This window comes from Bradyrhizobium sp. USDA 4486 (assembly GCF_054057995.1).
Genome location: NZ_JBSRZV010000001.1, coordinates 3,601,897 through 3,717,239, shown reverse-complemented (window position 1 = coordinate 3,717,239; position 115,343 = coordinate 3,601,897). Strand labels below are relative to the sequence as shown.

Sequence of the window (115,343 nt, the reverse complement as noted above, 5' to 3'; positions counted from 1 at the left end):
CCATACCCCGGGCCCGATGCAGCCGCCGCCCGAGGAACGCACAAATGAGTTTCCGCTGACCCTCGACTTGCGGACCCCGCTTCTGCAATGAGTATGATGGTGGGGCAGGGAGAGGCGGATGGCCGAGGGCGCAGCCGAGGACGACAGAGCGGGGCAGGCGCAAGGCCAACGTGAAGGCCAGCGCCGTCTCGCCCAATGGGTCCGCGACTACAGCCGTCTGCCCGGCATCCCCGACGAGTTTCTGGGGCCCGATGGCGCCCCCCGCGCGGTATGGAGCCGCTTCTTCGATGCCTTCAGCGCGCTGGCGCCCGACGAGGCTGAACGGCGCTTCGCCATGGCCGACCGTCACTTGCGCGAGGCCGGCGTCACCTACCGCGCGCCCGGCGACAGCGCCGACCGGCCCTGGTCGCTCAGCCACCTGCCGCTGCTGATCGACGAGGCCGACTGGCAGCAGCTCTCCGCCGGCATCACCCAGCGCGCCGAGCTTCTGGAGCTCGTGCTGCGCGACATCTATGGCGAGGGTCGGCTGGTCGCGGAGGGAGTGCTGCCTGCGGCCGCGATCGCCGGCAGTCCGGAATATCTCCGGCCCGTCTGCGGCGTGCCGCCGCCGGGCGGGCGCTATCTCTCGCTCTACGCCGCCGACGTCGGGCGCGGGCCCGACGGCCGCTGGTGGGTGCTCGGCGACCGCACCCAGGCGCCGTCGGGCGCCGGCTATGCGCTGGAGAACCGCCTGGTGCAGTCGCGGGCCTTCTCCGATCTCTACAAGTCGATGAACGTGCCGCGCGTCGCCCCGTTCTTCGAGGCGTTCCGCGATAGTCTTCGCGCGCGCGCCGATCGCGACGAGCCGCGTATCGGCGTGCTGACCCCGGGCAGCTTCAGCGAGACCTATTTCGAGCATGCCACGCTGGCGCGTTATCTCGGCTTCCTGCTGGTCGAGGGCGACGATCTCGCCGTCAGCGACAACCGCGTCCACATCCGCACCGTCGCCGGTCTCAAGCGGCTCGATGTGCTGCTGCGCCGGGTCGATTCCAACTCGCTCGATCCGCTCGAGCTCGATGCATCCTCGCATCTCGGCGTCCCCGGCCTCATCGACGTGCTGCGCAAGGACGGCGTCGTGGTCGCCAACATGCCGGGCTCGGGCGTCCTGGAGGCGAGGGCGCTGCTTGGCTTCCTGCCGGCGCTGAGCCGCCGCCTGCTCGGCGAGGAGCTGAAGATGCCGCACATCGCGACCTGGTGGTGCGGCCAGCGCAACGCGCGCGACGAGGTGCTGTCGCGCCTCGACGAGGTCGCGATCGAGGGCGCCTACCGCCGCGGCGTGCCCGGCTTCGAGAGCAAAGGCCCGGTGCTCGCGAGCGAGCTCGACGCAACCGGGCGCCAGCGCCTGGTCGACGCCATCAGCACGCGCGGCATGGACTATGTCGGCCAGGAGGTGGTGCGGCTCTCGACCATGCCGGTGTGGGAGCAGGGCCAGCTCACGCCGCGCCCGTTTGTGCTGCGCGTGTTCGCGGCCGCAACCCCGGACGGCTGGGCGATCATGCCGGGCGGCTTCTGCCGGATCGCCGAGCAGGCCGATGCCCGCGCGGTGTCGATGGGCGACGGCGCGCGCGCGGCCGACGTCTGGGTCGTCTCCGAGAAGAAGGTCTCGACCGCGACGCTGCTGCCGGCGACCGACAAGGTGCGCATTCGCCGCATCGCCGGCGTCTTGCCGAGCCGCGCCGCCGACAATCTGTTCTGGCTTGGCCGCTATCTTGAACGCGCCGAGGCGACGCTGCGCCTCGTGCGCGCGCTGGGCTCGCCGAGCGGGCCCAACAAGGGCACCGCGGCTTCAATGCAATCGGCCGACCGCATCCAGCGCCTGCTGGTGGCCTGGGGTGCGATCTCGCAGGCCTCGCGCGCGGCGCCAGGGCGCATCGTCGCCGAGGCCTTGCAGAGCACCGAGTGTTTCGGCTCGGCGCTGTCGCTGGTGCGCGCGGCCCAGCGCACCGCGACCTCCTTGCGCGAGCGGCTGTCGCCCGATGCCTGGCAGGTCATCACCGAGATGGCCGAGCGTCTCGCTATCGAGGTCGAGGACGACGACGACGTGCTGAGCGCGGCCGAGCTCACCTTGCAGGAGCTCGCGAGCTTTGCCGGCCTTGCGCAGGAGAACATGAACCGCGCCGCCGGCTGGCGCTTCCTCGACATTGGCCGCCGCGCCGAGCGCGCCATCAACACCACGCGCTTTGCACGTCAATTTGCATATGACGAGGCGGGCGACGAGGATCTCGACATCCTGCTGACACTGGTGGATTCCCAGATCACCTATCGCTCGCGCTATCTGCTGGCCCCGATCCTCGCGCCGGTGCGCGACCTCGCTGTGCTCGATCCCTACAATCCGCGGTCGGTCGCGTTCCAGGTCGCGACCTTGAACGAGCACATCGCGGCGCTGCCGAGCCTAAAGGAGCACGGCCTGATCGAGCAGCCGCAGCGGCTTGCGGTCGCCGTGCAGGCGATGCTCGCCACCGCGGAAGCCGAGAAGCTCGAGGTCAAGACCCTGTTCGGACTGGAGCAGGACCTGCTCAGCCTCGCCGAGGCGGTCGGGCTGCACTACTTCCCGCACGGCCCCAATGCCAGCCGGCCGGAAAAGCTGACGGGGCTGGCGTGATCTACGACATCCGTCACGTCACCACCTACGAATATGAAAGCCCGGTGAGCTTCGCCCGCTGCACGCTGCGGCTGGAGCCGCGAAGCGGTGGCGGCCAGGAGCTGATCTCGCACAGCGCCGAGATCCGTCCGCGTCCCTCCGAGCGCAATATCCGCCGCGATTTCTTCGGCACGCTGACCGAGAGCATCGTGATCGAGGCCGCGCACCGCAACTTGCGGATCGATTCACGTTCGCGTGTCTCCGTCGAGCGGCGGCCGCCGGCGCGCGATGCATCGAGCCCGCCTTGGGAGAGCGTTCGCGACATCGCCTTCGAAGCATCCAGCCTCGGGCCGTCCTCGCCGGTCGGCTATGTCTTTGCGAGCCCACTGGTGCCGGTGCTGCGCCCGGTCAGCGCCTATGCTGCGACGAGCTTTGCGCCCGGCACCGGCATCCTCGCCGGCGCGGTCGAGCTGATGCACCGCATCCGCACCGAATTCCGCTACGATCCCAAGGCCACCGCGATCTCGACGCCGCTCAACGAGGTCTTCGAGAAGCGCCACGGCGTCTGTCAGGATTTCGCCCATGTGATGATCGCAGGGCTGCGCGGGCTCGGCTTGCCGGCGGCCTATGTCAGCGGTTATTTGCGCACCATTCCGCCGCCGGGCCAGCCGCGCCTGCAGGGCGCCGACGCCACTCATGCCTGGGTGTCGCTGTGGTGCGGGGCGGAGCTTGGCTGGGTCGATCTCGATCCGACCAACGATTTGCTGGTCGCCAATGACCATATCGTGCTCGCGGTCGGCCGCGACTTCTCCGACGTCTCCCCTGTCGACGGCATCATCGTCGGCTCGCCAAAACAGAAGCTCGGCGTCGCCGTCGACGTGCTGCTGGTGGAGTGAATGCCGTGTTCTCGCTGCGGTCGCCCGGGCGTGCCGATCCGTTGCCGCAACCCCGATGTCGCACAGCACAACGGTAACATATTTCCGTCATCGCGTTCCGCGGGGGTTTGGTCACTTGGCCCGAGATGGGCTATGCTGGTCGTCGCGTCGAGGACGAGGATGAAACGTCGGGAGTTGGCGTGGGACACCACCGGCAAGCGGGGCTGCATCAAACGGGGCTGCATCCATGATGACGTTACCGAGGCTGGCGGCCGAAACCCTGGAGAAGATGCTGGGCTCGTTCATGCGCCGCAGGTACGACGAGTCCTATGCCCGGGTGGTGGAGGCCTCGACCCGCACCGCGATGGAATGCATCGGCAACAGCGATGCGCTCTATCACAATATCGAGCATACGATGCTGGTGACGCTGGCCGCCCAGGCGATCATGTTTGGCCGCAATCTGCATGCGCACATCGATGCCGAGGACTACATCCATGTCCTCATCGCCTGCCTTGCCCACGATATCGGCTATGTTCGTGGGTTGTTTCCGGAAGATGACGAGGACGGTTTCGTGATCGACGAGGCCGGCACCAAAGTGTCGCTGCCGCGCGGCGCATCGGATGCCAGTCTGATGATGTATCATGTTGACCGCTCCAAACTTTTCGTGAGGCGGCGGCTCCCGCCGATCCGCGGTCTCGACAGTGAGCGCGTCGCCCGCGCCATCGAGGGCACCCGCTTCCCGGCCCGCGAGGGGCAGGAGTATGACCACGAGGCCTCGATCCTCCGAGCCGCCGATTTCATCGGCCAGCTCGGCGATCCCAACTATCTGCGCAAAGCCAACGCGCTGTATTACGAGTTCGAGGAGGTCGGCATCAACCGCCAGCTCGGCTACGACTCGCCCGCCGACATCGTGAACCGCTATCCGCAATTCTACTGGAACAGCGTCGCACCGCACATTCAGACCGAGATCGGCTATCTCAACAAGACCGAGATCGGCCGGCAGTGGATCGCCAACCTCTACAGCAACGTGTTCCGCGCGGAGCGCGACATCTCGCTCTCCGGGCCGCAGAAGTAGCGGCGCGCTCGTCTCCGCGATTTTTCCCTTCTTTCGGGAACCTTTTCCAATCGCCGCCGTCCAAGCTGTGGGGCCGCTTCTGTCTGCGGCTCGTTGCAGGGGAGGCTTTGAATGACGTCACAAGCGCGCAGGCTGGAACGGGTTGCGGTGGCGCGGGCGCCGAGCGAGCGGCCGGACAGGGCGGAGGTCGAGCAGGCGGTCCGGACCATGATCCGCTGGGCCGGCGATGATCCCGCGCGCGACGGCCTGCGCGAGACGCCGGACCGCGTCGCGCGCGCTTTCGAGGAGTATTTTTCCGGCTATGCGCAGGACCCGAGCGAAATCCTGCAAAAGACTTTCGAGGAGATCGAGGGCTATGACGAGATGATCGTGCTGCGCGGCGTTCGCTTCGAGAGCCATTGCGAGCATCACATGGCGCCGATCGTCGGCCGCGCCTGGGTCGCCTACATCCCGAAGGGGCGCGTCGTCGGCATCAGCAAGCTTGCGCGCGTCGTCGACATCTACGCAAAACGTCTCCAGATCCAGGAGAAGATGACCGCGCAGATCGCCAACACGATCAACGACGTGCTGAGGCCCGAAGGCGTTGGCGTCATCATCAAGGCGACGCACCACTGCATGACCACGCGCGGCGCGCACAAGCCCGGGACCGATCTCGTCACCAGCCGCATGTTGGGTGTGTTCCGCGACAATGGGCTGACGCGGCAGGAGCTGCTGGGGCTCGCCAATTCGGACGATTGATCCGCAAGGAGACAGTGCCAGGGAGACGCACATGACCGAGGACAACAAGCCGAGTGGACCCGACCTCACCAATGGCGTGTCGCTGACCGAGTTCAAGGACGGTAAATTACTCGGCCATGTCGGCGAAGAGGATGTCCTCCTGGTACAAGCCGGCGGCGAGATTTTTGCGATCGAGCCGGCTTGCAGCCATTACCACGGTCCGCTCGCGGAAGGCCTCGTGGTCGACGACACCATCCGCTGTCCCTGGCATCACGCCTGCTTCTCCTTGCGCACGGGCGAGGCCACGCGCCCGCCGGCGCTGAATGCGCTGGCGGTCTGGGACGTCGCGCGCGACGGCGACAGGATCGTCGTTCAGCGCAAGCGTGAGGCCCCCAAACCGTCGGCAGCTCATCGCAGCGCCCCGACGCCGGAAAGATTCATCATCGTCGGCGGCGGTGCGGCGGGCTTCGCAGCGGCCGAGACGCTCCGGCGCGAGGGCTTTGCCGGCGCGATCACCATGCTCAGCAATGACGGCGCGATGCCGGTCGACCGTCCCAATCTCTCCAAGGACTATCTCGCCGGCAATGCGCCGGAGGACTGGCTGCCACTGCGCGGCGAGGACTATTATCAGGACGCCGACATCGACCTCAGGCTCAACACCAACGTCTCGGCGGTCGATCCGAAGGCGCGCAGCGTGACACTGGGCAATGGCGACAAGCTCCCGTTCGACCGGTTGCTGCTCGCCACCGGCGCCGAACCGGTCAGGCTCCAGGTCCCGGGCGCGGACCAGCCGCACGTTCACACCCTGCGCTCCGTCGCCGACAGCCGTGCCATCATCAAGGCGGCGGGCAGCGCCAAGCGTGCGCTGGTGATCGGCGCCAGCTTCATCGGCCTCGAGGTCGCGGCGTCACTGCGTGCGCGCAAGATCGAGGTGCATGTGGTCGCGCCCGAGGAACGGCCGATGCAAAAGGTGCTCGGCGCCGAGATGGGTGATTTCGTCCGGTCGCTGCACGAGGAGAACGGCGTCAACTTCCATCTCAAGGACACCGTCGAGAAGCTCGACGGGACCCGCGCCACACTGAAGAGCGGTGCCGTGATCGAGGCCGATCTCGTCGTGGTCGGCATCGGCGTCAAGCCGCGTCTGGCGCTGGCCGAGCAGGCCGGCCTTGCCGCCGATCGCGGCGTCAGCGTCAGCGAATTTTTGGAGACAAGTATCGCCGGCATTTTCGCCGCCGGCGACATCGCGCGCTGGCCCGATCCGCATGCGCGGCAAACCATCCGCGTCGAGCATTGGGTGGTGGCCGAGCGCCAGGGCCAGACCGCGGCGCGCAACATGCTCGGCAAGCGCGAGCGCTTCGAGGCCGTGCCGTTCTTCTGGAGCCAGCACTACGACGTGCCGATCAACTATGTCGGCCATGCCGAAAGCTTCGAGGACATCGCGATCGACGGCAGCATTTCCGGCAAGGACTGTGTTTTGAAGTACCGCAAGGGCGGCCGTGTCCTCGCCGTTGCTTCAATTTATCGCGACCTCGACAATCTCAAGGCCGAACTCGAGATGGAGCGCTCGCGCGCCTGATCCGCCGTCGTCGATCTTGATTTGCGTCAATGTTGCTGCCGCTGAGGGCTGCTCTGCTGGCTGTCGCCCCGGCGCGGCGCGTGCTATCCTGGCGTGTGCCTCCGGGCTTGCATGCAGGAGTGGCCGCCATGACAAGTGCTTCGGATACGACTCATCCTTCAAGCCTCGGCTCGGGCATCACGGCGCTTCACGCCAAATGGGGCTGGATCGTCGCCCTCGGCGTCGTCTATCTCATTGCCGGCTTCATCGCGCTCGGCAGCATGGTGATGGCGACGGTCGCGAGCGTGATCGTGGTCGGCGCCATGATGATCGTCGCCGGCGCAACCGAGATCATCGGCGCGTTCCAGATGAAGAGCTGGGGCAGGTTCCTGATCTGGGCCTTGCTCGGCGTGCTCTACGTCATCGCCGGCTTCCTCACCTTCGAGAATCCGCTGTTCGCGGCAGTCCTGCTGACGCTTTTCCTCGGCGTATCGCTGATCGCCTCCGGCGCGGTCAGGCTGTTCCTCGCCTTCAGCATGAAGCGCGAGAGCCCGTGGGTGTGGGTGGCGCTCTCGGCCGCCATCACGCTGCTGCTTGGCCTCCTGATCGTGGCGCGCTGGCCGGTGAACAGCGTCTACATCCTCGGCCTGTTCCTCGGCATCGACCTGATCATGGCCGGGGCCGGCTGGATCAGCCTCGGCTTCAGCCTGAAGCGTCGCGGGTAGAGCCGGATAAGGCTTGGCTCACTCGATGCGTGCCTGACGCTCGGATCACCTCTCCCCGATGGGGAGAGGTGAAGCGGAGACTCGTGCGCCGGCGTACCAGCAACTCGACGCAAGACCATCTTGCGGAACTCCGCTGAGCTGACGTGCTGACGAGAAGGAGCGCGCCGCGTGTCGTCTCGTGCGGCGACGATCATCGGGGAGAAGCCATGAAAGCCGCTTTGGCCCTGGCCGCAGCGCTGGCTGCCGCCTGCCTGTCCACGCCCGTGTTCGCGCAGAAGTCCTACGGTCCCGGTGTCAGCGACACCGAGATCAAGATCGGCAACACCATGCCCTACAGCGGCCCGGCATCGCCGCTCGGCATCACCGGCCGGGTGATCTCCGCCTATTTCGACGAGGTCAACGAGAAGGGCGGGGTCAACGGCCGCAAGCTCAACCTGATCTCGCTCGACGACGCGTTTTCGCCGCCGAAGACCATGGAGGCCGCGCGGCGCCTCGTGGAAGGCGAGGGCGTCGCCTTCATCTTCGCGACCATGGGCACCGCGCCGAGCTCGGCGATCGCGAAATATCTCAACAGCAACAAGGTACCGCAGATCTTCCTGATCAGCTCGGCCTCGAAATGGAACGATCCCGCCAACATGCCGTGGTCGATGGCGCTGCCCTGGGCGCCGAACTATACCAGCGAGGCCGCGATCGACGTCGCCTATGCCCGCGCCAAGAACCCGAACGCGCGCTTTGCGGTGCTCTACCAGAACGACGACGCCGGCAAGGAATATTTCCGCGGCGTCAAGGAGGCGCTCGGCGCCGACGCCGACAAGGCGATCGCGATGGCGTCGAGCTTCGAAGTCACCGATCCCACCGTCGATTCCCAGGTGCTGACGCTCGCCAACACCAAGGCCGACGTCTTCATGATCTATTCGGTGACGCCGCGCGCCTGCGCGCAGGCGATCCGCAAGGCGCATGAGGTCGGCTGGCAGCCGACGCGCTTCCTCGCGAGCGGCTGCGCCAACAAGGCGACGGTGATGACGCCCGCCGGCCTCGATGCCGGCAAAGGGGTGCTGTCGCTCGGCTCGCTGAAACCGTTCCTCGAGCAGCCGAAGGACGATCCGGCGATGACGGCCTATATCGAGTTCATGAAGAAGCGCCTGCCCAATGCCGACATCAACAATGTCGCTGGCCTCTACGGCTACACTGTTGCCGAGGCGCTGGTGGTGCTGCTCAAGCAATGCAAGGACAATCTGACGCGCGAGAACATCATGGCGCAGGCGGCCAATCTGAAGAACGTGCCGCTGTCGCTGCTGATGCCCGGCATCACTCTCAACACCACGCCGCAGGATTTCCGCCCGATCAAGGACGGCTACATGCTCCAGTTCGACGGCAACGACTGGGTGGTGGCGAGCGAGCTGCTGCGCGGGACGTGAGGCGCGATACATCTACGGCGTCATGGCCGGGCTTGTCCCGGCCATCCACGTCTTGCTCCTGGCACAAAAGAACGTGGATGCCCGGGACAAGCACGGGCATGACGACCTCAAATGTCGCGGACAGGAGACCACCATGGACTTTCAACACTCCGGCCGTTCGCTGGAGCTGCAGGAGCGCGTCCGCCAGTTCATGCGAACGCACGTCGAGCCGGTCGAGGAGCTCTATTACGAGCAGGTGAAGCTGGAGGCCGCGCGCTACAAGACGCCCCCCCGTGCTGCAGGATCTGAAGCGGCTGGCGCGCGAGCAGGGGCTCTGGAACCTGTTTCTGTCGGGAGAGCACGGTCCGGGTCTCTCCAACCTCGAATATGCGCCGGTGAAGGAGATCATGGGCCGCATCCTCTGGGCGCCCGAGGTGTTCAACTGCTCGGCGCCCGATGTCGGCAACATGGAGGTGCTTAGCCATTACGGCACCAAGGCGCAGCAGGAGCGCTGGCTGAAGCCCCTACTTGAGGGGCGCATCCGCTCCGGCTTCTCGATGACGGAGCCGCAGGTCGCCTCCAGCGACGCCACCAACATCCAGTGCGAGATCAAACGCGACGGCGCCGACTACGTCATCAACGGCCGCAAATGGTTCACCTCGGGCGCGATGAACGAGGACTGCGAGATCCTGATCGTGATGGGCAAGACTGCCCCTGATGATCCCGACCGCCATCGCCAGCAATCCATGATCCTGGTGCCCCGGAACACCCCCGGCGTCCACATCGTCCGCGACATGCTCACTTTCGGCTACGACGATGCGCCGGTCGGTCATCCCGAGATCGTCTATGAGAATGTCCGCGTACCCGCCGAGAACATGCTGCTCGGCGAGGGCCGCGGCTTCGAGATCGCGCAGGGGCGGCTCGGCCCCGGCCGCATCCATCATTGCATGCGGCTGATCGGCTGCGCCCAGCGTGCCCTGGAATTGATGTGCCGGCGCTCCGTGTCGCGGGTCGCCTTCGGCAAGCCGCTCGCTGAGCAGGGCTCGGTGCGCGAGGACGTCGCGCACTCCTTCTGCGAGATCGCGCAGGCGCGGCTCTTGACGCTGCAGGCCGCCGACAAGATGGACCGCGAAGGCAACAAGGCCGCGCGCGATTTGATCGCCGCGGCCAAGATTGTGGTGCCCAGCATGGCCGCCCGCGTCATCGACCGCGCCATCCAGATCCACGGCGCCGCCGGCGTGTCGCAGGATACGTTCCTCGCGCGCGCCTATGTCTACGCCCGCTTCATCCGCATCGGCGACGGGCCGGATCAGGTGCACCTTGCCGCGGTCGGCAAGGAGCTGATCAAGCGCGGCGGGGTGATGGGATAATTCGCGAGAAGCTAACTAAAGCCCGATAAGTTTGGTTGACTCGGTATGCGCTCAGAATTCAGTTCACCTCTCCCCAACGGGAGAGGTGAACCACCGACAGCCCGCCGAACCGAGTTTCATCATGCTCTCGCCCCCCGGCGCGACGCATGCGCAGGTCGGCACCGAAGGGCACCGGCGCAACCCTATATGTTATAATGGTGTTATCCATGAGAATGAGAACGCCGCCGCTCTGCGGCAGAATCCTGCCGTTCCTGTTCGGGACGACGCGACATAGGGCCTGCCCCGGCAATGACATGGCATTATTTCGGGCCATTGCGGCATTGTTTCAGATCATTGTAGCACAATAGTAACGACTACCGTCGAGAGTGGCGCTGAGCGCGCTCTACGGCAGGTTCACGCAGGTGAAGGGAATAGACCGCTTCCGCCCGCGAAGAGCGCTTTTGCCGGCCTCACGAGAGGCGGTCGCGCCCCGACTATGTCAGGAAGCAATTTCAGCATGAAGCACCGTTGGATGATTGTGGCCGCGATCCTGCTGACGGCCTTGCTCGTTCAGATGCCCGTCGTTCTCAACGCGGACCTGGGCTGCCTGTTGACCGCAGGCGAGAAGGTTCTCGATGGCGGCAAGCTCGGGGTCGACGTCTTCGAGGTCAATCCGCCGCTCTCGGTCTATCTCTACATGCCCGCGCTGATGCTCGCGCATGCGACCGGCCTTGCGCCCGAGATCTTCGTGATCATCCTGGTGATGATCGAGATCGTCGTCGCGCTCATCGTGATCGACCGCGCCGCTGCGGCGGCAGGGCTGGAGGCTGGCGAGAGAAATCTTGCAACTTGCCTGCTCGCGTTCCTGTTCGCAATTCTTCCCAGCGCCGTCTTCGGCCAACGCGAACACATCGCCGTCATTGCGCTGACCCCTTTTGTCGCGATCACCGCGATCCGCTGGCGCGGCCTTGGTCCAGGACCCGTTGCGGTCGTGGCGGGGCTGGGGGCCGGACTCGCCATGAGCATCAAGCCGTATCTTGCGCTCGTGGCAGGCGTGCCGATCATCCTTGCCGCCTTGCGCCAGCGTTCGCTCAGGCCCTTGTTCAGCGCTGAAGCCTGTGCAGCCACCGCCGTCGTCATCGGCTATGGCGCGGTGCTCACTCTCGCATTTCCCGACTATCTGTTCACCTATGCTCCGATGGTCGCGGCCACCTATGTGCCGTTGAGGATGAATCTGAGCGATCTGCTGTATTTCCCGGCGATCGTGATCTTCGCGTCCATCGCGTTTCTGCGCCTTGTGGCTCCGCAACAGTTCAAGCTGGACGGCGACGCAACTCCGTGGCTCGCCGCAGCGATTGGCGGCGCCGCGAGTTTCGTTCTGCAAGGCAAGGGCTGGACCTACACGGCCTTCGCGCTCTGCATGTTCGCGATCGCCGCGCCGTTGCTGCAGGCTCGCACGAGGACGTTGCGCCCGCCGGTGATGGTCGGCGGCCTCGCTGCCATCGTGTTCATCGGATTCTGCCTGTCCGTGCCGGTGCGGCACTTTCCTCCGCTGAAGGAGCGTATCGAGGCCCTCGTCAAAAACCCGCGGCTGATCACGATCACCGATCACGTCGCTCTCGGGCATCCGCTCGTCCGCCAGATCAATGGGACCTGGGCGGGCAAGTCCTGTGTGCAAATGCTGGCGGCCGGCGCGATGATGCAGCAGAAAAACGCGCAGCTCAGTCAGGGCGAGCGGGCGAAGCTGGACGGCATCATCGATCTCGAACGGCGGCAACTCCTGGCCGACCTGCGCAGCGGCCGCCCAGATGTGATTCTGGTGGACACCTACATGTTGAGCTCGGTTCCGTTCGATTGGCTGGCCTGGGCCAATTCGGATCCCGAGCTCAAGGTCGAGCTGAGCCACTATCGTGAGGTCGAGGATGTCGGCCGCGTCCGAATCTTCGTCGATCAAAAAGCCATTTCGGAGCGATGAAGCATGATCCGGACCCGGAGGGCCGCGTTAGCGCAAAATGCGAAGCGGCTTTCCCTCGCGACAAACGCGGAACGCGTTTGCGCGGAGATCATGCGCAAGCAACGACCTGAAGCGATGACGATTCATCATCTCATCGCGCTTTGGTCCCGGGACGGCTGATCCGGTCCTGACCCGGCGCGACATGTTGTCGATGCCAACCCGTCATCATCTGTTCAAAATCCGCGGCTAGTCTCTGCGTCGACGATCGGTTCGCCGGATGTACGCGGGCGGGTCGCAAGCCTCGGCCCGCATGCCGAGGCTTTTCGTTGTCGAGGCCTCCGCCACGGGAATGGCTGCGCAGGCCGCGCGAGACCCGGCATCATTCTTTGAGGGGGCGCATTTGTCCGAACGCTCCATTTTGGCACAAACTGCATAATTTGCCCGACCTAACCCATGTTAAGCTTGGGCATGGGTAACGAGCTTCTCCTGCGTATCATCGCCATCGCGGCCGGTGCTTTCACTCTGGCCGCCGTCTCTGTGCTCATCTTCAATCATTGATCTATCTCAAGCCGTGCATGTTGCCCGGGCGTTCATGCTGAGGGCAGGACACCGGGACGGAGTGCAACGATGCGACCGTGGGCGATGCATTCGCTGGCTTGGGGGCTGACGGCGATCGGCCTGATCGTCCTCGCCTCTATGATGATCTAAAGCGCGATGAGATCGGGGCGAATCGTCATCGCGCTTTAGATTGTTGCTTGAGCATCATCTCCGCGCAAACGCGTTCTGCGTTTGTCGCGAGGAAAAACCGCTGCGCACTTTGCGCTGACGCGGCCCTTCGGGGCCGGATCATGCTCTCGGGCTGCCGCCGGCCACGCAAGCGGTTAGCTGGTCTAGCTGCGTTTTCTTCGCGGCTCGTGATGGCGGAGCGCATCGACGATCACCTTGAACGCAGCTGAGTTCTGCCGCGAGGTCGGATAGTAGATGTAGTAGCCGTCGAACATCGGCGACCAATCCTCGAGCACGACGACGAGCTCGCCGGACCGGATCTGCCGCGTCACCATGTCTTCGGGCACATAGGCGATGCCGAAGCCTTTCACGGCGGCGTCGATCATCGCGCGGGAGTCGTTGAAGGTCAGTTGCCCCTCGACCCGCACCCGGAGATCGGGACCATTCTTGGCGAACTCCCACACGTAATGACCGCCGGCCGCGGCGCGCCGCTTGATGCAGACGTGCTTCAGGAGGTCTTGCGGATGCTTCGGCTTCGGATGTTCCTTCAGATATGCGGGCGAGGCGACCGCGACGAGCCGCCAGTCCGGACCGATGCGCACCGCGATCATGTCTTTCTCGACGCTCTCGCCGAGGCGGACGCCCGCGTCGAAGCCGTCTTCGACGATGTTGCGGAAAGCCGTGTCGAGGCTGAACTCGACCTTGATGTCTGGATATTGCTTCAGGACCGGCACCAGCTTCGGCCAGACCGCTTTGTCGAGCGCGTGTTCCGAGAGCGTGATCCGGACGGTGCCCGACGGCTTGTCGCGCAGGGACATCAGCGCCGCGATGTCGCGCTCGATCTCTTCGATGCGCGGCGCAACCGATTGCAGAAGCCGCTCGCCGGCCTCGGTCAAGCCGACGCTGCGGGTCGTGCGCGTGAGCAGCCGCAGGCCCATCTGCGCTTCCAGCCGCTTGATCGTATGGCTGAGCGTCGATTGCACGACGCCCAGTTTCGCGGCGGCCTTCGTGAAACTGCGCTCGCGGGCAACGGCCACGAAAGCCAGGAGATCGTTGAAATCCTGAGCTGCCATGGCCGCTACTATTCATGGCTACCATCGATTAATGCAAGCAAATTATGCCGGCTATTCGAACGCCAGGGGCCGCTAGATGTCGCCGTGAACACCAGGCGCTTCGCAACACATGGATCCCGATGGACCTCACGATCGATCGAGAGACAACGCGGAGCGCGGTTTTCGCGCTATCGCTTTGTGCCGCCACGCTGGTCGCGTCCGAGTTCATGCCTGTCAGCCTGCTCACGCCGATTGCCAGCAGCCTTCAGCTGACGGAAGGCCAAGCCGGGCAAGCCATTTCCGTATCGGGGCTGTTCGCAATCCTCACCAGCCTTTTCATCTCGGCGGCGAGGCGCGGTGCCGATCGGCGGACCGCGGGCAATGCTTGAAGCACTGCAGCAACCATCACCTCAGAGGATACAACATGCAAATTCGCCAAGCAGGCTCGCAACCGTCAGTCCAGGCTCCGGCGGAATATTTCACGGGCACGGTCCGTATCGATCCCTTGTTTCCTGCCGTCGATCCGTCTCGCGTCGCCGGCAATCACGTCACCTTCGAGCCCGGCGCGCGCACGGCGTGGCACACGCATCCGTTTGGTCAGACGCTCATCGTGACCTCAGGCCTCGGCCGCGTGCAGCGTTGGGGCGGACCGGTCGAAAACATCCGTCCCGGTGACGTGGTCTCGTTCGAACCCGGCGAGAAGCACTGGCATGGCGCGTCCGCCACGTCCGCCATGAGCCATATCGCGATTCAGGAATCGCTCGACGGCAACCCGGTCACATGGATGGAACGGGTGACGGACGAGCAATACGGCGCCCCACAGCCAAAGGAGCATGACAATGAAAGCAACCGTTCTCTACGGGCCCGGCGATATCCGCTACGAAGGCGTCAACGATCCGAAGATCCTTCACCCCACTGACGCCATCATCAAGCTGTCGGCCACCTGCATCTGCGGCTCCGATCTCTGGCCTTATCGCGGCCTGCAACCGCAGGACGGACCGATGCATATGGGGCATGAATATTGCGGTGTGGTCGTCGAGGTCGGCAGCGCGGTGCGGACCATCAGGCCCGGTCAGTTCGTCGTCGGCTCGTTCTGCGTGTCGGACAACACCTGCCCGCATTGCAAATTCGGCTTCCAGTCGTCGTGTGAGCAGCGTGAGTTCATGTCGGGCGCGCAAGCCCCTTACGCGCGCGTTGCGCTCGCCGACGGCACGCTGGTCGCAACCAGGGAGATGCCGGGGAGCGACCTCATCCCGCATCTGCTCGCCACTTCCGACGTGCTCGGGACCGGCTGGTATGCGGCCGATGCCGCGGACGTGAAGCAAGGCTCCGTGGTCGCGGTGGTCGGCGACGGCGCGGTCGGCCTCATGGGCGTGCTTGCCGCGAAGGAGATGGGTGCGGAGCGCATCATCGCCATGAGCCGGCACCAGACGCGGCAGGATCTCGCCCGCGCGTTCGGCGCCACCGATATCGTCGTCGAGCGCGGCGCAGAAGGCATCGCGCGCGTCAAAGAGGTGACCCGGGGCGTCGGCGCCGACTCGGTGCTCGAATGCGTCGGCACGCCGGAAGCGATGTCACAGGCGCTCGAAATTGCGCGGCCCGGCGGCACGATCGGCTATGTCGGTGTTCCCCACGGCGTGACCTTCGATGCCCAGGCGTTGTTCTTCGGCCAGCGGCGCATGCTGGGCGGTCCTGCTCCGGTGCGGCGGTTCCTGCCCGATCTGATGGACCGGGTGCTCAATGGACTCATACAGCCGGGCAAGGTGTTCGATCTGACGCTGCCGATCGATCAGGTCGCCGAAGGCTACAAGGCGATGGACCAGCGCCGCGCGATCAAGACGCTGCTGACGGTGTGACGGCGGAGCAGCCTTCTATCGGGAGCGGCTTTGCAGGCTCCCGATCAGCTGCCCCACGAGCTCATCGATCTTGCCCAGCGCCGTTGGCGCATCGAGATACTCGATATCGTCCACGTCCCAGTACTCGACACGATGGGCGACGGCGGCAAAGCGGCGCTCGATCATGGGGCGATGCTCGGCGTCCTTCAGGGCGACCACGAGCCCAGCTCGTGCAAAATCGTCCTGCGTGCAGAGCTCCGGATGCCGCGTAGCGCCTCCCGGCGCGATGCCCTTCGCTTGCAGGGCCTCGAGCGTATACGGCGAGATGGGCCCGACGTTCTCGGGCGAGAGTTTTTCGGCAACGGCGCGCGAGAAGGCATGCCAACCCAGTCCCTCGCGCGTGGCGCGATGGTTGAAGATCTCTTCGGCGTAGCGGCTGCGGTAGTAATTGCCGGTGCAGAGAAACAGCACGCGATTGTTCTTGTTCATTGAGCTGTGCTTCCAGGGATGACTGTCTTTGCCGTTTGCGGCAGCCCGCGTGGTTCGCGACGAATGAAATCACCGTGCTCGCGAGGGCGGCAATTGCGACCGAATGCCTACACAGCCCAGCGGTGGTCGGATCGGGGATGCAGGCATCGTGCGCCACGGGGTAGGGTTGGCATGCTGACATCATGCCAGTGTTTTGCCCGACGTGTCAAAGGAAATTCGTAAAATCCGCACAGCCGCTGCACGGGGCAGGCAAGCCGTTGATAAGTCTCGGTCGGCTACTGTGCATGGGGTTGTTTTGATATTCTTGTTGGAGCAGGGCAGCGGCCACGTTCCGGCGGCCGATGCGCGATGAACTCGTCATCCCGCCTTGGCGATGCGGCTGTCCGCCGTGCCCGAGCGCAGGTTCTGGAAGAATTTTTCCACCTCGCGCGACAGCGTCTCGGCCGTTGCAGTCAGGCTGCTCGCTGCCGTCAGCACGGAGGAGGCCGCCGTGTCGGTCTCGCCGATGGCGTCGCGCAGCGAGGTGATGTTGACGACCAGCGTTTCGTTGCCCTGCGCCGCGCTCTGCGCATTGGAGGATATCTCGCGCGTGGCCTGGTCCTGCTGGCCGATGGCGCCCGCGATCGCCGAGGTGACCTCGTTGATCTCGCGCACCGCGCCACCGATCTCGCGCACGGCGTCGACCGCATTGCGGGTGGAGGCCTGGATCATCGACACGTTCTCGCCGATTTCGGCGGTGGCCTTGGCGGTCTGGCCCGCCAGCGCCTTCACCTCGTGGGCGACCACGGCAAAGCCGCGGCCGGCATCGCCGGCGCGGGCGGCTTCGATGGTGGCATTGAGCGCGAGCAGGTTGGTCTGCTCGGCGATCGCCTGGATGAGATTGAGCACGCCGTCGATGCGCTGGGTGGCGGCCGCAAGGCTCTCGATCTCGGCAATCGATTTCTCGGTGCGCTGGCCGGTCTGCTCGACCGCGCTCGCGGACTGACGCACCTGGCGGCCGATCTCCTCCACCGACGCCGACAGCTCCTCGGCCGCGCCCGCCACCGCGGTGACGTTGCGTGAAGCTTGCTCGGTGGCGCTGGCCGCCGTGCCGGCGCGGCCGCTGGCGTTCGCGGTGGCGCGTGTGATGGTCTGCGCGGTCTCGCGCATGACGGTGGCATTGTCGGTGAGGCCGCGCATGATCGCGCCGATCGCCTCGCGGAACGACTCGACGGATGTCTCGATGTGGCGGGCGCGCTGCTCGCGCGTCGCGGCCTCTTGCGAGACCTGCGAGGCCAGATTGCGGTTGCGGTCCATGGCCTCCTGGAAGACCTGGATCGCGCGCGCCAGCGCGCCGATCTCGTCGGCGCGCTCGGTGTGCGGCACCGTGACATCCTTGGCGCCGTCGGCGACCTGCTTGATGGTTGCGGTGATCGCCGAGAGCGGCCGCGCGATCGAGCGGGCGATGATGACGATGCCGATCACGACCAGCACCAGCGCCACGCCGCCGAGGCAGGTCAGGACGAAGGACAGCGTGCGGTTGGTCTCGGTCTCCCGCGCGATCTGCTTGGCGCGCTCGGCATAGACCTTGGACAGCGCCTCGAGGTCCTTGTTCAGCGCCGAGCGCACGGAACGGTTGGCGTCGTTGTCGCCCCACTCGCGGCCCGCGGCCGCATTGATCTCGACGGCGCGGCGCACCAGCTCCTTGCGGAACTCGACGAACTGCTCGATGCGCTTCTTGAAGGTCGCGAACTGCTCGGCGTCGTCCGCCTTGACGATGGTCTCCCATCGCTTCACGACCTCGAGGATCTGCGCGTTGAACTTGAGCAGGCCATCGCCGTATTTCTTCACGACGGCGGGCTCCGTCGACATGTAGACGCCGCGCGACTCCATCACGACCGCGTAGACCAGTGAGTTGACCCGCTCGACGTTCAGCGCGGCGGCATTCGCGGTCTCGATCGCGTTGGTCAGCTCGGCGCTGCGGCGGCTGTTGTAGTCGGACAGCATCGCGATCGCCGCGGTCAGCAGAGCGAACAATGCGAAGATCGCATAGAGCTTGACGCTCAGCGTGAAACGGCCCGCCAGGCTGGCGGCATTCCCAGATCGTTCTGATGTCATGGTGCGGGCCCGAATGGCCGGGAGCGGCCGGAAAGTGCAGTCGTTTAAAATTGATACAAAACTATGCAGAACGAAGGTGGATGCAGCGTTAATGCGCGCGCTTCGCCCTTAGTCGAAGGAAAGGTAAGATATTTCAGCGTCTTGATCCGAAGCCATAGTTTCAGGATAGTCCCTGGAGTCGGCCGCTGGCCGACGACCCCCCGGAGAGGCCCTTGGTCTACCGCCACACCATCGACGCCACGACCTACACTTTCCCCGATCTGCGCGACCTGCTCGCCAAGGCGAGCCCGCCGCGCTCCGGCGACCGGCTGGCCGGGATCGCTGCCGGTAGTGCCGAGCAGATGATCGCGGCGCGGATGGCGCTGGCGGACGTCCCGCTCGGGCAGTTCTTGCGGGAAGCAATCATCCCCTATGAGGCCGACGAGGTCACCCGCCTCGTCATCGACAGCCACGACGCCAAAGCGTTTGCGCAGGTCTCCTCGCTCACGGTCGGCGCCTTCCGCGACTGGCTGCTGTCGGATGCGGCGACGCCCGAGGTCTTGCGCCAGCTCGCGTCCGGCATCACCCCGGAGATGGCGGCCGCGGTGTCGAAGCTGATGCGCAACCAGGATCTGGTCCTCACCGCGCGGAAATGCGAGGTCACCACCGCCTTCCGCAACACCATCGGCCTGAAGGGCCGGATCAGCACGCGGCTTCAGCCCAACCATCCGTTCGACGATGCCAGGGGCATCACCGCCTCGATCCTCGACGGCATTTTGCTCGGGGCTGGTGATGCCTGCATCGGCATCAATCCGGCCAGCGACGATCCGGCCGTGATCGCGCAATTGCTGCGGCTGCTCGACGAGATCATCGCGCGGTTGAAGATCCCGACGCAAGGCTGCGTGCTCACCCATGTCACGACCACGCTGTCGCTGATCGGGCAGGGCGTGCCTGTCGACCTCGTCTTCCAGTCGGTCGCCGGCACCGAGGCCGCCAACCGCAGCTTTGGCATCGACCTCGCTTTGCTGAAGGAGGCGCGAGAAGCCGGGCTGTCGCAGAGGCGCGGCACGGTCGGCGAGAACGTGATGTATTTCGAGACGGGCCAAGGCTCGGCGCTGTCAGCCAACGCCCATCACGGCGTCGACCAGCAGACCTGCGAGGCGCGCGCCTATGCGGTCGCCCGCGCCTTCACGCCGTTGCTGGTCAACAGCGTGGTCGGCTTCATTGGCCCGGAATATCTCTACGACGGCAAGGAGATCATCCGGGCAGGGCTCGAGGACCACTTCTGCGGCAAGCTGCTCGGCCTGCCGCTTGGCATCGACATCTGCTACACCAACCATGCCGAGGCGGACCAGGACGACATGGACAATCTGCTGACGCTGCTCGCGGCGGCCGGCGTCACCTTCATCATGGGCGTCCCCGGCGCCGACGACGTCATGCTGAATTACCAGTCCACGTCTTTTCACGACGCGCTCTATGTCCGCGACGTCTTCGGTCTGCGCCGCGCGCCGGAATTCGACGACTGGCTGGTGCAGTCAGGCATTGCGGGCGCCGATTTCCGCCTTGCCGGCGACGCGGGCCTGCTGCCCGATTTTGCCGCGCGGCTGATCGCGTGAGGCGCTCAAGCGCCTGCCTAGATCTCCCAAAGGAAACCATTGGCGGGCTTCGCGAATTAAGATGCTGCCACAATATTGAGAAATTGCGGCTGCAGCGTTACGCTATGTGTCTGCTGGCAATTTGCGCACCATCTGTCGAGCGTGGCTGGGGGAGCTTTGATGCGAGCTGAAAGCAACGGTACGTCCCGGCGGATTCTCTGCGTTTTTCCGCGTTACACGTCCTCGTTTGGCACCTTCGAGCATGCCTATCCGCTGACCGACGGTGTCCGCGCCTTCATGCCGCCGCAGGGACTGCTGCTGCTTGCGGCCTATCTGCCCAGGGAATGGCAGGTCAAATTCGTCGACGAGAATCTCCGACGCACGACCAAGGAAGAGTTCGAATGGGCAGAGGCCGTGTTCGTCAGCGGCATGCACATCCAGCGCCAGCAGATGAACGACATCTGCCGCCGCGCCCATGAATTCGATCTGCCGGTCGCGCTCGGCGGCCCGTCCGTCAGCGCCTGCCCGGACTATTACCCCTCGTTCGACTATCTGCATGTCGGCGAGCTTGGCGATGCCACCAACCAGCTGATCGAGATTCTGTCCCGCGACACCTCGCGCCCGGAGCAGCAGGTGGTGCTGACCACCAAAGACCGCGTGCCGATGACGGAGTTTCCGATCCCGGCCTATGAGCTCGCCGATGTGAAGAAATACTTCCTCGGCAGCATCCAGTATTCCAGCGGCTGCCCCTATCAGTGCGAGTTCTGCGACATCCCCGGCCTCTACGGCCGCAATCCGCGCATCAAGACGCCGGAGCAGATCATCGCCGAGCTCGATCGCCTGCGCGAATGCGGCATGACCGACACGATCTATTTCGTCGACGACAATTTCATCGGCAACCGCAAGGCGGCGATGGATCTGCTGCCGCACCTGATCGAATGGCAGAAGAAGACCGGCTATGTGGTACGGCTCGCCTGCGAGGCGACGCTCAACATCGCCAAGCGCCCCGAGATCCTCGAGAAGATGCGGGAGGCCTTTTTCATCACCATCTTCTGCGGCATCGAGACGCCCGATCCCGACGCGCTGAAGGCGATGCACAAGGACCACAATATGATGGTCCCGATCCTGGAGGGCGTGCGCACCATCAACTCCTACGGCATGGAAGTGGTGTCCGGCATCATCATGGGTCTCGACACTGACAAGCCGAACACCTCGGAAGCGCTGCTCGCCTTCGTCGAGGAGTCCAGGATTCCGCTGCTCACGATCAACCTGCTCCAGGCGCTGCCGAAGACGCCGCTGTGGGACCGGCTGGAGCGGGAAGGGCGCCTGATCGATGACGAGGGGCGCGATTCCAACGTCGACTTCCTGCTGCCCTACGACGACGTCGTCGCGTCCTGGAAGCACGCCATGGCCGTCGCCTACGAGCCCGAGAAGGTCTATGCGCGCTTCCAGTATCAGTGCGACCACGTCTATCCCAATCGCCTCAAGATGCCGGTGCCGGACGAGATGAAGACCTGGCCGAACATCCGGCGCGGGCTCGTCATGTTGCGCAATATCTTCTGGAAGGTCGGCGTACTCGGCGATTACAGGCGGGTGTTTTGGAAATTCGCCCTGGGGCGGCTCCGGCGTGGCGATATCGAGGGCCTGATCGGCTGCACCACGATCGCGCATCATCTCATCACCTTTGCGCGTGCGGCCTCCAGCGGCAAGCAGAACGCGTCGAACTATTCGATCCGGCTGCGCGAAGCATCCGTTCCCGCCGAATGAACGACACACCCGTTCCGGCGCGCCCGACTGTCGATCTCAGATCGTTCACGCCTGCGCGCGTTGCGCTCGGGCGAAGCGGGGCGAGCCTGCCGACAAAGCCGCTGCTCGATTTCACGCTGGCCCACGCCCGCGCCCGCGATGCCGTGCACGCCGCCTTCGACGCACCGCGTCTGGCTGCCGAGCTGAGGGCGCTCGGGCTTGCCGCCACCGAGGTCAGGAGCCGGGCCGCCGATCGCAGCGAATATCTGCGCCGGCCGGATCTCGGACGGCAGCTCGATGCCGGCTCCGCTGCGGCGCTGGCGGATGTCGCCACGGCACCGTGCCGGCTTGTGATCGTCATCGGCGATGGATTGTCGGCGGCCGCGGTCCATGCCCATGCAGTCGCGCTGTTGCAAAGCCTGCTGCCGCGGCTCGGCCAGGACGAGGCTGTCGCGACCGGCCACATCGTGGTCGCCTCAGGCGCGCGCGTTGCGCTCGGCGACGAGATCGGCGCGATTCTCGGTGCGCGCATGGTCGTGATGCTGATCGGCGAGCGGCCCGGCCTGTCGGCGCCCGACAGCCTCGGCGCCTACCTGACCTTCGCGCCGAAGCCCGGCCGCAGCGATGCCGAGCGCAATTGCGTCTCGAACATCCACAAGGCCGGGTTGAGCTACGACGAGGCCGCCTTCAAAATCGCCTGGCTGGTCCGTGAGGGGCTGGCCCGGGAGGTCACCGGGGTGGCGCTGAAGGACGAGAGCGCCGACCGTGCGCCGCTCCGAATCGGCACCGCGCGGCCCGAATGACGGGCATTCCGGCAAAATCGCCGCATCTTGATCGATTCGGCCGCTCTCCGCCTGCTTGCGAAAAGGCCTTTTGACCTGCTAAACCGCTGCCGGCGATTTTCCGCGCATTTTCAAAGGGCAAGCCTCCCATTGGTATGGCATTTTCAAGCCGTTCGCGGGACGCCATAAGCTCACAGCTTGAGCCGATTTAGGAACTGGATAAGGCATGCTCGAAAAGCACAGCGAGAGTGAGGTTCATGTCGACAAGGTCGAGCAGGGACCTGCGTCCTCGATCGCCTTCGGGCTGGAGCGCATCGGCCTGATCGCGGTCCGGGCGCCGATCATTTCCTGCATCATCCTGCTCGCGCTGATCGTCGGCGCCGTGTTCGGCATCCACCGGATCAAGATCGATGATTCGCTGTCGCAGCTGTTCCGCTCCGACACCCGCGAATTCAAGCAGTATGAAGAGGTGACCAAGAAATTCCCGGCCGAGGAATTCGATGTCCTCGTCGTGGTCGAGGGCAAGAACCTGTTGGCGCGGAACAACCTGGAGAAGCTGCGCGACTTCATCACAGACATGCAGCTGGTCGAAGGCACGCGTGGCCTCGTCTCGCTGTTCTCGGCGCGCCAGGCGCCGGCGCCGGGCAAGCTGCCGGCAGCGCTGTTCCCGGCCGAGCTGCCCGAAGGCGAGGCCTATGACAAGTTCATCGAGACGGTCAAAAACAACGAGATCATCCGCGGCAAGCTGCTGTCGGAGGACGGCACCCTGGCGCTGGTCGTGCTGTCGCTCGATCCGGAGGTGGTCGGCTCCAACAAGCTGACCAAGACCGTCGGCGACATCCGCGCGCTGATGAAGGAGGATCTCGGCGACACCGGGCTCAACGTGCAGCTCTCCGGCGTGCCGGTGATGCAGCTCGAGATCCGCAACGCGGTCGAGCGCGACGGGCTCACCTACAACGTCCTGGGCATCCTCGCCGGCTGCGTCATCGCCATCATCTTCTTCCGCAAGATCTCGTTCATGATCGCGGCGGCGTTTCCGCCGATGATTGCGATCCTGCTGGCGCTCGGCGCACTCGGCTGGGCCAATTTCAATCTCAACATGTTCCTGAACGTGATGACGCCGCTCATCATGGTAATCAGCTTCTCGGACTCGATGCAGCTGACCTTCGCCGCGCGCGACCGGCTGATCGCAGGCCAGGACAAGTTCACCGCGTTCAAGAACGCCGTGCTGGTGGTAGGTCCGGCCTGCGTGCTGACGCACGGCACCGCCGGCATTTCCTTCATCGCGCTTCAGTTCTCCGACTCCGACCTGATCCGCAAGTTCGGCGAGGCGGGCCTTGCCGCCACCATCATCGCGCTGGTCGCGGTGCTGTCGCTGGTGCCGGTGTTCGGCGTGCTGTTCGTGCGCAACGAGAAGATCTTCGCCGTGAAATTCCAGAGCGCCGATGCCGGCGTGCAGGCGCTGCGCAATTTCTGCTACTGGATCGCGGTGCGCATGGTCGGCCGTCCCGGCCTGTTCAGCCTGATTGCGGTGCTGTTCGTCGGCGGCCTCGGCGTCATCTACGCCAATCTGGAGCCGCGCTATCGCCTTGCCGACCAGGTGCCGGACAAGCGCCAGGCGGTTGCCGCCAGCGACCGGCTCGATGCCAAGCTGACCGGCGCCAACCCGGTCAACGTGCTGATCCAGTTTCCCAAGGGGGAAACGCTGTATTCGCCGGAGACGCTCCAGACCATCGCGGACGTGCACGCGACCGTGGAGAAGGCGGCCGGCGTCGGCAACGTCTGGTCGCTCGAGACTCTGCGCCGCTGGCTGGCGGAAAAGGCCGGCAGCGCCGACGTCGCGACGTTGAAGGAATATGTCAACGTCATCCCCGAGCATCTGGTGCGGCGCTTCATCGACGCCGAGCAGGATGCCGTCGTGGTCGCCGGCCGCGTGCCGGACAAGGATTCCAGCCAGCTGCTGCCGATCGTCGAGAAGCTCGATTCCGAGCTCGACGCCGTCCGCAAGAAGCATCCGGGTTACGAGATCGCGGTCACGGGTCTTGCCGCGATCGCGGCGCGCAACTCGGCCAGCATGATCGAGAAGCTGAACCGCGGCCTCACGGTCGAGTTCGCGCTGGTCGCGCTCTTCATCGGCCTTGCCTTCCGCTCATGGGTGGTGATGTTCGCCTGCATCCTGCCGGGCATCTTCCCCGTCGTGATGTCGGGAACGGTGCTGTGGGCGATGGGCGAGGGGCTGCAATTCGCCAGCGTCGTCGCGCTCACCGTCTCGTTCGGCTTGGGCCTCAGCGCCACCATCCACTTCCTCAATCGCCTGCGGCTCGAGAGCAAGCCGGGCGTCGGCTCGGCGCTCGCGGTGGAGCGGGCGACCGTGCTGGTCGGCCCCGCGCTGATCCTGACCACGGTGGTGCTGGCCTGCGGCCTCGTCGTCACCGTGTTCTCCGACCTGCCGTCGCTGCGGCTGTTCGGTTGGCTCAGCGCCTTCTCGATGGTCATGGCGCTCGTCGCCGACCTCTTCATCCTCAGGCCGACGGCGATGTGGCTGATCAATCTGCACGCCAGGCTTCACGGCCCCGACAAGCCGGCGATCTGAGCGGCTTCATCCACCGGACATGGAATCGGCGCAGTCTGGATGACTGCGCCGATTTTCGTTCCAGGGATACCTCATGCGGCCGATACGGCACGACAGCTCCATCATGGAGTTTCAGCGGAAGCGCGGCGGCGATTCCGCCGCCTTTCTCGTCCCGTTCCTGACATCGGACATGATCTTGCTCGACGCCGGCTGCGGACCCGGGACCATTACGGCCGCGCTCGCGAGCGTGGTCGAAAAGGCAGTCGGCGTCGACATCGAGCCGAAGGCGATCGCCGCCGCACATCGGCTCGCAGCGGCGAAAGGCTTGATCAACCTGTCCTTCGTCGAAGCCGACATGACCGCGCTTCCGTTCGAGAGCGAGGCGTTCGATGCGGTGTTCTTTCATGCGGTGCTCTACCATCACAGCGAGGCGGCGCTGACGCGAACGCTGGCGGAAGCCTGGCGCGTGCTGAAGCGCGGCGGTCTCGTTGCAACGCGCGATGCCGATGTCGGCGGCAACATTCTTCATCCTGAAATCGAGGGCGTACGCCTCGCGCTCGATCTCTGGCAGCGCTGGTACGAGCACGACGATCCGGACGCGCTTCGCTTCGGCCGCCGGCAGGGCTCGATTCTTCGTGCGCACGGATTTGGGCCAGTCTGGACCGGTGCGAGTTATGTCAATCACAGCGCCGATGCTGCGCGCCGGGGCGAGGCCGTCGCGGATGCGCGGCGGAGCTTGCTCGGTCTCGGGCCGCAGCTTGTCGGGAAAGGGCTCGCGACCGGCAACGAGATCGAGGCGGCGCTGGCCGGATGGGACGCCTGGGCGCGCGATCCGAATGCGGTCTATTTCAGATGCCGATGCGAATGTGTCGCGCGCAAGGACTCATCCGGCGGTCTGCGGCGCTCACGCCTGTCGGCGCAGAAGATTCATGTCAGCAAAAAGCCCCCGGCTCGCGAGAACCGGGGACGTGTTCCTCATCCGGTCGGGAAGGGGATCAGCCCTTCGTCATCGTGATGTTGACGCCGCGGATCTCGCCCTTGGAAGAGATCTGCACCGTCTGCTTGGTGCCGTTGGTGCGCAGCGACAGATTGGCGGCGAAGCCGTTGGCCTCGACGAACACGTCGATCTGGCCGCCGCCGGCGGTGCCTTGCAGATTGCCGAAGATGTTGCGGTTGGACTCGCTCCAATTGCCGGAGATCCGCTCGCCCTGGCTGGTCACGTCGCTGGTGAGGTCGAACTTGTAGCTGTCGGAGGCGCAGTGCAGGGCCTGCTTGAGCGCGAGGCCGCTGCCGGCGACCTTGTAGTCCGCCTTGCAGCGGATGCGCTCGGTGGAGCCGTCTGACAGCGACACCGTGCCTGTGCCGGTCCACGCGCCGTCGAATCCGGCAAAGGGTCCGGACGACTGAGCATGGCTTGCCGCAACTGAGAACAGCAGCGCAGTCCCGATGCCGGCCGCCTTGATTGCCAGTCCAGATCGCCCAAAGAATTTCATCTCAAATATCCCGTTTTGGAACGACGCTCATTTACGATTAAGAACGTCTCGCCACATCGAAAGTTTAGTGCCTTGAGCCTGTGTCAGGTTCAAAGCTTGGACGCCAGAGATAGTGCTTCACAACGGCTTGCGCCGCCTCCGATATCGCGATTCCCCGTGTTTCCGCAGGTTTCTGGCCGAAGCGGTCCGGCGGAGAGATGCAGGTGTGCAACAGGTGTCGAGCAAAACGCGACGCTGTTGAATTATGACGTAGTATCAATCCCTTACATCTGCCAATGAAGGTGCAGGGAAGACCTGATTTGGCAGGGTGGCGCCAATTTGGCCGCATTTGCCAGTGCTTGTGCCTTCTCTGAGGCCGCGACTTCGCGGCGACTTGCCATCAGAACAATCCGCTCCGGCCGTCCACCCTGTGCTGTCCGGGATCGGTGCGATTCTGCCGTCAGAATGAAGGAATACAATGCGTAAGCTTCTCGTCGCTTTCACCGTGCTGTCGGCAACCCTGTCCACGGCCGCGTTCGCCCAGCAGGGGCGTGGTACCGAGGCCGAGCAGAAGGCCTGCACCCGCGACGTGCAGAAGTTCTGCCGTCCGGTCATCGACCAGGGCGATTTCACCATCCTCGCCTGCCTCAAGGAGAACCGGGCCAAGATCTCGCAGGCCTGCGACCAGGTCCTGAAGAACCACAACCAGTAAGCTCGGCCACTGGCCCACAAGGGCGGCCGCGGAGCCGCCTTTTCGGGCCGGATCCGTACGGGGCTGCAATCGAGAGACAGGATTGGTTTTGCGGCCATATTCCCCTATATGGGGGCCGCGGCGGCATCGCCGGCATGAGCCCGCGCGAGCGAAAAAGCCCTTCCTGTCCAAACGATTGTAAACCAGCCTCGATGACCTCTGCGAGCGAATTGCGATCCGGCAAGGGTGACCGCGACGAGAATTTTCCCGTCGCGTCCTGGATCATTCATCCGCGTCATCGCGCCCTGATCCTGGCCTATTACAATTTCGTCCGCACGGCCGACGACATCGCCGACCACGCCACGCTGCCCCCCGACCAGAAGCTCGCTTATCTCGACCTGCTCGAGGCGGAACTGCTCGGCAAGGGCGACACGCAGGCCGAGGCCGTCACCCTGCGCCGTGCGCTGGCTGACCGCGGCATGACGCCGCGGCACGCGCTCGACGTGCTGATCGCGTTCCGCATGGACGTGACCAAGCTTCGCTACGAGACCTGGGACGAGGTCATCCATTATTGCCGCTATTCGGCGATGCCGGTCGGCCGCTTCATGCTCGACGTCCACGGCGAGAGCACCTCGACCTGGGCCGCATCGGATGCGCTCTGCGCAGGTCTGCAGATCAACAACCACCTGCAGGATTGCGGCAAGGATTTCCGCGAGCTCAACCGCGTCTATCTGCCGCGCGAGGCGCTGGCAGCACACGGCGCCTCGATCGAGCAGCTCGGGCTCGCACAGTCGCCGCCGGCGATGCTGGCCTGTCTTCAGTCGCTCGCCGCGCGCAACGAGGCGCTACTCGACGACGGCCGCTCGCTCGCTGCGGAGATCCGGGATTTCCGCCTCGGCGTCGACGTCGCGGTGATCCAGGCCTATGCCGACCGCATCGTGCGTCTTCTGAAGGCGCGCGATCCCCTGCGCGAGCGCGTGCATCTGAACAAGTTCGAGCTGCTCACCTTCAGCCTCGCCGGCATGATCGGCGAAGTCGGCCGCCGCGCGATCGGGCGCAGGGCCATTTCCAGACCGGGGACTGCACATGACGCTTGAGGCGACCTCGCCCGGCGCCAATTATGGCTCGACCGCATCGAACAGCTCCTTCTACGCTGCGATGCGCATCCTGCCGCATGACCAGCGCCAAGCGATGTTCCAGATCTACAGCTTCTGCCGCCAGGTCGACGACATCGCCGATTCCGACGGCCCGCGCGACGAGCGGCTCGTCGCGCTGCAGGAGTGGCGCAACGATATCGACGCGCTCTATCGGGGCAATCCGCCGCCGCGGCTGAAGGACTACGTCGCCTCGGTGAAGACTTTCGGCCTGAAGCGCGAGGATTTCCTCGCCATCGTCGATGGCATGGAGATGGACGTGCCGCAGGACATCCGCGCGCCCGACATGGCAACGCTCGATCTCTATTGCGATCGGGTCGCCAGCGCCGTCGGACGATTGTCGGTGCGCGTGTTCGGCCTGCCGGAAGAGGACGGCATCCTGCTCGCCCACCATCTCGGCCGCGCGCTCCAGCTCACCAACATTCTGCGCGACATCGACGAGGATGCAGGTCTCGGCCGGCTCTATCTGCCGCGCGAGGCGCTGCTGCATGCCGGCATCACCTCCAACGATCCGAACCGCGTGATCGCCGAGCGCGCGCTGCCGAAGGTCTGCCTGCCGCTGGCGCAGCGCGCGAAGACGCATTTCGAAAAGTCGGACGAGATCATGAACCGCAACAAGCGTCGCGCGGTCCGCGCGCCGCGGATCATGTCGAAGTACTATCATTCCATTCTGGACCTTCTGATCGCGCGCGGTTTCGACGCGCCGCGCGAGCCGGTGCGTGTGTCGAAGGTCACACGCATCCTGATCCTGCTCCGCTACGCTTTCATCTGATGCAAAAGACAGCTCACATCATCGGCGCCGGGATTTCCGGCCTCTCTGCCGCCGTGCGGCTCGCCAATGCCGGCTTCAAGGTTGCCGTGCACGAGGCGACGCACCAGGCCGGCGGCCGCTGCCGCTCCTATTTCGACGGTGCCACCAATCTCACCATCGACAATGGCAATCATCTGCTGCTGTCGGGCAACGGCCATGCGCGCGCCTATGCGCGCTCGATCGGCACCGAGGCGGGCCTCGTCGGTCCTGACAGCGCGCAGTTTCCCTTCGTCGACATCAAGACCGGGCAGCGCTGGCAGATCGATCTCGGCAATGGCCGGCTGCCGACCTGGGTGCTCGACGAAAGCCGCCGCGTGCCCGACACCGGGCTCACCGACTATCTGAAGCTGGCGCCGCTGATCTGGGCCTCGGAAGACACGCCCGTCGGCAAGTCGATTCCTTGCGAAGGCATCCTCTATCAGCGCCTGGTGCAACCGCTGCTGCTTGCCGCGCTCAATGTCGATCCGCCCGAGGGCTCCGCCGGGCTTGCCGGCGCTATCGTGCGCGAGACGCTGCTTGCCGGCGGGCAGGCCTGCCGCCCGCTGATCGCGCGCGACGGCCTCAGCGCCGTGCTGATCGAGCCGGCTGTGAAGTTCTTGGCTGAGCGCGGTCACACCGTTCAGCTCGGCCATGAGCTGCGTTCGTTCCTCAGCAGCGACGGCAAGGTGACCTCACTGAATTTCGGCGGCGAGGACGTGGTCCAGCTCGGTCCGGGTGACGTCATCGTGATGGCGGTGCCGCCGCGCGCGGCAGCGAGCCTGCTGCCGGGCCTGAAGACGCCGACCGAATTCCGCGCCATCGTGAACGCGCATTTCCGCTTTGAGCCGCCGCCGGGCGCAGCGCCGATCCTCGGCGTGATCGGCGGTGTCGTGGAGTGGCTGTTCGCGTTCCCGAACCGGCTCTCGGTCACCATCAGCAATGGCGACCGCCTCGTCGACATGCCGCGCGAGGAGCTGGCGCAGGCGATCTGGAACGACGTTTGCGAGGCGGCCGGCGTGTCCGGCGAGCTGCCGCCGTGGCAGATCGTGCGCGAGCGCCGTGCCACATTTGCGGCGACGCCGGCCCAGAATGCCCTGCGTCCGGGGCCGGCGACTGCGCTGAAAAACCTGTTCCTTGCCGGCGATTGGACTGCTACGGGATTGCCTGCAACCATCGAAGGATCGGTCCGGTCCGGTGACCGCGCCGCCGATCTGGTGCTGGCCGCCAAAGGATCCTGAAAGGCGGCCCTGACGGGCGGATGTCCCGGTCATTTTTCACTCAACTATCGGAGTAATCGAGCGAGATGGATTCCGTGAACGCGCCCAATCGCGAGGCAGTGGAATCGAAGGTGTTGGAATCGAGCATTGCGTCGGCCACGCAAGGCGTCCTCGGCTTCCAGCAATCGGACGGCCATTGGGTGTTCGAGCTCGAGGCCGACTGCACGATTCCGGCCGAGTACATCCTGATGCGCCATTATCTCGCCGAGCCCGTCGACACCGTGCTCGAGGCCAAGATCGGCAACTATCTGCGCCGCGTCCAGGGCGCCCATGGCGGCTGGCCGCTGGTGCATGACGGCGAGTTCGACATGAGCGCCAGCGTGAAGGCTTACTTCGCGCTGAAGATGATCGGCGATTCCGTCGATGCGCCGCACATGGTGCGCGCACGCGAGGCGATCCACGCCCGCGGCGGCGCGATTCATAGCAACGTCTTCACACGCTTCCTGCTCGCGACGTTCGGCGTCGTGACCTGGCGCGCGGTGCCGGTGCTGCCGATCGAGATCGTGCTGCTGCCGTTCTGGTCGCCGTTCCACCTCAACAAGATCTCCTACTGGGCGCGCACCACCATGGTGCCGCTGATGGTGATCGCCGCGCTGAAGCCGCGCGCGAAGAATCCGAAGGGCGTCGGCATCGACGAGCTGTTTTTGCAGGATCCGCGCTCGATCGGCATGACGGCGAAGGCGCCGCACCAGAGCATGGCCTGGTTCCTGCTGTTCCGTTCGCTCGATGCGATCCTGCGCGTGATCGAGCCGCTGTTTCCGAAGAGCCTGCGCCAGCGCGCGATCGACGCGGCGCTCGCCTTCATCGAGGAGCGGCTCAACGGCGAGGACGGCATGGGCGCGATCTATCCGCCCATGGCCAATATCGTCATGATGTACGACGCGCTCGGCAAGGACGAGAATTATCCGCCGCGCGCGGTGACGCGCCGGGGCATCGACAAGCTGCTGGTGATCGGCGAAAACGAAGCCTACTGCCAACCCTGCGTCTCGCCGGTGTGGGACACGACGCTGACCGCGCATGCGCTGCTGGAAGCCGGCGGCGACAAGGCGGTGCCTGCAGCGAGGCAAGGTCTCGACTGGCTGATCCCGAAGCAGGAGCTTCAGGTGAAGGGCGACTGGGCGGTGAAGCGGCCGGACGTGCGTCCGGGCGGCTGGGCCTTCCAATACAACAACGCCTATTATCCTGACCTCGACGACACCGCCGTGGTGGTGATGTCGATGGATCGCATGCGCCGGGAGCACGGCGCGACCGGCTACGACGCCGCGATCGCCCGCGGCCGGGAATGGATCGAGGGAATGCAGAGCGACGACGGCGGCTGGGCCGCCTTCGACGTCAACAACCTCGAATATTACCTGAACAACATCCCGTTCTCGGACCATGGCGCGTTGCTCGATCCGCCGACGGAGGACGTCACGGCGCGCTGCATCTCGATGCTGGCCCAGCTCGGCGAGACCGAGAAGACCAGCAAGCAGGTGGCCGCTGGCGTTGCTTATTTGCGCAAGACCCAGCACCCGGAGGGGTCCTGGTATGGCCGCTGGGGCATGAACTTCATCTATGGAACCTGGTCCGTGCTCTGTGCCCTCAACATGGCAGGCGTCGATCATAAGGACCCGATGATCCGCAAGGCCGTCGCCTGGCTGGCCTCGATCCAGAATAAGGACGGCGGCTGGGGGGAGGACGCGGTCAGCTACCGGCTGGACTACAAGGGCTGGGAACCCGCCCCCTCGACCGCCTCGCAGACGGCATGGGCCTTGCTTGCCCTGATGGCGGCAGGCGAGGTTGATCACCCAGCCGTCGCCCGCGGGGTGGAGTACCTGATTGCAACACAAAACAAAAAAGGACTGTGGGACGAGCAGCGGTACACCGCCACAGGCTTCCCCCGCGTGTTCTATCTACGTTATCATGGTTACTCGAAGTTCTTCCCGCTGTGGGCGCTGGCGCGGTATCGGAACTTGCGGAACACCAACAGCAGGGTGGTAGGGGTCGGAATGTGACTTTGGGGACGGGGGACTATGTTACCGCGGGTCAGGCCATCGACCCGCGGCCTATCTTGATTGTGACCGGATTGGTTCAGGAGGCCCGCATCGCGGCCGGGCCGGGAATGGCGGTCATCTGTTCATCCAGCAGCCCGAGCCAGTTGCGGGCCCTGTTGACGGTGGTGGATCCCGAGACGATTCGTGGCGTGATCTCGTTCGGCGTGGCCGGCGGGCTCGATCCGACGCTGCGCTCCGGCGACGTCGTGCTGGCGACCGAGGTGCTCTCCGGGGACACCCGCTGGGCCGCTGGCCTGTCGCTCGGCGACGACCTGATCGAGCGCCTGACCTCCGGCCGCCGCCGTGTGGTGCGCGGCAGCCTCGCCGGCGCCGAGGAGGTGGTCACGAAGCGGTCCTGCAAGGCGGCGCTGCATTCCGAGACCGGGGCTGCGGCTGTCGACATGGAGAGCCACATTGCAGCTGCCTATGCGGCCGAAGCCGGGCTGCCCTTCGCCGCCGTCCGCGTCATCAGCGATCCCGCCCACCGCGCGCTGCCCGCGCTCGCCCGCGCCGCCATCAAGCCGAACGGCCAGATCGACCTCGCCGCCGTGCTGCGCGGCATCGTGCGCAATCCCGCCACGCTGCATGCGCTGGTCTCGACCGGCATCGACTTCAACCGCGCGCTGCGCTCGCTTCGCGGCTGCCGCGACTATCTGATCGGGACGGAGCTCATCGAGAGCGAGATCCTGGTCTCCAAGGCGGCCTGAGCTCTTGACGGGATAAAACAAAGAGCCCGGTCGCCATCGGCGCCCGGGCTTTTTGCGTTGTGGTGCATGCTCACTCGGTCGCCTCCATGCGGTTTCGGTCCACGACCCACAGCGTCCGTCGCATCATGCCCTCGACAATTGCGGCCGACTCGCTCGGACGCAGATAGATCGCCGTGGACTTGAGCAGCCACGGCAACACCGCCTGCTCGAGCCGTTCCTCATAGGTTCGGCGCATCATGTCAAATGCCTGCAGGCCGGGTCCCGCCAGGACCACGTGGTGCGGGCGCAGCACGGATATCGTTGCCGCGACCGCCTCGGCAAGCGCGCGACCTGCCTGCTGGAATACGTGCTCGAGACGGGGATCGCCGCCCCGCGCTCGCTCGCGCAGGAGCGCCATCTGCGCCTCGGAAGGCTGTTGCGCCGCCGCCGGCGGCAGGTCGAGAAAAGTGCGAGCGTCGCGGTAGAGCGCATAGTCGGCAAGATGGGCCTCGATACAGCCGCGCTGGCCGCAGCGGCATTGGGGCCCGTTCGATCCCAGCTTGATATGGCCAATCTCGCTGCCGGCGCCGGCGCCCCAGCGCGCCTCGCCGTCGACGATGACCCCCATGCCTACGCCGTGGCCGACCATGATCGTGGCCGAGAGGCCCTGCGCCAGGGACGGCTCCGCGGCGGAGAGGGCGAGCGCAACCGCGACAGCGTCATTCGCCATCACGACTTCGGCGTTGAAGGCCTCGCGCACCGGCTTCACCAGATCGACATCGGTGACGGAGAGCGCCGGACTCCACAGATGCCGGCCAGTGTCCGCATTCACGATTCCCTGCAGGGCAATCCCTATTCCCAGCAAGCGATGGCGCGGTGTGGCCGTCGCCTCGAGCATCGCGTCGATCTGCGCAATCACGAGATCGCACAACGCGCCCGCATCGAGAGCCCGCGTCGCGATTTCGAGCCGCGATTGCGCCAGGCCGGAGCCGCTGAAATCCGCGATCAGCGTTTCAATCAGATTCATGCGGAGCGAGACCGCAATGATGCGGCCGAACTCCGGGTTCAGGGTCAGCAGCACGGCGGGCCGGCCGCGGCGGCGGCCGTTCAGCCCGTCTGCATCGTCTTCGTCCGTGTCGTCGGACCACGAGGTCGCCGCCGTCTCGGTCTCGCGCAGCAACTCTTCCGCGATCAGTCTCGACGTCAGGCCGGAAACGGCGGCGAAGCTCAATCCCGTGCTTCGGGCGAGTTCCACACGCGGCAATGGCCCCTGGCGTCGCAAGACCTCGACGAGACGGCCACGATTCGAGCCGCGGCCGGTGCTGGCAATTCGTCTCGGCTGCTCGATTTGGTCAACCATGCTGTCTCTTTAATTCATGGCGTGAAGTTAATCGGCGGGTGATTGGTGGTGTGATCGAAACAACACACCCGCAGGGCGTCGGTTGAGAGTCATATTTACTTGGATCATGCCTCATGTACTATTTCCGCGTGAAGAAAGGGGCAGTACATCCCGATTCAGATGTTTTTGCTCTGCGACATTTCTTCGCTACGTAAACAAAATAAGGCGCAAAAGCGTCGCGAAGCCCCTCGTCTGGGGTGGGCCAATGGGAGCTGAAACATGAACGGATCGATGAAGAAATTGCTAGTGCCGTTGCTCGCTACCGTCGCGCTCGCGATGGCGATGGAGATGGCGCAGGCCCAGCAGAAGAAGACCATCGCGCTGGTCACCAATGTTGCGGCCGACTTCTGGACCATTGCCGGCCGTGGGCTCGAGAAGGCGCAGAAGGAACACCCGGACTACAATATCGAATTGATCGTCACCAACGAAGGCACGGCAGCGGGCCAGCGGCGCGAGTTGGATGACCTGCTGGTGCGCGGCGTCGCCGGTATCTCCATCTCGGTCGACGATGCGCCGCACGCGACCGAACAGCTCAACAAGGTTGCGGCCAAGACGGTGTTGATCACGACCGACAGCGACGCGCCGCAGAGCAATCGTCTCGCCTATATCGGCACCGACAACATCGCGGCCGGGCGGCAAGCAGGCGAAGAGATCAAGAAGGCGCTGCCGAACGGCGGCAAAATCGCGCTGTTCGTCGGCACGATGGACGCGGACAATGCCCGCGAGCGGGTGCAAGGCATCAAGGAAGCGATCGCCGGCACCAAGGTCGAGCTGGTCGACGTGTTCACCGACCAGGTGGACTTCGCCAAGGCCAAGGCGAATATCGAGAACGTGCTCGTCAAATATCCCGACATTGCGCTGTTGTCCGGCCTCTGGAGTTACGAGACACCGCTGATCTATGACGCGGTCAAGGCGGCGGGCAAGGCCGGCAAGGTGAAGATCGTCGGCTTCGACGAGGACCAGCGCACGCTGCGGGGAATATCCGACGGCACGATCGAATCCACCGTCGTGCAGCAGCCGTACGAGTTCGGATATCTGTCCGCCACCAACATCATCAAGACGCTGAACGGCGACAAGTCCTGGATCCCGCCGGGCGGCAAGCTGATCGTGCCAACCCAAGTGATCAGCAAATCCAACGTCGCAGAATTCACCGCAAATCTGAAGGGCCTGCTGAAGAAGTGACTTTCAGCGCCTTTCGGCGCCCGGCGGCACGGCCGTCGGGCGTCGGGCGGGAGGAAATGAATGGCGGAAATCCTGTTCGAACTCGCCGGGATCAGCAAGTCCTATCCCGGGGTCATGGCCCTCGACGACGTCAGCCTGCGTGTGTATCGCGGCGAGGTGTTGGGTCTGATCGGCGAGAACGGCGCCGGCAAATCGACGCTGATGCGCGTGCTGGGTGGCGTGATCGCGCCGAGTGAGGGCGTGATCCGCATCGGCGGCACCGAGCACGTCCGTCTGACGGTGAACGAGGCGACGCAGGCCGGCATCGCCTTCGTGCATCAGGAGCTGAACCTTTTCGAAAACCTCGACGTCGCCGCCAACGTCTTCATCGGACGCGAGAGGCTGATGGGCGGTCCGCTGAAGCTGGTGGACAACGCGGAGATGCGCGCCCGCGTGACGCCGCTGCTGGAGCGGCTGGGCGCCGATTTCACTCCGGAGACGCTGGTCGACAACCTGTCGATCGCCGAGCGTCAGCTGGTGGAGATCGCCAAGGCGCTCTCGATCGACGCCCGCGTGATCATCATGGACGAGCCGACCTCCAGCCTGACGATTTCGGAGACTGAACGGCTGCTGGAGGTGATTGCCGATCTGAAGGCGCACGGCATCTCGGTGATCTACATCTCTCACCGGCTCGGCGAGATCATGACCTGCGCCGACCGCGTCGTGGTGCTCCGCGACGGGCGTACGGTGGGAGAGCTGGCGCGGGACGGGCTGAGCCACGCCGCAATGATCCGGCTGATGATCGGTCGCGACCTGAAAGCGCTGCATACGCCGCCGAAGCGGCCGCCGCGGCCGGGCGGCTGCGACATCGTCGGCCTCGTGACATCGGCCTTTCCCGACCGGCAGATCGATCTTTCAGTGCGGCATGGCGAGATCCTCGGACTGGCGGGGCTCGTAGGCGCCGGTCGCACCTCCTTGGCCCGCGCGGCTTTCGGCATTGACCCGCCGCTGGGCGGCGAGATCAGGATCGACAACACGCCGGTCGATGTCGCATCGCCACAGGACGCGATCAGGCAAGGTATCTATCTGATGCCGGAGGACCGCAAGAAATCCGGGCTCGTGCTGGAGCTGCCGATCCGGGAGAACGTGACGCTCGCCAGCCTGCTGAATTATGCGCGGATGTGGCTGGTCAGCGGCCCGGCCGAGCGCAAGGTCGCCAAAGAGCAGGTGAGGCGCCTTTCCATCAAGGTGCCCAGCATCGATATGGAGGCCGTGACGCTCTCGGGCGGCAACCAGCAAAAGGTCGTGCTTGGCAAGTGGCTTTCCATGCAGCCGCGCGTGATGTTCTTCGACGAGCCGACACGTGGCGTCGATGTCGGTGCCAAGAGCGAGATCTACGCGTTGATGCGCGAGCTCGCCGACCAGGGCGTTGCGATCGTGATGATTTCTTCGGACATGGAGGAGGTCATAGGCGTCTCCGACCGGATCGCGGTGATGCACGAAGGCAGCGTCAGCGGTGTGCTGGAGCGCCCGCAGTTCAGCGAATACAACGTGTTGCGGCTTGCAATCGGCCAGGCGCCGGACATCGTGGCGGCTGCACCATGAACAAGAAAGAACTTGGGCTCGGCTTGCTGCTGCTGGTGATTTCCGCCGTCACCGGCGCGATCAATCCGGCCTTCCTGTCGCTGGTGAACCTGCTGAACATGGCCAACCTGATCGGCCTGTTCGGCGTGTTCGCGCTCGGCGAGGGGCTGGTGATCATCACCGGCGGCATCGATCTCTCGCTCGGGTCGATGTTCGCGCTGCTCGGGGTCGTGTTCATCGACCTTCTGACGACTTATCAGGTTCCCTGGCCTCTGGCGCTGCTGGCCGTGTTGCTGGGCGGGCTGGTGCTGGGAGCAGTCCAGGGTTTCCTCGTCACCCGGTTGAAGATGCAGCCCTTCATCGTGACGCTGTGCGGGTTGCTGATCTATCGCGGCGCCGCCCGCTACTACACGAGCGACTCGACACGCGGCTTCGGCTACGGCGACGAGGCCGGGACGCTGAGCAGCATTGCCTCCGGCAATGTGGCGGGCATCCCGAACACCTTCATCCTTCTGATCATCCTTGCGCTCGTTCTTGGCGTGCTGCTGCACCGCTCGGTCTACGGGCGCTGGCTCTATGCCGTCGGCAAGAACGAGGAAGCGGCGCGCTTCTCGGGCATCAACACGAATATCGTGATCGCAACCGCCTATATCATCAGCGGCGGGCTCGCCGGCGTTTCAACGGTCTTGTTCGTGTTCTACACGAACTCGGTGTCGCCGAGCTCCTTCGGCAATTTCTATGAGCTCTACGCGATCGCGGCTGCCGTCCTCGGCGGGTGCAGCCTGCGCGGCGGCGAGGGCTCCATCCTCGGTATCGTGCTCGGCACGGCGCTGCTGCAGGTGCTGCAGAACCTCGTGAATATCCTGGGCATTCCTAATTCCTTGAACTTTGCGGTGATGGGAACGGTGATTCTGATCGGCGTGTTGGCGGATCATCAGTTGCAGGCCCGGCGGCGGCGCAAGATGGCGCTGGCCGGCCTCGCCCGCGCGGCCCCGAGATCGGCATTTGAACGACAGCAGAGCGCAGCACCGCGCGGCGTGGACGCGCTGCCGGCGAGAACAGGCGACCAGGCATGAGGGATTCGGCTCCAGTTGACACTGAGCGGTTTCGTGGGCGCGCGGCTGCGACGGTGTGTACTGGGAACGAGCGCGTTCCAGGCTCGAGGGCTTGGGCAGGAACGCGAGGCACGAACGACAAAGCCTGAGATGGCGGGAGGACACGAGAAATGTTGCGCAAGGTTATGAACACAGCATGTGCATGCGGTGTGGGGATTGCTTTATCATCGCTGTTGGGCGGTGCGGTACACGCGGCCGATTTTCCAACGAAAGCTGCGCCTCTTCCCTATGCGGACGCCGACGACTTCTGGACGAGACCCTATCTGTTCGGCGATCTCGGCAGAACGAGGCTGAAGGAGCAGGGCATCGATATCGGCCTGACGCTGGGTAATGAAACCGTCGGCAACCTGTCGGGAGGAGATAGGAACACCGCGGCCAACGCTGGACAATTGTGGTTCGGTGCCAAGCTCGATATGGCGAAGCTTGCCGGCATTCCGGGCGGCACGGTCGGCCTCACGCTGGTCCAGCGTTTCGGCGACAACCTGAATTCCGAGGCGGGCATTCCGGCCTTGCAGCTGACCAACGAAGTTTTCGGCCGCGGAAATATCCTTCGCCTGACCCAACTCTATTACTCGCAGAAGCTTTTCAATGATCAGCTTGAACTCAAGGGCGGCCGTCTACCAGTCGGCTCCGACTTCTTCTTCGGTCTGTGCGAGTTCATCAACCTGACCTTCTGCGGCGGCCAGCCCGGCAACATCCAGGGCGGCTACATCTATAACTGGCCGGTGAGCCAATGGGCCGGTGTCGTCCACTACAACTTCGCCAAGGATTTCCAATTGTCGGTCGGCGTCTACGACGCCAATCCGAATTATTTGACGACGTCGGAGCCCAGCACCTACTTCTTGCCGGGCGTCCCTCGCTCAAGCCCTGCCTCGGGCGTGCTGGTGCCGGTGGAGTTGGTCTGGGCGCCGAAAGGTCCCCTGAACGGGACCTGGAGAGTCGGCGGCTGGTATGACAGTGCCTCGACGATCGATGGTGGCCTCCCGGGTATCGTTCAGGTCATCCCCGGTGTCGGTGGTGTCCCGGACCAGTTTCTGGGAGATAGAAGAGGCCGCTACGGCGTCTATGAGTCGATCCTGCAGCGCTTGACCGTTGACGGGCCCGGGGCGGTCGGTTGGTACACCTTCCTCAATACGACCGTCGCCGATCACAGGACAGCGTTCCAGGACTACCAGATCGCGCTGGGCTTCAGGCACACCGGAACCTTTTCCTGGCGTCCCCAGGACGAAGTCGGCTTCGCGGTGGGCACGACCCATGTGAATTCGGCGGCCTTCAGCCCCAACGCCGGCGGCAACGAAGTGCCGCTCGAAGTCTGGTACGGATGGCAGGCGACCGGCTGGCTGAACCTCAAGTTCGACGCGCAATATGTGATCAATCCCGGCGGGCGCGGCTATAACGCCGCTGGCGTGAAGACCGACAATGCCGTGGTTCTCGGCATGCGCACCGAGGTTCACTTCTGATGTGGCGCTGATACAGCTGATGCGAAAGCCAGTGGCATGCATGGGTGGTTGTTATTCACCTTGGCATGAAGGCGGCCCAACCCACCAAGGAGGGGAGGGAGCGTAGCCCCCCGCAACTCGCTCCGGCCTTCTCCTTGGCGCTTGAGCGGGACAAAACAAAGGGCCCTGTCGCGGTAGCGACCGGGCCTTTTGGCTTTGCTGCGCCACTCCGTAGGCTGGGCTGAGCCCTTGCGAAACAAAATGACCCGTCGGGCAAAACACCGGAACACTCGTCAATCCCTTCCCGCAAAAAAATTCTTCTTTCCAGAATTTCGGATTTGTGGCATAGAGCGGCTATCCCGGCCCTGCCAGAGGGGCGCTTCGCGATCGTCACGAGATGCGGACCGGGGGGCGGTGGACGCGGCAGCGCCGGCGCGAAGTCGATGACAGGGCGGGCAACCGTGAGTCAGGCCCGACGCGATACGACACGGCGCGGTCACAGCGGCTTGGCTGGATCTCGGAGGTGAGCACACGCGAGCCTCGGATGCTTCCGGCAGGGTCGTCCGCGGACGGAGAAGTCGTGTGGTCCCGACGCCCGGGGTTCTGGCGTCAAGCTTCGCGGTGATGTGGCGGCCAACCGGCGCGCGCATCGATCAGCGGCGAGGCGACGGGGGCAATAGTGCAACGCTCCCCGAGGAGAGCACGAAGGACACCGTTAAAACCATCCGCGCAGGGAAGGCCGGGCGACCGGCATCACCTGTGATCCACCCCGTGTGCGTTTTTTGATGCACGCGGACCGCGGGTGCCGCCGGCGCCCGGCCTTCCCTGCGCCCCTGGCTTTCATGGGGCGAAACGAACAGCAAAGCTCGGGCGAAAGAAGCCGCGAGAACGCGCAGGTGTGTCTGCTCGGAACAGAGCTGATGGAAAAGCAAGCCGGTGCCATGGAGGCTGGGGTGAACGGCGTGCCTCCAAGCCTCACGAAACCTGCGCAAAAGAAAAAAGCCCGGACGCGCTGGCGGCCGGGCTTTCGTCGTGAGATGTGATCGTGCGCGACTTACGCCGCCGTCGAAGCCTTCCGCGCAGCCTTCGCCGCGGCGGCTTCGGCCTCGTCCTTGCGGATCTCCGAAAGCTTCTTCTGGACCTGCTCGGAGAAGATGTACTGCGCCGGGCGCTGCTTGCTGAGGTCGATCTCCGGCGCCATGGGACCTGTGGTCTTGATGCCGCGCAGCGACACCCACATCGCCTTCAGCGGGTTGTTGAGGGCTGCGGTCGCCGCCGTCGGCTCGTAGCCGCAATGGGCCATACAGTCGGCGCACTTCTCGTAGCGACCGGTGCCGTAGCTGTCCCAGTCGGTGGTCTCCATCAGCTCCTTGAAGGTCTTTGCGTAGCCTTCACCGAGCAGGTAGCAGGGCTTCTGCCAGCCGAAGATATTGCGCGCGGGCATGCCCCACGGCGTGCACTCGTATTCCTGGTTGCCGGCAAGGAAGTCGAGGAACAGGCTGGAATGCATGAAGTTCCACTTCTTGCCCTTGCCCATCGCGAAGACGTCGCGGAACAGCTTCTTGGTCTTGGTGCGGTTGAGGAAGTGCTCCTGGTCCGGGGCGCGCTCATAGGCGTAGCCCGGCGACATCGAGACGCCGACGCCGAGCTCGACGGTGAGGTCGAGGAACTTCGCGATCTCCTCGGCCGGATGGCCGTCGAAGATGGTGGCGTTGACGTTGACAGTGAAGCCGCGCGCCTTGGCCGCCTTGATCGCGGAGATGGCGCGGTCGAACACGCCCTTCTGCGACACCGCCTTGTCGTGATGGTCGCGCAGGCCGTCGAGATGGACCGAGAAGAACAGGTAGGGCGAGGGCTCGAACAGGTCGAGCTTCTTCTCGAGCAGCAGCGCGTTGGTGCAGAGCGAGACGAACTTCTTGCGCGCGACGAGGCCGCGCACGATCTCGCCGATCTCCTTGTGGATCAGCGGCTCGCCGCCGGGAATGGCCACCATCGGCGCGCCGCACTCGTCGGCCGCGTCCCAGCACTCCTGCGCGGTCATGCGGCGGTTGAGGATCGCATCGGGATAATCGATCTTGCCGCAGCCGACGCAGGCGAGGTTGCAGCGGAACAGCGGCTCCAGCATCAGCACGAGCGGATAGCGTTTGCGGCCAAGCAGTTTCTGCTTGAGCAAATAGCCGCCGATACGCATTTCCTTGAAGAAGGGGATAGCCATTGCACGTTTCTTTCTGGGCTTGGAATTCGGGGTAGGTCAGCTCGCAGCCAGTTCGGCCGGAAGCCTGAATTCGATGTTTTCCTCGCGGCCCGGCAGCACCTGGACCTTCACCGGTCCGATTCGCCGCATCGCGTCGATCACGTCATCCACGAGCACCTCGGGCGCCGAAGCGCCAGCCGTGACGCCGACGGTCCTCGCATTCTTCAACCACTCCGGATTGAGCTCGCTGCCGTCGGCAATCAAATAACTCGCGACGCCGGCCTCAGTGCCGATTTCGCGGAGCCGGTTCGAATTCGAGCTATTGGCAGCGCCCACCACCAAGATCACGTCGACCAGCTTGCTCAAGTCCCTTACCGCAGATTGGCGGTTCTGTGTCGCATAGCAGATATCCCGGATATCCGGACCTTGAATATCTGTAAAGCGGGCCTGGAGGGCCGCAATGATGTCCTTGGTGTCGTCGACCGACAGGGTGGTCTGGGTGATATAGGCCAATGGCGTATCCGCCGGCAGCGTCAGGCTGTTTGCCTCGTCAACGCTCTGGACCAGCAGAACAGGCCCTGGAACCTGGCCCATGGTGCCCTCCACCTCGGGGTGGCCGGCATGGCCGATCAGGATCAGGGTCCGACCCTTGGCGATGTAGCGCTTCCCGTGATTGTGAACTTTCGTGACCAGCGGGCAGGTGGCATTGAGCACCGGAAGGTCCCGCGCGGCGGCCTCCTCCTGGACGCTGCGCGCGACGCCGTGGGCGCTGAACACGGTCACGGCCTTCGGCGGAACCTCGGACAGCTCCTCGACGAAGATCGCACCCTTGTTCTTCAGGCTCTCGACCACGTACTTGTTGTGCACGATCTCATGGCGCACGTAGACGGGCGGGCCGTACTTCTCCAGCGCCCGTTCCACGATCTCGATCGCACGCACCACGCCCGCGCAGAAGCCGCGCGGTTGCGCTAGGTAAACTTCCATAGGACGCCCATCACGCAAGTTGCACCAATCCGCTTCAAGTCCCCGGCGGCACCCCGTTCCTGACCAATCAGGTGCAATAACCGCACCATTGGTTCGCGCACGCGGTAACCACCCACCCTCGTCGGGGTTCCGGCGTATGGAGGCGCAATACTTTGTGTCAAAAAATCGGCAACAAGGAAAGGCCGACGGGCCCGGGTTCCCTGGCTCCCGCAGATGCCCGGTAATATGATATGGGCGCTCCGGTGAGCAAAACAGCGGCCTTGTGCTCACCGGATCGCCACTTTCCCGCCTCAACTCCCCGGCTATACCGACCGCCCCGCATGGTTTCGCTGCGGAACTTCGCCGTTTACCTCGAACCTTGGTGCGGCGAGAGCCACTCAAAACAGCAATAGGTTTCGCCCGGGAACTCCGATAAACAGCGGGCGTTTTCGGCAAGCTGTTTCACCAGAAAGAAAAGATGTGCTGCAAAGCGTAGTCGTTGCCATCGTCAGGGCCTGCACCCGGCTTGCCTCTCCCGTCGTCGTTCTCGGGCTCCTGCTGTCGGTCGGCGCGGGCTATTACGCCGCGCGGCACTTCGCCATCAACACCGACATCAATTCGCTGATTTCCCAAAACCTCGACTGGCGCCAGCGCGACCAGCAGTTCGACCGCGCCTTCGACCGCGACGCGACCATTCTCGCGGTCGTTGAGGCCGCAACGCCCGAGCTGACGACCGCCGCGGCGGACGCGCTCTATGCCAAGCTGAAAGACGACAAGACCAATTTCGTGTCGATGCAGCAGCTCGGCACCGGCGAGTTCTTCGAGCGCAACGGCCTGTTGTTCCTGCCGACCGAAGAGGTTGCCAAGGCGACCAGCCAGTTCGAATCCGCGGCGCCCCTGATCGAGATCATGGCCGGCGATCCCTCGATCCGCGGCCTGACCGGGGCGCTCGAGACCGGGCTTGCCGGCGTCAAGCGCGGGCAGGTGAAGCTCGACAGCACCGAGCGGCCCTTCAACCAGATCGCGCAGACCGTCGAGACCGTGCTCAACAAGGGCAATGCGACCTTCTCCTGGCGCGAGCTCGTCAGCGACCAGCCACTGTCGGATTCGGACAGGCGCGCCTTCATCGAGTTCAAGCCGATCCTCGACTACAACGCGCTGGAGCCCGGCAAGGACGCCACCGATGCGATCCGCAAGGCGGCGGCGGAGCTAGATTTCGCGACCAAATACCACGCGCGCGTGCGGCTGACCGGTCCGGTCCCGATCGCCAATGAGGAATACGCGACCGTCCAGGAGGGCGCTGTCGTCAACGGCATCGGCACCGTTCTGGTCGTGCTCTTCATCCTGTGGCTGGCGCTGCATTCGGCGAAGATCATCTTCGCCGTGTTCGTCAATCTCTTCGTCGGCCTCGCGATCACCACGGCCGCCGGCCTGATGATGGTCGGCTCGCTCAATCTGCTATCGATTGCGTTTGCAGTGCTGTTCGTCGGCCTCGGCGTCGATTTCGGTATCCAATACAGCGTCCGTTACCGCTCTGAGCGTTACAAGGTCGATGATCTCCGCAAGGCGCTGGTGCTTGCCGCCAGACGTTCCGCGATCCCGCTGTCGCTGGCTGCGATGGCCACCGCGGCCGGCTTCCTCTGCTTCATCCCTACCGACTACAAGGGCATCGCCGAGCTGGGCCAGATCGCCGGCGTCGGCATGCTGGTGGCGTTCATCTCCTCGATCACCGTCTTGCCGGCGCTCTTGAAGCTGCTGAACCCGCCCGGCGAGAAGGAGCCGGTCGGCTACGCCTTCCTGGCACCGCTCGATCATTTCCTGGAGAAGCACCGTGTGCTGGTCGTCGGCGGTACGCTGCTGCTCGCGGTCGCCGGCCTGCCGCTGCTCTATTTCATGAAGTTCGACTTCAACCCGATGAATCTGCGCAACCCGCATGCCGAATCGATCGCGACCTTCCTCGACCTGCGCAAGGATCCCAACACCGGCGCCAATGCCATCAATGTGATGACCACGTCGGAGGAGCAGGCAAGGCAGGTCGAGGCGAGGCTGGAGAAGGTTCCGGAGGTGCTGCGGGTGATGTCGCTCGACAGCTTCGTGCCGCAGGACCAGCAACCGAAGCTGAAGCTGATCGCGCAAGGTGCCAAGGTGCTGAACCCCGCGCTCAACCCCGACCAGATCGATGCAGCACCGACGGATCAGGAAAATATCGAGGCGCTGAAATCCTCGGTCGACAATCTGCGCCGGACTGCCGGTGATGCGAAGGGGCCCGGCGCGGTCGCCTCGCGCCGGCTGGCGGACGCGCTCGAGAAGCTTGCCAATGGCGACGAGGCCACGCGCAACAAGGCGCAGGACGTGTTCGTCACGCCGATGAAGATCGTGTTCGACCAGCTCAGGAACGCGATGCAGGCAGGTCCCGTCACGCTGGCCTCGCTGCCGCCCGATCTCGTCAGCGCCTGGAAGAGCAAGGACGGCGTCATCCGCGTCGAGGCGCTGCCCAAGGGCGATCCCAACGACAACGAGACGTTACGCAGATTTGCCGCCGCGGTGCTCGCGGCCGAGCCGACCGCGATCGGCGGACCGGTCTCGATCCTGAAGTCCGGCGACACTGTGGTGAGGGCGTTCATCCACGCCGGCATCTACGCACTATTGGTGATCGGCCTGCTGCTGTGGATCACGCTGCGGCGGTTCGTCGACGTGCTGATGACGCTGGTGCCGCTGCTGGTGGCCGGCGCGGTGACGCTCGAGATCTGCGTTTTGATCGGCTTGCCGCTCAACTTCGCCAACATCGTCGCGTTCCCGCTGCTGCTCGGCGTCGGCGTCGCCTTCAAGATCTATTATGTAGTGGCCTGGCGCTCGGGCAGAACGAACCTGCTCCAGACCAGTCTCACGCGAGCAATCTTCTTCAGTGCACTGACGACGGCGACTGCATTCGGCAGCCTGTGGCTGTCGAGCCATCCCGGTACGTCCAGCATGGGCAAGCTGCTCGCACTCTCGCTGGTGACGACGCTTGCCGCCGTGCTGCTGTTCCAGCCGGCCCTAATGGGCAAACCCCGCAATCTCAGGGAGTAGGCAGATGTCGCCGACCGCGTCGGTGGCACTCTTCTGGCCGGGCTTGGCGGCGGTCTTCGGGGCTGCGGGCGCGGCGGCTGCGGCGCCCGTCGTGGCCGGGGCGCCCTGGGCTTTCGGCGCGGCGGACTTCGGTCCACCCTTCGCCATGGCGTTGGCTGTGCTCAAGGGGATCGGGGGGCCGACCCGGGTCCAGGTCTCGCCGCCGCAGAGAAAGCCCATCACGCAGCCCTTGATTTCGAGCTGGTCGGTTCCGACAGGGGTGATGGTCGCGCTGTAGAGCTGGCCGTCCTTGGCGTTGTAGACCTGTCCTTCCCACTGATCGACGCTGGGCTTCTTCTTCATGTCGATCAGGGTCGGCATGCCCAGCGTCGGCCTGTTCTTTTTTGACACATCCGGATTGTTCTCGTCGCGGCCGCCGGGCTGTTTCTCCCAGGAAACCGCGCCCCACATGCTGCCATTGCATTGGGCGACACGGATGTTGGCGACGCCGTCCGCGACCCGCCAGTCGCCGGTCGGGTCCGCGGCGAGTGCGGGGGTCAGGCAAGTGTAACCGCCAACCAGTATTAGTCCGGTGTAATGGGCGAAACGCATGAGAGTTCCTTGGCAGTGCAACATGGTCTAAAGCTGTGCTTGCGAAGATGGTCCGAAAAAGGGCAAAAGGCCGCATAGACCGTTTTCAGTAACGGTCCGTTTTCAGTTGACGAGACGGCCCTCAACCGAAGTATGTAGCGGATGCACAGTCCAAATCCAGACATGTCTCAGCTGTTCGCGGACCGGCAGGCCCAGCGCAGCGCCCTGCATAACCGGTACTTGAACGAGCAGTTCGTCCGGGTTCTCAAGACCATCGGCTACGATGTCGGCTTCCAGAAGGGCCAGGGGCAGTACCTCTACGACCGCGACGGGGCGCGCTATCTCGACCTGTTGTCCGGATTCGGCGTGTTCGCGATCGGACGCAATCATCCGGTCATGCGGGAGGCGCTCAAGAGCGTGCTCGATGCCGATTTGCCCAATCTCGTCCAGTTCGACGTCTCGACGCTGGCCGGCGTGCTAGCCGAGCGCCTCCTGAAATACGTTCCCTATCTCGACAAGGCATTCTTCGCCAATTCCGGTGCCGAATGCGTCGAAGCGGCGATCAAGTTTGCCCGCGGCGCGACGGGGCGTCCCGGCATCGTCTATTGCGCCCATGGCTATCACGGCCTGACCTATGGCGCGCTGTCGCTGACGGGCGATTCGAACTTCCGCACCGGCTTCGAGCCGCTGCTGCCGGGCTGCACGTCGATCCCGTTCAACGATCTGGCCGCGCTGGAAAAGGCGCTGGCCTCGCGCGAGATCGCAGCCTTCATCGTCGAGCCGATCCAGGGCAAGGGCGTCAACATGCCCACCGACGAGTTCCTGCCGGGCGCAGCCGCGCTCTGCAAGAAGTACGGCACGCTGTTCGTCGCCGACGAGATCCAGACCGGCATGGGCCGCACCGGCCGCTTCCTTGCGGTCGAGCACTGGAACGTCGAGCCCGACATGGTGCTGCTGTCGAAGTCGCTGTCCGGCGGCCATGTGCCGGTGGGTGCCGTGCTGACGCGCAAGAGCATCTTCGACAAGATCTTCAATCAGATGGACCGCGCTGTGGTGCACGGTTCGACCTTCTCCAAGAACGACCTTGCGATGGCCGCGGGCATCGCCACGCTCGATGTCATGGAGTCCGAGAAGTTGATCGAGTCCGCCGCCAAGCGCGGCGCCGAGTTGCGCCTCGCGCTGACCCGCATGGTGCCCGGCTACGAGCTGATGAAGGAAGTGCGCGGTAAGGGCCTGATGATCGGCGTCGAGTTCGGCCCGCCGAAGTCGCTGCGCCTGCGCGCCTCCTGGAACGTGCTGGAGACCGCCAACAAGGGTCTGTTCTGCCAGCTCATCACCGTGCCGCTGTTCAAGGATCACAAGATCCTCACCCAGGTCGCCGGCCACGGCAGCCACACCATCAAGCTGCTGCCGCCGCTCACCATCACCGAAGAAGACTGCAACTGGATCGAGCGCGCGTTCGACGACGTTATCGCCGGCAGCCACAAGGTCCCCGGCGCGATCTGGTCGCTGGGCAAGACGCTGGTGGACAACGCGGTGCGGCGGTCGGCTTAAAGTCTCCGCCGCGGCCTGATGTCGCGACGTGCGACCTGTCGAAACAGTCCGCCTCCTGAAACTCCAAATCGGCACCTAACTTTCCCGGCATTGACCTGACCGGGAGAGGAGTTGCGCGATGCCTGTAACTGGCGGCTGTCATTGCGGTGCGATCCGCTACGAGGTGAACGGCGACACGATCGTGCACGCGCTCTGTCATTGTACGGATTGCCGTCGCCATTCCGGAGCGCCGATGGTCGGCTGGGCGATGTATCCGCGCGAAGCAGTCAAAGTGGTGCGCGGTCAGCCCAAGATCTATCACTCCTCGGAGCATGGACGGCGGCACTTTTGTGCCGATTGCGGCACGGGACTGTTTTACGTCAACGAAAACCTGATGCCCGACGTCATCGACATCCAGAGCGGCACCTATGACGACCCGGATGCCGTTCCGGCAGTGATGCACATCCAGGTCGCCGAGCGCATCGGCTGGATGGAGCGGGCGCATGAGCTGCCCGTGTTCGAACGATTTCCTCCGCTCGAATAACGGCGGGCGGGCGCTCGCATGACTATCTCCAAGGAGGCAGCCTTGATTGCTTCGTCGCTAACGCTCCGCGCAATGACGGCGAAGACTGCTACCCCTCCACGTTCGCCTTCATCGCCGCCTCGAACTTGTCGACGAACTCGGCAAGCTCGTCGGCGCCGAGATCGCTGACGGCCCAGAAGTTCAGGCCGCGATTGCTCCAGCGGCGGCAGTGGAAGCCCTGCATGCTCTCGGTCTTCGGCGCACGGTGGTCCGTGCTCGAGGTCTGCGACACGAACAGGTTGATCACGTGCTGCCGCCGCTTGTAGACGACGGCGCCCATGGCGCGCGCGTCGATATAGTCGAGCCGGCCGCCGACCAGCGTAAAACCTTGCGCGGTGAGATCGACCACGGGCGGGGCGACATCGAGCTTGCCGTTGAACCACGGCTTCACCGTGTGCTGGTCGGTCGAGACCACGTCGATGAGGTGGCCGGCCTGGAGCGAGCGCAGGTGGGCGGAGACGACCTCCGACAGGATGCGCTGTTGGTCATCCTGGCGCAGCACCACGGCGACGACGCCGGAGGCGGCCAGCGCGGAGACCGCCGAGCCCATCGCAAAGCCGCGCAGCACCGAGCGGCGGCTCGGCTGCTGGCGCTGCGGCTGCGGCAGCGAGGCCTCGATGCGGCTGCGCAGGCTTGCCGGCGCGATGTAGCGCAAATCGGTCTCGGCGAGCGCGCGCTGCATCTCGCGCTGCGCGCCAAACTCGGTGGCACAGTCCGGGCAGCTCGCGATATGAGCTTCGACCTCGCGCGCATGGCCGGCGTCCAGCTCGTTGTCGAGCAGCGCGTGAAGCAGGATCCTTGCTTCGTCGCAGGTCATTTCGAGTGCTCCTCCTCCGCCGTCCAGGCCGCGCGCAGCATGGCGCGAGCGCGGGCGAGGCGGGACATCACGGTGCCAACGGGGGCACCGACGGCCTCGGCGATTTCACGATAGGACAGGTTGTTGATCTCCCGCAGCACGAATGTCTCCTTAAATGGCTCGGCGAGCGCGTCGATCAGCTTGCGGATGGCGCCGGCGTCGCGGCTGCGCAGCACCTCCGTTTCCGGGCTTACTTCGCTCTCCTGCCAGAGCGGCGTCTGCTCGGCTGCGCCGGGCGTATCCTCGATCGCGCCGGGCCGGTGCGCCCGCCGCGCATATTCGGCGTTGCAGACATTGCGCAGGATCGCGAAGAGCCAGGGCTTCATAGCCGGCCCGCGATAGCTGTCGAAGTGCTTCAGTGCGCGCAGATAGCACTCCTGCACCGCATCCTCGGCGTCGGAGGGGTCGCGCAAGAGATAGCGCGCGAGCGTATAGACGTCGTCGAGATAGGGTAGCGCCGCCTCGCGGAAGCGCTGCGCCTTCTGCAGATCGTCTTTGGCGGGCATCGCTCCTCGCTTTGCCTCTTGTTTTGCTTCCGCTTTGGCCGCGGTCGAAGACGCGTGAGCCCGGCCGGCGTGGGACCACCGGCCGGGCAAGACGTTGATGCCTTGGTTGGAGACGTTACTCAACCTTGATCATCCCCGTCATGTGCGGGTGCAGCGAACAAAAATACTTGTAGTCGCCCGCATTGGTGAAGGTGAACGAGAACTTGTCGTCGGTGTCCAGGGTCTTGGACCTGAACTTGCCGGCTGACACCACGGTGTGCGGGATGTCGTCCCGGTTGGTCCAGGTCACGGTGGTGCCGACCCTGATCTTGAGCTCGGCCGGCTGAAAGACGAAATTGTCGATATGCACTTCCAGGTCGTTGTCAGCGCGGGCTCTTGTTGCGGGCAACAGGATGGCCGCGGCCAAAGCGAGACCGAGGTCGACACTGAAGTCGCGGCGATTGAGTGTCTTCATTGTCAGATTCCGTTCAACCTTAGCCCTGGAGCGGCGTGTCGATGATCGCGAGCCGCTGCTCGTTCTGTTTGAAGTTGACGCTGGCGACGCCGAGCATGGAGCGGAGTTTTGCGTCCTCGACCTTCATCGGTCCGGGCGAGGGGGCGGCTCCCGGCGCCGGCTGCGGGAAGGCGGTCGAGCGTGCGGTATGGAATGTGACGTTGCCCTCGACCTTCTGCATCACCTGGTGGATGTGGCCGTTGAGCACGGTGACCGAGCCAAAGCCCTTCACGAGCTCCAGCGCGCGGCCGCCATCCTCGGTGCCCCAGCCCCATTCGGGATAGACGGTCCAGAGTGGGATGTGGGCGAACAGCACGACCGGCGTCGATTTCGACTTGCCGCGGAGGTCGTCCGCGAGCCAGGCGAGCTGCTCGGCGCCGAGGTTGCCGAGGCCCCCGGCCTTGAGGTCGACGACGTTGACGAGACCGATGAAGTGGACGCCGTCGGCGTCGAAGGAGTACCAGCCGTGGCCCTTGGTGCCGCGGCCGTAGCGCTCGCGGTAGAGCTTCACCTCCTCGTCGATGAAGTCGTGCTCGCCGGGGACGTAGTGTACGTCGAGCTTGGTCTGCGAGATGATGCGCTCGGCATTGTCGAACTCGGCGGCCTTCGACAGATGCGTGATGTCGCCGGTGTGGATCATGAACGACGGCTTTGCCGGCATCGTGTTGATCTTGTTGACGGCCTCCTCCAGCGTGCCGAGCGCGTTGGGGTTGGCCGGCTTGTCGAAGCCGACATGGCTGTCGCTGATCTGCAGGAAGGTCATGCCGGGCGCGGCCGTCGTCGCGGCTTCAGCCGAGTCGATGATTCCGAGCGAGCGCGGCACGCCGCCCGTGACGGTCCAGAGCACGCCTGTGCCGGCCCAGGTCATGCATTCCAGCACCTTGCGGCGGCTGACGCCGTCGTCCCCGTGATCGTGTCCGCTCATCGCATCCCTCCGCGTCGCCCGGAATTGGGCTTCGGGGAGGTGATTGCGGGAGGGGGAGGCTTATTCCCGAATGCAATGACGATTTCGTGAGGGAGGTCTCTTCCCCCGGACGCGGTGCAGCGTGCAACGCTGCTCCGCTGAGCCGGAACCCAGAAAGTCGCACGGTACGCGGTGAATTGGGCCCGGCTCAGCAGCGCACCACTTTGTGCTGCGCTGCGTCCGGTGCAGGAGGGCTATTTCGCGAACTCCCGGATCGCCTCAAGCACGGCCGCCGGCATTTCCTGCGCCACGCAATGCCCGGCGCCTTCAAACACCAACGTGCTGACGTTCGGAAGCAGCGAGACCGCGCGCGCTGCCATCACCTTGTAGATCGGGCCCGACTTCGCGGCGGTGGTAACGCGCACCGGGCAGTCGCTCGGCAAGCGAGGCAAACGGATTGCCGCGCGCATCGCCGACGTAAACCTGCGTCATCGCCTCGTAGATCGGACGCAGCATCGCCGATTCAATCTCGGGCGTGCAGCAGAGCCGGACGCGGCCATTCTCGATCGGCACGAAGCCGTGACGCACATAGGCCCGCAGCGACGTTTCGGTCCAACCCGCGAATGCCGGCGCCGCGCGGTAGCGGTTGAAGACGGCATCCCGGCTGTCGAATTCCGCTTGCCGGCGCAGCGCGCCTTGCACGCGGGACAGGGACCCTTCGTCCAATCCGCCGGCGCGCGCCGTGCGCGGGTTCATGATGGTCGGCTGCATCACGAACAGGCGTGTGAAACGCCCAGGCAAGAGCTTTGCCGCGAGCAGGAGATCGGTCGCACCCGCACTGTGGCCGATGCCGTAGACCTCGCGCAGCCCGAGCGCATCGATGACCCGGCAGACATCGTCGGCAAAGTCCAGGAAGTGATAGCTGCTGGGCTTGTGGCTGGCGCCATGGCCGCGGCGGTCGAGGGCGTAGACGGTGTAGGCCGAGGCAAGCTCGCGCGCGACCTCGTCCCAGACGTCGGCGACGAAACTGGTGCCGTGCACGAGCAGGGCAGGCGGTTTGCCGCTCCCGCCCCATTGCAGCATGGCGATCTCTGCGCCGGCGGGGCCGATTGAAAGGCGGTGCGAATTGATCATGGCGACGGGATGCTACTTCGCATCCTCCAGGATCATCGTCGCGCCCTTTTCGGCGATCATCGCCGTCGGCGTGTTGGTGTTGCCGGACGTGATGGTCGGCATGATCGATGCGTCCACGATGCGCAGATTGCCGAGGCCGTAGAAGCGCAGGCGCTCGTCGACCACCGCCATCGGGTCATTCGCCGCGCCCATCTTCGCAGTGCCGACGGGATGGAAGATGGTGGTGCCGATGTCGCCAGCAGCCTTCGCCAGCGAGGCATCGTCGTCGCCGACGGCGGGGCCGGGCAGATATTCGCTCGGGCGATATTTTGCCAGCGCCTTCTGTCGCATCAGGCGGCGGGTGGTGCGGATGGCGTCGGCGGCGACCTGGCGGTCTTCCTCGGTCGAGAGATAATTCGGCGCGATGATCGGCTTCTCGTCGGGCGTCGCCGCGCGCAGCCGCACGGTGCCGCGCGAGGTCGGCTGGAGGTTGCAGGCGCTCACCGTGATCGCGGGGAAGCGGTGCAGGGGATCGCCGAATTTGTCCAGCGACAGCGGCTGCACGTGGAACTGGATGTTGGCGCGCGAACGCGTGGCATCCGAACGCGTGAAGATGCCGAGCTGCGAGGGCGCCATCGTCAACGGACCGCGGCGACGGAAAGCGTAGTCGAGCCCCATCAACCCGCGGCGGAAGAGATTGTAGTAGGTTTCGTTCAGCGTGCGCACGCCCTCGACCTTGTAGATCGCGCGTTGCTGGAGATGGTCCTGCAAGTTTCGGCCGATGCCGGGCTTGTCCATGACAATGTCGATGCCGAGCGGCGACAGCCAGTCGGCGGGGCCGATACCGGAGCGATGCAGCACCTGCACCGAGCCGATCGCGCCTGCCGAGAGGATGACCTCACGCTTGGCACGTGCCTCGATGATCTCGCCGTTCCGGATGAAGCGCACGCCGACGGCGCGGCCCTGCTCGATGATGAGGCGATCGACGAGCACATGCTTTTCGAGCCGCAGGTTCGCCCGGTTCAGCGCCGGCTTGAGGAAGCCGCGTGCCGACGACCAGCGGCGGCCGCGCTTCTGGTTGACGTGGAAATAGCTGGTGCCTTCGTTGTCGCCGGTGTTGAAATCCGGGATGCGCTTGATGCCCATCTCTTCTGCGGCATCGCCGACGGCATCGAGAACGTCCCAGGACAGCCGCGGCGCCTCGATGCGCCAGCCGCCGCCGGCGCCGTGATGCTCGCTCGCGCCGAGGAAGTGATCCTCGAGCCGTTTGAACACCGGCAGCACATCGTCGTAGCCCCAGCCGGTCAGGCCGAGTTGGCGCCAGTGATCGTAGTCGGCGGCCTGGCCGCGCATCGAGATCATGGCGTTGATCGCCGAGCAGCCGCCGATCACCTTGCCGCGGGGATAGGCGAGCGCGCGGCCGTTCAGGCCGGGCTCGGCCTCGGTCTTGAACATCCAGTCCGAGCGCGGATTGCCGATCGCGAAGAGATAGCCGACCGGGATATGGAACCAGATCCAGTTGTCGTCGCCGCCAGCTTCGAGAATGAGGACACGGTTCCTGGGCTCGCTCGACAGCCGATTGGCGAGGATGCAGCCGGCGGTGCCGGCCCCTACGACGATATAGTCAAACTCACCTTCGAGCCGTCTTGGCATTCTGCTTCCACCCCAACAGGTATCATGCCCGAGCTTGTCGCGGACATCCACGCGGGTCCCGTCCTAGTAGTCGGACGTGGATGGCCAAGACAAGCTGGCCAGAAGCCCCCAGAAGCCCGGCCATGACGGGGAGGCAGAGCTCCCCGGACCTCAGGCAGTTGGGTGGACTCGCGCTTGCATGGTAGACAGTCCTGTATTTTCAACCAAGCTTGAGACCTTCCATGCCCATTGTGAACCGCGTCGCCGACCTCCAACCCGATATTCAGGCTTGGCGCCGGGACATCCACGCGCATCCGGAATTGCTGTACGACGTGCACCGCACCGCAGCATTCGTGGCGGACCGCCTGCGCGAGTTCGGCTGCGATGAGGTTGTGACCGGTATCGGTCAGACCGGGGTGGTCGGCGTGATCAAGGGTAGCAAGCCGGCCGGCGAGGGGCTCAAGGTGATTGGCATGCGCGCCGACATGGATGCGCTGCCGGTCGACGAAGAGACCAGCCTGCCTTACGCCTCCAAGACCCCCGGCAAGATGCACGCCTGCGGCCATGACGGCCACACCGCGATGCTGCTCGGCGCCGCGCGCTATCTTGCCGAGACTCGGAACTTCGCTGGCGATGCCGTGGTGATCTTCCAGCCGGCTGAGGAGGGCGGTGCTGGCGGCGCGGCCATGGTCAAGAACGGGCTGATGGAGCGTTTCCGCATCGAGCAGGTCTATGGCATGCACAACGGCCCCGGCATCCCGATCGGCTCGTTCGCGATCCGGCCGGGCCCGATCATGGCGGCGACCGACGAGGTCGACATCATGATCGAGGGTTTCGGCGGCCATGCCGCGCGCCCGCACAAATGCGTGGATTCCGTGCTGGTGGGCGCGCAGGTGATCACGGCGCTGCAATCGATTGTCGCACGCAGCGTCGATCCTTTGGAATCGGCGGTGATCTCGATCTGCGAATTCCATGCCGGCAACGCCCGCAACGTCATTCCGCAGACGGCGACGCTGCGCGGCACGATCCGCACGCTGACGCCGGAGGTGCGCAGGCTGGTCGAGAAGCGCGTGCACGAGGTGGTTGCGGGCGTGGCGCAGATCACGGGTGCGAAGATCGATTTGCGCTACAAGCGCAACTATCCCGTCGTGAACAACCACGCCGCGGAGACCGAGGTGGCGACGCGCATAGCGAAGCAGGTTGCGGGCGAAGCCAACGTGCTCGAGATGCCGCCGCTGATGGGCGGGGAGGATTTCGCCTATATGCTGGAAGCGCGTCCCGGCGCCTTCATCTTTTGCGGCAACGGCGACAGCGCCGGCCTGCATCACCCCGCCTACAATTTCAACGACGAGGCGATCGTCTACGGCACGTCCTACTGGGTCAAGCTGGTCGAGGAGCAACTCGCGGCGTCGTAAGGCGGAAGCCAAAGCACAAATGATTAAGGGCCCGTGCATCGCACGGGCCCTTTGACTTCGCGTGAGGTGATCGCTCAGAAGAGCCGCGAGAAGATCACGTAGAGCGTGGCCGACAGCATGATCGCGCAGGGCAAGGTCAGCACCCAGGCCATCAGCAAGTTGCGGATGGTCGACCATTGCAGACCCGAGCCGTTCGCGGCCATGGTGCCGGCAACGCCTGACGACAGCACGTGAGTCGTCGACACCGGCAGGCCGAAATTGTCGGCGGCCGCGATGGTGGCGGCGGCCACGAGCTCGGCAGAAGCGCCCTGGGCGTAGGTGAGATGGGTCTTGCCGATCTTCTCACCGACCGTGATCACGATGCGCTTCCAGCCAATCATGGTGCCGAGGCCGAGCGCGATGGCCACCGCGATCTTCACCCAGTTCGGGATGAACTTCGTGGCGGCGTCGAGCGAGCCCTTGTAGGCGTTCAGGGTTGCGATCTCCTCCTTGCTGAGATCGTTTTCCTTGTCCTTCATCAGGAAGCGGATCGCTTCCGAGGTCAGGTACATATCGTTGCGGGTGTTGCCCACGGCTTCTGCCGGAACCTTGTTCAGCGAGCCGTACCTGGCGACCTGGTCACCGACGTCCTTCACGAGCACGGCGAGCGAGGGATAGGTGCCCTCGTTGAGCTGATGCAGCGCGATGTACTGGGTCACCGCCGGACGGGGATCGCCGATGATGCTGTGGCCAGCACCTTTGGCCGAGATCACCTTGGAAGCGGCCTCCGAGGTCTTCTGGAACTGGGCAACCTGGGATTCCGGCAGTGCGCGGTTGAGCGCGTAGGCGGTAGGGACGGTGCCGATCAGGATCAGCATGATGAGGCCCATGCCCTTCTGGCCGTCATTCGAGCCATGGGCGAAGCTGACGCCGGTGCAGGTGAGGATCAGCAGGCCACGGATCCACAGCGGCGGTGCCTTGTGCCCCTCGGGCGCGGCGTACAGGGCCGGATTGCGCACGATCATCTTGAGCACCAGCAGCAGCACGGCGGCGCAGATGAAGCCGACCAGCGGCGACAGCAGCAGCGCATAGCCGATCTCGGTCGCCTTGCTCCAGTCCACGCCCGAGGTGCCGTCGCGGCCACGCATCACGGCGTTGGCGATGCCGACGCCGATAATCGAGCCGATCAGCGTGTGCGAGGAGGAGGCAGGAAGTCCGAAAAACCAGGTGCCGAGATTCCAGAGGATCGCGGCGATCAGCAGCGCGAACACCATCGCGAAGCCGGCGCTGGAGCCGACCTGGAGGATCAGCTCGACCGGCAGTAGCGAGACGATGCCGAAGGCGACCGCGCCGGAGGAGAGCAGCACGCCGAGGAAGTTGAAGAAGCCCGACCACATCACGGCGAACTCCGCCGGCAGCGAATGGGTGTAGATCACGGTCGCGACCGCGTTGGCGGTGTCGTGAAAGCCGTTGACGAACTCGAACCCGAGCGCGATCAGCAGCGCAACGAACAGGAGGACGTAGGGCAGGTAGGTCGTGACCTTGGTGCCGGTCGCATCGACATCGCTATAGATGCTGTAGGCCACATAGAGCAGGCCCGCAGCCAGGATCCCGAAGAACAGGATCATGGTGAGCGGGTTGAAACCCTTGTCGAGATTGGGCCGGGAAGCCGGCTGGACCGGCGACGGATCGCCTACAGCTCGGTCGAATGCAACGTCTGTCATCTTTGGACGCCCCTTAACCTATTGGTAGGGCTATTGTCCGCGAATGATTTGAAGGCTGGATGACAACCTGCGTCCTAAGGTCGCTTTCCTGTTCTATTTAAGCGGCACGGGCGCCTTTCTTCTGCAAATTGGCGGCGATCTTCAGGTCTTCAACAAAGCGCTGATACTCCAGCGCTTTCGCTTTCGGATCGGGCAGCCCGCAGAAGATAGGACGGGTGCACCGTCACAAGCGCCTTGCGTCCGTCGGGCAGGTCCATGAGCCGGCCGCGGTTCTTTCCGATCGGCGTGATCTTGCCGAACACGCTCTGCGCGGCGGTCGCGCCCATCGCCACGATGAGGTCGGGCTGGATTGCCGAAACTTCCCGCTCATACCATTGCCGGCAGGCCCGGATCTCAGGTGTGTTCGGCTTCTGATGCAGGCGGATCTTTCCGCGTGGCACGAATTTGAAGTGCTTGACCGCATTGGTGACGTAGACCTTCTTGCGGTCGACGCCGGCTTCCTCCAGCGCGCGGTCGAGCATCTGTCCGGCCGGTCCGACGAAAGGATGGCCGGCGAGGTCTTCCTTGTCGCCGGGCTGCTCGCCGATCAGCATGATGTTGGCGGACTTCGGGCCCTCGCCGAACACGGTCTGCGTCGCGTCCTTGTAGAGATGGCAGGCGCGGCAATGCTCGGCCTCCTCGCGGAGGGTTTCGAGATCGTCGGCAGCAGGTTGGCGCTTCATCGGAGCCTCCGGCCGCATCTGAGGTTTGTGCGGATCGGTTGCGGCGTTGGCGATCATGGCGCCGGTCATGCGTTCGGCGTCTTCGATCAAGGGCTTAATGATCGAAGCCTCGGGCAGGTTCCTCCAGTATTTCTTCGGCATCTCCGTCTGCATCGCCTTCACCTTCAGCCGCGCCGGATTGAAGATGCTGGCGTAATAGCGCCGCCAGGTTTCCTCCAGCCGGTCTTCGCTGGGCGCCTCGTTCTTGCTCACGCCCGGCGTGAATGAGAGCGCATGGCCGTCCCAATGCGCGCAGAGGTCCGGCGTCAGGATCGACCACGGCATATCGGCGAAGCGCTTGGCGAAGAACGGCGCGGCGAGTTCGACGATGTGATGCTCCGGCTCGAACCAGGCGACGTAATGCGCGGCACGTTCCCGGCCGATTTCGCGGAAGCGCACGAAGGCATGCATCTTGTGCTCGTCGCGATGAACCGCTCTTGCCATCGCCGTGATGAGCGCGACATCGGGATCAGTCGCGACCTCGATGAGATCGTGGTTGTCCTTCAAGCGCCAGAGCAGGCGATAGAGGATCGCAAATCGCTCGCCGTCGCGATGGAGCATTGCTGCTTTCGCGAGCTCGACGAATTTTGCCGGCACGTTGAAGGTGCCGTCGTTCACCTCGAGGATCGGCGACGGCCCGGGTGGCGCGAACAAATCGGCTTCGCCGCCCTGCACGGCCCAGGTGACATCGGTGGGCTCCACATGATGAAGCACGAGCGAACGCGCGGCGTTGCGCCAGCCGTCGAAATCGGTTTCGGTGTCGAGAATGATGTACTGCATCAGAAGCCAAACCCCAGTTGTGTTGCCTTCGGCTTGAACCTTTCGATGAGCCCGGCCGCATCGAGACGATGCGGGGCGGGCCGGTGATCGCTGAGGATGATGAACGGCAGCGCCTTGTGCCGTGGCACGTGCAGGCGAGCGAGATCGGAAAGGCGGATGGTGGTGGTGCGGCGCGTTGCGATGATGCGTTCGACCGCCTTGGTGCCGAAGCCCGGCACGCGCAGCAGCTCCTCGCGGCTGGCGCGGTTGACGTCGAGCGGAAAGCGGTCGCGGTGGCGCAGCGCCCAGGCGAGCTTCGGATCGATGTCGAGCGGCAGCATCGCACTGTCGTCGACGATCTCGCCGACGTCGAAGCCGTAGAACCGCATCAGCCAGTCGGCCTGGTAGAGCCGGTGCTCGCGCAGCAGCGGCGGCTGTATCAGAGGCAAAGCGCGGCTGGCGTCCGGAATCGGGCTGAATGCGGAGTAATAGACACGCCGCAGCCGGTAGGAGCCGTAGAGATTGGCGCTGGTGTGAAGAATGGTGTGGTCGTTCGCGCTGTCGGCGCCGACGATCATCTGCGTGCTTTGTCCGGCCGGTGCGAAGCGCTGCGGCTTCGCCCTGGTCTTCGCGTTACGGCCTTCCTCGGCTTCGTCCAGCTTCAGCCGCAGCCGGCCCATGGTGCGGCGGATCGCGCGAACGTTCTTCTCCGGCGCGAATTGCTGCAGGCTGGTCTCCTGCGGCATCTCGATGTTGATGGAGAGGCGGTCGGCATATTTGCCGGCCTCCGCGATCAGCGCGTCGTCGGCCTCCGGAATGGTCTTGAGATGAATGTAGCCGCGGAAGTGATGCTCCTCGCGCAGTTTTCGCGCGACACTGACCACTTGCTCCATCGTGTAGTCGGGGCTGCGGATGATGCCGGAGGAGAGGAACAGGCCCTCGATGTAATTGCGCCGGTAGAAGTCGAGCGTGAGCTTGACGACCTCGTCGATGGTGAAGCGGGCGCGCGGCACGTTCGAGGAGGCGCGGTTGACGCAATAGAGGCAATCGTAATTGCAGGCGTTGGTCAGCAGCACCTTGAGCAGGGAGATGCAGCGTCCATCAGGCGCGTAGGAATGGCAGATACCCATGCCTGGCGCGGTCGAGCCCATGCCCCTGCCGTCGCTGGAATCCCGCTTCTCGGTGCCGCTGGAGGCGCAGGAGGCGTCGTACTTGGCGGCATCCGCGAGAATTTCCAGTTTGCGTTGTACGTCCATGCCTGAATCTCTTTGATTCCACTCATGAATCTTTGGCGCGCCAATTTGATTGACTCTTCAAGCGCCGTTAGCTTTATATTAGAACATATCATGAACAAATGAGCCAGCCGCTGGTTCTTCTTTTGCAGGCCACGGCAATCACCTCTGAAGGAGCGGCGAGCATGAGCAGCGCACGCATCAGCGCGCTTGCGACCTTGCGCGGCCAGATCGAGCGCATCGAGACGGCGGAGGTCATGCATCAGTATGACCGCGTCGCGCTCGGCCATGGCGAGGCCGACGCCGCGCTGAAGGGCGGGCTCGCGCGCGCGGCGATCCACGAGGTGTTTTGCGAGGGGCGGCAGGGGACAACTGCGACGGGTTTTGTCATGGGCCTCGCAGGGCGCGTCTCGGCGCAGCGGCCGCTGCTGTGGGTGCGGCAGGATTTTTCGGAAGTTGAAACCGGTGCGCTGTCGATGAGCGGGATTGCCGAGCTCGGGCTCGATCCGCGCCGCGTCGTGATGGCGCGCGCCGCCGATGTCGAGAGCGCGCTGCGCATCTCGGCCGACGCGCTCGCCTGCGATGCGCTCGGCGCGGTCGTGCTCGAGCTCTGGGGCGATGTCAGACAGTTCGATCTCGTCGCGAGCCGCAAGCTGACCCTCGCCGCGCAATCTTCAGGCGTCACCGGGCTGATGCTGCGGATGGCGGCGCAGCCGCTGCCTTCGACCGCGGAGACGCGATGGATGCTGCGTGCGGCGCATTCGCCGCCGGGGGCAATGTGGAGTGCCTGGGGCGCGCCGCGCTTCGATGCCGAGCTCTTGCGCAATCGTCATGGCCCGTGCGGCCGGTGGATCATGGAATGGAATTGTGATGAGTGCCAGTTCAGTGAACCGTCGACGTATCCTCAGCCTGTGGCTGCCGCGCCTGCCCATCGACCGGATCCAGCGGTTTTTGCAGGTGAGCAGCGGCGCGCAGGATGAACCGAGCATCGTCGTCATCAAGGAGAACAATGCGCTGGTGATCCATGCGCTCGACGAGGCTGCCGAGCGTCTCGGCCTGTACATCGGCCAGCCGCTGGCCAATGCGCGGGCGATGTGCCCGGACTTGAAGGTGTTCGATGCCGATGTCGTGGCCGATGCCAAGACGCTTGGCGACATCGCCGATTGGTGCGACCGCTTCACGCCGCTGGTGGCGCTCGATCCGCCGCACGGGCTGTTTCTCGACATCACCGGCTGCGCGCATCTGTTCGGCGGCGAGGCTGCGCTGCTGCAGACGCTGGTCCGGGCGCTCGCCCGGCAAGGCTTTGCCGTCAGCGCGGCGATCGCAGGTACTTCCGTCTGCGCGCGCACGCTGACGCGGCAAACGTCTGGCATCATCGTTGCCGACGGCGGCGAGGCGGCGGCGATCGACCGGTTTCCTGTGTCCGCGCTCGGCGCGGGCGAGGCTATTACCACCGGCCTGCGCCGCGCCGGCCTGAAGACCATCGGCGATGTCGCCTCGCGTTCGCCGAGCGAGATCACGGCCCGGTTCGGTGCCCGCTTCTCCACGCTGCTCGCGCATGCGCTCGGGCAGGGCGATGCGCCGATCAATCCGCGCAAGCCGCTGCCCGACTATATCGTCGAGAAGCGCTTTGCCGAGCCGATCGCAACCGACACCATGATCGCGATGACGCTGTCGCGGCTCGCGGACACCCTGATCGCCTCCATGGAGAAGCAGGGCAAAGGCGCGCGACGGCTCGAAGCTGCGTTCTTCCGCACCGACGGCGTGGTGCGCGCGATCATGGTCGAGACCGGACGGCCGGTAACACAAAGTGCGGTTATCGACCGCCTGTTCCGCGAGCGGCTCGATGCGCTCGCCGATCCCCTCGATCCCGGCTTCGGCTTCGACATGGTGCGCCTGTCGGCAAGTCGCACCGAGATCGTGGTGCAGGAGCAGCGCGATCTCGATGCCCATGTCCACGACAATGACGAGCTTGCCGCCCTGATCGACCGCATCGCCGCGCGCATCGGCGGAAAACGCGTCGTCGTGCATCTGCCGCAGGACACCCATATCCCCGAATGCGCGGTGCTGGCCGCGCCCGCCCAGCATCATCTCGCCGCCGCCATGCAGGCCGAATGGCCGGCGCGCGCCGAGAGCGAGCCGCCGCTGCGCCCGTTGCGTCTGTTCGACAAGCCGGAGCCGATCAAGGTGCCGTTCGCGACCGTGCCCGATGGTCCGCCGCATCAATTCACCTGGCGTCGCGCGCGGCATGCGGTAGTGCGCGTAGAAGGGCCCGAGCGCATCGCGATGGAATGGTGGCGGCAGGACGGCAAGCAGCTGACGCGGGATTATTTCCGCATCGAGGATGCCGAAGGCCTGCGCTTCTGGATCTTTCGCGACGGTCTCTACGAGAACGAGGTGTTCGACGGCGACGGCGAGCCCGCGTCTCCCAACTGGTATGTGCACGGTCTCTTCGCATGACGACATCAGCCTATGCCGAGATCGGCATCACCACCAATTTCTCCTTCCTGCGCGGCGGCTCGGATCCGCGCGCCTATGTGCATCAGGCCAGCATCCTCGGCATCCCCGTGATCGGCATTGCCGATCACAACACGCTCGCCGGCGTGGTGCGCGCCTACAAGGAGCTCGACAACGACAAGGTGCTGTACAAGCCGAAACTCTTGATCGGAGCGCGCATCGTCTTCATCGACGGCACGCCCGATATTCTCGTATACCCGCGAAACCGCGCCGCTTATGGCCGGCTGTGCCAGCTCCTCACAAGGGGCAAGCGCGGCGACGACATCACGCGGATCGAGAAGGGCGAGTGCCATCTCAGGTTTGCTGACCTGCTCGCGTTTTCCGAAGGGCAGCTCCTGGCCTTGATGCTGCCGCATCGCTTCGAGCCGGCGCAGGTGCTGGATATTCTCGCGAAGCTGAAGGCGAGCGGAGCCGAGGGCGTGTGGCTGGCGGCGAGCCTGCTCTATCGCGGCGACGATCGCCGCCGCCTGGTGCGGCTCGACGATCTCGCCGCAAAAGCAAAAGTGCCGCTGCTCGCGACCAACGAAGTGCTCTATCATCATCCTGCCCGGCGCCCGCTTCAGGACGTTCTCACCTGCATCCGGGAAAAGACCACGATCGAGGCGGTCGGACGCAAGCTGGAGGCCAATGCCGAGCGCTTCCTGAAGACGCCCCGCGAAATGGCGCGCCTGTTCCGCGATTTCCCCGAGGCGATCGCGGAGACCATGCGTTTTGCGGACCGCATCGACTTCTCGCTCGACCAGCTCAAATATCAGTATCCGGACGAGCCGGTGCCGCCGGGCAAGACTGCGCAGGGGCATCTGGAGGATCTGACTTGGGCGGGCGTCGACAAGTATTTCGGCGGCAAGATCGACGACAAGCTGCGCGCCACGCTCAACAAGGAGCTCGCGCTGATCGCCGAGCTGAAATACGCGCATTACTTCCTCACCGTGCACGATATCGTCCACTATGCGCGCAGCCAGAACATCCTGTGCCAGGGGCGGGGCTCGGCGGCGAATTCGGCCGTGTGCTACGTGCTCGGCATCACCTCGGTCGATCCGACCAAGGTCGATCTCCTGTTCGAGCGCTTCATCTCCAAGGAGCGGCTGGAGCCGCCCGACATCGATGTCGATTTCGAGCATTCGCGGCGCGAGGAGGTGATGCAATATGTCTATCGCCGCTACGGCCGCCACCGCGCCGCGATCATCGCCACCGTCATCCATTATCGCCCGCGCAGCGCCATTCGCGATGTCGGCAAGGCGCTGGGTTTGACCGAGGACGTCACTGCCGCGCTCGCCGATACCGTCTGGGGCAGCTGGGGCAAGGGCCTCAACGACATGCAGGTCAGGCAGGCCGGGCTCGATCCACAGAATCCCATGATCAACCTCGCGGTCGAGCTCGCGACCGAGCTGATCGAATTCCCGCGCCATCTCTCTCAGCATGTCGGCGGCTATGTGCTGACCCAGGACCGGCTCGACACCTATGTGCCGATCGGCAACGCTGCGATGGACGACCGCACTTTCATCGAATGGGACAAGGACGACGTCGATGCGCTCAGCATGATGAAGGTCGACGTGCTCGCGCTGGGCATGCTGACCTGCATCCGGAAGTGTTTTGATTTGATTGCGGACCACAAGGGTGAGCGTTACGTGCTGGCGAGCGTCCCGCAGGACGATCCCAAGGTCTACGACATGCTGTGTGCCGGCGAGTCGCTTGGCGTGTTCCAGGTCGAGAGCCGCGCCCAGATGAACATGCTGCCGCGGCTGAAACCGCGAACCTTCTACGATCTCGTCATTGAAGTTGCGATCGTGCGCCCCGGGCCGATCCAGGGCGACATGGTTCATCCGTATCTGCGGCGGCGGAACGGTCAGGAGAAAGTCACTTATCCCTCGCCATCGCCCGAGCATGGTCCTGCGGACGAGCTCTACAAGGTGCTGCACAAGACCAAGGGCGTGCCTTTGTTCCAGGAGCAGGCGATGCGCATCGCGATCGAGGCGGCAAAGTTCACCTCCGAGGAGGCCAACGGTCTGCGTCGCTCGATGGCGACCTTCCGCAATGTCGGCACGATCGGCCAATACGAGGAGAAGCTGATCGGCAACATGGTCGCGCGCGGCTATGATGCCAATTTTGCCAAGAGCTGCTTTGACCAGATCAAGGGCTTTGGCTCCTACGGCTTTCCGGAGAGCCATGCCGCGAGCTTTGCCCAGCTCGTCTACATCTCCTCATGGCTGAAATATCATCACCCCGACGCCTTCTGCTGTGCTCTGTTGAACTCGCAGCCGATGGGCTTTTACGCCCCGGCGCAGATCGTCGGTGACGCCCGCAAGAACGGCGTCGAGGTGCGCGATATCGATGTGTCCTACAGCTTTGCGCAGAACACGCTGGAGAATACTGACGACAGATATTGTGCCGTTCGTCTCGGCTTCCGCCAGATCGATGGCTTCCATTGGCTTGATGAGGATGAGGAGCGGCTGAAACGCTCGTCATTCCGGGGCACGCGAAGCGTGAACCCGGAACTTCGAGATTCCGGGTTCGATGCTGACGCATCGCCCCGGAATGACAGTGAGTTGGATTGGGCCGACCGCATCGTCGCCGCCCGCAATCGCCGGCCCTTCACCTCGGTGGAAGACTTTGCTCGCGACACCGGCCTGCCCAAGCGCGCGCTGATCCTGCTGGCGGATGCCGACGCGTTCCGCTCGCTCGGGCTCGACCGCCGCGAGGCGCTGTGGCAGGTGCGGCGGCTGCCCGACGACGTGCCGCTGCCGCTGTTCGAGGCGGCAACCGCGCGTGAGCAGCCCGATGAGCATGCAAAACCGCTGCCGCTGATGCCGCGCGCCGAGCAGGTCGTCGCCGACTACCAGACCATCCGCCTGTCGCTGAAAGGACACCCGATGGAGTTTTTGCGCGAAATGTTTACGCGCGAGCGTGTCGTCGCCTGCAAGGAGATCAGCCACGAGAACGATCGGCGCCGCGTCCGCTGCGCCGGCGTCGTCCTGGTGCGGCAGCGGCCGGGCAGCGCCAGCGGCGTCGTGTTCATGACGCTGGAGGACGAAACCGGCATCGCCAATGTCGTGGTCTGGCCCAAGATCATGGAGCAGTACCGCAAAGAAGTGATGGGCGCGCGCCTCATCGAGGTCCATGGCTATATCCAGAGCAGCCCCGAAAACGTCACGCATCTGATCGCGCAGCGCATGGTCGACCGCTCGCACGATCTGGTCGGATTGGCCAACGATGCTCTCAGCCGCAAGCATCCGGTGCCATCAAGCGCCACCGTGGTCGAGCCCCTCAACGAAGACCCCGGCGCGCTTGCGGACATGCCCGCGCAAAAAATCCGCCATCCCCGCAACGTCCGCATCCTGCCGCCGTCGCGGGATTTTCATTAGGTGTGCACGGAATGCCCGCCACACCCTCAGCTGCCGTGGGGTGCGTCCCGCCATGACGGCGGAAGCAGGTGCGCGCGGCTCTCTAGAAATTCACCCGGTTCGAGATCGCGCCGTCTACAACGAGATTCGATCCCGTCGTGAACGCCGACACCGGGCTCGCCAGAAACACCGCCGCGTTCGCGATCTCCTGCGGCGTTGCCATGCGCCCGGTCGGATTGCGCTTCATCGCGTCATTGTAGCGCTCGGGCATGTTCTGCTCGATCGTGTTCCAGATGCCGCCCTTGAAATAGACGGTGCCGGGCGAGACCACGTTGACGCGGATTTTCTTCTTGGCGTATTGCCGCGCCAGCCCCTTGGCCATGTGGATCAGCGCCGCCTTGATCGGGCCGTAGGAGCTTGCCGCATCCGCCTGCGCCGCCGCGATCGAGGAGATGATGACGAACGCGGCATCGCCGCTGCTCGCGCCGCCGGCTTCGAGGAACGGCCGCGCTGCATCGAATGCATTCACGGCGCCGAGCACGTCGAGCCGGAAATTCTGCTCCCAGGCCGCGGCGTCCTGGCCTTGCGCCATCGCGCCGGCATTGGAGAACAGCATGTCCACGCCGCCGAGCTCCTTCGCCGCGCCCTCGATCCAGGCTTTCAGCGCTGCCCCGTCGGTGACGTCGACCGTGCCGCCGGTGGCGCGAATTCCGCTCGCCTTCAGCTCGGTGACGGTCGTCGCAACCTGATCGGCGTTGCGCGCGCACACCGCGACATTGGCGCCTTCACCGGCGAGCGTGTCCGCAATCGCCCGCCCGATGCCGCGCGTGCCGCCGAGCACGACGGCGTTCTTTCCTTTGATGCCGAGGTCCATTGGTGGTTGTCCTTCTTGCTGTTGTGCGGAGCTTGGTTGTTTGAGCGAAGATATCGAATTCGCTCTCGGTGTCATACCACGCGCAGGCGGGTATCCAGTAGGCCGCGGCCTCTCGGTTCAATCACCAGCGCTTTTGGAATACTGGATCATCCGCCTACGCGGATGATGACACCATGCGGAATGGCCGAGAACGTCCATCCTCACTCCGGCGAGGCCCCCACCGGCGGGCCGCCGGGCGGGCGGTGCAGGAAGGTCAGCGATGCATACGCGCCAACCCAGGAGCCGAGCGCGGCGAAAGCGACATAGAAGGCGTTTTCGGTGTAGCTGATCACGGCGTAGGACGAGAGCAGGTACCAGATCGCGCTCCAGGTCGCCGCCGGCATGCGCTTGCGCGCGACCACGGCCGAGGTGAACATCACATAGACCGCGTCGGTGGCCGCCGTTGCGACGAACACGGCGCCTGCGGTGAGGGGATCGATGGCGGCCATTGCAATCCTTTCTGCGATCATGACATGGTCGCGAAAATTACAGCATGATCCGGACAGGTGCGCAGCGGTTTTCCGAAAAGATCATGCTCAAACCGAAAGGGGAGAGACGCCGCCATGCAAGGCCCCGCCGATATTCTCGAAGATATCTGGACCTCCGCCGGCGGCGATAAGGCCGCGCTCGCGCGTGTGCGGCTGACTGGCGAAGAGCCACAGATCCCGTCCTCGTTTCGCGTCGCCGTCGCCGGACAGACGACGATCGCTGCCGCAGGTCTCGCGGCCGCCGAGATCTGGCGGCTGCGCAGCGGCGAGGCGCAGGACGTCTCCGTCGATATGCGCCATGCCGTCGCCGAGTGCCGCTCCGAGCGTTATCTGCGCCTTGATGACAAGCCGCCGCCTCCGGCCTGGGACGCGATCGCCGGCGTCTACAGGACCGGCGATAATCGTTTCGTCCGCTGCCACACCAACTTTCCGCATCACCGCGACGCCGTCTGCAAGGTGCTCGGCTGCGAGCCGCAGCGCGAGAAAGTGCAAGCCGCATTGATGCACTGGAAGGGCGAGGATTTTGAAACCGCCACTTATGCCGCGGGCGGCGTCGTTGCCTTGATGCGCTCCTACGACGAATGGTTCGCGCTGCCGCAGGCGCGAGCGCTCGCCGAATTGCCCCTGATCTCGATCGAGAAGATCGGCGATGCCCCGCCGAAGCCGTGGCCCAAAGGCGATCGTCCGCTCGCGGGCATTCGCGTCCTCGATCTGTCCCGAGTCATCGCAGGGCCCGTTGCCGGGCGCACGCTCGCCGCGCACGGTGCCGATGTGCTGCTGGTGTCGGGGCCGGAGCTGCCGGCCATTCCCTGGCTCACCATCGACACCGGCCGCGGCAAGCTCACGACCTTCATCGAGCTGAAGAGCGAGGCGGGCCGGGCGCAGATGCGCGCGCTGCTGCAAGACGCCGACATCTTCTCGCAAGGTTACCGCCCGCGCGCGCTCGCCAGCCCCGGCTTTGGGCCCGAGAACGCTGCGCGCGTCAATCCCGGCATCGTCTACGTGACGTTGTCCGCCTATGGCCATGCCGGCCCCTGGGCCGAGCGGCGCGGCTTCGACTCGCTGGTGCAGACCACGACCGGCTTCAACGATGCCGAAGGGAAAGCTGCCGGCATCGATGGCCCAAAGGAATTGCCGGCCCAGATGCTCGACCACGCCACCGGCTATCTGATGGCGTTCGGCGCGATGATGGCCAAGGCGCGCCAGGCGAGCCAAGGCGGCAGCTGGCATGTGCGTGTGTCGCTGGCCCAGACCGGGCGCTGGTTGTGGAATCTCGGCCGGCTCGACGGCGGCCTGAACACGCCGGATCTTACGGATGCGGCCGTACATCCTGCGTTCATCGAAGCCGTGCCATCTGGCTTCGGCACCTTGAAGGCGGTGCGCCATTCGGCACTGCTGTCGAGGACGCCGGCGCAATGGAGCCGTCCGGCGATGCCGCTCGGCAGCCATCCGGCACAGTGGCCGGCGCGAAGCTGACGGGGAGCTGACGCATCGCAAAATTTTAACGCAAACCGAAAGGCACCTTGCGTTTTTTAGGTTGTTTGAAATCCCAATTCAGCACTATTAGCGCGACCGACAAGGCAGCCATCTGCCGAGATCGTCGCAGACACGACCGGGCCCCATGGTAGTTGAAAATACCAAACGAATGCAGGTGCTTACAAAACAACGGGTGATCACATCCGTAGTTTTACTAGCTCTTGCCGGCGCCGGCGCCTACGGCTTTCTCCGTGCGGGAGCCAAGGAGAAGAGCCACTCCGAGATCTCCAGCCAGTCGCGCAGGAATGCGCAGAACTTCACGCCGACGCCGTCCGAATGGGCCACGCTGACGATCGAGCCGGTCAAGGCCAGGACCTTCCGGGCCGAATACGTCACCGAGGGCAAGGTCGCGGTCGATGAGGACCGCTCGACGCCGGTGTTCTCGCCCTATGCGGGCCGCGTCACCAAGCTGCTGGCGAAGCCCGGCGAGACCTTGAAGCAGGGTCAACCGCTGTTCACGATCGAGGCCGCCGACACCGTGCAGGCCCAGAACGATTTCATCGCGGCGATGACCGCGCAGAACAAGGCGAAGTCGGCGATCGATCTTGCCGACATCCAGTTCAGGCGCGCCAAGGATCTCTATGAAGGTCACGCCATTCCGCTGAAGGATTATCAGCAGGCGGAAGCGAACCAGGTCCAGGCGCAGAACGACATGCGCTCGTCGGTGACGGCGCTGGAGGCCGCGCGCAACAAGCTGCGCATCCTCGGCTTCACCGACGACGCCATCAAGGCGTTCCAGGACAAGGGTGTCATCGATCGCGAGATCACGATCTACTCGCCGATCTCCGGCACGGTCGTGCAGCGCAAGATCGGTCCCGGCCAGTATGTCAACGCCGGCGCCAGCGATCCTGTGTTCGTCGTCGGCGACCTCTCCACGGTCTGGCTCACCGCCTTCGTTCGCGAGAGCGATGCGGCCGCGGTGTGCATCGGTCAGGACATCACAGTCAACGTGATGGCGCTGCCGGGCCGTCCGCTCACGGCCAAGATCAACTACGTCGCCGCCGCGATTGATCCCAGCACCCGCCGTCTCCTGGTCCGCGCCACCATCGACAACAAGGAAGGCCTGCTCAAGCCGGAGATGTTCGCCAACGTCACGATCTATTCGGCCGGCGATCGCGCCGCGCCTGCGGTCCCCAAGCAGGCGCTGATCTATGAAGCCGACAAGGTCCGCCTCTGGGTCGCCCGCGACGACAAGTCGGTGGAGCTGCGTGAAATCAAGACCGGCCTCGTCAACGGCAACCTCGTCGAAGTCACCAGCAATCTGAAACCCGGCGAGCAGATCGTCGTCAAAGGCAGCCTGTTCATCGACCGCGCGGCGTCCGGCAGCTGATCGACGATCTAACAAACAAGACAAACTGAAGACCTGAATGGATCGCCTCGTCGCCCTTGCCGTCAACCGGCGCTTCCTGATGGTCGGCATGTTCGTCGCCGTGTTGATCGGCGGCCTGATCGCGTTCAACCAGCTCAACATCGAGGCCTATCCCGACCCGACCCCGCCGATGGTCGACATCGTGACGCAGAGCCCGGGCCTGTCGGCGGAGGAGATCGAGCGCTACATCACGATCCCGATCGAGACCCAGGTAGCGGGTCTGAAGAACCTCACGACCATCCGCACCATCTCGCTCTACGGCCTTTCCGACGTCAAACTCCAGTTCTCGTTCGCCTATACCTATGACGAGGCGTTGCAGCAGGTGCTGAACCGCCTGGCGCAGCTCGCGCCGCTGCCGGGCAACGTGCAGCCGCAGATCTCGCCGCTCAGCCCGATCGGCGAAATCTTCCGCTACCGTCTGGTCGGCCCGCCGAACTACAGCGTGCTCGACCTCAAGACCATCCAGGACTGGGTGCTCCAGCGCCGCTTCCGCGCCGTGCCCGGCGTGATCGACGTCACGGGGTGGGGCGGCAAGAGCAAGACCTACGAGCTCCAGGTCGATTTCAACAAGCTGGTCGCCAACGGCCTGACGCTGCCGCAAGTGCTGCAGGCAGTCGGCAATGCGAACGTCAATGTCGGCGGCAACACCGTCGATATCGGCCAGCAATCGGCCGTGGTGCGCGGCGTCGGCCTGATCCGCTCGATCGACGACCTCGCCAACACCATGATTGCCCAGACCAATGGCAATCCGGTGCTGGTCAAGGACGTCGCCAGCGTCACCGTCGGACAGAAGCCGCGCCTCGGCATCGCCGGCATCGACGATTCCGACGACATCGTGCAGGGCATCGTGCTGATGCGCCGCGGCGAGCAGAGCTCGCCGACCATCAAGCGCGTGCACCAGCTCGTCCAGACCATCAACAACTCCAGCATCCTGCCGCCGGGGGTGCGCATCGAGCGCATCTACGACCGCGGCGACCTGATCGAGCTCACCACCCACACCGTGCTGCACAACATGGTGGTCGGCATTCTCTTGATCGTGCTGCTGCAATGGATCTTCCTTGGCGATCTCCGCAGCGCGCTCATCGTCGGCGCCACCATTCCGTTCGCGCTGTTCTTCGCCGTCATCATCCTGGTGCTGCGCGGGGAATCGGCGAACCTGCTGTCGGTCGGTGCGATCGATTTCGGCCTGATCGTCGACGCCACCGTCATCATGGTGGAGGCGATCTTCCGCCGCCTGACGCAGACGACGCCGGTGTCGGAATCCGAGCACATGTCGCCCGAGACGCTGTTCGGCATGAAGAGCCACGCCATCCTCAGCGCCGCGGCCGATGTCTCGCGTTCGATCTTCTTCGCCGCCGCGATCATCATCGCCGCGTTCCTGCCGCTGTTCACGCTCTCCGGCGTCGAGGGCAACATCTTCGGGCCGATGGCGCGCACCTATGCCTATGCGCTCGCCGGCGGCCTGCTTGCGACCTTCACCGTCACTCCGGCGCTGTCAGCGATCATCCTGCCCGCGCATGTTGAGGAGACCGAGACCAAGGTGATGCTGATCCTGCACCGGCTCTACATGCCGGTGCTGAATTGGGCAGTCGCCAACCGCAACATCGTGCTCGGCGCCGCGGTCGGCCTCGTGCTGATGACGGTGGCGCTGAGCCGGCTGCTCGGTCTCGAATTCCTGCCCAAGCTCGAAGAGGGCAATCTCTGGATCCGCGCCACGCTGCCGCCGACCATCTCGCTCCAGGAAGGCAACACCTACGTCAACGAGATGCGCAAGGTGATCCGCGCCCGGCCCGAGGTGGAGTCCGTGGTGTCGCAGCATGGCCGTCCTGATGACGGCACCGACGCCGCCGGTTTCTTCAATGCCGAGTTCTTCGCCCCGCTCAAGCCTGCCAGCCAATGGCCGGGCACGCGCGACAAGGAAGAGCTGACCGCGCAGCTGCTCAAGCAGCTCGACGACCGCTTCCCCGGCGTCGAGTTCAATTTCTCGCAATATCTCCAGGACAACGTCTCCGAAGCCGTCTCCGGCGTGAAGGGCGAGAACTCGATCAAGCTGTTCGGCAGCGATCTCCAGGCGCTCACAGACACCGCCAACAAGATCAAGCAGGTGCTCTCGACCGTGCAGGGCGTCACCGACCTTGCGGTGTTCACCTCGCTCGGGCAGCCGACCATCCAGATCGACATCGACCGCGCCAAGGCCGCGCGCTACGGCCTGGCGCCGGGCGACATCAACGCCACCATCAAGGTCGCGATCGGCGGCGACACCGCGGGCGATCTCTATGAGCCCGGAAGCGACCGCCATTTCCCGATCATCGTGCGCCTTGCGCCGGAATATCGCCGGAGCGCCGAGGCGATCCAGAATTTGCGCATCGGCGCGCCCGGGCCGAACGGCACCGTCACGCAGATTCCCTTGAGCGAGGTCGCCACCATCAGCCTGGTGTCGGGCGCGGCCTACATCTATCGCGAGCAGCAGGAGCGCTATCTGCCGATCAAGTTCTCGGTGCGCGAGCGCGACCTCGGCAGCGCGATCCGCGAGGCGCAGCAGAAGATCGCCGACCAGGTGCAGCTGCCGCCCGGCTCGCACATGGAATGGGTCGGCGAATTCGGCAATCTCCAGGACGCGATCCGGCGGCTGTCGATCGTGGTGCCGATCTCGCTGGCGCTGATCGGCGTGCTGCTCTGGTTCAATTTCGGCTCGATGGCCGACACGCTGCTGGCCATGAGCGTGATTCCGATGGCGATTTTCGGCGGCGTGCTGGGCCTCTTGATCACCGGCACGCCGTTCAGCGTCTCCGCGGCGATCGGGTTCATCGCGCTGTTCGGCATCGCCGTGATGGACGGCATCATCATCCTGTCGCAGTTCAACCAGCTGATCGAAGAGGGCATGGACCGCATCAGCGCGGTGGTGCGCACCGGCGAATTGCAGCTCCGGCCGGTGCTGATGACCTGCGTCGTCGCCGGCGTCGGCCTGTTGCCGGCGGCGCTGTCGGAAGGCATCGGCTCGCAGGTGCAGAAGCCGCTCGCCGTCGTGGTCGTCACCGGCATGATGCTGGCGCCGGTCGTGATCCTCGTGACGTTGCCGGTGCTGATCTCTTTCTTCTCGCGCCGCGCGCGCTGAGGCACTTGATTTCGGCGCGATCTCTTCGGAAAACCGCTGTACACTTTTCCAGATCACGCCTTACCCCAATGCCCGCTGCGCGATCCGCAGCAGCATCGTGGTGCCGAGCCCAAGGAGCAGCAGGCTGGCGAATCGGCTGCTCAATGACAGCATTTGTGGTGTCAGCCGCGACCGCGCGGTTGCGACGATCGTGCTGAGCATCGTCCACCAGACCGCAGAGCCGACGAAGACGCCCGCAATGACCGGTCCCGCCGCCGCCTGCGTGGAGAACGCGTGCAGTGCTGCCAGGAACAGGACGACTGTCAGCGGATTGGTCAGCCCAAGGGCGATGGCGCTGAGATAGGCACGCGCCAGACGCACTCTGTCGATGTCAGCGGCGTCCTGCAGCACGATGGCGCTCCGATGCGTGCGGACCGCGAACCACAGCAGTGTGAGCGCCGAGACGATGCCGCAGACCGCGGCGTTCGCTTCGACCCAGGGCTGCGCCAGCGCGCCTAATCCGAGAACCGCGAGGGAGCTGTAGGTGAGATGCACGGTCGCCGCACCGAAGCCGGTTGCGAGACCTGTCGCCATGCCCGAGGCCAATGTGCGCTGAATGCAAAGCATTCCCATCGGCCCGATGGGCGCGGCGACGGTGAAACCAATTCCAATGCCGGACAAAAGCGCGGCAACATAATGCGACAAAGGCATGCATCCGCACGAACAAATGAAATCTGTGCGTGTGCGTACCTGTGAAGCTCGATCGTCGCGTCAACCGAACGGGTGAGAAGCGAAAGAAAGCACAAACACGATCGAGTGAATCAGGATCCCGTGCTGTGCTCTGACTACAACGGTGTGTCCCGATTGCAACGGTTCCATTGCGCGATATGGAATCGCGTTCCGCCTCTCAACGACATCGCGCGATGAAACTCATCGCGTCCGACGACTCAGAATCCGTAGAGCCGTGCCGGATTGTCGACCAGGATTTTCTTGCGCACGCTCGCATCCGGCGCCCACAGCGGGAGCTGGTTGAGCAGGCGCCCGTCGTCGATCTGGTAGAGCGGCGCGATGTCGGTGGCCTTGCGTCCCTCGACGTGGCTCGAATCCGGATGCGGCCAGTCGGTGCCCCAGACGATGCGGTCCGCGTTGGCGGCGATCAGCGCCTGCGCGTACGGCAGCATGTCCTGATAGTCGGGCGCGAGCTTCGACGAGCGATAGGCGCCGGAGATCTTCACATAGGCCTTGCCGGACTTCACCAGCGCGACGAGATCGGAGAAGCCCGGCTGCTCCAGGCCCAGCTCGGCTTCGAGGCCGCCGAAATGGTCGAACACGACCGGCACAGGCGCCGTCTCGACGAGGTCCTTGATCGCCGAGATCATGGCAAGCGTGGTGTAGAGCTGCACGTGCCAGCCGCGCGCTGTCATGCGCTCGACTGCAGCGGCGAAGCGCGGGCGGCCGACATTGGGGTCATTGACGCCGCCGCTCGCCAAATTGAGGCGGATGCCGCGGAAGCCGTCCTGATGCATTGTATCGAGCGCGCTCTCCGGCGTCTTGTCGTCGATCACGGCGACCCCGCGCGCGTTCGTGCCGCGTGCCTTCATGCCGAACAAGGTCGACGAATTGTCGGTGCCATAGACGCTCGGCGTGACGATCACCACGCGCTCCATGTGCAGTGCCTTGTGCAGTGCGGCCATCTCTTCCGGCGAGGCCGGCTCGGGCGTGTAGACGCGCCCGGCGAAGAACGGAAACTTCTCGACATCGCCGTGGATGTGGGTGTGACAGTCACAGGCGTGCGGCGGGACGTCGAAATTGACCGGCGTCGCGGGCTGCGCGGCCCCGGCGTGGGCTCTGCTGGTCATGGCTACTCAGGCGGCGAGGGAGGCAAGCAGAACGCTGCGTCGGTTGAGCACGGTTTCTCTCCCTGATTTTTTTGAGGCCGTTCGAGACGATATCACATCCAGCCCGGCAGCCGCTCCGCTTCGCCGCATAGCTACTCGGTCCGCAAGTGGGCGTGAGCCGTCAACGCGCACGACGGGGCAGGGCAGGCCCGAGAGCCACGGCGTCGTCACGCCGGACGCCGAAGCTCCCATCAGATGGATGCGGCGGCTTTTCATGGCACCCGCGAGAAGATTGAGATTACTGCCCCGACGGCGTGCGCAGGCCGTGCCAGGCGTCGCGGACCTGCTGGTAGTGCACCTCGGGCAAATAGTCCGGCGTGTTCAGGTTCAAGGTTTTGACGTCGAGATGGCCGACGGCGCTGAGCAGGGTGTAGGAGGCGATCACGCGGTCGCGCTGCGCGCCGATCAGGCGGGCCTTGGCCTGGATCAAGTCGGCCTGCGAGTTCAAAACGTCGACCGTCGTGCGCTGTCCGCCGGCGGCCTCGCGCTGCACGCCCTGGAGCGCCACGGTTGCCGCCTTAACCTCGGACTCCGAGGCCGAGACCGCGATCTTGGCGCCTTCGTTCGCGACCCAGGCGCTGACAACGGCGGTGCGCGCCTGGTTCCGCACCTGGTCGAGCACGAGCCGGCTCTGCGCCATGACCTCCTTGGCCTGCCGGGTCTGCGACGCGGCCTGGCCGCCGTCATAGATCGGCGCGGTGACGCTGGCGATGATCGAGGCCTGGTCCTCGGCGAGGGTGCCGAGCGTCGGGTCGTTGTTGCGGCTTTTGCTGGCGCTGCCCTGGATGCTGGCGCTCGGCAGCAGCGCGCCCTCGGCGACGCGGATATTGGTCGAGGCGACATCGACGTCGAAGCCTGCCGCCATCACCGCGGGATGCTGGCGGATCGCCATCGTCACCGAGTCCTCGCGGCTCTTCGGCAGATAGCGATCGACCACTTCGGCGGGCTTCAACTGCGACGGCGGATTGCCGATCACCTGGGCATAGGTCGCCTGGCTGACCGCGAGCGCGACTTCGGCGGCGTTGAGATCGGAAAGGCCGCGGTTGAGACGGGCTTCGGCCTGCGCGGTATCGGTCGGCGTGACGTCGCCGGCGTTGAGGCGGCGCTGGGTGACCGCGAGCGTCTCGCGCAGGAAGGCCACGTTGGAGCGCTGCGCCTCGACCAGGGACTGGTTGGCGAGCACGTTGGTGTAGGCGGTGACGGCGTCGAGCAGCACGCCCTGGCCGACATTGCGCAGCGCTTCCCGGCCCGACTGCACCTGGAGCTCGGCGGCGCGCACATTGTTGGCGGTGCGGAAGCCGTTGAACAGGGTCTGCGTCACGGTGACGCCGATCACCCACGGCTTCAGGTTGGCGGTCTGGATGGTGTTGTCGGGCAAGAGGTTGCGCACCGATTGCAGGCCGGCGCTGAGGCTCGCCACGATCTGCGGGCGGTAGCCGGCCAGCGCCTGCGGCACGTTCTCGTCGGTCGCGCGCTGGCGCGCGCGCTCGGCGTTGAGGTGCGGGTTGCTCTGGTAGGCTTTTGCCAGTGCCTCCGGCAGGGCTTCTGCCGACGCGGCAGCGGGCAGGGCACAACAAAGCGTCAGCGCGGTCCATGTCGCAAGCACAGGAGCCACGCCCGATCGATGCTGCGCCATCACGCGACCAGCTCCAGCGGCACGCCCAATCATGAAATCCCGCAAACCCCGGCTGTCCGCCCCCACCGACGGCGGTCCTCTTAACTGTTTAACCAGCCGAGGTCCCGCAGGCAAACTGCCGCGGGGAAAACCCCCATCTATTCCGTGCTTGTTGCAGGCGCGTCACAGCATTTTTGCGGATCAGCATCAGAGCCTTACACCAGGCTGACCCGTTCGCTTGCGCTTACCGGTTCTTGTTCACCGGCTTGCGCTTCTCGATGAACGCGGCCATGCCCTCGGAGCGGTCCTCCAGCGCGAAGGTCGCGTGGAACAGGTTGCGCTCGACGCTCATGCCCTCGGCGAGCGTGGTCTCGAAGGCGCGGTTCACCGCCTCCTTGGCCATCGCGGCTGCAGGACGCGACATCGCCGCGATCTTCTCGGCGGCGGCCATGACTTCGTCCATCAGCTTGTCGGCCGGCACGATGCGGCTGACGAGGCCTGAGCGCTCGGCTTCCGCCGCATCCATCATGCGGCCGGTGAGGCAGAGATCCATCGCCTTGGACTTGCCGATGGCGCGGGTCAGGCGCTGGGTGCCGCCGATGCCCGGAATGGTGCCGAGCGTAATTTCGGGTTGGCCGAACTTGGCGGTGTCGGCAGCGATGATGATGTCGCACATCATGGCGAGCTCGCAGCCGCCGCCGAGCGCATAGCCCGCGACGGCGGCGATGGTCGGCTTGCGGCAGCGCGCGACGCGGTCGCCGCCGATCGCAGCGAAGTCTTCCGAGAACATGTCGATGAAGCCCTTCGGCTGCATCTCCTTGATGTCGGCGCCGGCGGCAAAGGCCTTCTCGCTGCCGGTCACGACGATGCAGCCGATGGCCTCATCGGCCTCGAGATCGTCCACGGCGGCGGCAATCTCGCGGAAGACGCCGAAGGAGAGCGCGTTGAGCATCTTCGGCCGGTTCAGCTTGATGATGCCGACCGCACCCTGGCTTTCGACGATGATGTGTTCGAACGTGCTCATGCTCCACCCACGCGTTTGATTGGGCGGGCAATGTGCCCGCTGGCGCGGATGCCTTCAAGGGGCCTAAAGGCCCGTCGGAACAAAGCTCGCCCGGAACACGCAGCACGATGCGCGTCCCGGGGCGTGGAGGCTCTTCTTAGGCCATGAACATGCGCGCGGCGGAGGCGAGCGTCAGCAGCGTGCCGACGCCGATGAAGATCTTGCCGATCAGGGAGCTCTGGTCCCAGGCCGAGGTATGCTGGCTGCTTGCCATCACCGGCGCGGGCCGCGGCTGCGCATCCGTTGCGGCAATCACCGCCTTCTGCTCCGGCGGGTTGTCTTGCGGCAGGGCGCGGTCGAGATCGTTGAGCTGGTCGGGTGCGACGACCTGGCTCTCGGCGGTCGAGCCGGCCGGAGTATCGGCCGCGGCCTGGACGTTGTCGTTCGCGCGGCCCGTCATCGCGGAGGCCGCGGCTGCCGTCGGCGTGTCGGCGGCGGCGAGCTGCGCATGGGCGTTGGCGACCTGAGGCGGCATCTGGCTGGATGCCGGGACGTCGGCGTTGGCCTTCGCCGCGTCGGGCTTCGTCGCAGCGTCCGTCTGGGCGACCTTCTCGTCGGAGGACTTCTGCGCCGTCTTGCTGCTGCGGTGCGAATAGTGGCGCCGATGCTTGCTTGGCTTGTCCGCGTCGGCCTGTTTGCCGGCGCTGTCCGATTGGTTGCTCGCAGCCGAGCTAGGCGCCGCCTGCGCAACGCCTCCGAACAGCAGGAAAAGCCCGGCCAGAAGAATCAGGGCAGCGCGCCCGCTGGCTTGCATCATGTTGACGATCTCCCCAATCCACCCATCCCGGGACCGAACAGAGACGCCGGGGCGTGACGACAGCGGGGCAGAAAATGGGAATCTTCGGGCTACACCGGGCGAAAACGGGGCACCGCTCCCTCGCGGCCGGTCGCCGGGTGCGAGACGCGCCGATCGGTGTTATGAGCCGTCGCAGACGTTTTCGGCCCGCTCGGCGGCGCGGTCCGGCGCGGATCACAAGTTCGTGATCTGGTCGGCAGCCGCGTAACAAATTGAAAGAGCAGCCGAATTGCATGGTGAGGGGCGCGCGTGCGCGGACGTGAGGACGAATGGACCGACCTGATGCGGTCGGCCATGGCTGGCGATGATGCGGCGTATCATCGCCTGCTAAAGGCGGTCACGCCGGTGCTGCGCGCCGCCGCGAGGCGGGGCCTGGCGCGGGCCGGGCAGCCCCCCGACCAAGCCGAGGATATCGTGCAGGAGATTCTGTTGGCGGTGCATCTGAAGCGGCACACCTGGGACAGCGAAGCCCCCTTCGCGCCCTGGCTGTTCGCGATCGGCCGCAACAAGCTGATCGACACGCTCCGCCGGCGCGGCAAGCGCGTTTTCGTCAACATCGACGACTTCGCGGAGACCTTGCCGGGCGAGGCGCCGCAGGAAACGGCGTCGGCGGGCGAGGTCGCGGCGCAGCTGAGCACGCTGCCGCAGCGCCAGCGCGACGTGTTGCAGTCGATCGCGGTCGAGGCCGCGTCGATCAAGGATACGGCGGCGAAATTTTCGATGAGCGAAGGTGCGGTGCGGGTCGCGCTGCATCGCGGACTTGCGGCGCTGACTGCCAAACTGCGAGACCACTAGTCATGGATACCGATCAACTCATTCGCACGCTCGCGGCCGACAACGCCCATCGTGCGCCACGCGTCGGCGCCGTGCTGACCATGGCGCTGCTGGTGGCCGCGCCATTGTCGATCCTGATCTTCGCGACGTTCCTCGGCGTGCGGCCCGACGTCATGAGCGCGATGCGCAATCCGTTCTTCGACATGAAGTTCGCGGTCACGCTGTCGCTCGCGATCCCCGCGATCATCGTCAGCCTGCATCTGTCACGGCCCGAAGCCCTGATGCGCGGCTGGGGCTGGCTGCTGCTCCTCCCCGTCGGGCTGCTCGCGGTCGCGATTGGCGGCGAGATGATGATGGCGCCGGCGATGCCGATGACGATGCGCATGATGGGCAAGAACTCCAGGGTGTGCCTGGTTGCGATCCCAGCGATGTCGCTGCCGCTGCTTGCGGGGGCGCTGTTCGGACTGCGCCACGGCGCACCGTCGCGTCCCGCGCTCGCCGGTGCGCTCGCCGGCCTGGTGTCGGCCGGCCTTGCCGCGACCCTCTATGCCTCGCACTGCACCGATGATTCGCCGCTGTTCGTCGCGACCTGGTACACGATCGCAACGGCGCTCGTGACCGCGGTCGGCGCGGCGATCGGTTCGAGGGCGTTGCGGTATTAAATCGGCGGCCTCACGCCGCCGGCGTCGTGCTCTGCATGCGATGGAAGCGCAGCACCTGCTGCGCGGTTGATAAGCGCAGCGCCTCGTAGGTGTCGCGCAGCGCCAGCATATCCGTCTGCGAGCCGCCTGAGAGCTTCTCGCGCATGGCGATGATGGCGCGCACGCTCGACCAGGACATGCCCGCGACCTTGGCGAGGATCATCACGCCCTCGGTGCGGCTCTCGATCATCATGTTTTCGGCGGTTTCGACCGCGACGCCCGCGAGCGCGGCCAGCCCGGCGTTGGTCTCGTCGAACTTGCCTTGCTCGGCGAAGGTGGTGACCTGGAATTCGTTGAGGCGGCCGTCCGCGTGCAGCGACTTCACCAGCGCGCGCGCCATCTCCGTTTGCTTGGTCATGGCGGCCGCACGGACCCGCTGGGCCGCTTCCTGGACCACGCTCGAGACTTCCTCCGCAAGCTCGGGATGGGCGGCCTCCAGCTTCCGGCGCACGCTCGCCGAGGCCTTCGCGATCAGCTTCAGATAGTGATGACGAGGCAAATCGGGCCGCAGGCCGATGCAGGTCGCGAGTTCGTCGTCGCGCTCGGCGCGGGTGACGAGATCGGTGAGGCTTCCCTCGGAGAGCTGCGCGCCCGGATTGCTGACGGTCGACTGCACCACGTCGTCATTGCCGCGCGTCACCAGCAGGTCGGTCAACGCTTCCGACAGTACGCGCCGCAGCGAGATCGCCTTGAGATGCGCCTGGCCCCTGGTGCGCGCGATCTCGAGCAAGGTGGTTTCGTCGAGCCGTTCCGATTTCGACAGCACGGGGCCGGCGACCTCGATCACGTCGTCGAGCGCGAGCGTGCGGATGATTTTTGGCGGTGCGGCCGCGATCGGCGCGAGGCGCTCGGCGAGCAGCGCTCTCGCCGAGGTCTCGATCTGCTCGATCAGGCACTGGAACACGTCGTCGAACACGCGGACATGCTCGTCGGAATAGTCCACCGCGTTGCCCACGAAGAGCTCGGTGACGCGGCGCAGCGCCTCGACCCGGCGCGCAACGGTGCCGTGCGAGAGCGCGGCCTGCAATTCGTCGAGCAGGTTCTCGGATGGTTTGGCGGGTTTGGATCTCATTGCCCTGTCCTGGAGCGTTGGGTCCGGCGGCGGCTTCTGTCGCGCCCGGAGAAAATGGATTGGTCAGCTCGTTGCAATTCGGTTGCGCCCTTGCGCCTTGGCGGAATAGAGCGCGCTGTCGGCGCGCGCGAGAAACGTGTCGGCAGTATCCGTGTCGCGCAGCGTCACGACGCCCGCGGAAATCGTCACCCGCAAGCCCGGCGAGAACGCGCTCCAGTCGAGGTCGGCGACGATGCCGCGCAGCCGCTCCAGCATGTGCAAGGCCGCGTCGGCTTCGGTGTCCGGCAGCAGCAGCAGGAATTCCTCGCCGCCGTAGCGGCCAAAACTGTCGGCCGGGCGGATATTGGCGAAAATGGTGATGGCGAAGGTGCGCAGCACCTCGTCGCCGACGGGATGGCCGTGGGCGTCGTTGATGCGCTTGAACCAGTCGAGGTCGATCAGTGCGATCGCGCAAGGCGTGGACGTCTGGCGCGACTTTTCGATTTCGGCGTCCAGCAGGCGCATGATGCAGCGGCGATTGTAGGAGCCGGTGAGCTCGTCGAGCTCGGCGAGCTCCTCGATGCGCCGATAGGCGTTCTTCAGCTCGATGCTGCGCCGATACAGGATCTTGCGGAGCGTGGCGCCGAACAGGCCGAGGAAGGCGCATTGGCCGATCACCAGCACGAAACAGAGCATCGAGGCGGTTCGCTGCAGCAGCGTCGCAACGGGCAGGCCGATCGGCAGGTCGGACGCGAGGAAGACGGCGGCAAGGCCGCTGGTTGCAATCGCCCAGGTCAGCATCGCCTGGGCCGAGGTCATGCGCAGCGTGCCGAAGGCGAAAATCAGGAACAGCACGCTGATGAAGGCGACACCGATGGTCGGCACCGACACCAGGAACACGAATTGCAGCGCCATATGCGCCGAGATCTGGAATACGGTGAGATAGTGGTCGGTGAATTTGTCACCGGCGCCGGCTTCCGACAGCACGGCGAACGTGCCGATGATGAGGAGGCCGCCGAACCAGAACAGCGAGGCGACGTCGACCGAAATCGCTCCGTCATAGGCGTAGAGCAGCAGGACCGAGGCGCCGAGCGAATAGCTCACGACCTGGCCGATATACATCTGGCGGCGCTGCCGGGCTCTTCGCGCAAGCACCGCAGGAGCGGCCGCCTCGGGCGCGAGGACGAGGTCCGCGGCCTCAGCGGCATTCCTCTCCGGAAAGGACGTCGCAGCCGTGCTCATGGTCCCGCCAGTGGTGGAGTTCGGCCCAAAAATCTACCTGGCAAGCCTTTAGGTTTGGTATCCTTTGAACCGAATCCGAACCGTGCAGCGCAGAACAGCATGGTGTTGGCTGGCAGGGAGAATTTGCCGGCGATTAGGCATCGTTTGCGATGCGGTCGAGCCAAGGCAGGGGTTCGTGAGACATACGTCGTGCAGGGCTGCTATGGAACCGGAACTGATCGGCCCGCCCGTGCCGGGGCAGACATTCCGCAGGAAAGTGTTTCACTATTATGTTACCTATACCGATCGAGATGGCCAGCCGCCGCGGGCGGAACGAGAAAAATGCACGTATGTGGGGTAGATCACACAGGCCCCCGTATGACCGCGGTAGGTTGAAGAATTTCGCCCCTGCCGTCGAACCCTCCGCCCTATCGACCCGACCAACCTTGCGAGACGGCCTTTGAGCGTGACTCAGGCGGCTTCGGACGAGGTCCTGATCGCCAGGATCGCCCAAGGCGACCGGCTCGCCATGCAGGTGCTGTACGGGCGGCACCATGTCAGGGTCTACAGGTTCGGGCTGAGGCTCGTGCGGGACGAGCAGGCGGCGGAAGACCTCATCAGCGAGGTATTTCTCGACGTCTGGCGTCAAGCCGGCAAGTTCGAGGGCCGTTCCGCCGTTTCCACCTGGCTGCTGGCAATCACCCGATTCAAGGCCCTCTCGGCGCTTCGGCGCAGGAAGGATTTTGAGCTGGACGAAGACGCCGCGAACGCGATCGAGGACCAGTCCGATGATCCGGAAACGGTGGTGCAGAAGAAGGATACCAGTGAAGCGTTGCGGGAGTGTCTGACGGGCCTCTCGCCGGAACACCGGGAAATCGTCGATCTGGTCTACTACCACGAGAAGTCCGTGGAAGAGGTGGCCGAAATCGTCGGGATACCGGAGAACACTGTGAAAACGCGCTTGTTCTATGCGCGCAAGAAACTGGCCGAACTGCTGAAGGCAGCCGGCGTTGAGCGAGGCTGGCCATGATGGCTTTGAGCAAGAAGATGCTGGAGCAAGAGCCCAGTGAGATTGAACTGCTGCTGCCCTGGCACGCCGCCGGCACGCTGAATGCGCGCGATGCGCGCCGCGTCGAGGACGCGCTGGCGCGCGATCCCGAGCTTGCCAGGCAGTATGCCGCGATCCGCGGCGAGTACGAAGAGACCATCCATCTGAACGAGAGCCTGGGGGCTCCCTCGGCCCGCGCGATGCAGAAGCTGTTTGCCGCGATCGACGCCGAACCGGCGCGGGTAGCCACGCCGTTGCCGCTCGCCACGCGCATCTCGGCCTTCTTTGCGAGCCTGTCGCCGCGCACTCTGGCCTGGTCGGCAAGCCTCGGCGCCATCGCGCTGCTGCTGCAGGCCGGCATCATCGGCGCCGTCCTGATGAAGACCCAGACCGCGACCTACCAGACCGCTTCGCTCTCGATTGGCGCGCCGATCACGCGCGAGCTCGGAGCCGCACCGGCGCGGGCGCTGGTGCGCTTTACGCCCGAGGCGCGCGTCGCGGACATCACGGCGCTGCTCGACAGCTATCAGGCCTCGATCATCGGCGATGCCAAGGGCGGCATGTTCCGCCTGCAGTTCGACAAGGCGATGAGCCAGGACGAGCTCGCCGCACTGCTTGCCAGGATGTCGCGCGAGAAGTTCGTCAATCTCGCCGTGGCGGCGCCTTAAGCGCGCCCTTCCACCGATGACAGGCAAGTCCAAGAGGAGGATACGCGCCGGAGCTTACGCTTCATCATCGGTCGGCGCCGCGCTGCTGCTCGCCGCCTGTCTCGGTGTCGACATCGCAAAGGCGCAGGCGATCATGCGCACGCCGACGATCAGCGTCCCCTCGCGCACGCCGACCATCTCTCCCAACGTCGCCGCGCGCGTCAACCCGGGCGCGGCTGCGCGCGTGGTCGCAGTCGACCGCGGCCCGCGCGCGATCGCGACGCCGCGGCTCTCGGCACGAATGGGGCCGACGCCGGCGCTGCCCTATGCGCGCTACTCCCCGAACCTTTATCCCGCCTGCACCGCGCCCTATCGCGACGCCGACGGCGAATGCCTGGGGCAGCCGATTGCGGGCGGCGAGGGGAGCGGTAAGGCGGGCAAGAAGGCCGCCGCCAAGGGGCGCGGCAACAATACGCCGGTGGCTGCGAACCTGCGCAGCTTCGCAGGCGAATTCGTCGCTGAGATCGACGGCGCGCTGACGACGACCGAAGCCGACGAGCTTGCGCGCCGCCATGGGCTTGCGCGCGTATCCTCGGAAAACTTCCCGCTGATCGGCGCGACGTTGGGCCTGTTCCGCATCACCGATGGCCGTCCGTTCGAGACGGTGCGGCGCGAGTTCGCCGCGGACGGCAGCGTGCGCTCGGTGCAGCCGAACTTCCGCTACGTGCTCCAGGACCAGAAGCCGGCGACGCTGAGCGAAGGCGATCCCGCGCAATATGCCCTGGCAAAACTCCGCCTGCCGCAGGCGCATACGCTGGCGCATGGCGCCAACGTGACCGTCGCCGTGATCGATTCCGGCATCGACGCCAGGCATCCCGAGCTCGCCAATTCCATCGCCGACAATTTCGATGCGCTCGGCAGCGCCGAGGGCCCGCACATCCACGGCACCGGCATTGCCGGCGCCATCGTGGCGCACGCCAAGCTGATGGGCAGCGCGCCCGAAGCGCGCATCATCGCGATCCGCGCTTTTGGCGGCACCGGCGGCGGCGCGGAGAGCTCGTCCTACATCATCCTGCGCTCGCTCAATTACGCCGCCGAGCACGGCGCGCAGATCGTCAATATGAGCTTTGCCGGTCCCAAGGACGCGGTGATCGAGCGCGCCATTGCCGCAACCGCCGCGCGCGGCCTCGTGCTGATCGCGGCCGCCGGCAATGCCGGTGCGAAATCGCCGCCGCTTTATCCGGCCGCCAATCCCAACGTGATCGCGGTCAGCGCCACCGACCAGCAGGACAAGCTGTTCTCCGCGTCCAACCGCGGCAATTACATCGCGCTGGCGGCGCCCGGCGTCGACATCTTCCTGCCGGCCCCCGACGGCAAATACCAGATGACGTCGGGCACCTCGTTCTCGGCCGCCTATGTCTCCGGTGTCGCCGCGCTGCTGCTCGAGCGCAACTACGCCTTGAAGCCGGAAGCGCTGCGCATGACGCTGGCGAAGACCGCGCGCGACCTCGGTTCACCCGGGCGTGATGATCTGTTCGGCGATGGCGAGGCCGACGCGTTTGCCGCGGTCACGGCTGTTCCCGTTGACAACGCGACGCCGGTTGCGGCGGCGTCCGGTACAACAAAACGTGAAGATGCGCAGCCACGTCGCGATGAGCCGGGCATTCGCGCGATCGAGCAGCCCTCGCTGTCGGGCGCGGCCGATAAAGCCACGGTTTCTCAGGCGGATAGGCCGGCGGCGCGATAGCGGCTACGAAAAGAATGCGCGCCCGCCAAAGGTTAAAAAATCGAACGCCGCATTGAACGTTCAGCCAGCTGCCACGACCAAAATATGTGGGAGCGGTCATCCCTCCCCATCAGTCATATCAGGCGCGAGCGCCCATCCACCCCAAGCGCCCATATGGCTCGACCCGTCCGGTTGTCCCCCCGGACGGGTCTTTTCTTTTTGGACGTCTGTGTCTTCGAGGCGTCGAATCCACTCAGCTTGGGGTTGAAGGAGCGCGCGTGCGTGCACTCGTCGGTCGACCGTCACGCCGCAGCTCCGTCATGCTTGTGCGAAGCTTGACTCGAAATCACAGCAATTCTCCGCACGACTACGGTCTTTCATGACGAACGGCGTGTCGTTGCTGGACAAGTCAAAACTTTTCCACAAAATATTCGTGTCGCGTCTAAATTGATTCGTGTGCGTTGCGTCGCGTCCGTATTTTTCTCATGACGGGCTGGTTCATGACACATCGCCAAAGCGCGGCCGCCGGCCGCGAGATCGCGGCACGCTGGTGCGCTCTCGCCGAGCAGCGGCTGGAGCACCTCACCGAAATGTTCGAGACCGGGCGCTGGCGCCGCTACCACTCCGAGATCGCATTCCTCGAAAACATCCAGGAAGCCAAGCTCGCGGTCCAGACCTGGCGCGCGCTCGCGACCGGTGGTGACGTTGCCGCGGCGGCTGCGAGCGTCTCGCCCGCCTTCGGCTGGTCGCCGGCGACCATGCCCCGCGTGTTTCCGCGGGAGCAGCCGGCGCAGACCATGCAGCCCAAGCCGTTGCAGCCCAAAGCCGTCCACCTCGCGCCCGAGACCGCCGTGCCGGTAAAGCTGGAGCCCAGGCTGGACGTTCTCGCCGAAGTGACGGAAGCGCCGATCGCGCCGCTCGCTCCGGCCGCGCCGCTCCTGCCGCCTGTCGCAATGGCATCGTTCACCGCGCCTGCTGCCGTCCCGCCGCTCAAAGCCCCCGCTGCGAGGCCGCCGCTCTCCGCACCTGCGGTGAGGTCACCGGTCGCCGCCCCGGCCGCCATGGCGCCATTCACCGCTCCCGCTGTGAAGCCGCCGCGCACCGCGCCCGCGGTGAGGTCGCCGACCGCCGAACCTGCTGCAATGGCACCAGTCGCCGCGCCCGCCGTGCGGGCCTCCGCTGCGATGGCAGCGCTCCTGCCGCAGTTCGCCCCGCCCGCCGCCGAAATCGTCGCGGCCCCCGAGCGCGTCGTCGAATTCACTTTCAGCCTCGACGGCCTGGAAGCAAAGTACCCGCTGCTGCGGAACGCGTTCTGAAGGAGCCGTCAGCGCATCGCAGCATGTAGACATAGATGCCCACCACATCATCCTTCGAGGCTCCCCGAGCGGTGCTCCGCACCGCACGGCTCGCACCTCAGGATGACGGCAGTGGGCTTGTTGTCAGTGCTTGATGAAGCAACTTTTGGATGTGTCGCCCGCCTTACTTTGATGTGACCGCATCGAGCCAGGCGCCGCTCCTCATCCGTCATTCTGAGGTGCCCTCATGAGACGCGGCGCGTCCCATGAGGAGCCTCGAAGGATGCACGGCCCGTCCGCCCGTCGCGCGCCTACCGCCGCACGGCGTTGCCGCCGATCACCACTTGTGCGAAACCGCTGCGCGCCGTCCGCCGACAGGTCCGACGTCACCGCGCGCGCGTGGTCGAGGCCGACCACGGCGCCGCGCGGGGTTTCGGAGATCATGTTGTTGTTGACCAGCGCAGTGCCGGCGCCCGGGACCACGGATACGCCGATGCCGGCCAGCGCCCTTCGGATGACGTTGCCGGATATTGCGACGTCGCGCAGATATTTGCCCCAGCCGGCGACGATGCCGTAGGCCGGCGCGTTCTCGATCACGTTGCCGGTCACCGATGAATCCGCCTCGATGTAGATGCCGACGCCGGCGTCGTCATCCGGTGCGGTGCCGATCGGCCGCTTGGGGATCAGATTACGGATGATGTTGCCCTGGACCACCGCGATACGGCCGCCTTCGTTGAAATTGCAGACGGAGGCGCCGACGGCCGCGCCGTCCACGGTATTGTTGGCGATCACGGCGGCCTCGAACGCGAACTCGGCATAGAGGGCGACCTCGCGCACGTCGCTGATGCTGTTGCCGGTGATATGGATATTCGAGGCGGAGTTGCCGCGCACCGCCGAGTAATCGCAGTTCTTGATGCGGTTGCCGCGCACGATGACGTTGCCGGCGCGGAAGGCGTTGATGGCGTTGCCGTACTGACCCGAGCCGCCGGGGCCGGCCTTGATGTCCTCGATGCGGTTGTCGGCGACCAGCGTGCCGTCATCACCGATCGCGGTGCGCAGGATCTCGATGCCGTTGTCGTTGGTGCCGAGAATCGTGTTGCGGGAAACGCTGAGGCCCTTTGCATCGAACGAGACCACCGCGGTCACAGCGATGTTGGTGAAGATGTTGCCGGAGATGTCGCCGGAGACCTGCTCGAGCCAGATGCCGCTGCCCCCCGAGGCGGTGATCTCGCAATCGGTGATGCGAACGTCGCGCCCGCCGAGGACCTGGATCAGCCCGCGCCGCGCCGGCAGCGGAATGCTGCCGCCATCGAAGGTGATGCCGGTGAGGCCGATCGAGTCCGAGCCGTCGCTCTGGATCGCCGAGGCCCCACCGCCGGTGAAGGCGAGCTTGGTGGCGCCGCGCACGCCGATCAGCTGCGATCCGTTCGGCAGCCGCAGCAGCCCGGCGCGGTAGACGCCCGGCGGCAGCGCCAGCGGCATTTGCGCCCTTGCGGCCTCGTCGATCGCGCGCTGGAGCGCACGCGTCTGGTCCTCGCTGCTGTTGGGCCGCACGCCGTACTGCGTGGCATCGCGGCCGAGCAGGGAGGTCAGCGGCGCCACGCGCGCAGCGTCGGCCGGCATGGCGAGCGCGCCCGCAATGCCCGCGGTCGAAGCTCCGATGAGATGACGGCGATTGAGGTCCATGACGCGTCCTCCGGCGGACGCGGGGTCCGCGGGAGGTAGGTAGCGCAGGCCGGTGCGGCTCGTCGGGATTGTTCGCGGTAGGGTTAAATGTTTACCGCAAAAATGGTGCCGAAGAGTGGGCAAAGCGCAAGCGTGCCCACCATTTGACGGCGGATCGGAACGACATCGTCGGCACGGCGCGATGCGCCTTTGCCCGCCTACAAGACCGGTGTGTTCCGCCGCTTCCTTGCCAATCCCACCATCTCCATCAGCATCGCTTCGCTCGCATCCACCAGTTCCTCCAGTGTGATCCGCGGCGCGCCCTTGCGGCGCACGGCGCCACTGCGCGCCAGCAGCGGGATATGGATGAACGCCGCAAGCCGCGGCCCGCCGGCCCGCACGTTCTCGATCGCGCGCCAGCTGAGATAGTTGCAGAGATAGGCGCCGGCATCGCGCGAGGCGCGGGCGTCGATGCCGGTGAGGCGCGCCGCGCGCAGCAGCCTCGCCGTGTGCGGGCCGAACATCATCGCGTCGGCCTGGCCGGCGATGCCGCGCTTGCTGGAGCGGGTGTTGGCCGCATCGGGCCAGAGCATGGTGACGGCGTTGCGGGCGCGGGTCTCGATGCGCAGGTACGGCGTGCGCGCGGCGAGGCCGAACATCAACAGCGCGTCGGGCTTTTCCCTTGCGAGCAGCTCCGGCAATTGCCGATCGACCGCGGCGTAGGTGACCGGGAAGATATGGCTCGCGATCGCGACGTCGTCGAGTGCCGGCCGGCGCAGCTGCGCCAGCCGCGTTACCAGTGGCTGGGTCGGGTTGTAGGGCGCGCCGGGAAACGATCCGAAGCCGGTCAGGAGAATGCGCAGCTTGTCGCTCATTGCAGCAACTCCAAAATCTGCTCGGCGGCGAGCGCCGGCGTAAGATGGCCGTCGGCGACTTCAGCCTCGATCTTCCGCACTTTCGTGCGCACCGACGCCTCGCTGCGCAGCCGCGCCAGCATGCGCTGCTCCAGCATCGACCACATCCACTTCACCTGCTGTTCGCGCCGCCGCGCGGCGAAATCGCCGGACGCGTTCATCGCCTTGCGGTGATCGAGAACCTTCTGCCAAATTCTTGCGATGCCGTTTCCGGTCAGCGCCGAATAGGTCTCGACCGGCGGATGCCAATGCTCGGACCTCGGCGCCAGGATATGCAGCGCGCCGCGATAGTCCGCGGCGGTGATCTTGGCGCGCTTGAGGTTGTCGCCGTCGGCCTTGTTGATCGCGATCATGTCGGCGAGCTCGACCAGGCCCTTCTTGATGCCCTGCAATTCGTCGCCGCCGCCCGGCAGCATCAGGGCCAGGAAGAAATCCGTCATGTCGCAGACCGCGGTCTCGGATTGACCGATGCCGACGGTCTCGACCAGCACGACGCCGAAACCTGCCGCTTCGCACAGCAGCATCGCCTCGCGCGTCTTGGCCGCGACGCCGCCCAGCGTGCCCGAGGATGGCGAGGGGCGGATGAAGGCATCGTCGGAGGTCGCGAGGCGCGCCATCCGCGTCTTGTCGCCGAGGATCGAGCCGCCGCTGCGCGCCGAGGACGGATCGACCGCGAGCACCGCGATCTTGTGGCCCTGCTCGATCAGATAGGTCCCGAGCGCATCGATGGTGGTGGATTTGCCGACGCCCGGCGAGCCGGTGATACCGACGCGGAACGCCTTGCCGGTGTCGGGCAGCAGCATCTGCACCAGCTCGCGCGCCAACGCCTGATGGTCGCCGCGCCGGCTCTCCACCAGCGTGATCGCCCGCGCCAGCGCCGCGCGGCTGCCGGCGCGCAGGTCACGGGCGAGAGATTTGATGTCGATGGATCTGCTACTGGTCATCGTTGCTTTCGCGTCCAGCCGCTAGCGGCCCGACATGCGAATGTGTTTCTCGGCGCAAGACTTCAAAGGTGGAGGGTGGGTTTGAACGATGTCCCAAACGATCTCGGCCTTCGTCATATGGTAGGCATGACGCCAGAAGACTTCCGAAGTCGATCATCTTGCGCCAGTCGACACCAGGCTCGGTTCGCTTGACCTCATCCGGGATGAATTTCGATGCCTCGCCGATGATCTCGAGAAGCCGCTCGACTGCAAGGCGGGAGGTCTTTTCAGAGACGAACTGATCGAAGGTGAGGTCCTTCACGACATCTTCGATGTCGGTGATGGCTTCCAGAATGTCTCGTAGCCGGTCTTCCACCGTCGGCGGCATTCAGAAGACCTCGACCAGATCATCCGCGATCCGCTCGGTTATGCGCGGCTTCAGCAGGTCGCGCATCGATATCTGCGCACGAAGGCCGACATGGTCCTCGATCAGGTGCAGGACTCTGAAGTAATCGAACCGCGGCGTTTCCTCGCGCGAGGTCGTCTCGACGAGTATGTCGAGGTCGCTGTCAGGCCGAGCGTCGCCGCGCGCGCGAGACCCGAAAAGGTAAAGCCGCTTGACCCCCGCCGCCCTCAGCGCGGGAGCAAGCTCACGGATCTTCCCGACAAGCGTCTGGAGCGGAATGTCTGCGACTTCGGCCATGACCGAATACTAGCACAGGGCGACCGCTCCGCCCAGCGTCGGCCCTGGAGCGCCGCCGGGCAGGCGCGGGCCGCCCGCCCGATATCACCGGGTCGTTGCCGCCGCCGCCTGCATCGGTTTCACCTTGCGCCACATCCACACCATCACCGGCCAGAGCAGGGCGCCAATCGCCATGGCGGCGAGGATGGCGGCGACCGGCCGTTCGAAGAACGGCAGGATGCTGCCGTCGGACTTGATCAGCGAGGTCACGAAGGCCTGCTCCACCATGGTGCCCATGACAATGCCGAGCACCATGGCGGCGACGGGATAGCCGTTGGCTTCCATGATGTAGCCGATCACGCCGAAGGCGGCGACGGTGACGACGCCGAACATGTTGTTGCCGATCGCGAACGAGCCGACCGCGCAGCACAGCATGATGATCGGCATCACGGTCGAGCGCGGCGCCAGCAGGATGTAGGCGGCGACGCGGATCATGGCGATGCCGAGCGGGATCATCAAAATGTTCGCGATGATGAACATCAGGTAGATCGCGTACATGCTCGACGCCTTCTCGGTGAACAGCGTCGGGCCCGGATTGAGGCCCTTCATGTAGAGCACGCCGATGGCGATCGCGGCGATGGTGTCCCCGGGAATGCCGAACAGCAGCGAGGGCACCCAGCCCGAGGCGATGCTGGCATTGTTGCTGGCCCCGGCCTCGACCAGGCCCTCGACATGGCCGGTGCCGAATTTGTCCTTCTCCTTGGAGAAGCGCTTCGACATCGCATAAGAGACCCAGGCCGCCATGTCGGCGCCGGCGCCGGGCAGCACGCCGATGATGATGCCGACGATGTTCCCGCGCGTCATCTGCCAGTGGTACTTCTTCGTCAGCTTCCACTGCCCGGCCATGATGCTTCCGAATTTGCGCCGCGGCAGCGGCGGCGGCTCGGGGGTCAGCATCGCGCGCATCACCTGCGCCACCGCGAACACGCCGACCAGCGCCGGGATCGGCTCGATGCCGCCGAACAGATCGGTGATGCCGAACGTGAAACGCGGGATGCCGCCGGGATTCTCGATGCCGATGCAGGAGACGAGCAGGCCGATGAACATGCCCGCGATCGCCTTCACCGGCGAGGAGCGCGCGACCAGCGTCGCGCACATCAGGCCGAGCAGCGCCAGCCAGAAATATTCGAAGGTCGAGAACGACAGCGCGATCTCGGCGAGCGGCGGGGCGAGGATCATCAGCGACAGCACGCCGGCGATGCCACCGACGGCGGAGAACCAGACGCCGGCACCTAGCGCCAGCTCGGCCTGGCCCTTGCGCGTCATGGCATAGGCCTCATCGGCATAAGCAGCCGAGGCGGGCGTGCCGGGAATGCGCAAGAGCGCGCCGGGGATGTCACCGGAGAAGATCGCCATCGACGACGCTGCGACGATGGTCGCGATCGCCGCGATCGGCGACAGATAGAAGGTGACGGGGACGAGCAGGGCGGTCGCCATCGTCGCGGACAGGCCGGGCAGCGAGCCGATGACGAGGCCGTACACGGAGGCTGCGAACATCGCGATGATGACCTCCCAGGTGGAGATCAGCGCGAAGGCATCAATCAGGGTCTTGAGCATGGGATCACCAGGGCGTCGGCAAAAGGCCAGCGGGAAGCGGTACGCGCAGCAGCTTGCCGAAGATGAGGTGGATGGCGAAGGGCGACAGTGCGGCAAGCGGCAGCGCCAGCTTCCACTTCGCACCGAGCGCCGTCGAGGTGACGTAGACCATGATCGCCGCGGTGATGACGAAGCCGAGCCGGTCGGCGGCAAAGACGTAGAACAGCAGCAGCGCCGGCGGCAGCAGGGCGCGCAGGCCGTAGAGCTTGCTCTGCGGCGGCGGCGCGGCCGCCTGTCCGTTCTCGAGCGGGACCAGCTCTTCCTCCTCCTCGAAGGAATGGCCGATGCCGAACACGATCGCGAGCCCGCACAATGCCAGGCCGGTGCCGATCACGAGCGGAAACACGTTGGGGCCGATCGGCTGCCCCGGCACCGGCGGCAGGATGTAGCCGCCATAGGCGGAAGCCGCGCCGAGCACGACGAGAAACGATCCCGTGACGGAGTCGGGAAGACGCATGGGAGGAATCCTATGAAAGAAATCCCTCTCCCCGCGTGCGGGGAGAGGCGGGCAGAGCATCGCAGGTGGAGATCACGCCTTGCTGAGGCCGGCCGCCTTCATGGCCTCGCCCATCTGGGCATCGCCCTTGTCCATGAAGCCGGCGAACTGGCCGGCATCGCCCCACACGGTGCCGAAGCCGCGATTGCTCATGAAGTCCTTGAACTCGGCGGAGTCGTAGACCTTCTTCAGGGCTGCGGTGAGCTTGGTTGCGATCTCCGGCGGCAGGTTCTTCGGCGCGCCGATGCCGCGCCAGGCGCCGGTTGCGTAGTCGATGCCCATCGCCTCCTTCAGCGTCGGCACGTCCTTGAAGATCGGGTTGCGCGCCGGCGCCATGATGGCGAGGCTCCTGGCCTTGCCGGCCTCGATGATGGCGCGCGCCTCCGGCACCGAACAGGTGGTGAGGTCGAGGCCGCCGGCGGCGAGGTCCTGCATCGCAGGCGCTGCGCCGTTCGACGGCACCCACGCGACCTGGTTGGCGGGCAGGCCCATCGCCTGCATCCAGCCGACCAGCGCCAGGTGCCAGATGCCGCCCTGGCCGGTGCCCGATGCCTTGAACTTGCCCGGGGGGGCCGCCTTGATCGCCTCGGCGAGCTCTTTCACCGTCTTGTAGGGCGAGGAGGAGGATACCTGGATGCCCGGCGGGTCCTCGTTCATCAGCGCCAGCGGCGTGTAGCTCCGAGGTGTCAGATCGGTGAGGCCTTGCCAGTGCATCATCGAGATTTCGACCGTGAGCATGCCGATGGTGTAGCCGTCGGGCTGCGCCGTCGCGATGGCGCTATGGCCGACCACGCCGGAGCCGCCGGTGCGGTTGACCACGTTGAAGGGCTGGCCGAGGTCCTTTTCCAGCAGCGCTGCGACGATGCGCGCGGTTGCGTCCGTGCCGCCGCCCGCGCCCCAGGGCACGATGACAGTGACCGGCCGCGCCGGATAGGCTTGTGCGCGTGCGGGCTTGAACCCCAAAGCGGCGGATGCGGCGACCGCGGCAGATGAAGCCGCAAAGGCGCGGCGGGTGATCTTGGACATTGAATGCCTCCCAGCGGCGCCCGTGACGTCGAGCGCTCTTGTCAACGGCGGCATTCTAGTCGGCTTTGCGGCGCCGCCGCAAGGTAGCGCTATCAGCGCGTTGTGAGCAAAGTGGCGCTGCTCAAAACCTGCTCACTGCGGCTCCTCCGCGTCGCCCTTCGGCCGCTCGCCGCCGAAAATGTGCGTTCCTTCCGCGGTGAGATACGGCTTCAGGATCTGCCACGGCACGAAGGCGACATATTCGCCTTCGGCGTAGGGGCCGACCGTATAGGGCGGATAGTGGAAGGTGAGGCCGGAGCTCTTGCCCGCCTCAGTCGAAGGCGCGAACGTCACCGCGCCGATCTTGAGCAGGCTCGGCTCGACGCTCTTGAACCATTCCTCGGTCGCGGTCTCGCTGGTGCCGCGCTTCTTCTTCTCGACCTTGAGCGAGGTGATGATGGCCTTCACCATCGCCTTCATGGTCGGTCCCTTGTCGGCGGTCTCGGTGAAGAAGGGGCGGATCGAGATGCGCTTGCCCTCAACCTTGTCCCACAGGACCGTGTTCACGTCGGAGTTGGGATGGGCGCCGTGGGTGTCCATGTAGTCGTTGCGCAGTACGCTGACATAACGATCGGCAACGACCGAGCGGATCGCATATTTGCGCTCGAAATCCCAGCCGCCGTCCCTGAAGAATTGCGGATCCTCCTTGCGCGAGGCGGCAGCTTCCGCTGCGCTCTTGTCGAGCCACTTCTTGCCCTCGGCAAGGCAGTCCGCGGCCAGCGCAGCGTCGGCCTTGATCCTGTCGTCGAGCAAAACGCGGGCGTCGATGCTCTTGTTCTTGACGACGGCGTCCGGCTTGGGGTCGCCAGCGAAGGATGGGGAGGCCAAGCTGATCGCAGCGAAGGCCGAAAGGAGAATGATGGTGCGGGGGAACAGCCCCGCGCGCGCACGATGATCTGTCACTTCAATATCCATGTATTTTGATTCCAGCCGGCCGGCAGCGATGCGCTCAAGCGTAGTGATCGCAAGATGAACCGGCGCACAACGCGGCGCGCGAACACCTGCTCGTGATCAGGCGCGCCGACAAGCCTGCGGGTTTGATGTTCGAGGCCTCAGCGGTGGCGGAATTACTCCGCCGCCTCGCTATGCCCAAGCCGGGCGTTCAGCTTGCGGATCAGCTCCTCGGCCGCATCCGCGATGACGGTGCCGGGCGGGAAGATCGCCTCGGCGCCGGCCGCATAGAGTGCGTCGTAATCCTGCGGCGGGACCACGCCGCCGACGATGATCATGATGTCCTCGCGCCCGTGCTTCTTCAGGGCGGCCTTGAGCTCCGGCACCGCGGTGAGATGGGCGGCGGCGAGCGAGGAGACGCCGAGGATATGCACGTCGTTCTCGACCGCTTGCCGCGCGGCTTCGTCGGCGGTGGCGAACAACGGTCCGATGTCGACGTCGAAGCCGATATCGGCGAACGCCGAGGCGATCACCTTCTGGCCGCGATCGTGGCCGTCCTGTCCGATCTTGGCGACCAGGATGCGCGGGCGGCGGCCCTCCGCCTCCTCGAAGGCGTCGATCAGCGCCTGAACCTTCTCGACCTGAGTGCCCATGCTGGACGCCTCCCGCTTGTAGACGCCGGTAATGGATTTGATCTCTGCGCGGTGGCGGCCGAACACCTTTTCCATCGCCTCCGAGATCTCGCCGACGGTTGCCTTCGCGCGCGCGGCGTCGATCGCGAGTGCAAGGAGATTGCCGTTGCCGTCGCCGGCCGAGCGCGTCAGCGCGGCAAGCGCGGCATCGACGTCCTTCTGGTTACGCTCGGATTTCAGCCGCGTCAGCTTGTCGATCTGCAAGCGGCGTACATTGGTGTTGTCGACCTTGAGAATGTCGATCGGCGCCTCGTCGGTCGGCTTGTACTTGTTGACGCCGATCACCGCCTGCTTGCCGGCATCGATCCGGGCCTGCGTCTTGGCCGAGGCCTCCTCGATGCGCAGTTTTGGTACGCCGGCCTCGATCGCCTTGGCCATGCCGCCGAGCTCCTCGACCTCCTGGATATGGCTCCAAGCTTTTGCGGCGAGATCGCGCGTGAGCCGCTCGACATAATACGAGCCGCCCCAGGGATCGATGATGCGGGTGGTGCCGCTCTCCTGCTGCAGGAATAGCTGGGTGTTGCGGGCGATGCGCGCCGAGAAATCGGTCGGCAGCGCCAGCGCCTCGTCGAGCGCGTTGGTGTGCAGCGACTGGGTGTGGCCCTGGGTCGCCGCCATCGCCTCCACGGTCGTGCGCATCACGTTGTTGAACACGTCCTGCGCGGTGAGCGACCAGCCCGAGGTCTGGCTGTGCGTGCGCAGCGACAGCGAGCGCGGGTCCTTCGGATTGAAGGGCTTCAGCAGTTTCGCCCAGAGCAGCCGTGCGGCGCGCAGCTTGGCGACCTCCATGAAGAAGTTCATGCCGATCGCCCAGAAGAACGACAGCCGCGGCGCGAAGCGGTCGACGTCGAGACCTGCGGCCAGGCCGGCGCGCAGATATTCGACGCCGTCGGCGAGCGTATAGGCAAGCTCGAGATCCTGCGTCGCGCCGGCCTCCTGCATGTGATAGCCGGAGATCGAGATTGAATTGTACTTCGGCATCCTCGTCGAGGTGTAGGCGAAGATGTCAGAGATGATCCGCATCGAGGGTGCGGGCGGATAGATATAGGTGTTGCGCACCATGAACTCTTTCAGAATGTCGTTCTGAATCGTTCCCGAGAGCTTTTCTGGCGGCACACCCTGTTCCTCGGCGGCGGCGACGTAAAGCGCGAGGATCGGCAGCACCGCGCCGTTCATGGTCATGGACACGCTCATCTGGTCGAGCGGAATGCCTGCGAACAGCGTGCGCATGTCATAGATGGAATCGATGGCGACACCGGCCATGCCGACATCGCCGCCGACGCGCGGATGATCAGAGTCATAGCCGCGGTGGGTGGCGAGGTCGAAAGCGACCGACAGGCCCTTCTGTCCGGCAGCTAAGTTGCGACGGTAGAACGCGTTGGAATCCTCCGCCGTGGAGAAGCCGGCATATTGCCTGACCGTCCAGGGCTGGTTGACATACATGGTCGGGTAGGGGCCGCGCAGGTATGGCGCGATGCCCGGATAGGTCTCGAGGAAATCGAGCCCCGCGAGATCCGCCTCGCCATAAGCGGGCTTCACCAGAATGCCCTCGGGCGTCAGCCACGGCTCGGCCGTGCCGGCCGGCGCTGCGGTGGCGACGCGCTCGAAGGCAACATCGGCGAAATTGGGAATGCGGGTCATGGTTCAACCAATCCTCAATCATGATCCGGATGCTGATGGCTGACGATGGTCGCCATCTTCTCCGGCCCGTAATTCTGCTGCGTGGTCTGGCTCGGCAGATTGGCGATGCCGACGACCCAGCCGAGGCGCGACTCCGTGCCGAACTGCCGCGTCGGCACCACGTGATCGGGCCGGTCGAACGCGCCGGTCATGATCTCGATGCGGTCGCCGTCGATGCGGCCGAAGCTCAGCGGCGTGCCGCAGGCCGGGCAAAAGCCCCGCTCGGCGATCGAGGAGGAGCGGAAGAACGAGGGTTTTCCCCGCGTCCAGACAAGCTCGGTCTTGTTCACGTCGGCGAAGGAGGCGAACGGCGCGCCGCTGGCCTTCTGGCACATCCGGCAGTGACAGATCGAAACCCGGGTCGGCGCCGTCAAGACGCCGAAGCGCACGGCGCCGCACTGGCAGCCGCCGGTGAGAACTGGTTTGCCTGCTTCGGTCATGCCTGCTCCATCCGTCGATAGACGTCCTGCAGCGTGGCAAGCGCGTCGGCCCCGGCAAAGATGAAGCCGGTGACGCCGGCAGCCCGCAACGCCGCCTCGGTATCAGTCGGGCGGCCTGCGAGATACATATGTTTGCAGCCCGCGCTTTGCAGGGCCTTCGCGGCGGCTTCGGCGTGTTCCGCATAGACCTTGTCGCTGGAACAAAGACAGGCGAGCGCGGCACCGGAGGCCTTGAACGCGGCGGCCAGCCTCGCCGGATCGGCAAAACCCTCGCTGTCGAGGGCCTCGATGCCGCCGGCCTCGAAGAAGCTCTTCGCAAACGTCGCACGCCCCGTGAAATCGGCGGGCGTGCCGAGATTGGCCAGAAACACTTTTGGCCGCGCGCCGCGCGCTTTCAGCGCCGCGTCGGATTTATCGCGCAGCGCCTCGAACGGTTCCGCCAGTCGCATTGGTGTGAGCGGATCGAACTTGTATTTCTGCTCGCCGTAGGGCGCGAGCGCGACAGGCGTTGCCTTCAGCACCGCGGTCTCGCTCTCATGCAGGTTCGGAAACTCGCTGGCGCCGGTCAGGACGTCGCGGCGCTTTCCGATATTGGCATCGCGCGCCTTTCGTGTGGCTGCCACCTTGCTCTGGAACAGGCCCTGCTGAAGCGCGGCGAAGGCGCCGCCGGCTTTCTCGCTCTCCTGGAACAGCGCCCAGGCTGCGTCGCAGAGCTGCGCGGTCAGCGTCTCAATGCCGCCGGCACCGGCGGCGGGATCGCTGACCCTCGCAAGGTTGCTTTCTTCCAGCAGCAGGAGCTGCGTATTGCGCGCCACGCGCCGCGCGAATGGATCGGGCAGGCCGAGCGCCAGCGTATGCGGCAGCACGGTGATCGCATTGGCACCGGCAAGTCCCGCGGCGAATGTCGCGACCGTCGCGCGCAGCATGTTCACGTAGGGATCGCGCTGCGTCAGCATGCGCCAGGCCGTCTCCGCGGCGATGAACAGCGGCTTTGGCGTCAGTCCGCACGCGCTCTCGATGCGCGCCCACAACAGCCGCAGAGCGCGGAATTTGGCCATGGTCAGGAACTGGTCGGCATCCGCGGTAAGCCGCGCATAGACCATGCCTTGCGCGGCCTCCAGCGGAATGCCGGCGCCTTCGATCGCGCGCAAGTAAGCGACGCCGCAGGCGAGCACGAAGGCAAGCTCCTGCACCTCGGAGCCGCCGGCATCGTGGATCACGCGTCCGTCCGCGGACGCGAACGGCCCCTTGAACCCGAGCGCGGCGAGCCCCTTGATCGCGCCGGTGACGGCAGGAACGATCTCGTCCCAGGTATAAGGGCTGTGGCCCCAGACTGCGCCGGCCGCGAGCGGATCGAGTCCGAAGCGGATGTTGCAGGCCGCGGGATCGAGACCGCTGCTCTTCACATATTCCGCGACATGGATCGCGGCCATTCGCGATTGCGGTCCGATCTCGAGCTCGACGCCGATGCCGGCATCGAGATGAATGTCCTTCAACACTTTTGCGACGGCATCGGCCGAAGGTTCCAGGCCGAAACCGCGAGCGCTATTGGCCCCGGCGAACACCAGCGCGAGCCCCGTCGCGCCATTCTCCAGATCGGCCAGTCCTTGCGCATTCGCGAGAGCCGCATCGGGATGGTCGATCCGCTGCACGATCTGCCATGGCGCGGCGGCGGGCCGTCCCACCACCGGCGCAACGCCCTTGGCGCGGGGATAGAGCGGCTCGATCTTCAGCCCGTCATAGGTCTTGCTGACCAGCTTCTCGAACGGCGCGCCCTTCAGCACGCCATCGACCAGCTTGCGCCAGTCCTCGACGGTCGCCTTGGGGAAATCCGCCGCCAGCGGCAGGTCGTCAGTCGCGGAGGTCATACGGCCAAGGGCTCCCAAACGTCTCGTATTCGCAGGCGAAATTGCCACGGCGGCACGTCCCTGCAAACGGTTGTTTTTGGTTAACCGGTATCCGGAAGCCGCTCAATGCCTTGCGTCGAGACGCTGGCAAGCCCGTCACGCACACGAATGCCTGCAATCACGCGATCCGGCGCGATTTCGGCCAGCGGCACCAGCACGAAGGCGCGCTCGAACAGGCGCGGATGCGGCAGGGTCAGGTCGGGCTTCTGCAAGGAGACATCGTCATAAGCGATCATGTCGAGATCGAGCGTACGCGGGCCCCAGCGCCGGTCTTTCTCCCGCGTGCGGCCGAATTTCCGCTCGATCTTCTGCAGCACGAATAACAGCGCGTGCGGATCGAGACTGGTCTCGATCTCGACGCAGGCATTGATGAAGGGATCCTGGTCCTCGTCGCCCCAGGGCGGCGTCGCATAGTCCGAGGACCGCGCGATCACCGCCGCTTGCGCCATGCCGCAGAGATTTGCGATCGCCTTTTTGAATGTCGCGCGGACGTCGCCGACATTGCCGCCGAGTGCGATCAGCACGCTCGCGGGGCGGATTTGACGTTCGCTAGCCATTGCCGAGCATCCTTCTGCGAACGTCAAATCCGCTCCGCGAGCAAACAATAATGAACGAGTGGCCCTTTTGATCCTGACATTCGCAAGCGTGGCTCCGCGCGCCCGTGCGAATGTCAGGATCGGGCCACTCGCCATGTCAGGGATGCCGCGAGCGCGTCAGCATGATGCCGACGTCATCGAAGATCGCGGCGATCGGCGCATGCGGCTTGTGCACGGTGATCTTGACCGCACGGATGCGCGGGAAGTGCGACAGGATGGCATCGGCGACCGCGCCGGCCGCACCTTCCAGCAGCTTGTAATTGGTGTTCTTGAACGCCGCCGTCGTGGTCGCCACGACTTCGGCGTAGGACACCGTATCGGCGAGCCGGTCGGTGCGCGCGGGCTCCGACAGGTCGGTATAGAGCTCGAGGTCGATGACGAAACGCTGGCCGACCTCGGTCTCGTGATCCATCACGCCGTGGCGGGCATGGATCGACAGGCCGGTGACGAAGATCGTGTCGGTCATTGCTTGCTCTCGATTGCGTTGGCGACTCGCAGGGCTTGCAGGGTCTCGGCGACGTCATGGGTCCGGATGATCTTCGCGCCCTTCTGGGCGGCGATGAGATGCGCGGCGATCGAGCCGGCGAGCCGCTCCTTCGGCTCCGAGGGCGAGACCGAGGCGATGAAGCGTTTGCGCGAGGCGCCTACGAGGATCGGCAGGCCGAACATGTCGAGCTCGCGTAAGCGCGCCAGCGTCGTCATGCTCTGCTCGGCGGTCTTGCCGAAGCCGATGCCGGGATCGAGCACGATTTTGTCGCGCGCGATGCCGGCCTTTGCCGCGATCTCGAGCGAGCGCAGAAAGAACGCCTTCATGTCCACGACGATGTCGATGGCGGGATCGACGCTGTCGCGGTTGTGCATGATGATGACCGGGACGCCTCTTGCGGCGATCAGCGGCGCCATGCCGGCATCGCGTTGCAGGCCCCAGACGTCGTTGGCGATCGCGGCGCCCTGGTCGAGCGCGAAGGCGACGACCTCGGCCTTCATGCTGTCGATCGACACCGGCACGCCGAGCGCGACGACGCCCGCCAGCACCGGTCTCAGCCGGGCCAGCTCGTCCTCGGCGGTGACGGGCTTCGCGCCCTTGTAGGGCCGGGTGGATTCGGCGCCGATGTCGATGAGGTCGACGCCATCGGCGATCATCGCCCGTGCCCGCTCCAGCGCCTGCTCGGGCGCGATGAACTCGCCGCCGTCGGAGAAGGAATCCGGGGTGACGTTGAGCACGCCCATCACCGCCGGAATGGGCCGGCCCACGAGCGTCCGCAGCGCATCGAGCCCGGCCGAGCCGGCCGGCGGGACGGATGGGGAGGGCGAGGCATTCATGCCGCCCGCTTTGCGCGGTCGGGAAGGGGGTGTCAAGCCGGGAGGCGGCGGCAGCGCCATGCCCGGGGGCGATGATGCGGCACTCTCGTGCAGTATCCTCGCTGTCGTCCCGGCGAACGCGGGAGGACGGAAAAGCCTAATACGAAATCTTCGGCGGCAGCTTCTTGGCCTTGGCGATGATGTCGCCGACCGACTTTTCGGACGGCAGGATGCGGACGAGCTTCTTCTTCTCGTTGGCCTCGCGCATGCTCTGCGCCAGCCTTGCCGGATTTCGATAGGCGAGCTCGCGCACCGTGGTTACGCCGGCAGCACGGACGAGGCCCACCTTGGCTCGGCCCATGCCGGGGATGCGCATGTAGTCGGAGACATTGGCCCATTCCAGCAGCTGCTGCTCGCTGATGCCGGTCTTGGCGGACAGCGTCTTGCGGCCCTTCGCGGTCGAGGCTGCCTCGAGCAGCGCGTCGGTGGTGCGGATGCCCTGCGCCTTCAGCTTGTTGGCGGCAAAAGCAGGCAGACCCTCAATCTCGGAAATCGGATATGTCATGATATTCGATATGAAAAAAAGTCGCTCAGGCGAATTGGCTGAGGCCCGGCGTCCCCGCAATAATTTTGCCCGTCTGATCCGCTCCGATTTTGTCTCGGCCGTAGCGGAAAAGTTCACGGGCGATGTTTTGAATCTCGGACATGCCAAGCCCCAGTCCCATCAGGCGTGTGCCGGCCGCCATCAGGCCGCCGCCCATTAGCCGCGACAGGCCGCCGCTGCTCCTGGAGGCCTCGATCGCGGTTTCCGCGCCGGGAATCTGATCGATCAGGGCCTGCACGCTGTCGGAAGGACCCTCGTTGCGGAGGAAGTCCAGGATAATGCCCACGGTCTTTTCAGCCACAGCACTATCTATGCTGGCGTTTGTCGCCAGCTGCCCGATCAGCTCGTCCATTAGACCCGCCCCTCAACCGGTTGCACGCCGGAGTATTGCTTTCGAAAATGATCTTGAGCCGGTGTGGTGTGAATTACAAGCGATGAACGCATGCGACGATCCGATTCACTGTCGAAGGCTCGAAAAGTGTTGCAAGGGTGCAAGACCGGAGACGGAAACAGCGAAAAAATGCCGCGGTGCGAACGCAGCATTCCTACTTTTGGCTGACGTCGCCGGTCTGTTTCCGGCAATGTCGCATGCGCGGGGCCTGTTGAACGGTTTCAAATGGCGGGCGATATGCGTTAAACTACGGAACAGGTTTGCTCAGTTTCATTGCGCGAAACCGGGCAGAGAGATTCAGAGAGAATAATGACGGCACAGGACAGCAAGCTCGGCGACACCGACGAGAAGATCTTCGTCGGCAAGGGAGACGAGCAGGCATGGCTGACACTGGCGCTCGCCAATCGCCACGGCCTCGTCACCGGCGCAACCGGAACCGGAAAGACGGTGACTCTGCAAGTCATGGCGGAAGGATTTGCGCGCGCCGGTGTTCCGGTGTTCGCGGCCGACATCAAGGGTGATCTCTCCGGCATCTCCGAGGTCGGCGAGGCCAAAGATTTCATCGTCAAGCGCGCCACGGAGATGGGGCTGACGTTCCAACCCGACCGGTTCTCGACGGTGTTCTGGGATGTGTTCGGCGAGCAAGGTCATCCGGTGCGCGCGACCGTCACGGAGATGGGGCCGCTGCTGCTGGCGCGCATGCTCGACTTGAACGACGTGCAGGAAGGCGTGCTCAACGTCGCTTTCCGCGTCGCCGACGACGCCGGCCTCACCCTCATCGACATGAAGGATCTGCGCGCGCTGCTCGATGCCATCGTGCCGGATGCCGGCAAGAAAACCGCCGATGCCGACGAAAGCCCGCTCGCCGACATCAAGAAGGCGGCGCAGGGTTTTGGCAACGTCACCAAGGCCACCGTCGGCACCATCCAGCGGCAGCTGCTAGTGCTGGAGAACCAGGGCGCCACCAAATTCTTCGGCGAGCCCGCGCTGACGCTGAAGGATTTCATGAAGACCGACCGCGACGGCCGCGGCATGGTCAACATCCTCGTTGCCGACAAGCTGCTCCAGTCGCCACGCCTTTACGCAACATTCCTGTTGTGGATGCTGTCGGAGCTGTTCGAGGAGCTGCCTGAAGCGGGCGACCTGCCGAAGCCGAAGCTGGTGTTCTTCTTCGACGAGGCGCATCTGCTCTTCAACGACGCGCCGAAGGCGCTGTTGGACAAGATCGAGCAGGTGGTGCGCTTGATCCGCTCCAAGGGCGTCGGCGTCTACTTCGTGACGCAGAACCCGATCGACGTGCCCGACCGTGTCCTGGGGCAGCTCGGCAACCGGGTGCAGCATGCGCTGCGCGCCTTCACCCCGCGCGACCAGAAAGCGGTGCTCGCCGCGGCCCAGACCTTCCGGCCCAATCCCAAGCTCGACACCGCCAAGGTGATCATGGAGCTCGGCAAGGGCGAGGCGCTGGTGTCCTTCCTCGAAGGCAACGGCACGCCGGCGATGGTCGAGCGCGTGATGATCCGGCCGCCATCGGCGCGCATCGGTCCGATCACGCCGGAAGAGCGCAAGGCGATCATGGATGTGAGTCCGGTGAAGGGCAAATACGACACCGCCGTCGATGCCGAGTCCGCCTATGAGATGATCCAGAAGCGCATCGCCGGCACGGCGGCGACCGCCGATCCCGGCGCGGCCGGCGGAGGCGGCGGCATCCTCGGCCAGATCGGCTCGATCGTCGGCACCATCTTCGGCACCAATGTCAAGCGCGGCCGCCTGTCGACCGGACAGGTGATTGCGCGCGACGTGACGCGGTCGGTGACCAACCAGGTGATCGGCGGCATGGCGGCCAATATCGGCAAATCGGTCGCCGGCCAGCTCGGCGGCTCGATCGGTCGCACCCTGGTCCGCGGCGCGCTCGGCGGGCTGCTGCGCCGCTAGGCAGACAAGCCAGGTTTGAGGCAGGCTCGTCAAGCCCACACCCCCACCACAATTTCGGGTGAGGGGGCTCTCCAAGCCCGCTTCGGTCTGCTACGTCCATGGCTTTGCCGAATGGACCCACCGTGACCTCGACCGACCCGCTACCCAAGCCTGATGCGCCGAGACGCCTGTCGCTGCGCTCGCCGCTGGACCTGCTCTTCCTGCTGTGCTGCTTCATCCTGACGGCCGACGTCCTCGGTCCCGAGTTTTTCGGCAACAACGGCAAGACCAAGGACTATGCGCTCTGGTATTGGGCCGGGCAGCAGGTGCTGCACGGCGCGCCGCTCTATCCCAGCGACGTCCATCACCAGTTCGAATTCATCTATCCGCCGCTGTCCGCGATCTTGCTCGCGATTCCGAGCTGGTTCGGCAAGGTCGCGCTCTACACGGTGCTGTCTCTCCTGAATGCGCTGGCGTGGTGGTACACCGGGACGCTCTCCAACGTCATGACCGGATCGGGCCGCAAGGCTGGCCCCTGGCTGGAGGCGCTGCCGGCCATCGTCACCGTGACCTTCACCTTCGACATGTTCGATCTCGGCCAGCCGAATCTCGTCCTGCTCGCGATGATGCTGTGGGGCTTCTGGAACTTGCAGCATCAGCGTCCCTGGCGCGCCGGCTTCATGTTCGCGCTCGCCACCGCCATCAAGGTGTTTCCGATCGCGGTGCTGCCCTATCTGGTCTGGCGGCGGAAATGGGCGGCTGTCGGCGCCATGATCGCCTTCACGGGCATGCTTCTTTATGTGGTGCCCGCGCCGATCCGCGGCTTCGAGCGCAACGCGGCCGAGCTGGCGACCTGGTATCAGGGCATGGTCGGATCGAGCTCGGAAAAGGGCTTTGGCCAGCGCGACGAGCAGAACTGGTCGTGGGTCAACCAGTCCATCATCGCGGTGACGCATCGCCTGGTCCGGCCGATCAACTACAATCAGGAGGATCCCAACAAGCCGCCGCGCACGATGAATGTCATCGACGTCGACTACAAGACGGCGAATTGGATCGTGCTGGCGGTGTCGGCGCTGCTCGGGCTCGGCTTCGTCGCGGTGATGCCACCGCAACGGCGGAGGACGGCGCGCTCGGATGCCGAGGAGCTCGGCATCCTGTTCTGCCTGATGACGATCGCCTCGCCTCTGGCGCGGCAATACTACTTCATGTGGCTGTTCTTCCCGATGACGGTGCTGATGCATCGCGCCGCCTTCGACGAACGGGCGAATGTGCGGCTGGGAACTTGGCTTGCGCTGGCCGCTGCCGGCATCCTCTTGCTGCTGGCACTGCCCTGGTTTCCCAATGTCATCCAGGCCTGGGGCAACAATCTTGCCGCCACCGGCATTCTCGCCGGCAGCCTCGCATGGCACCTCCGCCATCCGCCGGTTGCGGCTGGCTCTGGCGCCGCGTCGGAGCTAAAAGCCAAGCCATCTTAAAAAGCCATTTTAAAACTCATCTTAAGAGCCATCTTAAAAGCCTGATGTCTCGAGACTCGAAAGCAGGGAAGACGACCATGGCCAATGCGCAGCTTCAATCCGTGCTCGACCACATCGACAAGGATTTCGACAACAGCCTGGAGCGTCTGTTCTCGCTGTTGCGGATCAAGTCGATCTCCGCGGATCCGGCCTTTGCCGGCGACTGCAAGGCCGCGGCCGAGCATCTCGCCAAGGATCTCGCCAGCCTCGGTGTCTCAACCGAGGTGAGGCCGACCGCCGGCCATCCCGCTGTCGTCGGCAAGACCGGAGTGGGCGGCCGGCCACATGTGATCTTCTACGGACATTACGATGTGCAGCCGGTCGATCCGATTGACCTCTGGCACAGCCCGCCGTTCGAGCCCGTCGTCACCGAACACGCCGACGGCCGCAAGATCATCGTCGCGCGCGGCGCCGAAGACGACAAGGGCCAGGTCATGACCTTCGTCGAGGCCTGCCGCGCCTGGAAGAAGGTCACGGGCTCGCTGCCGATCGACGTCACCTTCCTGATCGAAGGCGAGGAGGAGGTCGGCTCGAAGAACTTCGTGCCATTCGTCGAGGCCAACAAGGACGAGTTCAAGGCCGATTACGTGCTGGTCTGCGACACCGGCATGTGGGACCCGGAAACGCCGGCGATCACGACGGCGCTGCGCGGCCTGCTCTATGAAGAGGTGAAGATCACCGCGGCCAATCGTGATCTGCATTCCGGCGTGTACGGCGGCACGGCGATGAACCCGATTCGGGTGTTGACCAAAATCCTCGGCGGCCTGTTCGACGACGACAACCGCATCACCATTCCCGGCTTCTATGACGGCGTGAAGGATACGCCGCCGGAGATCTTGGAGCAGTGGAAGAAGCTCAGCTTCACCCCGAAGTCGTTCCTCACGCCCGTCGGCCTGTCGATCCCCGCCGGTGAGAAGGGGCGGCTGATGGTCGAGCAGGCCTCCACGCGTCCGACCTGCGACGTCAACGGCATCTGGGGCGGCTATATCGGCGAGGGCTCGAAGACGGTGATCCCGTCGCATGCCTCCGCCAAGGTCTCATTCCGGCTGGTCCAGGGGCAGGACCCCCACAAGATCCGCAAGGCGTTCCGTGATTACGTATCGGCGCGCATTCCGGGCGACTGCAAGGTCGAGTTCGGCGACCATTCCGCCGCGCCCGCCGCGGCGCTCGACTGGAACATGAAGCCGCTCGCGGCGGCCAGCAAGGCGCTGGCGGAGGAATGGGGCAAGGAGACCGTGCTGATGGGCTCGGGCGCCTCGATCCCGATCGTCGCCGACTTCAAGCGTACGCTTGGCCTTGACTCGCTGCTGGTCGGCTTCGGCCTCGACGATGACAACATCCATTCGCCGAACGAGAAGTACGACCTCCGCAGCTTCCAGAAGGGCATCCGCTCCTGGGCAAGGATTCTCGCGGCGCTGGCAGAGGTGAAATGACCGCGTAGCGATCACTCACTCAAATAAAAACGCCGCCCGGGATTGGACGGCGTTTCATTCCAATACGTGCAGAGGTCGTTCGAAAGCGATCCTACACCAAATCCCGAAAATCTCAAGACCGGTAGCCCGGAAGCTCGCGGTCGAGCTTGCGCAGCAATGGCGGCCAGACGAGGTTGGTCGCGCGCAGCTCGGCGCGGTCGCGGTTGGCGAGCAGCTCGGTATTCTTCTCGATCGCCACGTCGTCCACCGGATACACCGGCGTGCCCAGCGCGCGCGTGCGCACCTGCATCGAGCAGGCGCGCTCTAGGTGATACATGCGCTCGAAGGCGGAGGCGACCGAGCGGCCGACCGTCAGCGTGCCGTGGTTGCGCAGCAGCATGTGATTGTGGTTGCCGAGGTCCTTCTGGAGCCGCGGCCGCTCGTCGTGGTCGAGCGCGATGCCTTCATAGTCGTGGTAGGCCAGATCGTGGGTGACGAGCTGGGCGGTCTGGTTCAGCGGCAACAGGCCTTCGGCGCTGCTCGACACCGCGGTGCCGTCGAGAGTGTGGAGATGCAGCACGCAGATGGCGTCCTCGCGCACCTCGTGGATCGCGGAATGGATGGTGAAGCCGGCGGGGTTGATGCTGTACTCGCTCTCGGTGAGCTGGTTGCCGTGCAGGTCGACCTTGACGAGGCTCGAGGCCGTGATCTCGTCGAACATCAGCCCGTAGGGGTTGATCAGGAAGTGATGGTCGGGGCCGGGCACGCGCGCGGAGATGTGGGTGTCGACTAGATCATCCCAGCCGTACAGCGCGACGAGGCGATAGCAGGCGGCGAGATTGACCCGTTGCTGCCACTCGGCCTCCGTCATGTTCGACGGCACTTCCTTCAGGCGCGCTTCCGCTGGTGACATGGTCATCTCTCCGAACATCGTTGTTGCGGGAGGGAGCGTAGTCTTGGTCTGAGCTCGCAGCAAGGCGCGTCAGGAGCGCGGCAGTTCAGCGTCGCCCGCATGGAGCGGGCTGCGCTGGAGAAGATTATTATGGCGCCGGCACTGACAGCAGGCTGGAAATGCTGCGGCCGCGGATGTCGTAGACGCGGGCGAATACGACGTCGTCGCGCTTGATTTCGACCATCACGGGCGCGGTGAGGCCCTTGCAGTAGAACTCGCCGAGCGTCATGGCGAAATCGGCTGCGTTGGAATCCCAACCGATGGTGAAGTCGGGGCCGAGCGCGACCTGCGCCGGACGTTGCGGACCGCACACCGCGACCTTCCATTTGCGATTGACCGGCGGCACTTCCTGGCGCTCGACCAGCTGCTCGCGCAGCTCGTCGGAGGCCTGCTTCAGCGCGAGGCCCCAATAGTCCAGCATGAAGCGGTCGTCGGCGCCGCGCACGGTGCCGGCGATGTGGTTGAAGTGGGTGTATTGATAGGGATGCAGCCGGATCATCTCGGCGAGCGAGAGCGCAAGGCCAAAGCAGAAGGTCGCGAGCACGACTGGCTGCCAGGTGCGGTGATTGGCGCGCAGGCGCTCCATGGTCCAGGCGAAGGCGATGCCGCCCAGCACCGCCATCGGCGGGATCACGAACACGAAATGGCGGATGCCGTTGTACAGCGCCGGCCGCTTCACCATCGCGATCGCGAGCGGCAGCGTCGCAGCTAGCGTCAGCATCAACAGGATGGTCTTGCGGCGTGCCGGGACCTCGCGGCGCGGCAGCAGCGCGAAGGTGCCGACCACGGCACCGCCCATCAGCACCAGCATCACCTCGGGCAGCTGCAGCGCGAACAGCGTCGGCAGATAGGACCAGGGCATGTCGGGCACGGACACGATCGCACCGTCGAACATCTCCTTCCATGGCTTCTCGAAGAAGTGCGAGAAATAGGTCAGCGCCTCGAAGGGATTGCCGGGCTCCATGATCGACCACGGCCAGATCAGGCCCATCACGAGATAGCCGAGTACGAGGCCGGGCAGCAGCACATAGACAACATGGGCGAAGCGTCGCACCGACTCGCGCAGCCCCTCGCTGCGCAATTCCTCCAGGAACAGCGGCAGGAAGCCGACCGTTGCGTAGACCAGCGAAAGACCGCCGAGAATGCGCGTGCCGAGCGCCAGGCCAGCACCCAGACCCACGATCAGGATCGTGCGCGGGGACGGCTGCGGATATTCCTCGGCGAGCCGGACGAGGCCGAGCATCAGGATGATCATGGCCACCGCGAAGGGCGCATCCTTCGGGTTCATGAACATGTGGCCGTAGAAGATCGGGCAGAGCGCGAGCAGCAGCAGCGCGGCGAGACCAGCGAGCGGGCCGCCGACGCGTCGGCCGAGCCGCCACGTCACCGCGAGCCCGATCACGCCGACGACCGCGCCGACCAGGCGTCGCGTCTCGAACAGCTCGAGCGGAATGACCTTGTGCAGGAGGGCCGCGACCATGTCGAAGCCGCCGCCATACATATAGAGGTTGGCGAAGGAGAGCGCGGCGGTGTCCTTGAAACCGGAACCGTACATGCGCAGCAACAGATCGGCATATTCAGCGTGGGTGTAGTCGTCCCAGCCGAGTCCGTAGTCGCGGAAGGTCAAGCCTGCGATGACGGCGACCGCAGCCAGCACCAGCATGGCGAGATCGTCGCAAGTCCGTTCGATCGAGCGCCGTTGAGGCGTGTCGATCGCCGAAGTCGTGATGGATGTCATGGCTATTGGTGACCCGGAATCCCCTCTCGGCCCTGCTGGTGCGCGCGGGCCTGTTCCCCGGACTCCGTATAGCGCAGTTCCATTACCAAGTAATTGGGCATTATGGCTAAATTCCTGATGCGGCGCAGCAAAATCGGGAACTTGGAAGCAGTCTAGCAGTAGCCAATCCTAGCTGAAGGGAATGTGAATAAGTCCCTGATTTCCTTTCCGGAACGCGGCCTACAATTCGCCGTTGGCGCGGAACATAGTATGACGGTATCGTGGCATAGAGGATGTCGCGTGTGGATGCGCGACCTGGGGTGGATTCGATGACCTTGGCATTGTTGATCGCGGGCATCGTCGCCGCTGTGGCGGGCCTCGTTGCGGTCGCTTTTGGCTTCACCGTCAGGGAATTCAGCCTCGGCAGCACCCTCATAATCTCTGGTACCATCGGCGTCTGCTCCGGAATGTTACTGGTCGGCCTGCATTTCGTGGTGCTCGAGCTGAGGAACATCGCCCGCCGGCTCGCTGGATCGGCCGCGCCGTCCGAGGTTCGCGTCAGGCCCGTGCTGCCGGGCCTTGCGATGCCGGGCGCGCCTGCGCCCGAGCCGGCGCTTGCTCCCGCGGCAAGGCCCGAGCCGGCGCCGCCGGCCGCAAGTCCGCCGCCCTGGCAGAGCGAGGCCGCGACGCGCGAGCGTCCGCGCGTCGAGCCACCGCCGCCGGAGCCGGAAGCTCCACCCGCAGTTCCCGAAGCGCCGCGCCGGCGCAACCTGTTGTTCGCCTCGACCTCGCGCAAGGAGCGCGAGCGCGCGGAGGCGAAGCCCGCCGAGAGCGCGCCACCGCAGCCGCCTGGAGCGCCCACGGAGGCTCAGGAGACGCCCGCGGGCTTCGACGACGCCTGGCCGAAGCCGGACCGTGGACGGCCGCAGGAACCGGCGGCCGGCCCGCGCCGTCCGTCGTCACCGCGCTCGGCGTCGACATTTGTTGAAGCTGCCCCGTCAGCACCGCCACCGCCGCCGCCCGCGCCGGAGCCGCCGGCCGAGCAGGCGCCCGTGACAGTGCTGAAATCCGGCGTCGTCGACGGCATGGCATATTCGCTCTATTCCGACGGCTCGATCGAAGCGCAGATGCCGGAGGGCATGATGCGCTTTGCCTCGATCGACGAGCTGCGCGCCCATCTCGACCAGCGGGGCTGAGGCGCTGCCTGGCCCAAGTAAAACCTGCCGTTCTTGTCACGGCGTCAGTAATCGCCCCATATTCATCAGTCGTCTCATTTCAGCCGAACGTATTGTTGACACGGAATACTTTGCTAGCGTCTCTGCCCGGAGACGCGATTCAAGGGAAAGGTCGAGCCCATGTCGGATGCCGGGGCCAAGAATTTCATCGAGCTGACGGCGAGCATCGTGTCGGCCTATGTCGGCAACAATCCCACGCCAGCTGCCGAGATTCCGAACCTGATCAGCCAGGTCCATGGTGCATTGGTGCGGGTGTCGTCAGGCCGCGGTGAGGCTGTGCCGCTCGAGCCGGCCAAGCCTGCGGTGTCGCTGAAGAAGTCGATCGCGCCGGACTATCTGGTGTGCCTCGAAGACGGCAAGCGCTTCAAATCGCTGAAGCGCCATCTGCGCACCCAGTACAACATGACGCCGGAGCAATATCGGGAGAAATGGGGCCTGCCCGCCGACTACCCCATGGTCGCGCCCAACTACGCGGTGGCGCGCTCGCAACTGGCGAAGCAGATGGGCTTGGGACAACAGCAGCGGAAGCGGAAGTAGCGCCAGCCTCGGACTTCGCGGGCAAAGGGGCAAAGCGCCGTGCCCGCGATTTCTCGTTGATTGCAGTCAGAATGGTGGGCACGCTGCGCTTTGCCCACGCTGCGGCCCTTCCTACGACGCTTCCGCCAGCGCCTCTTTCGCGTCGGTCTTGATGCGCTCGACCATCGAGCGGAGACCGTTGGAGCGCTGCGGCGTCAGGTGATCGCGGAAGCCGAACTCGTCGAACACGGCGATCGCGTCGGTGTCGAGGATCTGCTGCGGCGTGCGGCCCGAGTAGAGCGCGAGCACGATGGCGACCAGGCCGCGCACGATATGCGCGTCGCTGTCGCCGCGATATTTCAGGACCGGCACGCCACCATCGCGTTCGACCACCTTCTGGAGCCAGACCTGGCTGACGCAGCCGTTCACCTTGTTCTCGGCGGAGTGCTCGGCTTCCGGCATCGGTTCCAGGGTGCGGCCGAGCTCGATGACATACCGGTAGCGGTCGTCCCACTCGTCCAAAAGCTCGAAATTGTCCCTGATTTCGTCGATCGTCGTCATATCGGCCCAAAGTTCCTGTTCGAGCCAATATAGGGATGCGAAGAGCCGAAATCGATAGGGTTTGGGGCCTAATTCGCCGGCGACGAGCCGCGCCATTCCAACGCGAGGTCGTCCTGGGTCAGGGTGTCGCGCGGCGCCTCGCTCGTCGCAGCGTCGCCCTCGCCGGCCAGCGCGATCGAGCCGGTGTGGTCAGGTGCCTTCTTGCTGTCGCTCTTGTTGTCGTTCTTATCGTTGGTGATCTGCTCTTTCTTGTCGTTGATGATCTGGTAGATCTTCTTCGCGCCGTCCTGGGCGCGCTGGGCGATGATGGTCGCGGCCTGTCCGCCGACCTCGCAGGCCGCCGGCTGGCGCTTGCAGAACTGGCTCATGTCGGACACGGCCGCGGTCGCAGCCTGCACCGCGTCGGCGGCGCCGATCTGCGGCAGCTTCTCCGATTGAGGTGTCTTGTCCCGCGGCAGCAGCACGAGCACGAGCCCGAGCCAGAATGTGATGCGGAGCAGAAAGCGCATCTGATCGACCTGTATGTTAGATCCCGCCGCGGCGATGTCCGCGGGCTTGGGGACCTAGCAACTCTCGATAAATCGCAAGTGATTGCTTCGAGCTTAATTCGCGGAAAATTGACGCAAAAAACTTCGCAAGGACCGGCCTCGTCGATTTTCGATGGATGCCGGAAGGCAAGCGGCCATTCGGGCTGCCGCATCCACCATTTCGAAACCATGTGCGGGAAGATGAAACCCTGTGTTCACCATTCCTGCTGAAGACGTCGCCAAATCGTCTAAAAAGCCCCGCGTTGATGCGGTGTCCGGCCGCGCGCGGCGCTGCCTTAGCACTCGTTTAAGGTCGCTCTGACACGGTGGCTCAACGACAAGGAGGCGTTCCGGCGCGTCTTTTGACGAGTGAGCCGAAGCGCGAGACCCGTGACAGTTTTGAGTATCATCCGCGATTGTCTCGATGCGCTGCTGCATCCCTCCGCGCGTTACGATGCGCTGACGCGTGCGCGCCATCGTGCCTTCATGGCGCCGCGGCTGCTGGGCAGCCTGGCCGCCTTCGCCGCCTTTCCCGTTTATCTTGCCATGCGCGGCGCGCCAGGCGCGATCGAGGTCGCCGCCTTCGCCTGGCTGATCGCGCCGATCCTGTTGTCCTGGTTCCTGTCGCGCACCGGCCGCTATGAAGGCGCGCATGTGCTGTCGTCACTGGCGCTCGCCGGCCTGATCGTGACGGTCGCGGGCACCACCGGCGGCATCGAATCCTTCGCCGCGATCTGGCTGGTCGTGGTTCCGCTCGAGGCAGCGCTCTCGGCCTCGCGACGCGTCGCAGCCTTCGCCTGCCTGCTTGCGATCTCCTGCGCGGGGCTGCTGATCCTCTTCAGCCAGCTTGGGTGGCCGCCGGCCGGCGACATCAGCGCCACAGAGCGCGGCGTGCTGATGGCATTCGGCGTCGCATCCGCGACGCTCTATGCCGCGGGTCTTGCGTTTGGCGCGGAATCGCTCGCGCGCACCAGCGTCGCGCTGCTGTCGCGCGAGGAGGAGCGCTATCGCCTGCTCGCGCGCAACATGAGCGACGTCATCTCGCGGCACCGGCGCAACGGCGCGGTGCAGTTCATCTCGCCGGCGGTGGAAGCCATGCTCGGCATGCCGGTCGCGCAGCTGCTCGGTCACGGCCTGTTCGATCGCGTCCATGTCGCCGACCGTCCGGCCTATCTCACCGCGCTGTCGGATGCCGCGCGCGGCGAGGTGCGCAGCGTCGAGTTCCGGCTCCGGCGCGAGCCTGACGCGGCCGAGCGCGGCCAGGGAAATTATCAAGTCGATTTCATCTGGGTCGAGATGCGCTGCCGGCCGCTCGATCAGGACATGAGCGGAGATGTCGCGCGCGAGGCCGAAGTCGTCGGCGTGATGCGCGACGTCACCGACCGGAAGCTGTCCGAGCAGGCGCTCGACCAGGCCCGCAGCGCCGCCGAGGCGGCCGATGCGGCCAAGACGCGCTTCCTCGCCACCATGAGTCACGAGCTGCGCACGCCACTCAACGCCATCATCGGCTTCTCCGAGATGATCGCGCAGGAGCAGACCCTGATGCTCAGCGCGGCCCAGCGCAAGGAATACGCCGAGCTCATCAACGCGTCCGGCCAGCATCTGTTGTCCGTCGTCAACGGCATCCTCGACATGTCGAAGATGGAGACGGGCAATTTCGAGATCGCGTCCGAGCCGTTCGCGCCGCGCGCCTCGCTGATGCATTGCTGCAATCTGCTGGCGCTGAAGGCGCGGGAGAACGGCATCGATCTCATCACCGATGCGCCGCAGGACC

At 65.1% G+C, this 115,343-nt stretch carries 92 protein-coding genes and 6 pseudogenes (2 of these 98 only partly in view); 50 read left to right on the top strand and 48 right to left on the bottom strand.

Annotated features, from left to right (window positions below):
* From ACVWY3_RS18230 to ACVWY3_RS18190, 9 genes and pseudogenes are all read left to right on the top strand, one after another.
* Positions 1 to 91, top strand: partial view of a transglutaminase family protein gene (locus ACVWY3_RS18230; protein WP_456839698.1) — the final stretch only. The gene continues 3,179 nt to the left of window position 1, outside the view; only the last 91 of its 3,270 coding nucleotides appear in the window; its start codon lies beyond the left edge, outside the window; its stop codon occupies positions 89 to 91.
* Positions 92 to 118: 27 nt separating this feature from the next.
* Positions 119 to 2,641 (top strand): circularly permuted type 2 ATP-grasp protein, encoded by a 2,523-nt coding sequence (locus ACVWY3_RS18225; RefSeq protein WP_456839697.1) that lies wholly within the window; start codon positions 119 to 121, stop codon positions 2,639 to 2,641.
* The gene (locus ACVWY3_RS18220; RefSeq protein ID WP_456839696.1) at positions 2,638 to 3,516 is read left to right on the top strand and encodes a transglutaminase family protein; all 879 of its coding nucleotides are present in this window, start codon (positions 2,638 to 2,640) and stop codon (positions 3,514 to 3,516) included. The genes ACVWY3_RS18225 and ACVWY3_RS18220 overlap by 4 nt, the downstream gene beginning before the upstream one ends.
* Before the next feature lie 226 nt (positions 3,517 to 3,742).
* Entirely contained in the window at positions 3,743 to 4,570 is an 828-nt protein-coding gene (locus tag ACVWY3_RS18215) for a metal-dependent phosphohydrolase (protein WP_456839695.1), read from the top strand.
* A 111-nt stretch (positions 4,571 to 4,681) separates the two neighbouring features.
* Positions 4,682 to 5,308: a GTP cyclohydrolase I FolE gene (folE, locus tag ACVWY3_RS18210; protein WP_456839694.1), complete on the top strand. Its 627-nt coding sequence runs from the start codon at positions 4,682 to 4,684 to the stop codon at positions 5,306 to 5,308.
* A gap of 31 nt (positions 5,309 to 5,339) precedes the next feature.
* On the top strand, positions 5,340 to 6,863 hold the full coding sequence (locus ACVWY3_RS18205; RefSeq protein ID WP_456839693.1) for an FAD-dependent oxidoreductase: 1,524 nt from the start codon (positions 5,340 to 5,342) through the stop codon (positions 6,861 to 6,863).
* A gap of 128 nt (positions 6,864 to 6,991) precedes the next feature.
* Entirely contained in the window at positions 6,992 to 7,567 is a 576-nt protein-coding gene (locus ACVWY3_RS18200; protein WP_456839692.1) for an HdeD family acid-resistance protein, read from the top strand.
* Positions 7,568 to 7,773: 206 nt separating this feature from the next.
* Positions 7,774 to 8,985, top strand: coding sequence for an ABC transporter substrate-binding protein (locus ACVWY3_RS18195; RefSeq protein WP_456839691.1), 1,212 nt, complete (start codon positions 7,774 to 7,776; stop codon positions 8,983 to 8,985).
* 133 nt (positions 8,986 to 9,118) lie between these two features.
* Positions 9,119 to 10,334 (top strand): annotated as a pseudogene (locus ACVWY3_RS18190) (acyl-CoA dehydrogenase family protein).
* Between the two features lie 478 nt (positions 10,335 to 10,812).
* Here ACVWY3_RS18190 and ACVWY3_RS18185 read toward each other — a convergent pair.
* Positions 10,813 to 11,034 carry a hypothetical protein gene (locus ACVWY3_RS18185; protein ID WP_456839690.1) on the bottom strand — a complete coding sequence of 74 codons (222 nt, stop codon included), beginning with the start codon at positions 11,032 to 11,034 and terminating at the stop codon, positions 10,813 to 10,815.
* 42 nt (positions 11,035 to 11,076) lie between these two features.
* Between ACVWY3_RS18185 and ACVWY3_RS18180 the strand changes: the two genes are divergently transcribed.
* The gene (locus ACVWY3_RS18180; protein WP_456839689.1) at positions 11,077 to 12,288 is read left to right on the top strand and encodes a hypothetical protein; all 1,212 of its coding nucleotides are present in this window, start codon (positions 11,077 to 11,079) and stop codon (positions 12,286 to 12,288) included.
* Between the two features lie 869 nt (positions 12,289 to 13,157).
* On the opposite strand, the gene ACVWY3_RS18175 is transcribed toward ACVWY3_RS18180, so the two are convergent.
* Entirely contained in the window at positions 13,158 to 14,066 is a 909-nt protein-coding gene (locus ACVWY3_RS18175; protein ID WP_456839688.1) for a LysR family transcriptional regulator, read from the bottom strand.
* 119 nt (positions 14,067 to 14,185) lie between these two features.
* Between ACVWY3_RS18175 and ACVWY3_RS18170 the strand changes: the two are divergent.
* The 3 genes and pseudogenes from ACVWY3_RS18170 to ACVWY3_RS18160 all read left to right on the top strand — a co-directional run.
* Positions 14,186 to 14,416: pseudogene (locus ACVWY3_RS18170) on the top strand (MFS transporter); the annotation flags it as partial.
* A gap of 53 nt (positions 14,417 to 14,469) precedes the next feature.
* Positions 14,470 to 14,856: pseudogene (locus ACVWY3_RS18165) on the top strand ((R)-mandelonitrile lyase); the annotation flags it as partial.
* Positions 14,857 to 14,884: 28 nt separating this feature from the next.
* Positions 14,885 to 15,901, top strand: a complete 1,017-nt coding sequence (locus tag ACVWY3_RS18160) for a zinc-dependent alcohol dehydrogenase family protein (RefSeq protein ID WP_456839687.1) — start codon at positions 14,885 to 14,887, stop codon at positions 15,899 to 15,901.
* Between the two features lie 15 nt (positions 15,902 to 15,916).
* On the opposite strand, the gene ACVWY3_RS18155 is transcribed toward ACVWY3_RS18160, so the two are convergent.
* Positions 15,917 to 16,369, bottom strand: a complete 453-nt coding sequence (locus ACVWY3_RS18155) for an arsenate-mycothiol transferase ArsC (RefSeq protein WP_456839686.1) — start codon at positions 16,367 to 16,369, stop codon at positions 15,917 to 15,919.
* Positions 16,370 to 16,726: 357 nt separating this feature from the next.
* Entirely contained in the window at positions 16,727 to 18,466 is a 1,740-nt protein-coding gene (locus ACVWY3_RS18150; protein WP_456839685.1) for a methyl-accepting chemotaxis protein, read from the bottom strand.
* A gap of 212 nt (positions 18,467 to 18,678) precedes the next feature.
* Between ACVWY3_RS18150 and ACVWY3_RS18145 the strand changes: the two genes are divergently transcribed.
* From ACVWY3_RS18145 to ACVWY3_RS18125, 5 genes are all read left to right on the top strand, one after another.
* A complete protein-coding gene (locus ACVWY3_RS18145; RefSeq protein ID WP_456839684.1) occupies positions 18,679 to 20,061 on the top strand; it encodes an ethanolamine ammonia-lyase subunit EutB in 1,383 nt (460 codons plus the stop codon).
* 159 nt (positions 20,062 to 20,220) lie between these two features.
* Complete coding sequence (locus tag ACVWY3_RS18140) at positions 20,221 to 21,807, top strand: B12-binding domain-containing radical SAM protein (RefSeq protein WP_456839683.1); 1,587 nt, start codon at positions 20,221 to 20,223, stop codon at positions 21,805 to 21,807.
* Positions 21,804 to 22,589 carry an ethanolamine ammonia-lyase subunit EutC gene (gene eutC, locus ACVWY3_RS18135; protein WP_456839682.1) on the top strand — a complete coding sequence of 262 codons (786 nt, stop codon included), beginning with the start codon at positions 21,804 to 21,806 and terminating at the stop codon, positions 22,587 to 22,589. The genes ACVWY3_RS18140 and eutC overlap by 4 nt, the downstream gene beginning before the upstream one ends.
* Before the next feature lie 205 nt (positions 22,590 to 22,794).
* Positions 22,795 to 25,161 (top strand): efflux RND transporter permease subunit, encoded by a 2,367-nt coding sequence (locus ACVWY3_RS18130; RefSeq protein ID WP_456839681.1) that lies wholly within the window; start codon positions 22,795 to 22,797, stop codon positions 25,159 to 25,161.
* Between the two features lie 73 nt (positions 25,162 to 25,234).
* The gene (locus tag ACVWY3_RS18125) at positions 25,235 to 26,155 is read left to right on the top strand and encodes a class I SAM-dependent methyltransferase (protein ID WP_456839680.1); all 921 of its coding nucleotides are present in this window, start codon (positions 25,235 to 25,237) and stop codon (positions 26,153 to 26,155) included.
* On the opposite strand, the gene ACVWY3_RS18120 is transcribed toward ACVWY3_RS18125, so the two are convergent.
* Positions 26,136 to 26,633, bottom strand: coding sequence for a hypothetical protein (locus ACVWY3_RS18120; protein WP_456839679.1), 498 nt, complete (start codon positions 26,631 to 26,633; stop codon positions 26,136 to 26,138). The two genes, ACVWY3_RS18125 and ACVWY3_RS18120, sit on opposite strands and share 20 nt — an antisense overlap.
* A gap of 457 nt (positions 26,634 to 27,090) precedes the next feature.
* Between ACVWY3_RS18120 and ACVWY3_RS18115 the strand changes: the two genes are divergently transcribed.
* The 6 genes from ACVWY3_RS18115 (at position 27,091) to ACVWY3_RS18090 (ending at position 33,264) form a co-directional block, all read left to right on the top strand.
* Positions 27,091 to 27,324 (top strand): hypothetical protein, encoded by a 234-nt coding sequence (locus tag ACVWY3_RS18115; protein WP_456839678.1) that lies wholly within the window; start codon positions 27,091 to 27,093, stop codon positions 27,322 to 27,324.
* A 191-nt stretch (positions 27,325 to 27,515) separates the two neighbouring features.
* Positions 27,516 to 28,400: a squalene synthase HpnC gene (gene hpnC / locus ACVWY3_RS18110; protein WP_456839677.1), complete on the top strand. Its 885-nt coding sequence runs from the start codon at positions 27,516 to 27,518 to the stop codon at positions 28,398 to 28,400.
* Positions 28,390 to 29,229, top strand: coding sequence for a presqualene diphosphate synthase HpnD (hpnD, locus tag ACVWY3_RS18105; protein ID WP_456839676.1), 840 nt, complete (start codon positions 28,390 to 28,392; stop codon positions 29,227 to 29,229). The genes hpnC and hpnD overlap by 11 nt, the downstream gene beginning before the upstream one ends.
* A complete protein-coding gene (gene hpnE, locus ACVWY3_RS18100) occupies positions 29,229 to 30,485 on the top strand; it encodes a hydroxysqualene dehydroxylase HpnE (protein ID WP_456839675.1) in 1,257 nt (418 codons plus the stop codon). The genes hpnD and hpnE overlap by 1 nt, the downstream gene beginning before the upstream one ends.
* Before the next feature lie 65 nt (positions 30,486 to 30,550).
* Positions 30,551 to 32,518 carry a squalene--hopene cyclase gene (shc, locus tag ACVWY3_RS18095; protein WP_456839674.1) on the top strand — a complete coding sequence of 656 codons (1,968 nt, stop codon included), beginning with the start codon at positions 30,551 to 30,553 and terminating at the stop codon, positions 32,516 to 32,518.
* Entirely contained in the window at positions 32,515 to 33,264 is a 750-nt protein-coding gene (locus tag ACVWY3_RS18090; RefSeq protein WP_456839673.1) for a phosphorylase, read from the top strand. Before shc ends, ACVWY3_RS18090 begins: the two co-directional genes overlap by 4 nt.
* Before the next feature lie 70 nt (positions 33,265 to 33,334).
* Here the strand turns inward: ACVWY3_RS18090 and ACVWY3_RS18085 are convergent, their stop codons facing one another.
* Complete coding sequence (locus ACVWY3_RS18085; protein WP_456839672.1) at positions 33,335 to 34,603, bottom strand: ROK family protein; 1,269 nt, start codon at positions 34,601 to 34,603, stop codon at positions 33,335 to 33,337.
* A 258-nt stretch (positions 34,604 to 34,861) separates the two neighbouring features.
* Here ACVWY3_RS18085 and ACVWY3_RS18080 point away from each other — a divergent pair, with 258 nt between their 5' ends.
* The 4 genes from ACVWY3_RS18080 (at position 34,862) to ACVWY3_RS18065 (ending at position 39,962) form a co-directional block, all read left to right on the top strand.
* Entirely contained in the window at positions 34,862 to 35,824 is a 963-nt protein-coding gene (locus ACVWY3_RS18080; RefSeq protein WP_456839671.1) for a sugar-binding protein, read from the top strand.
* 60 nt (positions 35,825 to 35,884) lie between these two features.
* Positions 35,885 to 37,408 carry a sugar ABC transporter ATP-binding protein gene (locus ACVWY3_RS18075; RefSeq protein ID WP_456839670.1) on the top strand — a complete coding sequence of 508 codons (1,524 nt, stop codon included), beginning with the start codon at positions 35,885 to 35,887 and terminating at the stop codon, positions 37,406 to 37,408.
* Entirely contained in the window at positions 37,405 to 38,463 is a 1,059-nt protein-coding gene (locus ACVWY3_RS18070) for an ABC transporter permease (RefSeq protein WP_456839669.1), read from the top strand. The genes ACVWY3_RS18075 and ACVWY3_RS18070 overlap by 4 nt, the downstream gene beginning before the upstream one ends.
* A gap of 149 nt (positions 38,464 to 38,612) precedes the next feature.
* Entirely contained in the window at positions 38,613 to 39,962 is a 1,350-nt protein-coding gene (locus tag ACVWY3_RS18065) for a carbohydrate porin (protein WP_456839668.1), read from the top strand.
* A 1,033-nt stretch (positions 39,963 to 40,995) separates the two neighbouring features.
* Here ACVWY3_RS18065 and hpnH read toward each other — a convergent pair.
* Together hpnH and ispH are read right to left on the bottom strand one after the other, a co-directional pair.
* Positions 40,996 to 42,156: an adenosyl-hopene transferase HpnH gene (hpnH, locus tag ACVWY3_RS18060; RefSeq protein ID WP_456839667.1), complete on the bottom strand. Its 1,161-nt coding sequence runs from the start codon at positions 42,154 to 42,156 to the stop codon at positions 40,996 to 40,998.
* Between the two features lie 36 nt (positions 42,157 to 42,192).
* Positions 42,193 to 43,119 carry a 4-hydroxy-3-methylbut-2-enyl diphosphate reductase gene (gene ispH, locus ACVWY3_RS18055; protein ID WP_456843394.1) on the bottom strand — a complete coding sequence of 309 codons (927 nt, stop codon included), beginning with the start codon at positions 43,117 to 43,119 and terminating at the stop codon, positions 42,193 to 42,195.
* 459 nt (positions 43,120 to 43,578) lie between these two features.
* Between ispH and hpnN the strand changes: the two genes are divergently transcribed.
* A complete protein-coding gene (hpnN, locus tag ACVWY3_RS18050) occupies positions 43,579 to 46,167 on the top strand; it encodes a hopanoid transporter HpnN (RefSeq protein WP_456839666.1) in 2,589 nt (862 codons plus the stop codon).
* On the opposite strand, the gene ACVWY3_RS18045 is transcribed toward hpnN, so the two are convergent.
* Positions 46,135 to 46,758: a DUF2147 domain-containing protein gene (locus ACVWY3_RS18045; protein WP_456839665.1), complete on the bottom strand. Its 624-nt coding sequence runs from the start codon at positions 46,756 to 46,758 to the stop codon at positions 46,135 to 46,137. The genes hpnN and ACVWY3_RS18045 overlap by 33 nt on opposite strands.
* 141 nt (positions 46,759 to 46,899) lie before the next feature.
* Here ACVWY3_RS18045 and hpnO point away from each other — a divergent pair, with 141 nt between their 5' ends.
* Positions 46,900 to 48,291 carry an aminobacteriohopanetriol synthase HpnO gene (hpnO, locus tag ACVWY3_RS18040; RefSeq protein ID WP_456839664.1) on the top strand — a complete coding sequence of 464 codons (1,392 nt, stop codon included), beginning with the start codon at positions 46,900 to 46,902 and terminating at the stop codon, positions 48,289 to 48,291.
* Between the two features lie 118 nt (positions 48,292 to 48,409).
* Entirely contained in the window at positions 48,410 to 48,814 is a 405-nt protein-coding gene (locus tag ACVWY3_RS18035) for a GFA family protein (protein WP_456839663.1), read from the top strand.
* 88 nt (positions 48,815 to 48,902) lie between these two features.
* On the opposite strand, the gene ACVWY3_RS18030 is transcribed toward ACVWY3_RS18035, so the two are convergent.
* From ACVWY3_RS18030 to ACVWY3_RS18005, 6 genes and pseudogenes are all read right to left on the bottom strand, one after another.
* Complete coding sequence (locus tag ACVWY3_RS18030) at positions 48,903 to 49,670, bottom strand: anti-sigma factor family protein (RefSeq protein WP_456839662.1); 768 nt, start codon at positions 49,668 to 49,670, stop codon at positions 48,903 to 48,905.
* Positions 49,667 to 50,215, bottom strand: a complete 549-nt coding sequence (locus ACVWY3_RS18025) for a sigma-70 family RNA polymerase sigma factor (protein WP_456839661.1) — start codon at positions 50,213 to 50,215, stop codon at positions 49,667 to 49,669. Before ACVWY3_RS18025 ends, ACVWY3_RS18030 begins: the two co-directional genes overlap by 4 nt.
* A gap of 115 nt (positions 50,216 to 50,330) precedes the next feature.
* The gene (locus ACVWY3_RS18020) at positions 50,331 to 50,669 is read right to left on the bottom strand and encodes a cupredoxin domain-containing protein (RefSeq protein WP_456839660.1); all 339 of its coding nucleotides are present in this window, start codon (positions 50,667 to 50,669) and stop codon (positions 50,331 to 50,333) included.
* A gap of 19 nt (positions 50,670 to 50,688) precedes the next feature.
* On the bottom strand, positions 50,689 to 51,633 hold the full coding sequence (locus ACVWY3_RS18015; RefSeq protein ID WP_456839659.1) for a metallophosphoesterase family protein: 945 nt from the start codon (positions 51,631 to 51,633) through the stop codon (positions 50,689 to 50,691).
* Positions 51,634 to 51,866: 233 nt separating this feature from the next.
* Positions 51,867 to 52,746, bottom strand: a pseudogene (locus tag ACVWY3_RS18010) (alpha/beta fold hydrolase).
* A 12-nt stretch (positions 52,747 to 52,758) separates the two neighbouring features.
* Entirely contained in the window at positions 52,759 to 54,378 is a 1,620-nt protein-coding gene (locus ACVWY3_RS18005; RefSeq protein ID WP_456839658.1) for a GMC family oxidoreductase, read from the bottom strand.
* A 221-nt stretch (positions 54,379 to 54,599) separates the two neighbouring features.
* Here ACVWY3_RS18005 and ACVWY3_RS18000 point away from each other — a divergent pair, with 221 nt between their 5' ends.
* A complete protein-coding gene (locus tag ACVWY3_RS18000) occupies positions 54,600 to 55,772 on the top strand; it encodes a M20 aminoacylase family protein (protein ID WP_456839657.1) in 1,173 nt (390 codons plus the stop codon).
* Positions 55,773 to 55,846: 74 nt separating this feature from the next.
* Here ACVWY3_RS18000 and ACVWY3_RS17995 read toward each other — a convergent pair whose 3' ends face one another.
* The 3 genes and pseudogenes from ACVWY3_RS17995 to ACVWY3_RS17985 all read right to left on the bottom strand — a co-directional run bounded on the left by ACVWY3_RS17995 (position 55,847) and on the right by ACVWY3_RS17985 (position 60,251).
* Complete coding sequence (locus tag ACVWY3_RS17995; RefSeq protein WP_456839656.1) at positions 55,847 to 57,475, bottom strand: inorganic phosphate transporter; 1,629 nt, start codon at positions 57,473 to 57,475, stop codon at positions 55,847 to 55,849.
* Positions 57,476 to 57,572: 97 nt separating this feature from the next.
* Positions 57,573 to 59,016: pseudogene (locus ACVWY3_RS17990) on the bottom strand (UdgX family uracil-DNA binding protein).
* Complete coding sequence (locus tag ACVWY3_RS17985) at positions 59,016 to 60,251, bottom strand: putative DNA modification/repair radical SAM protein (RefSeq protein WP_456839655.1); 1,236 nt, start codon at positions 60,249 to 60,251, stop codon at positions 59,016 to 59,018. Before ACVWY3_RS17985 ends, ACVWY3_RS17990 begins: the two are co-directional and overlap by 1 nt.
* Before the next feature lie 161 nt (positions 60,252 to 60,412).
* Here ACVWY3_RS17985 and ACVWY3_RS17980 point away from each other — a divergent pair, with 161 nt between their 5' ends.
* From ACVWY3_RS17980 to ACVWY3_RS17970, 3 genes are read left to right on the top strand one after another with little or no spacing between them, the layout of a single operon-like run.
* Entirely contained in the window at positions 60,413 to 61,207 is a 795-nt protein-coding gene (locus ACVWY3_RS17980; protein ID WP_456839654.1) for an ImuA family protein, read from the top strand.
* Entirely contained in the window at positions 61,098 to 62,687 is a 1,590-nt protein-coding gene (locus ACVWY3_RS17975; RefSeq protein WP_456839653.1) for a Y-family DNA polymerase, read from the top strand. Before ACVWY3_RS17980 ends, ACVWY3_RS17975 begins: the two co-directional genes overlap by 110 nt.
* Positions 62,684 to 66,106, top strand: a complete 3,423-nt coding sequence (locus ACVWY3_RS17970; protein ID WP_456839652.1) for an error-prone DNA polymerase — start codon at positions 62,684 to 62,686, stop codon at positions 66,104 to 66,106. The genes ACVWY3_RS17975 and ACVWY3_RS17970 overlap by 4 nt, the downstream gene beginning before the upstream one ends.
* An 82-nt stretch (positions 66,107 to 66,188) precedes the next feature.
* Here ACVWY3_RS17970 and ACVWY3_RS17965 read toward each other — a convergent pair whose 3' ends face one another.
* On the bottom strand, positions 66,189 to 66,959 hold the full coding sequence (locus ACVWY3_RS17965; RefSeq protein ID WP_456839651.1) for an SDR family NAD(P)-dependent oxidoreductase: 771 nt from the start codon (positions 66,957 to 66,959) through the stop codon (positions 66,189 to 66,191).
* 200 nt (positions 66,960 to 67,159) lie between these two features.
* A complete protein-coding gene (locus ACVWY3_RS17960) occupies positions 67,160 to 67,447 on the bottom strand; it encodes a hypothetical protein (RefSeq protein WP_456843393.1) in 288 nt (95 codons plus the stop codon).
* 114 nt (positions 67,448 to 67,561) lie between these two features.
* Between ACVWY3_RS17960 and ACVWY3_RS17955 the strand changes: the two genes are divergently transcribed.
* The 3 genes from ACVWY3_RS17955 to ACVWY3_RS17945 all read left to right on the top strand — a co-directional run bounded on the left by ACVWY3_RS17955 (position 67,562) and on the right by ACVWY3_RS17945 (position 73,506).
* Positions 67,562 to 68,962 (top strand): CoA transferase, encoded by a 1,401-nt coding sequence (locus ACVWY3_RS17955; protein ID WP_456839650.1) that lies wholly within the window; start codon positions 67,562 to 67,564, stop codon positions 68,960 to 68,962.
* A 145-nt stretch (positions 68,963 to 69,107) separates the two neighbouring features.
* The gene (locus ACVWY3_RS17950) at positions 69,108 to 70,352 is read left to right on the top strand and encodes an efflux RND transporter periplasmic adaptor subunit (RefSeq protein ID WP_456839649.1); all 1,245 of its coding nucleotides are present in this window, start codon (positions 69,108 to 69,110) and stop codon (positions 70,350 to 70,352) included.
* A 37-nt stretch (positions 70,353 to 70,389) separates the two neighbouring features.
* Positions 70,390 to 73,506, top strand: coding sequence for an efflux RND transporter permease subunit (locus ACVWY3_RS17945; RefSeq protein ID WP_456839648.1), 3,117 nt, complete (start codon positions 70,390 to 70,392; stop codon positions 73,504 to 73,506).
* A gap of 60 nt (positions 73,507 to 73,566) precedes the next feature.
* On the opposite strand, the gene ACVWY3_RS17940 is transcribed toward ACVWY3_RS17945, so the two are convergent.
* The 5 genes from ACVWY3_RS17940 to ACVWY3_RS17920 form a co-directional block, all read right to left on the bottom strand.
* Positions 73,567 to 74,196: a LysE family translocator gene (locus tag ACVWY3_RS17940; RefSeq protein WP_456839647.1), complete on the bottom strand. Its 630-nt coding sequence runs from the start codon at positions 74,194 to 74,196 to the stop codon at positions 73,567 to 73,569.
* Between the two features lie 236 nt (positions 74,197 to 74,432).
* On the bottom strand, positions 74,433 to 75,344 hold the full coding sequence (locus ACVWY3_RS17935) for an amidohydrolase family protein (RefSeq protein ID WP_456839646.1): 912 nt from the start codon (positions 75,342 to 75,344) through the stop codon (positions 74,433 to 74,435).
* A gap of 277 nt (positions 75,345 to 75,621) precedes the next feature.
* Positions 75,622 to 77,019: a TolC family outer membrane protein gene (locus ACVWY3_RS17930; protein ID WP_456839645.1), complete on the bottom strand. Its 1,398-nt coding sequence runs from the start codon at positions 77,017 to 77,019 to the stop codon at positions 75,622 to 75,624.
* Between the two features lie 223 nt (positions 77,020 to 77,242).
* Positions 77,243 to 78,022, bottom strand: a complete 780-nt coding sequence (locus ACVWY3_RS17925; RefSeq protein ID WP_456839644.1) for an enoyl-CoA hydratase — start codon at positions 78,020 to 78,022, stop codon at positions 77,243 to 77,245.
* Positions 78,023 to 78,158: 136 nt separating this feature from the next.
* Positions 78,159 to 78,818 (bottom strand): hypothetical protein, encoded by a 660-nt coding sequence (locus ACVWY3_RS17920; protein ID WP_456839643.1) that lies wholly within the window; start codon positions 78,816 to 78,818, stop codon positions 78,159 to 78,161.
* Positions 78,819 to 79,106: 288 nt separating this feature from the next.
* Between ACVWY3_RS17920 and ACVWY3_RS17915 the strand changes: the two genes are divergently transcribed.
* Positions 79,107 to 79,652 carry a sigma-70 family RNA polymerase sigma factor gene (locus ACVWY3_RS17915; RefSeq protein ID WP_456839642.1) on the top strand — a complete coding sequence of 182 codons (546 nt, stop codon included), beginning with the start codon at positions 79,107 to 79,109 and terminating at the stop codon, positions 79,650 to 79,652.
* Between the two features lie 2 nt (positions 79,653 to 79,654).
* A complete protein-coding gene (locus tag ACVWY3_RS17910) occupies positions 79,655 to 80,293 on the top strand; it encodes an NrsF family protein (protein WP_456839641.1) in 639 nt (212 codons plus the stop codon).
* 10 nt (positions 80,294 to 80,303) lie between these two features.
* Here the strand turns inward: ACVWY3_RS17910 and ACVWY3_RS17905 are convergent, their stop codons facing one another.
* The gene (locus ACVWY3_RS17905) at positions 80,304 to 81,404 is read right to left on the bottom strand and encodes a DUF2336 domain-containing protein (RefSeq protein ID WP_456839640.1); all 1,101 of its coding nucleotides are present in this window, start codon (positions 81,402 to 81,404) and stop codon (positions 80,304 to 80,306) included.
* A gap of 63 nt (positions 81,405 to 81,467) precedes the next feature.
* The gene (locus ACVWY3_RS17900; RefSeq protein WP_456839639.1) at positions 81,468 to 82,625 is read right to left on the bottom strand and encodes a GGDEF domain-containing protein; all 1,158 of its coding nucleotides are present in this window, start codon (positions 82,623 to 82,625) and stop codon (positions 81,468 to 81,470) included.
* A gap of 439 nt (positions 82,626 to 83,064) precedes the next feature.
* Between ACVWY3_RS17900 and ACVWY3_RS17895 the strand changes: the two genes are divergently transcribed.
* From ACVWY3_RS17895 to ACVWY3_RS17880, 4 genes are all read left to right on the top strand, one after another.
* On the top strand, positions 83,065 to 83,634 hold the full coding sequence (locus ACVWY3_RS17895; RefSeq protein WP_456839638.1) for a sigma-70 family RNA polymerase sigma factor: 570 nt from the start codon (positions 83,065 to 83,067) through the stop codon (positions 83,632 to 83,634).
* Positions 83,631 to 84,320, top strand: a complete 690-nt coding sequence (locus ACVWY3_RS17890) for a hypothetical protein (protein WP_456839637.1) — start codon at positions 83,631 to 83,633, stop codon at positions 84,318 to 84,320. The genes ACVWY3_RS17895 and ACVWY3_RS17890 overlap by 4 nt, the downstream gene beginning before the upstream one ends.
* A gap of 16 nt (positions 84,321 to 84,336) precedes the next feature.
* Positions 84,337 to 86,046 carry a S8 family serine peptidase gene (locus tag ACVWY3_RS17885; RefSeq protein WP_456839636.1) on the top strand — a complete coding sequence of 570 codons (1,710 nt, stop codon included), beginning with the start codon at positions 84,337 to 84,339 and terminating at the stop codon, positions 86,044 to 86,046.
* 479 nt (positions 86,047 to 86,525) lie between these two features.
* Positions 86,526 to 87,341 carry a TIGR03809 family protein gene (locus ACVWY3_RS17880; RefSeq protein ID WP_456839635.1) on the top strand — a complete coding sequence of 272 codons (816 nt, stop codon included), beginning with the start codon at positions 86,526 to 86,528 and terminating at the stop codon, positions 87,339 to 87,341.
* 290 nt (positions 87,342 to 87,631) lie between these two features.
* Here the strand turns inward: ACVWY3_RS17880 and ACVWY3_RS17875 are convergent.
* The 17 genes and pseudogenes from ACVWY3_RS17875 to ACVWY3_RS17795 all read right to left on the bottom strand — a co-directional run bounded on the left by ACVWY3_RS17875 (position 87,632) and on the right by ACVWY3_RS17795 (position 103,185).
* Positions 87,632 to 89,006 (bottom strand): annotated as a pseudogene (locus ACVWY3_RS17875) (TIGR03808 family TAT-translocated repetitive protein).
* Between the two features lie 197 nt (positions 89,007 to 89,203).
* Positions 89,204 to 89,860 carry a pyroglutamyl-peptidase I family protein gene (locus ACVWY3_RS17870; RefSeq protein ID WP_456839634.1) on the bottom strand — a complete coding sequence of 219 codons (657 nt, stop codon included), beginning with the start codon at positions 89,858 to 89,860 and terminating at the stop codon, positions 89,204 to 89,206.
* On the bottom strand, positions 89,857 to 90,843 hold the full coding sequence (meaB, locus tag ACVWY3_RS17865; RefSeq protein ID WP_456839633.1) for a methylmalonyl Co-A mutase-associated GTPase MeaB: 987 nt from the start codon (positions 90,841 to 90,843) through the stop codon (positions 89,857 to 89,859). Before meaB ends, ACVWY3_RS17870 begins: the two co-directional genes overlap by 4 nt.
* Entirely contained in the window at positions 90,833 to 91,210 is a 378-nt protein-coding gene (locus tag ACVWY3_RS17860) for a HepT-like ribonuclease domain-containing protein (RefSeq protein ID WP_456839632.1), read from the bottom strand. Before ACVWY3_RS17860 ends, meaB begins: the two co-directional genes overlap by 11 nt.
* The gene (locus ACVWY3_RS17855) at positions 91,211 to 91,525 is read right to left on the bottom strand and encodes a nucleotidyltransferase family protein (protein WP_456839631.1); all 315 of its coding nucleotides are present in this window, start codon (positions 91,523 to 91,525) and stop codon (positions 91,211 to 91,213) included.
* A gap of 84 nt (positions 91,526 to 91,609) precedes the next feature.
* Complete coding sequence (locus tag ACVWY3_RS17850; protein WP_456839630.1) at positions 91,610 to 93,121, bottom strand: tripartite tricarboxylate transporter permease; 1,512 nt, start codon at positions 93,119 to 93,121, stop codon at positions 91,610 to 91,612.
* A 4-nt stretch (positions 93,122 to 93,125) separates the two neighbouring features.
* On the bottom strand, positions 93,126 to 93,617 hold the full coding sequence (locus tag ACVWY3_RS17845; RefSeq protein ID WP_456839629.1) for a tripartite tricarboxylate transporter TctB family protein: 492 nt from the start codon (positions 93,615 to 93,617) through the stop codon (positions 93,126 to 93,128).
* 72 nt (positions 93,618 to 93,689) lie between these two features.
* Positions 93,690 to 94,682, bottom strand: a complete 993-nt coding sequence (locus ACVWY3_RS17840) for a tripartite tricarboxylate transporter substrate binding protein (protein WP_456839628.1) — start codon at positions 94,680 to 94,682, stop codon at positions 93,690 to 93,692.
* 132 nt (positions 94,683 to 94,814) lie between these two features.
* Positions 94,815 to 95,582 (bottom strand): RsiV family protein, encoded by a 768-nt coding sequence (locus tag ACVWY3_RS17835; RefSeq protein ID WP_456843392.1) that lies wholly within the window; start codon positions 95,580 to 95,582, stop codon positions 94,815 to 94,817.
* 206 nt (positions 95,583 to 95,788) lie between these two features.
* Positions 95,789 to 97,945 carry a methylmalonyl-CoA mutase gene (gene scpA, locus ACVWY3_RS17830; protein WP_456839627.1) on the bottom strand — a complete coding sequence of 719 codons (2,157 nt, stop codon included), beginning with the start codon at positions 97,943 to 97,945 and terminating at the stop codon, positions 95,789 to 95,791.
* A 14-nt stretch (positions 97,946 to 97,959) separates the two neighbouring features.
* Complete coding sequence (locus ACVWY3_RS17825) at positions 97,960 to 98,424, bottom strand: GFA family protein (RefSeq protein ID WP_456839626.1); 465 nt, start codon at positions 98,422 to 98,424, stop codon at positions 97,960 to 97,962.
* Entirely contained in the window at positions 98,421 to 100,292 is a 1,872-nt protein-coding gene (locus tag ACVWY3_RS17820) for a methylmalonyl-CoA mutase family protein (protein WP_456839625.1), read from the bottom strand. Before ACVWY3_RS17820 ends, ACVWY3_RS17825 begins: the two co-directional genes overlap by 4 nt.
* Before the next feature lie 80 nt (positions 100,293 to 100,372).
* A complete protein-coding gene (gene folK, locus ACVWY3_RS17815) occupies positions 100,373 to 100,888 on the bottom strand; it encodes a 2-amino-4-hydroxy-6-hydroxymethyldihydropteridine diphosphokinase (RefSeq protein WP_456839624.1) in 516 nt (171 codons plus the stop codon).
* Between the two features lie 136 nt (positions 100,889 to 101,024).
* Entirely contained in the window at positions 101,025 to 101,393 is a 369-nt protein-coding gene (gene folB, locus ACVWY3_RS17810; RefSeq protein WP_008132622.1) for a dihydroneopterin aldolase, read from the bottom strand.
* Entirely contained in the window at positions 101,390 to 102,250 is an 861-nt protein-coding gene (gene folP / locus ACVWY3_RS17805; protein ID WP_456839623.1) for a dihydropteroate synthase, read from the bottom strand. Before folP ends, folB begins: the two co-directional genes overlap by 4 nt.
* A gap of 136 nt (positions 102,251 to 102,386) precedes the next feature.
* A complete protein-coding gene (locus tag ACVWY3_RS17800) occupies positions 102,387 to 102,794 on the bottom strand; it encodes a DUF4332 domain-containing protein (RefSeq protein ID WP_456839622.1) in 408 nt (135 codons plus the stop codon).
* A gap of 25 nt (positions 102,795 to 102,819) precedes the next feature.
* The gene (locus tag ACVWY3_RS17795; protein ID WP_456839621.1) at positions 102,820 to 103,185 is read right to left on the bottom strand and encodes a DUF2267 domain-containing protein; all 366 of its coding nucleotides are present in this window, start codon (positions 103,183 to 103,185) and stop codon (positions 102,820 to 102,822) included.
* A gap of 348 nt (positions 103,186 to 103,533) precedes the next feature.
* Between ACVWY3_RS17795 and ACVWY3_RS17790 the strand changes: the two genes are divergently transcribed.
* The 3 genes from ACVWY3_RS17790 to ACVWY3_RS17780 all read left to right on the top strand — a co-directional run bounded on the left by ACVWY3_RS17790 (position 103,534) and on the right by ACVWY3_RS17780 (position 108,082).
* Positions 103,534 to 105,156 (top strand): helicase HerA-like domain-containing protein, encoded by a 1,623-nt coding sequence (locus ACVWY3_RS17790; protein ID WP_456839620.1) that lies wholly within the window; start codon positions 103,534 to 103,536, stop codon positions 105,154 to 105,156.
* A 98-nt stretch (positions 105,157 to 105,254) separates the two neighbouring features.
* Positions 105,255 to 106,610, top strand: a complete 1,356-nt coding sequence (locus ACVWY3_RS17785) for a glycosyltransferase family 87 protein (RefSeq protein ID WP_456839619.1) — start codon at positions 105,255 to 105,257, stop codon at positions 106,608 to 106,610.
* Between the two features lie 77 nt (positions 106,611 to 106,687).
* A complete protein-coding gene (locus tag ACVWY3_RS17780) occupies positions 106,688 to 108,082 on the top strand; it encodes a M20/M25/M40 family metallo-hydrolase (protein WP_456839618.1) in 1,395 nt (464 codons plus the stop codon).
* Positions 108,083 to 108,194: 112 nt separating this feature from the next.
* On the opposite strand, the gene ACVWY3_RS17775 is transcribed toward ACVWY3_RS17780, so the two are convergent.
* Both ACVWY3_RS17775 and ACVWY3_RS17770 read right to left on the bottom strand, forming a co-directional pair.
* On the bottom strand, positions 108,195 to 108,974 hold the full coding sequence (locus ACVWY3_RS17775; protein WP_456839617.1) for a class II aldolase/adducin family protein: 780 nt from the start codon (positions 108,972 to 108,974) through the stop codon (positions 108,195 to 108,197).
* Between the two features lie 127 nt (positions 108,975 to 109,101).
* Positions 109,102 to 110,751 (bottom strand): glycosyltransferase family 39 protein, encoded by a 1,650-nt coding sequence (locus ACVWY3_RS17770; protein WP_456839616.1) that lies wholly within the window; start codon positions 110,749 to 110,751, stop codon positions 109,102 to 109,104.
* A 308-nt stretch (positions 110,752 to 111,059) separates the two neighbouring features.
* On the opposite strand from ACVWY3_RS17770, the gene ACVWY3_RS17765 reads away from it, so the two are divergent.
* On the top strand, positions 111,060 to 111,926 hold the full coding sequence (locus ACVWY3_RS17765; RefSeq protein WP_456839615.1) for a DUF308 domain-containing protein: 867 nt from the start codon (positions 111,060 to 111,062) through the stop codon (positions 111,924 to 111,926).
* Positions 111,927 to 112,085: 159 nt separating this feature from the next.
* The gene (locus ACVWY3_RS17760; RefSeq protein WP_456839614.1) at positions 112,086 to 112,502 is read left to right on the top strand and encodes a MucR family transcriptional regulator; all 417 of its coding nucleotides are present in this window, start codon (positions 112,086 to 112,088) and stop codon (positions 112,500 to 112,502) included.
* A 111-nt stretch (positions 112,503 to 112,613) separates the two neighbouring features.
* On the opposite strand, the gene ACVWY3_RS17755 is transcribed toward ACVWY3_RS17760, so the two are convergent.
* Both ACVWY3_RS17755 and ACVWY3_RS17750 read right to left on the bottom strand, forming a co-directional pair.
* A complete protein-coding gene (locus ACVWY3_RS17755; protein WP_456839613.1) occupies positions 112,614 to 113,042 on the bottom strand; it encodes a SufE family protein in 429 nt (142 codons plus the stop codon).
* 68 nt (positions 113,043 to 113,110) lie between these two features.
* Positions 113,111 to 113,551 carry a DUF5330 domain-containing protein gene (locus ACVWY3_RS17750; protein ID WP_456839612.1) on the bottom strand — a complete coding sequence of 147 codons (441 nt, stop codon included), beginning with the start codon at positions 113,549 to 113,551 and terminating at the stop codon, positions 113,111 to 113,113.
* Positions 113,552 to 113,959: 408 nt separating this feature from the next.
* Between ACVWY3_RS17750 and ACVWY3_RS17745 the strand changes: the two genes are divergently transcribed.
* Positions 113,960 to 115,343: the 5' portion of a PAS domain-containing sensor histidine kinase gene (locus ACVWY3_RS17745; protein WP_456839611.1), read on the top strand. 509 nt of this gene lie beyond the right edge of the window; 1,384 of the gene's 1,893 nt are visible here — the first part of the coding sequence; its start codon is at positions 113,960 to 113,962; its stop codon lies off the right edge, out of view.

Bases quoted from the DNA above. Each gene is read 5' to 3' on its own strand.
- ACVWY3_RS18225 (WP_456839697.1), top strand. From the start codon at position 119: ATGGCCGAGGGCGCAGCCGAGGACGACAGAGCGGGGCAGGCGCAAGGC.
- ACVWY3_RS18215 (WP_456839695.1), top strand. From the start codon at position 3,743: ATGATGACGTTACCGAGGCTGGCGGCCGAAACCCTGGAGAAGATGCTG.
- folE (WP_456839694.1), top strand. From the start codon at position 4,682: ATGACGTCACAAGCGCGCAGGCTGGAACGGGTTGCGGTGGCGCGGGCG.
- ACVWY3_RS18205 (WP_456839693.1), top strand. From the start codon at position 5,340: ATGACCGAGGACAACAAGCCGAGTGGACCCGACCTCACCAATGGCGTG.
- ACVWY3_RS18200 (WP_456839692.1), top strand. From the start codon at position 6,992: ATGACAAGTGCTTCGGATACGACTCATCCTTCAAGCCTCGGCTCGGGC.
- ACVWY3_RS18195 (WP_456839691.1), top strand. From the start codon at position 7,774: ATGAAAGCCGCTTTGGCCCTGGCCGCAGCGCTGGCTGCCGCCTGCCTG.
- ACVWY3_RS18185 (WP_456839690.1), bottom strand. From the start codon at position 11,034: ATGCGCGAGCATCAGCGCGGGCATGTAGAGATAGACCGAGAGCGGCGG.
- ACVWY3_RS18180 (WP_456839689.1), top strand. From the start codon at position 11,077: ATGATCGAGATCGTCGTCGCGCTCATCGTGATCGACCGCGCCGCTGCG.
- ACVWY3_RS18175 (WP_456839688.1), bottom strand. From the start codon at position 14,066: ATGGCAGCTCAGGATTTCAACGATCTCCTGGCTTTCGTGGCCGTTGCC.
- ACVWY3_RS18160 (WP_456839687.1), top strand. From the start codon at position 14,885: ATGAAAGCAACCGTTCTCTACGGGCCCGGCGATATCCGCTACGAAGGC.
- ACVWY3_RS18155 (WP_456839686.1), bottom strand. From the start codon at position 16,369: ATGAACAAGAACAATCGCGTGCTGTTTCTCTGCACCGGCAATTACTAC.
- ACVWY3_RS18150 (WP_456839685.1), bottom strand. From the start codon at position 18,466: ATGACATCAGAACGATCTGGGAATGCCGCCAGCCTGGCGGGCCGTTTC.
- ACVWY3_RS18140 (WP_456839683.1), top strand. From the start codon at position 20,221: ATGCGAGCTGAAAGCAACGGTACGTCCCGGCGGATTCTCTGCGTTTTT.
- eutC (WP_456839682.1), top strand. From the start codon at position 21,804: ATGAACGACACACCCGTTCCGGCGCGCCCGACTGTCGATCTCAGATCG.
- ACVWY3_RS18130 (WP_456839681.1), top strand. From the start codon at position 22,795: ATGCTCGAAAAGCACAGCGAGAGTGAGGTTCATGTCGACAAGGTCGAG.
- ACVWY3_RS18125 (WP_456839680.1), top strand. From the start codon at position 25,235: ATGCGGCCGATACGGCACGACAGCTCCATCATGGAGTTTCAGCGGAAG.
- ACVWY3_RS18120 (WP_456839679.1), bottom strand. From the start codon at position 26,633: ATGAAATTCTTTGGGCGATCTGGACTGGCAATCAAGGCGGCCGGCATC.
- ACVWY3_RS18115 (WP_456839678.1), top strand. From the start codon at position 27,091: ATGCGTAAGCTTCTCGTCGCTTTCACCGTGCTGTCGGCAACCCTGTCC.
- hpnC (WP_456839677.1), top strand. From the start codon at position 27,516: ATGACCTCTGCGAGCGAATTGCGATCCGGCAAGGGTGACCGCGACGAG.
- hpnD (WP_456839676.1), top strand. From the start codon at position 28,390: ATGACGCTTGAGGCGACCTCGCCCGGCGCCAATTATGGCTCGACCGCA.
- hpnE (WP_456839675.1), top strand. From the start codon at position 29,229: ATGCAAAAGACAGCTCACATCATCGGCGCCGGGATTTCCGGCCTCTCT.
- shc (WP_456839674.1), top strand. From the start codon at position 30,551: ATGGATTCCGTGAACGCGCCCAATCGCGAGGCAGTGGAATCGAAGGTG.
- ACVWY3_RS18085 (WP_456839672.1), bottom strand. From the start codon at position 34,603: ATGGTTGACCAAATCGAGCAGCCGAGACGAATTGCCAGCACCGGCCGC.
- ACVWY3_RS18080 (WP_456839671.1), top strand. From the start codon at position 34,862: ATGAACGGATCGATGAAGAAATTGCTAGTGCCGTTGCTCGCTACCGTC.
- ACVWY3_RS18075 (WP_456839670.1), top strand. From the start codon at position 35,885: ATGGCGGAAATCCTGTTCGAACTCGCCGGGATCAGCAAGTCCTATCCC.
- ACVWY3_RS18070 (WP_456839669.1), top strand. From the start codon at position 37,405: ATGAACAAGAAAGAACTTGGGCTCGGCTTGCTGCTGCTGGTGATTTCC.
- ACVWY3_RS18065 (WP_456839668.1), top strand. From the start codon at position 38,613: ATGTTGCGCAAGGTTATGAACACAGCATGTGCATGCGGTGTGGGGATT.
- hpnH (WP_456839667.1), bottom strand. From the start codon at position 42,156: ATGGCTATCCCCTTCTTCAAGGAAATGCGTATCGGCGGCTATTTGCTC.
- ispH (WP_456843394.1), bottom strand. From the start codon at position 43,119: ATGGAAGTTTACCTAGCGCAACCGCGCGGCTTCTGCGCGGGCGTGGTG.
- ACVWY3_RS18045 (WP_456839665.1), bottom strand. From the start codon at position 46,758: ATGCGTTTCGCCCATTACACCGGACTAATACTGGTTGGCGGTTACACT.
- hpnO (WP_456839664.1), top strand. From the start codon at position 46,900: ATGCACAGTCCAAATCCAGACATGTCTCAGCTGTTCGCGGACCGGCAG.
- ACVWY3_RS18035 (WP_456839663.1), top strand. From the start codon at position 48,410: ATGCCTGTAACTGGCGGCTGTCATTGCGGTGCGATCCGCTACGAGGTG.
- ACVWY3_RS18030 (WP_456839662.1), bottom strand. From the start codon at position 49,670: ATGACCTGCGACGAAGCAAGGATCCTGCTTCACGCGCTGCTCGACAAC.
- ACVWY3_RS18025 (WP_456839661.1), bottom strand. From the start codon at position 50,215: ATGCCCGCCAAAGACGATCTGCAGAAGGCGCAGCGCTTCCGCGAGGCG.
- ACVWY3_RS18020 (WP_456839660.1), bottom strand. From the start codon at position 50,669: ATGAAGACACTCAATCGCCGCGACTTCAGTGTCGACCTCGGTCTCGCT.
- ACVWY3_RS18015 (WP_456839659.1), bottom strand. From the start codon at position 51,633: ATGAGCGGACACGATCACGGGGACGACGGCGTCAGCCGCCGCAAGGTG.
- ACVWY3_RS18005 (WP_456839658.1), bottom strand. From the start codon at position 54,378: ATGCCAAGACGGCTCGAAGGTGAGTTTGACTATATCGTCGTAGGGGCC.
- ACVWY3_RS18000 (WP_456839657.1), top strand. From the start codon at position 54,600: ATGCCCATTGTGAACCGCGTCGCCGACCTCCAACCCGATATTCAGGCT.
- ACVWY3_RS17995 (WP_456839656.1), bottom strand. From the start codon at position 57,475: ATGACAGACGTTGCATTCGACCGAGCTGTAGGCGATCCGTCGCCGGTC.
- ACVWY3_RS17985 (WP_456839655.1), bottom strand. From the start codon at position 60,251: ATGGACGTACAACGCAAACTGGAAATTCTCGCGGATGCCGCCAAGTAC.
- ACVWY3_RS17980 (WP_456839654.1), top strand. From the start codon at position 60,413: ATGAGCAGCGCACGCATCAGCGCGCTTGCGACCTTGCGCGGCCAGATC.
- ACVWY3_RS17975 (WP_456839653.1), top strand. From the start codon at position 61,098: ATGAGTGCCAGTTCAGTGAACCGTCGACGTATCCTCAGCCTGTGGCTG.
- ACVWY3_RS17970 (WP_456839652.1), top strand. From the start codon at position 62,684: ATGACGACATCAGCCTATGCCGAGATCGGCATCACCACCAATTTCTCC.
- ACVWY3_RS17965 (WP_456839651.1), bottom strand. From the start codon at position 66,959: ATGGACCTCGGCATCAAAGGAAAGAACGCCGTCGTGCTCGGCGGCACG.
- ACVWY3_RS17960 (WP_456843393.1), bottom strand. From the start codon at position 67,447: ATGGCCGCCATCGATCCCCTCACCGCAGGCGCCGTGTTCGTCGCAACG.
- ACVWY3_RS17955 (WP_456839650.1), top strand. From the start codon at position 67,562: ATGCAAGGCCCCGCCGATATTCTCGAAGATATCTGGACCTCCGCCGGC.
- ACVWY3_RS17950 (WP_456839649.1), top strand. From the start codon at position 69,108: ATGGTAGTTGAAAATACCAAACGAATGCAGGTGCTTACAAAACAACGG.
- ACVWY3_RS17945 (WP_456839648.1), top strand. From the start codon at position 70,390: ATGGATCGCCTCGTCGCCCTTGCCGTCAACCGGCGCTTCCTGATGGTC.
- ACVWY3_RS17940 (WP_456839647.1), bottom strand. From the start codon at position 74,196: ATGCCTTTGTCGCATTATGTTGCCGCGCTTTTGTCCGGCATTGGAATT.
- ACVWY3_RS17935 (WP_456839646.1), bottom strand. From the start codon at position 75,344: ATGACCAGCAGAGCCCACGCCGGGGCCGCGCAGCCCGCGACGCCGGTC.
- ACVWY3_RS17930 (WP_456839645.1), bottom strand. From the start codon at position 77,019: ATGGCGCAGCATCGATCGGGCGTGGCTCCTGTGCTTGCGACATGGACC.
- ACVWY3_RS17925 (WP_456839644.1), bottom strand. From the start codon at position 78,022: ATGAGCACGTTCGAACACATCATCGTCGAAAGCCAGGGTGCGGTCGGC.
- ACVWY3_RS17920 (WP_456839643.1), bottom strand. From the start codon at position 78,818: ATGATGCAAGCCAGCGGGCGCGCTGCCCTGATTCTTCTGGCCGGGCTT.
- ACVWY3_RS17910 (WP_456839641.1), top strand. From the start codon at position 79,655: ATGGATACCGATCAACTCATTCGCACGCTCGCGGCCGACAACGCCCAT.
- ACVWY3_RS17905 (WP_456839640.1), bottom strand. From the start codon at position 81,404: ATGAGATCCAAACCCGCCAAACCATCCGAGAACCTGCTCGACGAATTG.
- ACVWY3_RS17900 (WP_456839639.1), bottom strand. From the start codon at position 82,625: ATGAGCACGGCTGCGACGTCCTTTCCGGAGAGGAATGCCGCTGAGGCC.
- ACVWY3_RS17890 (WP_456839637.1), top strand. From the start codon at position 83,631: ATGATGGCTTTGAGCAAGAAGATGCTGGAGCAAGAGCCCAGTGAGATT.
- ACVWY3_RS17885 (WP_456839636.1), top strand. From the start codon at position 84,337: ATGACAGGCAAGTCCAAGAGGAGGATACGCGCCGGAGCTTACGCTTCA.
- ACVWY3_RS17880 (WP_456839635.1), top strand. From the start codon at position 86,526: ATGACACATCGCCAAAGCGCGGCCGCCGGCCGCGAGATCGCGGCACGC.
- ACVWY3_RS17870 (WP_456839634.1), bottom strand. From the start codon at position 89,860: ATGAGCGACAAGCTGCGCATTCTCCTGACCGGCTTCGGATCGTTTCCC.
- meaB (WP_456839633.1), bottom strand. From the start codon at position 90,843: ATGACCAGTAGCAGATCCATCGACATCAAATCTCTCGCCCGTGACCTG.
- ACVWY3_RS17860 (WP_456839632.1), bottom strand. From the start codon at position 91,210: ATGCCGCCGACGGTGGAAGACCGGCTACGAGACATTCTGGAAGCCATC.
- ACVWY3_RS17855 (WP_456839631.1), bottom strand. From the start codon at position 91,525: ATGGCCGAAGTCGCAGACATTCCGCTCCAGACGCTTGTCGGGAAGATC.
- ACVWY3_RS17850 (WP_456839630.1), bottom strand. From the start codon at position 93,121: ATGCTCAAGACCCTGATTGATGCCTTCGCGCTGATCTCCACCTGGGAG.
- ACVWY3_RS17845 (WP_456839629.1), bottom strand. From the start codon at position 93,617: ATGCGTCTTCCCGACTCCGTCACGGGATCGTTTCTCGTCGTGCTCGGC.
- ACVWY3_RS17840 (WP_456839628.1), bottom strand. From the start codon at position 94,682: ATGTCCAAGATCACCCGCCGCGCCTTTGCGGCTTCATCTGCCGCGGTC.
- scpA (WP_456839627.1), bottom strand. From the start codon at position 97,945: ATGACCCGCATTCCCAATTTCGCCGATGTTGCCTTCGAGCGCGTCGCC.
- ACVWY3_RS17825 (WP_456839626.1), bottom strand. From the start codon at position 98,424: ATGACCGAAGCAGGCAAACCAGTTCTCACCGGCGGCTGCCAGTGCGGC.
- ACVWY3_RS17820 (WP_456839625.1), bottom strand. From the start codon at position 100,292: ATGACCTCCGCGACTGACGACCTGCCGCTGGCGGCGGATTTCCCCAAG.
- folK (WP_456839624.1), bottom strand. From the start codon at position 100,888: ATGGCTAGCGAACGTCAAATCCGCCCCGCGAGCGTGCTGATCGCACTC.
- folB (WP_008132622.1), bottom strand. From the start codon at position 101,393: ATGACCGACACGATCTTCGTCACCGGCCTGTCGATCCATGCCCGCCAC.
- folP (WP_456839623.1), bottom strand. From the start codon at position 102,250: ATGAATGCCTCGCCCTCCCCATCCGTCCCGCCGGCCGGCTCGGCCGGG.
- ACVWY3_RS17800 (WP_456839622.1), bottom strand. From the start codon at position 102,794: ATGACATATCCGATTTCCGAGATTGAGGGTCTGCCTGCTTTTGCCGCC.
- ACVWY3_RS17795 (WP_456839621.1), bottom strand. From the start codon at position 103,185: ATGGACGAGCTGATCGGGCAGCTGGCGACAAACGCCAGCATAGATAGT.
- ACVWY3_RS17790 (WP_456839620.1), top strand. From the start codon at position 103,534: ATGACGGCACAGGACAGCAAGCTCGGCGACACCGACGAGAAGATCTTC.
- ACVWY3_RS17785 (WP_456839619.1), top strand. From the start codon at position 105,255: ATGGCTTTGCCGAATGGACCCACCGTGACCTCGACCGACCCGCTACCC.
- ACVWY3_RS17780 (WP_456839618.1), top strand. From the start codon at position 106,688: ATGGCCAATGCGCAGCTTCAATCCGTGCTCGACCACATCGACAAGGAT.
- ACVWY3_RS17775 (WP_456839617.1), bottom strand. From the start codon at position 108,974: ATGTCACCAGCGGAAGCGCGCCTGAAGGAAGTGCCGTCGAACATGACG.
- ACVWY3_RS17770 (WP_456839616.1), bottom strand. From the start codon at position 110,751: ATGACATCCATCACGACTTCGGCGATCGACACGCCTCAACGGCGCTCG.
- ACVWY3_RS17765 (WP_456839615.1), top strand. From the start codon at position 111,060: ATGACCTTGGCATTGTTGATCGCGGGCATCGTCGCCGCTGTGGCGGGC.
- ACVWY3_RS17760 (WP_456839614.1), top strand. From the start codon at position 112,086: ATGTCGGATGCCGGGGCCAAGAATTTCATCGAGCTGACGGCGAGCATC.
- ACVWY3_RS17755 (WP_456839613.1), bottom strand. From the start codon at position 113,042: ATGACGACGATCGACGAAATCAGGGACAATTTCGAGCTTTTGGACGAG.
- ACVWY3_RS17750 (WP_456839612.1), bottom strand. From the start codon at position 113,551: ATGCGCTTTCTGCTCCGCATCACATTCTGGCTCGGGCTCGTGCTCGTG.